The sequence below is a fragment of the Streptomyces kanasensis genome (genome assembly GCF_043077165.1).
Taxonomy (GTDB): Bacteria; Actinomycetota; Actinomycetes; order Streptomycetales; family Streptomycetaceae; genus Streptomyces; species Streptomyces changanensis.
This window is the reverse complement of record NZ_JBIBSF010000007.1, coordinates 217529-332871: the sequence shown is the minus strand read 5'-3', so window position 1 is coordinate 332871 and position 115343 is coordinate 217529. Positions and strand designations below refer to the sequence as shown.

94 protein-coding genes and 1 pseudogene (1 of these 95 cut by a window edge) are annotated in these 115343 nt (G+C 75.1%); 29 read left to right on the top strand and 66 right to left on the bottom strand.

Translation table 11 applies throughout. From position 1 onward, the window contains the following. Together ACF053_RS19710 and ACF053_RS19705 are read left to right on the top strand one after the other, a co-directional pair. Positions 1–55 carry the final stretch of a carboxymuconolactone decarboxylase family protein gene (locus ACF053_RS19710; protein WP_391955058.1) on the top strand. It extends 512 nt beyond the left edge of the window, so the window shows 55 of its 567 coding nt (coding positions 513–567); its start codon lies off the left edge, out of view; its stop codon occupies positions 53–55. Further along, a complete protein-coding gene (locus ACF053_RS19705) occupies positions 52–891 on the top strand; it encodes an isocitrate lyase/PEP mutase family protein (RefSeq protein WP_391955057.1) in 840 nt (279 codons plus the stop codon). Before ACF053_RS19710 ends, ACF053_RS19705 begins: the two co-directional genes overlap by 4 nt. A 222-nt stretch (positions 892–1113) precedes the next feature. On the opposite strand, the gene ACF053_RS19700 is transcribed toward ACF053_RS19705, so the two are convergent. The 7 genes from ACF053_RS19700 to ACF053_RS19670 form a co-directional block, all read right to left on the bottom strand. After that, the gene (locus ACF053_RS19700; protein ID WP_391955056.1) at positions 1114–2172 is read right to left on the bottom strand and encodes an ABC transporter substrate-binding protein; all 1059 of its coding nucleotides are present in this window, start codon (positions 2170–2172) and stop codon (positions 1114–1116) included. 27 nt (positions 2173–2199) lie between these two features. Next, complete coding sequence (locus ACF053_RS19695; protein WP_391955055.1) at positions 2200–4413, bottom strand: ABC transporter permease; 2214 nt, start codon at positions 4411–4413, stop codon at positions 2200–2202. Continuing rightward, a complete protein-coding gene (locus ACF053_RS19690; protein ID WP_391955054.1) occupies positions 4410–5585 on the bottom strand; it encodes a quaternary amine ABC transporter ATP-binding protein in 1176 nt (391 codons plus the stop codon). The genes ACF053_RS19695 and ACF053_RS19690 overlap by 4 nt, the downstream gene beginning before the upstream one ends. Further along, a complete protein-coding gene (locus ACF053_RS19685; RefSeq protein ID WP_391955053.1) occupies positions 5582–7138 on the bottom strand; it encodes a GMC family oxidoreductase in 1557 nt (518 codons plus the stop codon). The genes ACF053_RS19690 and ACF053_RS19685 overlap by 4 nt, the downstream gene beginning before the upstream one ends. A gap of 42 nt (positions 7139–7180) precedes the next feature. Then, positions 7181–8689: an aldehyde dehydrogenase family protein gene (locus tag ACF053_RS19680; protein ID WP_391955052.1), complete on the bottom strand. Its 1509-nt coding sequence runs from the start codon at positions 8687–8689 to the stop codon at positions 7181–7183. A gap of 336 nt (positions 8690–9025) precedes the next feature. After that, positions 9026–9547 carry a hypothetical protein gene (locus ACF053_RS19675; RefSeq protein ID WP_391955051.1) on the bottom strand — a complete coding sequence of 174 codons (522 nt, stop codon included), beginning with the start codon at positions 9545–9547 and terminating at the stop codon, positions 9026–9028. Continuing rightward, positions 9544–9810 (bottom strand): helix-turn-helix transcriptional regulator, encoded by a 267-nt coding sequence (locus ACF053_RS19670; protein WP_058942763.1) that lies wholly within the window; start codon positions 9808–9810, stop codon positions 9544–9546. The genes ACF053_RS19675 and ACF053_RS19670 overlap by 4 nt, the downstream gene beginning before the upstream one ends. Positions 9811–9924: 114 nt before the next feature. Here ACF053_RS19670 and ACF053_RS19665 point away from each other — a divergent pair, with 114 nt between their 5' ends. Then, entirely contained in the window at positions 9925–11235 is a 1311-nt protein-coding gene (locus tag ACF053_RS19665) for an acyltransferase family protein (RefSeq protein WP_391955050.1), read from the top strand. A gap of 4 nt (positions 11236–11239) precedes the next feature. Here ACF053_RS19665 and ACF053_RS19660 read toward each other — a convergent pair whose 3' ends face one another. From ACF053_RS19660 to ACF053_RS19645, 4 genes are all read right to left on the bottom strand, one after another. Next, on the bottom strand, positions 11240–12229 hold the full coding sequence (locus tag ACF053_RS19660) for a malate dehydrogenase (RefSeq protein ID WP_391955049.1): 990 nt from the start codon (positions 12227–12229) through the stop codon (positions 11240–11242). A gap of 195 nt (positions 12230–12424) precedes the next feature. Beyond that, on the bottom strand, positions 12425–13687 hold the full coding sequence (locus ACF053_RS19655; protein WP_391955048.1) for a DUF2690 domain-containing protein: 1263 nt from the start codon (positions 13685–13687) through the stop codon (positions 12425–12427). A gap of 492 nt (positions 13688–14179) precedes the next feature. Then, the gene (locus tag ACF053_RS19650) at positions 14180–15025 is read right to left on the bottom strand and encodes a DUF3017 domain-containing protein (RefSeq protein ID WP_391955047.1); all 846 of its coding nucleotides are present in this window, start codon (positions 15023–15025) and stop codon (positions 14180–14182) included. A gap of 17 nt (positions 15026–15042) precedes the next feature. Then, positions 15043–15909, bottom strand: a complete 867-nt coding sequence (locus tag ACF053_RS19645) for a bifunctional methylenetetrahydrofolate dehydrogenase/methenyltetrahydrofolate cyclohydrolase (RefSeq protein ID WP_391955046.1) — start codon at positions 15907–15909, stop codon at positions 15043–15045. A 243-nt stretch (positions 15910–16152) separates the two neighbouring features. Here ACF053_RS19645 and ACF053_RS19640 point away from each other — a divergent pair, with 243 nt between their 5' ends. After that, positions 16153–16698, top strand: coding sequence for a hypothetical protein (locus ACF053_RS19640; RefSeq protein WP_391955045.1), 546 nt, complete (start codon positions 16153–16155; stop codon positions 16696–16698). A gap of 73 nt (positions 16699–16771) precedes the next feature. Here ACF053_RS19640 and ACF053_RS19635 read toward each other — a convergent pair whose 3' ends face one another. Then, positions 16772–16987, bottom strand: coding sequence for a hypothetical protein (locus tag ACF053_RS19635; protein WP_391955044.1), 216 nt, complete (start codon positions 16985–16987; stop codon positions 16772–16774). A 19-nt stretch (positions 16988–17006) separates the two neighbouring features. Then, a complete protein-coding gene (locus ACF053_RS19630) occupies positions 17007–17249 on the bottom strand; it encodes a hypothetical protein (protein WP_391955043.1) in 243 nt (80 codons plus the stop codon). A 115-nt stretch (positions 17250–17364) separates the two neighbouring features. Between ACF053_RS19630 and ACF053_RS19625 the strand changes: the two genes are divergently transcribed. Continuing rightward, positions 17365–18279 carry a helix-turn-helix domain-containing protein gene (locus ACF053_RS19625; RefSeq protein WP_391955042.1) on the top strand — a complete coding sequence of 305 codons (915 nt, stop codon included), beginning with the start codon at positions 17365–17367 and terminating at the stop codon, positions 18277–18279. Beyond that, positions 18185–18535, top strand: a complete 351-nt coding sequence (locus ACF053_RS19620; protein WP_391955041.1) for a DUF397 domain-containing protein — start codon at positions 18185–18187, stop codon at positions 18533–18535. Before ACF053_RS19625 ends, ACF053_RS19620 begins: the two co-directional genes overlap by 95 nt. Positions 18536–18818: 283 nt before the next feature. Here the strand turns inward: ACF053_RS19620 and purH are convergent, their stop codons facing one another. Next, positions 18819–20372, bottom strand: coding sequence for a bifunctional phosphoribosylaminoimidazolecarboxamide formyltransferase/IMP cyclohydrolase (gene purH, locus ACF053_RS19615; protein ID WP_058942754.1), 1554 nt, complete (start codon positions 20370–20372; stop codon positions 18819–18821). Beyond that, positions 20359–20991: a phosphoribosylglycinamide formyltransferase gene (purN, locus tag ACF053_RS19610; protein ID WP_391955040.1), complete on the bottom strand. Its 633-nt coding sequence runs from the start codon at positions 20989–20991 to the stop codon at positions 20359–20361. Before purN ends, purH begins: the two co-directional genes overlap by 14 nt. A gap of 275 nt (positions 20992–21266) precedes the next feature. On the opposite strand from purN, the gene ACF053_RS19605 reads away from it, so the two are divergent. After that, complete coding sequence (locus ACF053_RS19605; protein WP_391955039.1) at positions 21267–22037, top strand: hypothetical protein; 771 nt, start codon at positions 21267–21269, stop codon at positions 22035–22037. Positions 22038–22201: 164 nt separating this feature from the next. Continuing rightward, complete coding sequence (locus tag ACF053_RS19600) at positions 22202–22741, top strand: hypothetical protein (protein ID WP_391955038.1); 540 nt, start codon at positions 22202–22204, stop codon at positions 22739–22741. On the opposite strand, the gene ACF053_RS19595 is transcribed toward ACF053_RS19600, so the two are convergent. Continuing rightward, positions 22732–24984 (bottom strand): cell division protein PerM, encoded by a 2253-nt coding sequence (locus ACF053_RS19595; RefSeq protein ID WP_391955037.1) that lies wholly within the window; start codon positions 24982–24984, stop codon positions 22732–22734. The genes ACF053_RS19600 and ACF053_RS19595 overlap by 10 nt on opposite strands. A 116-nt stretch (positions 24985–25100) precedes the next feature. Here ACF053_RS19595 and ACF053_RS19590 point away from each other — a divergent pair, with 116 nt between their 5' ends. Next, positions 25101–26024, top strand: a complete 924-nt coding sequence (locus ACF053_RS19590) for an RNA polymerase sigma factor (RefSeq protein WP_391955036.1) — start codon at positions 25101–25103, stop codon at positions 26022–26024. 78 nt (positions 26025–26102) lie between these two features. Here ACF053_RS19590 and ACF053_RS19585 read toward each other — a convergent pair whose 3' ends face one another. Beyond that, a complete protein-coding gene (locus ACF053_RS19585) occupies positions 26103–27212 on the bottom strand; it encodes a serine hydrolase domain-containing protein (RefSeq protein WP_391955035.1) in 1110 nt (369 codons plus the stop codon). Positions 27213–27363: 151 nt separating this feature from the next. Next, positions 27364–28035 carry a DUF4097 family beta strand repeat-containing protein gene (locus tag ACF053_RS19580; protein WP_391955034.1) on the bottom strand — a complete coding sequence of 224 codons (672 nt, stop codon included), beginning with the start codon at positions 28033–28035 and terminating at the stop codon, positions 27364–27366. Positions 28036–28262: 227 nt separating this feature from the next. Between ACF053_RS19580 and ACF053_RS19575 the strand changes: the two genes are divergently transcribed. Beyond that, positions 28263–29024, top strand: a complete 762-nt coding sequence (locus tag ACF053_RS19575; RefSeq protein ID WP_391955033.1) for a GbsR/MarR family transcriptional regulator — start codon at positions 28263–28265, stop codon at positions 29022–29024. Between the two features lie 121 nt (positions 29025–29145). Here the strand turns inward: ACF053_RS19575 and sucD are convergent, their stop codons facing one another. From sucD to ACF053_RS19545, 6 genes are all read right to left on the bottom strand, one after another. After that, complete coding sequence (sucD, locus tag ACF053_RS19570) at positions 29146–30039, bottom strand: succinate--CoA ligase subunit alpha (protein ID WP_391955032.1); 894 nt, start codon at positions 30037–30039, stop codon at positions 29146–29148. 20 nt (positions 30040–30059) lie between these two features. Beyond that, positions 30060–31238 (bottom strand): ADP-forming succinate--CoA ligase subunit beta, encoded by a 1179-nt coding sequence (gene sucC / locus ACF053_RS19565; protein WP_058942748.1) that lies wholly within the window; start codon positions 31236–31238, stop codon positions 30060–30062. 1009 nt (positions 31239–32247) lie between these two features. After that, positions 32248–33405 carry a VWA domain-containing protein gene (locus tag ACF053_RS19560; RefSeq protein ID WP_391955031.1) on the bottom strand — a complete coding sequence of 386 codons (1158 nt, stop codon included), beginning with the start codon at positions 33403–33405 and terminating at the stop codon, positions 32248–32250. Continuing rightward, the gene (locus tag ACF053_RS19555) at positions 33402–35936 is read right to left on the bottom strand and encodes a DUF5682 family protein (protein ID WP_391955030.1); all 2535 of its coding nucleotides are present in this window, start codon (positions 35934–35936) and stop codon (positions 33402–33404) included. The genes ACF053_RS19560 and ACF053_RS19555 overlap by 4 nt, the downstream gene beginning before the upstream one ends. Then, positions 35933–37057: an ATP-binding protein gene (locus ACF053_RS19550; protein WP_391955029.1), complete on the bottom strand. Its 1125-nt coding sequence runs from the start codon at positions 37055–37057 to the stop codon at positions 35933–35935. The genes ACF053_RS19555 and ACF053_RS19550 overlap by 4 nt, the downstream gene beginning before the upstream one ends. 152 nt (positions 37058–37209) lie before the next feature. Beyond that, positions 37210–37632 carry an MmpS family transport accessory protein gene (locus ACF053_RS19545; RefSeq protein ID WP_391955028.1) on the bottom strand — a complete coding sequence of 141 codons (423 nt, stop codon included), beginning with the start codon at positions 37630–37632 and terminating at the stop codon, positions 37210–37212. A gap of 125 nt (positions 37633–37757) precedes the next feature. Here ACF053_RS19545 and ACF053_RS19540 point away from each other — a divergent pair, with 125 nt between their 5' ends. After that, positions 37758–39098, top strand: coding sequence for an SWIM zinc finger family protein (locus ACF053_RS19540; RefSeq protein ID WP_391955027.1), 1341 nt, complete (start codon positions 37758–37760; stop codon positions 39096–39098). Between the two features lie 458 nt (positions 39099–39556). Further along, entirely contained in the window at positions 39557–41182 is a 1626-nt protein-coding gene (locus tag ACF053_RS19535) for a DUF5691 domain-containing protein (RefSeq protein WP_391955026.1), read from the top strand. 444 nt (positions 41183–41626) lie between these two features. Here the strand turns inward: ACF053_RS19535 and ACF053_RS19530 are convergent, their stop codons facing one another. Next, positions 41627–42040 carry a cobalamin B12-binding domain-containing protein gene (locus ACF053_RS19530; protein ID WP_058942742.1) on the bottom strand — a complete coding sequence of 138 codons (414 nt, stop codon included), beginning with the start codon at positions 42038–42040 and terminating at the stop codon, positions 41627–41629. Positions 42041–42826: 786 nt separating this feature from the next. On the opposite strand from ACF053_RS19530, the gene ACF053_RS19525 reads away from it, so the two are divergent. Further along, the gene (locus ACF053_RS19525; RefSeq protein ID WP_391955025.1) at positions 42827–43561 is read left to right on the top strand and encodes an esterase/lipase family protein; all 735 of its coding nucleotides are present in this window, start codon (positions 42827–42829) and stop codon (positions 43559–43561) included. A 224-nt stretch (positions 43562–43785) separates the two neighbouring features. Further along, entirely contained in the window at positions 43786–45357 is a 1572-nt protein-coding gene (locus ACF053_RS19520; RefSeq protein WP_391955024.1) for a M23 family metallopeptidase, read from the top strand. A gap of 316 nt (positions 45358–45673) precedes the next feature. On the opposite strand, the gene pcrA is transcribed toward ACF053_RS19520, so the two are convergent. Beyond that, complete coding sequence (gene pcrA / locus ACF053_RS19515) at positions 45674–48148, bottom strand: DNA helicase PcrA (protein ID WP_391955023.1); 2475 nt, start codon at positions 48146–48148, stop codon at positions 45674–45676. A 412-nt stretch (positions 48149–48560) separates the two neighbouring features. Between pcrA and ACF053_RS19510 the strand changes: the two genes are divergently transcribed. Then, positions 48561–49832: a C40 family peptidase gene (locus ACF053_RS19510; protein ID WP_391955022.1), complete on the top strand. Its 1272-nt coding sequence runs from the start codon at positions 48561–48563 to the stop codon at positions 49830–49832. Between the two features lie 299 nt (positions 49833–50131). Here the strand turns inward: ACF053_RS19510 and ACF053_RS19505 are convergent, their stop codons facing one another. Further along, positions 50132–50485 carry a hypothetical protein gene (locus ACF053_RS19505; RefSeq protein ID WP_391955021.1) on the bottom strand — a complete coding sequence of 118 codons (354 nt, stop codon included), beginning with the start codon at positions 50483–50485 and terminating at the stop codon, positions 50132–50134. A 351-nt stretch (positions 50486–50836) separates the two neighbouring features. On the opposite strand from ACF053_RS19505, the gene ACF053_RS19500 reads away from it, so the two are divergent. After that, a complete protein-coding gene (locus ACF053_RS19500; protein WP_391955020.1) occupies positions 50837–51928 on the top strand; it encodes a C40 family peptidase in 1092 nt (363 codons plus the stop codon). Between the two features lie 22 nt (positions 51929–51950). Here ACF053_RS19500 and ACF053_RS19495 read toward each other — a convergent pair whose 3' ends face one another. From ACF053_RS19495 to ACF053_RS19480, 4 genes are all read right to left on the bottom strand, one after another. Next, the gene (locus tag ACF053_RS19495) at positions 51951–53078 is read right to left on the bottom strand and encodes an alpha/beta hydrolase (protein WP_391955019.1); all 1128 of its coding nucleotides are present in this window, start codon (positions 53076–53078) and stop codon (positions 51951–51953) included. A gap of 425 nt (positions 53079–53503) precedes the next feature. Next, the gene (locus tag ACF053_RS19490) at positions 53504–54241 is read right to left on the bottom strand and encodes a LuxR C-terminal-related transcriptional regulator (protein ID WP_391955018.1); all 738 of its coding nucleotides are present in this window, start codon (positions 54239–54241) and stop codon (positions 53504–53506) included. Then, positions 54238–55524, bottom strand: coding sequence for a PspC domain-containing protein (locus ACF053_RS19485; protein WP_391955017.1), 1287 nt, complete (start codon positions 55522–55524; stop codon positions 54238–54240). Before ACF053_RS19485 ends, ACF053_RS19490 begins: the two co-directional genes overlap by 4 nt. Before the next feature lie 518 nt (positions 55525–56042). After that, positions 56043–56447 (bottom strand): type II toxin-antitoxin system PemK/MazF family toxin, encoded by a 405-nt coding sequence (locus ACF053_RS19480; RefSeq protein WP_391955016.1) that lies wholly within the window; start codon positions 56445–56447, stop codon positions 56043–56045. 410 nt (positions 56448–56857) lie between these two features. On the opposite strand from ACF053_RS19480, the gene ACF053_RS19475 reads away from it, so the two are divergent. Continuing rightward, positions 56858–58210, top strand: a complete 1353-nt coding sequence (locus tag ACF053_RS19475; protein ID WP_391955015.1) for a PspC domain-containing protein — start codon at positions 56858–56860, stop codon at positions 58208–58210. Positions 58211–58366: 156 nt separating this feature from the next. Here ACF053_RS19475 and ACF053_RS19470 read toward each other — a convergent pair whose 3' ends face one another. Together ACF053_RS19470 and guaA are read right to left on the bottom strand one after the other, a co-directional pair. After that, positions 58367–58888, bottom strand: coding sequence for a DoxX family protein (locus ACF053_RS19470; protein ID WP_391955014.1), 522 nt, complete (start codon positions 58886–58888; stop codon positions 58367–58369). Positions 58889–59372: 484 nt separating this feature from the next. Further along, positions 59373–60965 (bottom strand): glutamine-hydrolyzing GMP synthase, encoded by a 1593-nt coding sequence (gene guaA / locus ACF053_RS19465; RefSeq protein WP_391955013.1) that lies wholly within the window; start codon positions 60963–60965, stop codon positions 59373–59375. Between the two features lie 324 nt (positions 60966–61289). Here guaA and ACF053_RS19460 point away from each other — a divergent pair, with 324 nt between their 5' ends. Together ACF053_RS19460 and ACF053_RS19455 are read left to right on the top strand one after the other, a co-directional pair. Next, the gene (locus ACF053_RS19460) at positions 61290–61691 is read left to right on the top strand and encodes a chorismate mutase (RefSeq protein ID WP_391955012.1); all 402 of its coding nucleotides are present in this window, start codon (positions 61290–61292) and stop codon (positions 61689–61691) included. A 723-nt stretch (positions 61692–62414) separates the two neighbouring features. Continuing rightward, entirely contained in the window at positions 62415–63428 is a 1014-nt protein-coding gene (locus ACF053_RS19455; RefSeq protein ID WP_391955011.1) for an LPXTG cell wall anchor domain-containing protein, read from the top strand. A 111-nt stretch (positions 63429–63539) separates the two neighbouring features. On the opposite strand, the gene ACF053_RS19450 is transcribed toward ACF053_RS19455, so the two are convergent. The 6 genes from ACF053_RS19450 to ACF053_RS19425 all read right to left on the bottom strand — a co-directional run bounded on the left by ACF053_RS19450 (position 63540) and on the right by ACF053_RS19425 (position 76582). Then, entirely contained in the window at positions 63540–65405 is a 1866-nt protein-coding gene (locus tag ACF053_RS19450; protein ID WP_391955010.1) for a GMC family oxidoreductase N-terminal domain-containing protein, read from the bottom strand. Between the two features lie 97 nt (positions 65406–65502). Then, a complete protein-coding gene (locus ACF053_RS19445) occupies positions 65503–67170 on the bottom strand; it encodes a succinic semialdehyde dehydrogenase (protein ID WP_391955009.1) in 1668 nt (555 codons plus the stop codon). 314 nt (positions 67171–67484) lie between these two features. Beyond that, positions 67485–69338: a protein kinase domain-containing protein gene (locus ACF053_RS19440; RefSeq protein ID WP_391955008.1), complete on the bottom strand. Its 1854-nt coding sequence runs from the start codon at positions 69336–69338 to the stop codon at positions 67485–67487. Between the two features lie 116 nt (positions 69339–69454). Next, positions 69455–71242 carry a serine/threonine-protein kinase gene (locus ACF053_RS19435; RefSeq protein ID WP_391955007.1) on the bottom strand — a complete coding sequence of 596 codons (1788 nt, stop codon included), beginning with the start codon at positions 71240–71242 and terminating at the stop codon, positions 69455–69457. A gap of 163 nt (positions 71243–71405) precedes the next feature. Continuing rightward, a complete protein-coding gene (locus ACF053_RS19430) occupies positions 71406–74150 on the bottom strand; it encodes a protein kinase (RefSeq protein ID WP_391955006.1) in 2745 nt (914 codons plus the stop codon). 146 nt (positions 74151–74296) lie between these two features. Then, positions 74297–76582: a serine/threonine-protein kinase gene (locus ACF053_RS19425; RefSeq protein WP_391955005.1), complete on the bottom strand. Its 2286-nt coding sequence runs from the start codon at positions 76580–76582 to the stop codon at positions 74297–74299. 158 nt (positions 76583–76740) lie between these two features. Between ACF053_RS19425 and ACF053_RS19420 the strand changes: the two genes are divergently transcribed. Next, a complete protein-coding gene (locus ACF053_RS19420; RefSeq protein ID WP_391955004.1) occupies positions 76741–77811 on the top strand; it encodes a serine hydrolase domain-containing protein in 1071 nt (356 codons plus the stop codon). Between the two features lie 379 nt (positions 77812–78190). Here ACF053_RS19420 and ACF053_RS19415 read toward each other — a convergent pair whose 3' ends face one another. Next, the gene (locus tag ACF053_RS19415; RefSeq protein ID WP_391955003.1) at positions 78191–79897 is read right to left on the bottom strand and encodes a glycerol-3-phosphate dehydrogenase/oxidase; all 1707 of its coding nucleotides are present in this window, start codon (positions 79895–79897) and stop codon (positions 78191–78193) included. Between the two features lie 241 nt (positions 79898–80138). Between ACF053_RS19415 and ACF053_RS19410 the strand changes: the two genes are divergently transcribed. Together ACF053_RS19410 and ACF053_RS19405 are read left to right on the top strand one after the other, a co-directional pair. Continuing rightward, entirely contained in the window at positions 80139–81380 is a 1242-nt protein-coding gene (locus ACF053_RS19410; RefSeq protein ID WP_058943121.1) for a nucleotide sugar dehydrogenase, read from the top strand. 237 nt (positions 81381–81617) lie between these two features. Continuing rightward, complete coding sequence (locus ACF053_RS19405) at positions 81618–82127, top strand: hypothetical protein (protein ID WP_391955002.1); 510 nt, start codon at positions 81618–81620, stop codon at positions 82125–82127. 179 nt (positions 82128–82306) lie between these two features. Here ACF053_RS19405 and ACF053_RS19400 read toward each other — a convergent pair whose 3' ends face one another. The 4 genes from ACF053_RS19400 to ACF053_RS19385 all read right to left on the bottom strand — a co-directional run bounded on the left by ACF053_RS19400 (position 82307) and on the right by ACF053_RS19385 (position 86761). Next, the gene (locus ACF053_RS19400; RefSeq protein ID WP_058943123.1) at positions 82307–83431 is read right to left on the bottom strand and encodes a GuaB3 family IMP dehydrogenase-related protein; all 1125 of its coding nucleotides are present in this window, start codon (positions 83429–83431) and stop codon (positions 82307–82309) included. A 116-nt stretch (positions 83432–83547) separates the two neighbouring features. Further along, entirely contained in the window at positions 83548–85050 is a 1503-nt protein-coding gene (guaB, locus tag ACF053_RS19395; protein WP_391955001.1) for an IMP dehydrogenase, read from the bottom strand. A 254-nt stretch (positions 85051–85304) separates the two neighbouring features. Then, complete coding sequence (locus ACF053_RS19390; protein ID WP_058943125.1) at positions 85305–85910, bottom strand: sigma-70 family RNA polymerase sigma factor; 606 nt, start codon at positions 85908–85910, stop codon at positions 85305–85307. Positions 85911–86149: 239 nt separating this feature from the next. Next, on the bottom strand, positions 86150–86761 hold the full coding sequence (locus ACF053_RS19385; protein WP_003948568.1) for a response regulator transcription factor: 612 nt from the start codon (positions 86759–86761) through the stop codon (positions 86150–86152). A 366-nt stretch (positions 86762–87127) separates the two neighbouring features. Here ACF053_RS19385 and ACF053_RS19380 point away from each other — a divergent pair, with 366 nt between their 5' ends. Beyond that, positions 87128–87445 (top strand): WhiB family transcriptional regulator, encoded by a 318-nt coding sequence (locus tag ACF053_RS19380; protein ID WP_391955000.1) that lies wholly within the window; start codon positions 87128–87130, stop codon positions 87443–87445. 502 nt (positions 87446–87947) lie between these two features. Here the strand turns inward: ACF053_RS19380 and ACF053_RS19375 are convergent. Next, a complete protein-coding gene (locus tag ACF053_RS19375) occupies positions 87948–88841 on the bottom strand; it encodes a LysR family transcriptional regulator (RefSeq protein ID WP_391954999.1) in 894 nt (297 codons plus the stop codon). A gap of 79 nt (positions 88842–88920) precedes the next feature. Between ACF053_RS19375 and ACF053_RS19370 the strand changes: the two genes are divergently transcribed. Together ACF053_RS19370 and ACF053_RS19365 are read left to right on the top strand one after the other, a co-directional pair. Next, positions 88921–89643: an MOSC domain-containing protein gene (locus ACF053_RS19370; RefSeq protein WP_391954998.1), complete on the top strand. Its 723-nt coding sequence runs from the start codon at positions 88921–88923 to the stop codon at positions 89641–89643. Positions 89644–89689: 46 nt separating this feature from the next. Next, a complete protein-coding gene (locus tag ACF053_RS19365; protein ID WP_391954997.1) occupies positions 89690–90463 on the top strand; it encodes an SDR family NAD(P)-dependent oxidoreductase in 774 nt (257 codons plus the stop codon). A gap of 236 nt (positions 90464–90699) precedes the next feature. Here ACF053_RS19365 and groL read toward each other — a convergent pair whose 3' ends face one another. The 3 genes from groL to ACF053_RS19350 all read right to left on the bottom strand — a co-directional run bounded on the left by groL (position 90700) and on the right by ACF053_RS19350 (position 93978). Then, positions 90700–92328 (bottom strand): chaperonin GroEL, encoded by a 1629-nt coding sequence (gene groL, locus ACF053_RS19360; RefSeq protein WP_391954996.1) that lies wholly within the window; start codon positions 92326–92328, stop codon positions 90700–90702. Between the two features lie 156 nt (positions 92329–92484). Further along, positions 92485–92793 (bottom strand): co-chaperone GroES, encoded by a 309-nt coding sequence (groES, locus tag ACF053_RS19355; protein WP_010471835.1) that lies wholly within the window; start codon positions 92791–92793, stop codon positions 92485–92487. Between the two features lie 228 nt (positions 92794–93021). Next, on the bottom strand, positions 93022–93978 hold the full coding sequence (locus ACF053_RS19350) for a polysaccharide deacetylase family protein (RefSeq protein WP_391954995.1): 957 nt from the start codon (positions 93976–93978) through the stop codon (positions 93022–93024). A 92-nt stretch (positions 93979–94070) separates the two neighbouring features. Here ACF053_RS19350 and ACF053_RS19345 point away from each other — a divergent pair, with 92 nt between their 5' ends. Further along, the gene (locus ACF053_RS19345) at positions 94071–95291 is read left to right on the top strand and encodes a class I SAM-dependent methyltransferase (RefSeq protein ID WP_391954994.1); all 1221 of its coding nucleotides are present in this window, start codon (positions 94071–94073) and stop codon (positions 95289–95291) included. Here ACF053_RS19345 and ACF053_RS19340 read toward each other — a convergent pair. From ACF053_RS19340 to tsaB, 6 genes and pseudogenes are all read right to left on the bottom strand, one after another. Next, on the bottom strand, positions 95224–95901 hold the full coding sequence (locus ACF053_RS19340) for a hypothetical protein (RefSeq protein ID WP_391954993.1): 678 nt from the start codon (positions 95899–95901) through the stop codon (positions 95224–95226). The two genes, ACF053_RS19345 and ACF053_RS19340, sit on opposite strands and share 68 nt — an antisense overlap. Before the next feature lie 656 nt (positions 95902–96557). Further along, positions 96558–97469 carry a polysaccharide deacetylase family protein gene (locus ACF053_RS19335; RefSeq protein WP_391954992.1) on the bottom strand — a complete coding sequence of 304 codons (912 nt, stop codon included), beginning with the start codon at positions 97467–97469 and terminating at the stop codon, positions 96558–96560. Between the two features lie 90 nt (positions 97470–97559). Continuing rightward, positions 97560–97820: a hypothetical protein gene (locus ACF053_RS19330; protein WP_391954991.1), complete on the bottom strand. Its 261-nt coding sequence runs from the start codon at positions 97818–97820 to the stop codon at positions 97560–97562. Beyond that, positions 97817–98920: a tRNA (adenosine(37)-N6)-threonylcarbamoyltransferase complex transferase subunit TsaD gene (gene tsaD / locus ACF053_RS19325; protein WP_391954990.1), complete on the bottom strand. Its 1104-nt coding sequence runs from the start codon at positions 98918–98920 to the stop codon at positions 97817–97819. The genes ACF053_RS19330 and tsaD overlap by 4 nt, the downstream gene beginning before the upstream one ends. A gap of 244 nt (positions 98921–99164) precedes the next feature. Beyond that, positions 99165–99620: pseudogene (rimI, locus tag ACF053_RS19320) on the bottom strand (ribosomal protein S18-alanine N-acetyltransferase); the annotation flags it as partial. Between the two features lie 20 nt (positions 99621–99640). Next, on the bottom strand, positions 99641–100294 hold the full coding sequence (gene tsaB, locus ACF053_RS19315; RefSeq protein WP_391954989.1) for a tRNA (adenosine(37)-N6)-threonylcarbamoyltransferase complex dimerization subunit type 1 TsaB: 654 nt from the start codon (positions 100292–100294) through the stop codon (positions 99641–99643). A gap of 126 nt (positions 100295–100420) precedes the next feature. Here tsaB and ACF053_RS19310 point away from each other — a divergent pair, with 126 nt between their 5' ends. Further along, entirely contained in the window at positions 100421–100975 is a 555-nt protein-coding gene (locus tag ACF053_RS19310; RefSeq protein ID WP_391955142.1) for a hypothetical protein, read from the top strand. Positions 100976–101047: 72 nt separating this feature from the next. On the opposite strand, the gene ACF053_RS19305 is transcribed toward ACF053_RS19310, so the two are convergent. From ACF053_RS19305 to ACF053_RS19265, 9 genes are all read right to left on the bottom strand, one after another. Beyond that, positions 101048–101287 (bottom strand): hypothetical protein, encoded by a 240-nt coding sequence (locus ACF053_RS19305; protein ID WP_391954988.1) that lies wholly within the window; start codon positions 101285–101287, stop codon positions 101048–101050. A 157-nt stretch (positions 101288–101444) separates the two neighbouring features. Further along, entirely contained in the window at positions 101445–102023 is a 579-nt protein-coding gene (tsaE, locus tag ACF053_RS19300) for a tRNA (adenosine(37)-N6)-threonylcarbamoyltransferase complex ATPase subunit type 1 TsaE (protein WP_391954987.1), read from the bottom strand. A 9-nt stretch (positions 102024–102032) separates the two neighbouring features. Continuing rightward, the gene (locus tag ACF053_RS19295; RefSeq protein ID WP_391955141.1) at positions 102033–103331 is read right to left on the bottom strand and encodes an alpha/beta fold hydrolase; all 1299 of its coding nucleotides are present in this window, start codon (positions 103329–103331) and stop codon (positions 102033–102035) included. A gap of 83 nt (positions 103332–103414) precedes the next feature. After that, positions 103415–104602: an alanine racemase gene (gene alr / locus ACF053_RS19290; RefSeq protein WP_391954986.1), complete on the bottom strand. Its 1188-nt coding sequence runs from the start codon at positions 104600–104602 to the stop codon at positions 103415–103417. 192 nt (positions 104603–104794) lie between these two features. After that, a complete protein-coding gene (locus tag ACF053_RS19285) occupies positions 104795–105436 on the bottom strand; it encodes an SMI1/KNR4 family protein (RefSeq protein WP_391954985.1) in 642 nt (213 codons plus the stop codon). A gap of 100 nt (positions 105437–105536) precedes the next feature. Beyond that, on the bottom strand, positions 105537–106964 hold the full coding sequence (locus ACF053_RS19280; protein WP_391954984.1) for an NAD(P)H-hydrate dehydratase: 1428 nt from the start codon (positions 106962–106964) through the stop codon (positions 105537–105539). A gap of 4 nt (positions 106965–106968) precedes the next feature. Next, positions 106969–107337 (bottom strand): holo-ACP synthase, encoded by a 369-nt coding sequence (locus ACF053_RS19275; protein WP_058943141.1) that lies wholly within the window; start codon positions 107335–107337, stop codon positions 106969–106971. After that, the gene (gene glmS, locus ACF053_RS19270; protein ID WP_391954983.1) at positions 107334–109181 is read right to left on the bottom strand and encodes a glutamine--fructose-6-phosphate transaminase (isomerizing); all 1848 of its coding nucleotides are present in this window, start codon (positions 109179–109181) and stop codon (positions 107334–107336) included. The genes ACF053_RS19275 and glmS overlap by 4 nt, the downstream gene beginning before the upstream one ends. 357 nt (positions 109182–109538) lie before the next feature. After that, positions 109539–110354 carry a hypothetical protein gene (locus ACF053_RS19265; RefSeq protein WP_391954982.1) on the bottom strand — a complete coding sequence of 272 codons (816 nt, stop codon included), beginning with the start codon at positions 110352–110354 and terminating at the stop codon, positions 109539–109541. A 231-nt stretch (positions 110355–110585) separates the two neighbouring features. Between ACF053_RS19265 and coaA the strand changes: the two genes are divergently transcribed. Together coaA and ACF053_RS19255 are read left to right on the top strand one after the other, a co-directional pair. Beyond that, on the top strand, positions 110586–111593 hold the full coding sequence (coaA, locus tag ACF053_RS19260; RefSeq protein WP_391954981.1) for a type I pantothenate kinase: 1008 nt from the start codon (positions 110586–110588) through the stop codon (positions 111591–111593). 32 nt (positions 111594–111625) lie between these two features. Further along, positions 111626–112564 (top strand): DUF389 domain-containing protein, encoded by a 939-nt coding sequence (locus ACF053_RS19255; protein WP_391954980.1) that lies wholly within the window; start codon positions 111626–111628, stop codon positions 112562–112564. Positions 112565–112758: 194 nt separating this feature from the next. Here ACF053_RS19255 and glmM read toward each other — a convergent pair whose 3' ends face one another. From glmM to rplM, 3 genes are all read right to left on the bottom strand, one after another. Next, a complete protein-coding gene (gene glmM / locus ACF053_RS19250) occupies positions 112759–114117 on the bottom strand; it encodes a phosphoglucosamine mutase (protein ID WP_391954979.1) in 1359 nt (452 codons plus the stop codon). 109 nt (positions 114118–114226) lie between these two features. Further along, entirely contained in the window at positions 114227–114745 is a 519-nt protein-coding gene (rpsI, locus tag ACF053_RS19245; RefSeq protein WP_058943147.1) for a 30S ribosomal protein S9, read from the bottom strand. Between the two features lie 41 nt (positions 114746–114786). Beyond that, positions 114787–115230, bottom strand: coding sequence for a 50S ribosomal protein L13 (gene rplM / locus ACF053_RS19240; protein WP_023587008.1), 444 nt, complete (start codon positions 115228–115230; stop codon positions 114787–114789). Between the last annotated feature and the right edge of the window lie 113 nt (positions 115231–115343).

Sequence of the window (115343 nt, the reverse complement as noted above, 5' to 3'; positions counted from 1 at the left end):
CGCCGTGACGTGCCGCTCGGTGCCGGGGCACTACACGCCCGGCCAGTACAAGTGACGGGGCGGGCGGCCCGCGAACGGGCGGCCCGGCTCGCGGCGGACTTCCGCGCCCTGCACCGCGGCCGGGCGCGGCGGGACCCGCTGGTCCTGCCGGGCCCGTGGGACGCGGGGAGCGCCCGGGTCCTCGCCGGGGCCGGCTTCCCGGCCCTGGCGACGCCGTCCGCGGGGGTGGCGGCGTCGCTCGGGTACGAGGACGGGCGGACGCCCGCCGACGAGATGTTCACGGCGGTGGCCCGCATCGTCCGCGCCGTGGACGTGCCGGTCTCGGCGGACCTGGAGGCGGGGTACGGGCTGCCGCCGCGCGAGCTGGCCGCCCGGGTCCGTGACGCCGGGCTGGCGGGGGTGAACCTGGAGGACAGTGGGGACTTCGGGGACTTCGGGGACGCCGGGGGCGGCCGGGCCGGTGCGGCGAGTACGGCGAGTGGGCCCGGCGGGGCCGGAGCGCCGTCCGGTGGTGGGCTGCGGGACGCCGGGGCGCACGCCGCGTGGCTCGCGGAGTTCCGCGAGGCGGCGGGCGGCGAGCTGTTCCTGAACGCCCGGGTGGACACGTACCGCCACGGGGTGACGGACCCGGAGGAGACCGTTCGCCGCTGCCTGCTGTACGTCGAGGCGGGCGCGGACGGCGTGTACCCGATCCTCGCCCCGCCGGAGCACCTGCCGCTGCTCGCCGCGGACGTCCCCGTGCCGGTCAACGCGCTCGCCCTGCCCGGCGGGCCCGGCGTCGCGGAGCTGGGGCGGCTGGGCGCGGGCCGGGTCACGTTCGGCGCGGGGATGCACGGCCGCACGATGGCGGCCCTGCGGGCGGTGGCGGACGAGGTGCGTCCGGCCGTGTGACGGCGTGCCGTCACACGGCCGGACGGGTGCCGCGCGGTGGGTGCCCGGACGGCCCGGCGGGGGCGCGGCAAGGCGGGGGCGCGGACCGGCGCCCGGCCCGGCGGGGCCCGAACCGGCGGGGGCCCGGGCGCCGGGTCGGCGCGGGCGACCCGTCAGGCCGGGCAACCGCGTCAGCGCGGGAGCCCCGTCGGGCCGGGCGACCCCGTCAGGGCCGGAGCCCCGTCAGCGCGGGAGCCAGGTCTTCCAGGTGGCCTCGTTCCCCTTGACCCACTTCTCCGCCGCCTCCTGCGGGGAGAGCTTCTCGTGGGCGATCATCCGGGCGACGTCGTTCTGCTGCTCGGTCGTCCACCGGAAGTTCTTCAGGAAGGTCGCCGCCTCCCCGCCCTTCTCCGCGAAGTCGGCGTTGAGGAACTTCTGCAGGGGCGTGTCCGGGTAGGCGCACGCGATCTTCTCCGGGTCGGCGTCGCACCCCTCCTCGTACGGGGGCAGCTTCACCTCCACCATCTCGACCTGCGAGTTCAGCCACTGCGGCGTCCACCAGTAGGTGAGGAACGGCTTGCGGTCCTCGGCCTTCTTCCTGATCGCGGTGATCTGCGCGGCCTCGGAGCCGGCGTAGTTCGTCTTCAGGTCGAGGTCGAGGTTCCGGATGAGGGCCTCGTCGTGCGTGACGTAGTCGGGCGAGCCCTCCAGGAGTTCGCCCTTGCCGCCGGACTCGGGGGTCGCGAGCTGGTCCGCGTACTTGTGGAGGTTCTTCCACTCCGTGACGTCGGGGTGCGCGTCGGCGAAGTACTTCGGCACGAACCAGCCGATGTGGCCGGTCACACCGAGGTCGCCGCCGCTGACGACGGTCTTCTTCTCCCCGACGTACCGCTTCTCCTGCTCGGGGTGGCCCCAGTCCTCCAGGACCGCGTGGACGTCGCCCCGGGAGAGGGCGTCCCAGGCGAGGACCTCGCCCATCTGCTGGGTCTTGACCGTGTAGCCGAGTTCCCTCTCCAGCAGGTACTCGGCGACGGCCGCGTTGGCCTGGGCGCCGACCCAGGACGGGACGGAGAGCCGGACGGTCTTCGCGTCGTCGCCCGCGTACTGGGACCTGCCGGTCTCGGCCGCCCCGCAGCCGCCGAGCGCCAGCACGCCGAGGGCGGCGGCGACGGCCGTGGCCGCGCGGGCGGTACGGGCGGTACGGGCGCTGCGGGTGCCACCGGCGGTACGGGCGGTACGGGCGCCGCGGCCCGTACCGGCAGTACTCGTCGTGCGGGTGGTGCTGCTGTCTGTGGTGCGCATGGGGGTGCTCCTGTGGGGCGCGTGCGGTCAGTGCTTCGGCGTGCGCGCCGTCGGTTGCGTGAGCCGGTCCAGGACCAGGCCCAGGCAGACGATCGCGAGGCCGGCCGTCACACCGACGCCCATCTCGCCCCGGGACAGCCCCTTCACGACGTCGTAGCCGAGCGCGCCGCCGCCGACGAGGCCGCCCACGACGACCACGGCGAGGACCAGGACGACGCCCTGGTTGACGGCGAGCTGGAGCGCCGGGCGGGCGAGGGGCAACTGCACCTGGAAGAGCTGCTGCCGCGGCGACGCGCCCATCGAACGGGCCGCCTCCATGGCCGCCGGGTCCACCTCGCGGATGCCCTGCGTGGTGATGCGGATGACGGCGGGCAGCGCGTACACGACCGCCGCGATGATCGCCGCGGCGCGGCTGACGCCGAACAGGGCCACCACGGGGATGAGGTAGACGAACTGCGGCAGCGTCTGCAGCGTGTCCAGCACCGGCCGCAGCCAGCGCTCCACCCACCCGAGCCGGGCGCACGCCACGCCCACGAGGACGCCGAGGACCAGGGTGACGGCGAGGGCGGCGACGACCTGCGAGAGCGTGTCCAGCGACTGCGTCCACACGCCGAGCACACCGGTCGCGGCGAGCGCGACCGTCGCGGTCAGCGCGGTGCGCCAGGTGCCGACCAGCCGGGCCAGCACGGCGACCACCAGCAGCAGCGCCCACCAGGGCAGCCCCTGCAGGGCGTCGCGCAGCGGGTTGAGGAGCCACACGGTGAACGCCTCCGACCAGACCTCCGTACCGCCGACGACGGGCACGCCGGAGGAGAAGTGGTCGACGACCCAGTCCTGGGCCCGGTTGACGGGCGCGGAGATGTCGTACGTCCAGCCCTTCGGCCAGCGCGTGCCGAGCGCGAGCCCGACGAGCGTCGCGGCGAGGGTGCCGGCCGCGGCCAGCGCCCACGCGGAGCGGCCGTGCAGCAGACCGGCGCGCCCGCCGGGAGCCGAGTCCGCGGCGCCCAGGCGGTCGCCCGCCGCCGCGGTCGTACGGTCCAGCCAGATCGCGATCAGCACGATCGGGATGCCCGCGGCGAGCGCCTTGCCCACGTCGACGGTGGACAGGGCCGAGTACACCTCCTCGCCGAGGCCGCCGGCGCCGACGAGGGCGGCGATGACCACCATGGACAGCGCCATCATGATCGTCTGGTTGAGCCCGAGCAGCATCTGGCGGCGGGCCAGCGGCAGGCGCGCGGTCCACAGGCGCTGACGGCGGCCCGCGCCCAGTGACACGGACGCCTCCAGCACGCCGGGGTCGGCGGAGCGCAGGCCCAGCGCGGTGAGGCGGGCCATCGGCGGGGCGGCGTAGATGACCGTGCAGAACAGCGCGGCGGGCGTGCCGGTGCCGAAGACCAGCACGAACGGCAGGAGGTACGCGAAGGCCGGCAGCACCTGCATGGTGTCGAGCACCGGGCGCAGCAGGCGGTCGACGCGGTCGGACAGCCCGGCGGCGAGCCCGATCACCACGCCGAGCAGCGCGGCCAGGGCCACGGCGACGACCATCAGCGCGATCGTGAGCAGCGTGGCGTCCCACATGCCGAGCAGCCCGCACACGGCGAACGCGCCGAGGGCCGTGGCGGCGACGCGGGCGCCCCGGCGGTCGAAGCCGGCGGCGCGCCAGGCGAACAGCACCGCGGCGGCCAGGACGCCGGGCCAGCCCATGGCGGCGAGGAGCTGGTACACCGCGTCGACGGCGTCGGTGGCGGTGTTGGAGAGGTGCAGCAGGAAGTACAGGAAGACCGGGTGGGTGTCGCGGTTGTCGAGCACCCAGGTGTTGGCGGCGTCGAGCGGTGTCGACAGGTCGACGGTCAACCCGGCGGGCCAGGCCCCGCCGCCGAGGAACCACGCACCGAGCACGCCGAGGACGACGACGACTCCGCCGAGGACCCCCCACCGCCGCACGGCCCCGGACGCACCGGCGTCCCGACCGTCGGCGGCCTTCGCGTCCGAGGAGCGGGCCCCGGCGATGGCGGGCCCGCCCGTACCGGACGGGCTCCCACCCCGCACGCGGGAGCCGGCCCCGACCACCCCGGACGCCTGGGCGTCCCGGCCGTTGACGGCCTTCGCGCCCGAGGAGCGGGTCACCGCGCCGGGGGACGCCGCGGGTGCGGTTCCGTCCGGCGTGTCCGCGGGGGACGGGCCGTGCGGGAGCGGGGGCTTGTTCGGGGGGTTGTGGTTCGGGGCCGTCGTCGGGGTCATGCCGCCGCCTTCCCGGTCGGGGGTGTGACCCCCGCGACGACGCCCAGGAGGGCCTCGTGGTCCACGACGCCCAGGCAGCGCCCGTCCTGGACGACGCGGACCGGGGCGCCGCCGCCGAGGGCGGCGGCGGTGATGGCCTCGGAGACCGTCGCGCCGGGCGGCAGCGCCGGCCCGTTCGGGGCGTCGTCCGCGCAGACCGGGCGCATGGCGGTGCGGACCGTGACGACCTGCTCGCGCGGCACGTCCCGGACGAAGTCGCGCACGTAGTCGTCCGCGGGCGCGCCGACGATCTCCTCCGGCGTGCCGAGCTGCACGATGCGGCCGTCGCGCATGAGCGCGATGCGGTCGCCGATGCGCAGCGCCTCGCTGAGGTCGTGGGTGATGAAGACCATCGTGCGGCCCTCCTCGCGGTGGAGCCGGACGACCTCCTCCTGCATGTCGCGGCGGATCAGCGGGTCGAGCGCGCTGAACGGCTCGTCGAACAGCAGGACGGCGGGGTCGACGGCGAGCGCGCGGGCCAGGCCGACGCGCTGCTGCTGGCCTCCGGAGAGCTGGCCGGGTCGGCGGTGCTCCAGTCCGGCGAGGCCGACCTTGGCGACGAACTCGGCGGCCTTGGCGCGCCGTTCGGCGCGGCCGACGCCCTGGATCTCCAGGCCGTAGGCGACGTTGTCGAGGACGGTGCGGTGCGGCAGCAGGCCGAAGTGCTGGAAGACCATCGCGGCGCGGTGGCGGCGCAGTTCGCGCAGCCGGGAGCGGTCCATGGCGCGGACGTCGCCGCCGTCGAACTCCAGGGTGCCGGCAGTCGGTTCGACGAGCCGGGTCAGGCAGCGCACGAGGGTGGACTTGCCGGAGCCGGAGAGGCCCATGACGACGAAGACCTCGCCCTTGCGGACGTCGAAGGAGACGTCCCGGACGGCGGCGGTGCAGCCGGTGCGGGCGCGCAGTTCGGCCGGGGGGAGGTCGGCGAGGGCGGGGTCGGCGGGGACGCGGTCGGCCTTGGGGCCGAAGACCTTCCACAGGTTGCGGACGCCGAAGACGGGCACGTCGGGCGACGCGTCCGTGCCAGGAGTACCAGGAGTACTGGAAGTACCAGGAGTACCGGCAGCAGCAGGGGCTCCGGGAGTACCGGCGGTGCCGGGCGTGCCGGCGGCGGTCGCGGGGGTCGTGTTCATCGGGCGTCACCACCCAGCAGGTCGGCGGCCTTCTCGCCGACCATCAGCACCGCCACCATCGGGTTGACGGCCGTCATGGTCGGGAAGACCGACGCGTCGGCGACGCGCAGGCCCCGCAGTCCCCTGACCCTCAGGTCGGGGTCGACGACCGCCGCGGGGTCGTCGGCGGCGCCCATCTTGCAGGTGCCGGCGGGGTGGTAGACGGTGTGGGCGGCCTTGCGGGCGTACTCGCCGAGCTCCTCGTCACCGGTCACGTCCGGGCCCGGGCAGACCTCGCGCTTGAGCCAGGACGCGAGCGGTTCGGTGGCGGCGACCTCGCGGGCGAGGCGGATGCCGTCGACGAGGGTGCGGGCGTCGTAGTCGTCCTCGTCGGTGAAGTAGCGGAAGTCGAGGGCGGGCTTCACCTCGGGGTCCGCGCTGGTCAGGTAGAGGCGGCCGCGGCTGCGCGGCTTGGGGATGTTGGGCGTCATCGACACGCCGTGCGCGGGCTTCTCGTAGCCGAGGCGCTCGGGGTTGTCGGTGAAGGGGATCTGGTAGAAGTGGAACATCAGGTCCGGCCCGGGTTCGGCGGGGTCGCGGCGGACGAAGAGTCCGGCGTCGCTGTCCATCGCGGAGTTCTCGGGGATCGGGCCGTGGGTCTCCCAGACGATGACCGACTCGGGGTGGTCGAGCAGGTTCTCGCCGACGCCCGGCAGGTCGTGGGCGACGGGTATGCCGAGCGCCTCCAGGTCCCGCCCGGGACCGATCCCGGAGTGCAGCAGCAGCCGGGGCGTGTCGACGGCGCCGGCGCACAGGACGACCTCGCGGCGGGCGGTGACGAGCGTCTCGGTGCCGTCGGCGCGGCGGACGTGGACGCCGCGGGCGCGGTCGCCGTCGAGTTCGAGCCGGTACGCCCAGGTCTCCAGCCAGATGCGGAGGTTGGGGCGCTCGTCCATGACGGGGTGCAGGTACGCGACGGACGCGGAGGAGCGCTTGTTGTCCTCGGGGTGGTAGGCGAGGTCGAAGAAGCCGGCGCCCTCGTGGAACGGCTTCCTGTTGAACCCGTCGACGTGCGGGACGCCGAGCGCGGTGCGCGCCGCGTCGACGAAGTCGCGGGCGATGGCGTTCCGGTCCTTCTCGTCGACGGTGACGATGTTGTTGAGGAGCCGGTCGTAGTACGGGTCCATGGCGGCGGCGTGCCAACCGGTGGCGCCCGCCTCGGACCACTCCTCCCAGTCGGACGGGAGGGGCTTGAAGGAGATCAGCGTGTTGTGGGAGGAGCAGCCGCCGAGGACGCGGGCGCGGCTGTGCCGGATGTGGCTGTTGCCGCGGGGCTGTTCGACGGTCGGGTAGTCGTAGTCGAGGTCCCCGCCGAGGAGGCCGAGCCAGCGGCGCAGCGTGAGGACGTCGGGCCGGTCGCGGTCGTCGGGGCCGCCCTCGATGACGGCGACGGTGACGTCGGGGTCGGCGGTGAGGCGGCGCGCGATGACGGAGCCGGCGGTGCCGCCTCCGACGATCACGTAGTCGTACTCCGTCTCGGGGGTCTGCTCGGTACGGGGGGTGTCCGTGGTCATGTGTGTCCTACGTCCTGTCCTGCGTCCCTGTTCGCTCGCTGCTCAGCCCTTGAACCAGCGCACCGGGCGCGGGGCCAGGTTCTGGTAGACGTGCTTGCTCTCGCGGTACTCGGCGAGGCCGGCGGGGCCGAGTTCGCGGCCGATGCCGCTCTTGCCGAAGCCGCCCCACTCCGCCTGGGGGAGGTAGGGGTGGAAGTCGTTGATCCAGACGGTGCCGTGGCGCATCCGGCGGGCGACGCGGCGGGCGCGGCCGGCGTCGGCGGACCAGACGCCGCCGGCGAGGCCGTACTCGGTGTCGTTGGCGAGGGCGACCGCCTCGTCCTCGGTGCGGAAGGTCTCGACGGTGAGGACGGGCCCGAAGACCTCCTCGCGGACGACCCGCATGGTGCGGTCGCAGTGGTCGAGGACGGTGGGCCGGTAGAACCAGCCGTCGTCGAGGCCGGGTCCGGTGGGGCGCTGCCCGCCGGCGCGCAGGACGGCGCCCTCGGCGAGGGCGGAGGCGACGTACTCCTCGGTGCGGGCGAGCTGCTGCGCGGAGACGAGGGGGCCGCACTCGACGCCGGGCTCGGTGCCGCGGCCGAGGCGGATCAGGTCGGCGCGGCGGGCCAGTTCGGCGACGAACCGCTCGCGCAGGGACTCCTCGACGATCAGCCGTGAGCCGGCCGAGCAGACCTGGCCGCTGTGGATGAAGGCGGCGTTGAGGGCCTGGTCGACGGCGGTGTCGAAGGCTTCGGGGGTGGCGCAGGCGTCGGCGAAGACGACGTTGGGGTTCTTCCCGCCGAGTTCGAGGGCGACCTTCTTCACGCCGTCGGCGGCGGCGCGCATCACCTTGGTGCCGCTGACGAGGCCGCCGGTGAAGGAGACCAGGTCCACGTCGGGGTGTTCGGCCATGCGGGCGCCGACGGTGGCACCGGGGCCGGTGACGAGGTTGGCGACGCCGGCCGGCAGCCCGGCCTCGGTGAGGAGCCGCATCAGGGCGATCGTCGTCAGCGGCGTGATCTCGCTCGGCTTGACGACGAAGGTGTTGCCCGCGGCGAGGGCCGGGGCGATCTTCCAACTGGCCTGGAGGAGCGGGTAGTTCCAGGGGGTGATCAGCGCGCACACGCCGACCGGCTCGTGCACGACGACGCTGTGGACGTCGGGGTCCCCCGCGTCGACGACCCGGCCGCCGCTCTCGTGGACGACGAGGTCGGCGAAGTAGCGGAAGGCGTCGCTGACGCAGTCGACGTCGACGCGGCCCTCCTCGACGGTCTTGCCGGCGTCGCGGCTCTCCAGGAGCCCGAGCGACTCGCGGTCGCGCTGGAGCAGGTCGGCGACCCGTCGCAGCAGCGCCGCCCGTTCGGCGACCGGTGTGGTGGGCCACTCCCCCTGGCCGTGGTCGAATGCCTCACGTGCGGCGGCGATCGCGGCGTCGGCGTCCTCGGCCCCGCCCTCCGCCACGACCGCGAGGGTCGTGGCGTCGGCGGGGTCGAGGATGTCGCGGGTGGCGCCGGAAGCGGCGGTGCGCCACTCCCCGGCCACGTGGATGCTGTCTGTGTGGTGTTCCGACACTGCGCGTACTGCCTTCCGTACCTGGTGCGGTCAGAACCCTCCTGACCGGCGAGCCCGGCACCTGCCCCGGGCGGGCGGAAGCATGCGCGAAAGTGGCGGGGGTCACCCACGGCGGGTCGGCGACGGCCCCTGCGGCAGATCCCCGACGGGCCGTGCCGGCCGCGGCCCCGGCAGGCCCTGCGGCAGCCCCCCGAAGGGCGTGCCGACCGGCGCGGGGGAGCCCCTGCGGCAGACCCCGGAGGGCCGTGCCGACCGGCCCCGTGAGGGCCTGCGGCAGACCTCGGCCGACCGTGCCGACCGGCCCCGCAAGGGCCGGCCGACCGCCTGCCGTAGGCCCTACGGCAGGTCGTCGCCGTCCGTCTGGACGTCGTCCTCGGCGCGCAGTCCGGCCACCCACAGCGGCATCAGCCAGTGCACGACGAGGGCCGTGAACAGCGCCGCGAAGACGACCTCGCCGCCGGCCCGGACGTCCGTCGTCCACAGCAGCAGCCCGAACGCGGCGGTGCCGAGGAGGAGCAGACCGGTGGTGACCCGGTGGGCGATGGCCCGGACCCGGTCGCGTTCGGCGGTCTGGCGCTCGTCGAGCATCCGGCCGCGCAGTTCGAGCAGGCCGCGGGTGGCGGCGTTGATGCCGCCGGTGGCGACCACCCAGGGCAGCAGCAGGCCGAGCATCGCGAACGCCGCCCAGGTGGCGTCGGCGACGACCATGGCGAGCCACGTGGTGGCGGCCGCGGCGGTGAGCAGCACGTGCGCGGCGACCAGCGCCCGCCGGCGGACTGCCGTCCGGTAGAGCGGCGCGGCCTCGCGCCGGTTCATGAGTGCGTACATCCGCTGGTCGTATCGCGTGGCGGTCCTCATGAGGTGGTCCTCCCGTTGTCCCCGTCAACCCCGTAGATCTCCGTCGTGAGCGGCTGGAACGGCTCCAGGGAGAACAACGCCTCCACCGGGAGCCGGAAGTAGGCCGCCAGCTTCAGGGCCAGGTCGAGGCTGGGGTTGTACTGTCCGCGCTCGATGTAGCCGATGGTCTGGTAGTGGACGCCGACCTCCTGCGCCAGCGCCTGCCGCGACACCTTGCGTTCGGCCCGGACGACGGCCAGCCTGTTGTGCACCTGCTCGCTCATGTATAAGAAATACTACATTCGATCGTACTAACGCAATGATCCGTATGGATGATGTGCTGCCCGCGCTCGCCCGGTCGCCCCGGCGCGCGGTCCCGCCCGCTCTACGGTTCGATCATGCGCAGCAGCGACAGCGACCGCGTCTACCTCGCCCCCGTCGACCACCTGCGCGCCGCGGCCGCCGTCCTCGTGGTGCTGTACCACGGGTGCCAGCTGTTCACCGCCCGGCTGGAGGGCGGCGGGGCGTTCACCGCGGAGACGGGCTGGCTGTACTCGGCGAACCCGGCCGCGACGCTCGTCTTCGAGGGGCACACCGCCGTCGCCCTGTTCATGGTGCTGTCCGGTTTCATCTTCACCGTCGGCGCGCACGGCCGCCCCATCCGCTACGGACGGTTCGTCACCAACCGGCTCCTGCGGGTCTATCCGCTGTACCTGGTCGTCGCGGTGCTCGGGCTGGCGACGCAGGTGGCGCTCGTGTCGTACGAGGACGTGCTGCGCCTGCTGACGTTCGCGACGCCCGGCCAGCCCTACGGGGGCGTGTTCTGGACCCTCAGCGTGGAGGTGCAGTTCTACCTGCTCTTCCCGCTGCTGAACCGGTTGCTGACGGAGCGCGGGCCGGGCGCCCTGCTGCGGCTGCTGGGGGCCGTCGCGCTGCTGCGGGTGCTGGTGTGGCTGAGCAGTCCGGTGCCGGAGCCTCCGACGACCGCCCTGTACCTGGGGCTGGCGGGGCGGATCGACCAGTTCCTGCTGGGCATGCTGGCCGCCTGGTGGTACCTGGGCCGTGGGGAGCGGGCGGGCGGGCGGTGGCCGGCGTGGGCGGCGCTGGGGCCGGCGGTGGTCGCCCTGTGGTCGTACAACCAGCTGCACGGCTTCGTCTCGGACAGCCCGCTGAAGCTGGTGTGGGGCACGGTGGAGGGCGCCGTGTGGGCGCTGTTCGTCGCGGTCTACGTCACGGGCGCGGGCCCGGCCGCTTCGGCGGCCGTCCCGGGCCAAGCGGGGCGCGCGGGGCGAGAGGGACCGCGGTGGCGGGCGTGGCGGGGGCGGCTGTCACGGGGGGCGGCGCGGCTCGGCGAGGTCAGCTACTCGATCTACCTGACGCACTTCATGGTGCTGACCGTGCTCGGCGAGTACGCCGGGCGGGCCCTCGCCGCGGTCCCCCTGCCGCCGGTGTGGGCGGCGTTCGCCCTGACGGCCGCGGTGGCGCTGCCGCTGACGGTGGCGCTGTCCTTCCTGACGTACCACGCCGTGGAGCTGCCGTTCCTGAAGCTGCGCCGCCCCTACCTGGGGGCGGCACGGGCGGAGGCGCCGGGGACGCGGGAGGCGACGGGGGTGGGGGCGGCGGCGCCGGACGGCGGCGGGGGTGCGCCGCGCCCCCGGCGGCGGGAGGCCGACCGGGGGCGGTGGGGTGTGCCGGGACGGCACGGGTGACGACTCAGATGAGGCCGAGGCCGCGCACGGCGTCGCGCTCCTCCGCGAGCTCCTGCACCGACGCGTCGATGCGGGCGCGGGAGAACTCGTTGATGTCCAGGCCCTGGACGATCTCGTACTTGCCGTCCTTGCAGGTGACGGGGAAGGAGGAGATCAGGCCCTCCGGGACGCCGTAGGAGCCGTCGGACGGGATGCCCATGGAGGTCCAGTCGCCCGCGGCGGTGCCGTTGACCCAGGTGTGGACGTGGTCGATGGCGGCGTTCGCGGCGGAGGCGGCCGAGGACGCGCCACGGGCCTCGATGATCGCGGCGCCGCGCTTGGCGACGGTCGGGATGAAGGTGTCGGCCAGCCACTGCTCGTCGTCGACGACCTCGGCGGCGTTCTTGCCGGCGATCTCCGCGTGGAAGATGTCCGGGTACTGCGTGGCGGAGTGGTTGCCCCAGATCGTCAGCCGCTTGATGTCGGAGACGGCCGCGCCGGTCTTGGCGGCGAGCTGCGAGATCGCGCGGTTGTGGTCGAGGCGGGTCATCGCGGTGAAGCGCTCGGCCGGCACGTCCGGGGCGGCGGCCTGGGCGATGAGGGCGTTGGTGTTGGCCGGGTTGCCGACGACGAGGACCTTGATGTCGTCCGCGGCGTTGTCGTTGATGGCCTTGCCCTGCGGCTTGAAGATGCCGCCGTTGGCCTCCAGCAGGTCACCGCGCTCCATGCCCTTGGTGCGGGGGCGGGCGCCGACGAGGAGGGCGACGTTCGCGCCGTCGAAGGCCACGTTCGGGTCGTCGGTGATCTCGATGCCGCGCAGCAGCGGGAAGGCGCAGTCGTCGAGCTCCATGGCCGTGCCCTCGGCGGCCTTGAGGCCCTGCGGGATCTCCAGGAGGCGCAGCTTGACCGGCACGTCCGCGCCGAGCAGGTGGCCGGAGGCGATGCGGAAGAGCAGCGCGTAACCGATCTGGCCGGCCGCGCCGGTGACGGTGACATTCACGGGAGTGCGGGTCATGTGCGATCTCCGTAAGACAGCTGGCGGTGGGGGTCCCTTCCCCGGATGCGGGACGTCTCCCGTGCCGAGGACGCCCGGTGTCGCCGCGCGATGTCTCGACGTGGAGATATCCAGCGGTCAGGCTATCCGACCCGACCCCCCTTCAACCCCCGCCCCCTTGTGTTGCAGCTCACCCGAACGGGCGACGCGCCGCGGTCACGGTGTGGCCGTGCAGCCCTTCACCCCGGCGGTGCGCAGGGCCGCGCAGGCCCCGGCGTCGGTCCCGTCGGCGACGGCGACCATCGGCGTGTACGCGTCGTCGTCGGCGCCGCCGACCGTGGCGTCGTGGGTGGCGCCGGGCGCGGTGACGCTGACGACGTCGCCGGGGGCGGCCTGGCTGACGCGGGCCCAGGCGGCCCCGCACACCTGGCTGTAGCGGACCTCGACCATGGTGGTGGCGACGACCGTGGAGGCGACCGTCGTGGCGTGCCGGCCGCCGCACCCCATGACCTGCGGGTCCTGCCCGCCACAGGCGGCGCCCGAGCAGCGGACGCCCTCGGGGAGCGGGAGCGGGGCGCTGGTGGCGGGGGCGGCGGGCGGCGCGGCGGGGCGGCGGACCCCGGCCCCGGCGGCGTCGGCCGCGCGGTCGCCGCGCGGGCCGCCGAGGTCGGTGAGGAGGACGGCCGCGACGACGACGAGGAGCGCGCCGAGGGCGCCCGCGAGGAACGACACCACCGTCCGCCCCGCCCGCCCCCGCGCCCCGCCCGGCCCGCGGCCCGGCGGGGTGTGGCCTGCGGGGGCGTGACCCTCGGGGGCCTGGCCCACCGGGGCGTACGCGGTGGGGCCCCGCCCCGACGGCAGCCGGCCGGCGGGCACGTGGTCGTCCACCGGCAGGCGACCCGGCGGCAGATACCCGGGCGGCAGGTGGTCGGTCGGGGCGTACGCGTCGGGTGCGTGGTCGGTCGGGGCGTACCCCTCCGGTACGCGGTCGGTCGGGGCGGCGTCCGGCAGTGCGTACCCCGGCGGCACCCGGTCCGCCGGGGCCGTCGGCCGCGTGGGGCCCGCGTCCACCGGCAGGGCGGCCGTCGGCGGGAGGGGGGCGGGGACCGTGCCGGCGGGCGGCGCGGCGTCCGCGGCGCCGGGGTCGTCGAGGGCCGCGCGGGCCTGCGCGATGCGGATCGACTCCATCGTCAGGTCGTGCCGCATCTCGGCCCGGCTCCACGCCCGTTCGGCCAGTTCCCACAGGGTGGTGAGGTGGTCCGGGTTCGTACCGGTGACCTCCGCCAGCGCCAGGACGGCGCCGCGCGGTGCCAGTAGACGCCCGTTCAGGTACCGCTCCCACGACGTCCTGCTGTAACCCGTGCGGTCCGCGATGGCCGCGATGCCGAGTCCGCTGCGGTCGACGAGCCGGCGCAACCGGCCGGCGAACTCCCGCACCTGCGGGTCGAGCTCCTCCGACAGCGCCTTCCAACGAGGCATTGCTTCCCCCTTGTCCCCCGGACCGGCCCGACACGCCCGATGCGTCCGGCGCGGTCCGTGCCGCGCGGAGCAAGGATGGCAGCTCCGGGGCTCGGTTTCCCAGTCGTGGCCGGGTGCTCACAGAGTTCCGGAATGGTCACTTCCGTGCCACAGGAACGGGGCGTCCCTTGATCAGCTTTGGCGCGTCCATGACCCTTGTTCAGGCGGGGACGGCGCCCGTCCTGTCTCGGGGGAGGGGATGGGCGCCGTCACCGACGGGGGTCACGACGAAGGCGGGCCGCCCTCCTCCTGACGAGGGGGCGGCCCGCCTTCCGTGTCACGCGACCCCACCGGGCCGGAGGCAGCGCCGGAGCCGCGACCGGGCCGGGGTCCGGGACCCGGCAGGGACCGGGACCGGGCAGGGGACGGGGCCGGGGGCCGCCCGGACCGGGCCTGGGCCGGAGTTCGGGATCAGGCCGACGTCTGGGGGCTGGGGTCCGGCCGTGCCGGCGGTCACCGCACCGTGAAGCGCACGGCTTCCTTGAGGAACGGGATCTCCAGCCACGGGTCGGGCTGCGTCATGAGGGCGAACAGCACGATCGCCCCACCGAGCACCCCGTACGTGATCATGTCGGTGAACCGGGACCGCACGGCGAGCATGCCCACCGACGGCAGGGCCCGCCGCAGTCCCGCACCGGTCAGCAGGGCGATGCCGATCAGGAGCGCGCCGATACGGGGCGCGTGGCGGAACGCGTCGAAGCCGATGACGACCAGTCCGAGCGCGGTGATCCCGAGCACGGTGAGCAACGGCCACTGCCGGGCGGGCGCGGGGGCGTCCCCGGGGGCCGCGCGACCGCCGCCCTCGGGACGGACGGTGCCCTCGGTGACGGCCGGGGGCCGCCGGGTCCCGCCCGCCGACTCCTCCTCTGCGCCGTCCGGCGCCGACTCCCCCGCCGGGTCCGGGGTGCGGGGCGTGCTCGCGGCACGCGCCCGGTCCGGTGCCGGCGACTGCGGGGACGGGGAGGGCTGCGGGGACTGCGGCCGTCGCGCCGGGCGGCCGGACACCACGACGGCTCCGGCCACCACGTCACCCGCCGCACCGACCGCCGGGGACGGAGCCGAGCCGGGGGCCCGGGGTGACGCCGTGTCCGCGTCACCGCCGGCCACCGCGGCGCCCGCGCCGTCCGCCGTGCCCACGCCGTCCGCCGTACCGTCACCGGCCGGGGCCGTGCCGACCGTGTCCGCCGCGTCGTCCGGTGCCGGCGCGTCGTCCGGTGCCGGCGCGCCCGCACCGGCGGTGGCCGCCGTGTCGGGTGCGGAGCCCGCCGCGCGGGATCCGTCGTTCGCCCGTACGCCCATGGGGTGGCCCTTCCGGCTCACTTCGCGGCGTCGGCCGCGGCGCGCTCGGCCGCCTCGACGACGTTGACCAGCAGCTGCGCCCGCGTCATCGGGCCCACGCCACCGGGGTTGGGGGCGACCCAGCCGGCCACCTCGCGCACGCCCGGGTGCACGTCGCCCATGATCTTGCCGCTCTCGTCGCGGCTGACGCCCACGTCCAGGATGGCCGCGCCCGGCTTGACGTCCTCCGGCTTGACCAGGTGCGGCACGCCCGCCGCGGCGACGATGATGTCGGCCCGCCGCAGGTGCGCCGAGAGGTCACGGGTACCGGTGTGGACCTGCGTCACCGTCGCGTTCTCCGAGCGGCGCGTCAGCAGCAGCGGCATCGGCCGCCCGATGGTGACGCCCCGGCCGACGACCACCACGTGCGCTCCGGCGATCTCCACGCCGTGCCGGCGCAGCAGCGTGACGATGCCGGCGGGCGTGCACGGCAGCGGCGCGGGCTCGCCGAGGACGAGCCGGCCCAGGTTGGTCGGGTGCAGGCCGTCCGCGTCCTTGGCCGGGTCCATCAGCTCCAGGATCCGGTTGGTGTCCACGCCCTTGGGCAGCGGCAGCTGCACGATGTACCCGGTGCAGGCCGGGTCCTCGTTCAACTCGCGGACGACCGCCTCGATGTCCTCCTGCGTCGCCGTCGCGGGCAGCTCCCGCTGGATGGACGCGATGCCCACCTGGGCGCAGTCGCGGTGCTTGCCTGCCACGTACTTCTGGCTGCCGACGTCCTCGCCGACCAGCAGCGTGCCGAGTCCCGGGGTGACGCCCCCGGCCTTCAGCTCCGCCACGCGGGCGGTCAGGTCGGACTTGATCGCTGCGGCGGTGGCCTTGCCGTCGAGAATCTGGGCGCTCATGGGCCCATCCTCGCGGAGACCCCCGCCCTCTTCCAATTCCGGTGTGCCGGGCCCCGGCGTAAGAGGTTGCATCTGCACAACAGTCGCCCAAACCGACTGGACAAAAAGATGATGTTAATACCACGATGACCGCGCAATGCCGCGGGCAGTGCCGGGGGGACGAGCGGCGCGTACATGGGTGCAGCAGACAGTTCCTCCGCGCGGAACCGCGCGTCCCCGCACGACCCACGGAGGAATCCCGCCATGAGTTTCGGCGACCCGAACAACCCCTACGGCCAGCAGCAGCCCGCCCAGCCCGGTTACGGCTACCCCCAGGCCCCGCCGGTCCAGCCGTACGGCCCGGGCGCCGGTTACCCGGGTGCCCCGATGGAGATGCCGGGCGGCGTCAAGGCGGCCCGCGTGATGCTGTTCGTCATCGCCGGCCTGCAGTTCATCGGCGCCATCGGTGCCGTCCTGACCGCGCTCGCCATCAGCGCGGCCCAGGAGGACCCGACGCTGAAGAACGACATCCAGTTCCAGCAGCTCGCCGACATGTCGACGGGCGCGATCTGGGGCGTCACCGTCCTGATCCTCGCCTGGGGCGTGCTCGCCATCGTCCTCGGCGCCAAGTTCGGCAACGGCGGCAACGGCATCCGCATCACCGCGATGGTCTTCGGCATCATCACGGCGATCCTCGGCATCTACCCGTTCGTCGTCATCGGCCTCGTCCACACGGTGCTGGCCATCCTGGTGGCCGTCTTCGTCGGCAAGTCCGACGGCGCCGCCTGGTTCTCGCGCCCGCGCCACTGAGCCGAGCCCGCGCCACGAAGGCCGCGGCCCCGGACGCACCCGCGTCCGGGCCGCGGCCTTCGCCGTACCCGCCTCAGCCCGAACGCTCCACGGACGTGCGCACCACCCGGATCGTGCGGGCCCGCCCCAGGACGTACGCGTTCCCGTCCTCGAACTCCAGCCGCCTGCGGTCCGGCAGCACCTGACGCACGTCCCCCACCGTGTGCGGCACCCCGCCCACCGCGATCACGTCACCGACCCGGACCCCGTCGCCCGTGACCTCCAGGGTCCGGACCGTCAGCCTCGACATCCCCGACCACCCGCCGCCGTCAGGACCGGTCGCCCGGAGCGGCGCCCGCCGACAACGCCGCCGCGAGCTGCCGGGCCGTACGCGGCGCGCACCGGCCCAACTCCACGAGCGGGTACGGCGGGTCCGCCGCCAGCGACACGCAGTCGAGCCCCAGCGACGGCAGGGTCACCCCCACCTCGGTGAGCGCGGCCCGCAGGACGTCCCGCGCCTCCTCCGCCTCCCTGATCCGCTCCGCCGCCGCCATCCGTTCAGCGATCCCCATGCACGTTGCCCCTTTCCGGGCCCGGTTCGACGTTCCACCCCAAGCATCGGCGTGTAGCGGTACGTTCACCAGGGGTTACGACTTACGAGGCGACCAGCGGAAACCGGGGAGACGCATGCCCGCACCCAAGGAACTCGATCCCACCCAGTCCCTCTCGGCGCTCTTCGGCGCGAAGCTGCGCAAGCTCCGCGTGCACGCCGAGCTGACCCAGCGGCAGCTGGGCGAGAAGATCCCGATCGCCCACAGCATGATCGCCCGGTTCGAACTGGGCACGGAGACACCGACGCAGCAGGTCGCCGAGGCGCTCGACCGCATCCTCGGCGCGGACGGCGACCTGGTCGACCTGTGGCTGCACGTCGTGCGGACGCCGATTCCGGACTGGGCGCGGAAGTACATGCTCCTTGAGCAGGGGGCGTACAGGATCAGGAAGTACGCGGCAGACACCGTCCCAGGGTTGCTGCAAACGCGCGCCTACGCCCGCGCTCTGCTCAGCGTCGCGATTCCCAGCGTGCGCAAGCAGTCAGAGGAGAAGCTCGAAGCGAGAATGGCCCGTCAGGAGATTCTCGGCCGCGAGGACCCGCCCTCGCTGTCCGTGGTCCTCGACGAAGCCGTCCTCCGGCGCCCGATCGGTGGGACCGCTGTCATGCGGAGGCAGCTTGGCCATCTACTGGCTCTCTCCAGCGAGTCGGAGAACGTTACGGTGCAGGTACTTCCCTTCGCTCGCGGAGCCCATGCTGTGATGGGCGGATCCACCACCGTCTTGTCGTTCCTCGACCGGCCGGCCGTGACGTACATGGAGTGGTCCTACTCCGGCGAGCTGATCGAGAGTGCCGCGACGGTCGCCGAGTACGCCCTTGCCTTCGACCAGTTGCAGGCTCAGGCTCTGTCACCGCAGGCTTCTGCCCGCCTGCTCCGTTCCGTGATGGAGGACTACCGTGACCCACGTCTCCCGAGCCGATCTCAGCGCCGCCGTCTGGCGCAAGTCCAGTTACAGCAACACGCAGGGCGGCGACTGCGTCGAGGTCGCTGACGGTTTCACCGGTGTCGTACCGGTCCGCGACAGCAAGAACCCGCACCGCACCGCGCTGCTCGTCACCGACGGCGCGTGGGGCGCCTTCGTCGAGTGGCGCAAGTCCAGTTACAGCAATCAGGCGGGCGGTGACTGCGTCGAGGTCGGCAGGGGGTTGGCCGGGCTCGTTCCCGTACGCGACAGCAAAGACCCCGCCCGTCCCGGACTGGTCGTCAGCGACCGTGCGTGGGGCGCCTTTCTCGGCTCGCTGACGTAGCACCCGTGCGGCGTCCGTAGCCTTCGCCCCCGGGTGGTGGGTGCGGCGGGGCCGGGCGGGCTCACCTCCTCGGGGTCGGCGGGCTCGGGTCCCGGTCAGGGCACCCGCGCTTCTCCGCCGACCCCTGCGGGGGCGAACCCGCCCGGCCCCGCCTCCCGTCCCGGGACGCGTGCGGGTCGCGCGGTGGCGGGCCTGTCGTGGGCGCGGGACCCGGACGCGGCGGAGGGGGCCGCCGGCGTGGGCCGGCAACCCCCTCGGGGCCTGTCAGGCGGCGCCGGCCGCCTCAGTGGAAGAAGTGGCGCGTGCCGGTGAAGTACATCGTCACGCCCGCCTTCGCCGCCGCCTCGACGACGAGCTCGTCGCGGACCGAACCGCCCGGCTGGACCACGGCCCGCACCCCGGCCGCGGTGAGGATCTCCAGACCGTCGGGGAACGGGAAGAACGCGTCGGACGCGGCGTACGCGCCGCGCGCCCGCTCCTCGCCGGCCCGCTCGACGGCGAGCTTCGCCGAGTCGACGCGGTTGACCTGGCCCATGCCGACGCCGACGCTGGCGCCGTCCTTCGCCAGGAGGATCGCGTTCGACTTCACCGCGCGGCAGGCCCGCCAGGCGAACGCCAGCTCCGCCAGCTCCGCCTCCGACAGCGCCTCACCGGTGGCGAGGGTCCACGTCGCCGGGTCGTCGCCCTCGGCCTGGATCCGGTCGGTGACCTGGAGCAGCGCGCCACCGTCGATCGGCTTGACCTCGACGGCCGCCGACGGGGCCTCCGGGCAGCGCAGGACGCGGATGTTCTTCTTCCGGGCCAGGACCTCGACCGCGCCGTCCTCGTAGCCGGGGGCGACGATGACCTCGGTGAAGATCTCCGCGACCTGCTCGGCCATCGCGACGGAGACGGGGCGGTTGACGGCGATGACGCCGCCGAACGCCGACAGCGGGTCGCAGGCGTGGGCCTTGCGGTGCGCCTCGGCGACGTCCGCGCCGACGGCGATGCCGCACGGGTTGGCGTGCTTGATGATCGCGACGCACGGCTCGGCGTGGTCGTACGCGGCGCGGCGCGCGGCCTCGGTGTCCGTGTAGTTGTTGAAGGACATCTCCTTGCCGTGCAGCTGCTCCGCCTCGGCCAGGCCGCCCGTGCCGTCGACGTACAGCGCGGCGCCCTGGTGCGGGTTCTCGCCGTAGCGCAGGACGTTCCCGCGGGTGTACGTGCCGCCCATGAAGTCCGGGAACGGCGACTCGTCCGCCGGGGCGTAGGAGGAGGCGAACCACGAGGCGACGGCGACGTCGTACGCGGCCGTGTGCCGGAACGCCTCGGCGGCCAGCCGCTTGCGGGCCGCCAGGTCGAAGCCGCCCGCCGCGACGGCGGCGAGGACGTCGCCGTACCGGGCCGGGGAGGTGACGACCGCGACGGACGGGTGGTTCTTGGCGGCGGCGCGGACCATCGACGGGCCGCCGATGTCGATCTGTTCGACGCACTCGTCGGGGGAGGCGCCGGACGCGACCGTCGCCTCGAACGGGTACAGGTTCACGACGACCAGGTCGAACGGCTCCACGCCCAGCTCGGCGAGCTGCTCGCGGTGGGCGTCCAGGCGCAGGTCGGCGAGGATCCCGGCGTGCACGCGCGGGTGCAGCGTCTTGACCCGGCCGTCCAGGCACTCGGGGAAGCCGGTCAGCTCCTCGACCTTGGTGACCGGGACACCGGCGGCAGCGATCTTCGAGGCCGTGGAGCCCGTGGAGACCAGCTCGACGCCCGCCTCGTGCAGTCCGCGGGCCAGCTCCTCCAGCCCCGTCTTGTCGTAGACACTGATCAACGCGCGACGGATGGGCTTATTCACCGACATGAACCTTTCGTCCCTCAATGCGGTAGCCGTGCCGGGCGAGACGCCCCACGACCTCGACGAGCAGCGTGCGCTCGACTTCCTTGATGCGCTCGTGGAGAGCGGCTTCGTCGTCCGAGTCCCGCACCTCGACCACGCCCTGGGCGATGATCGGGCCGGTGTCGACGCCGTCGTCGACGAAGTGGACGGTGCACCCGGTGACCTTCGCGCCGTACGCGAGCGCGTCCCGCACTCCGTGCGCACCGGGGAAACTGGGCAGCAGCGCGGGGTGCGTGTTGATCGTCCGCCCGCCGAAGCGCGCCAGGAACTCCTTCCCGACGATCTTCATGAAGCCGGCCGAGACGACCAGGTCCGGCGCGTACGCGGCGGTCGCCTCCGCCAGCGCGCGGTCCCACTCGTCGCGCGTCGCGTACTCCTTCACACTGCGCACGAACGTCGGCACCCCGGCGTGCTCGGCCCGTTCCAGGCCCGCGATGCCGGCGCGGTCCGCGCCGACGGCGACGATCCGGACCGCGGCGCCGTACCCGTCGGGGTCGGCGGCGATCGCGTCGAGGAGCGCCTGGAGGTTGGTCCCGGAGCCGGAGACCAGGACGACGAGGCGGGCGGGGGCGGCGGCAGCCACGGGGGACTCTTTTCGCGCGTGGGTGTGCGGGTGGTGCGGTATGTGCGGTATGCGGGATCCGTACGGGGCGGCGTCGGCTTCGTAGGTTGGTACGAACGCGTCGTGTCCTCCCATACGGGGAACCCTACGAACGGGCCGACCGTCAGCAACGATACCGGCACACCGCACCGCCCCCACGGGACGGGGGCCGGGCCGGGCGGTAGCGTCTGGGGCAGAGCCGTCCCCGACGAGACGGAAGACGGACGGACACGACACCAGGGGAAGACGTTCACCACATGCCGGACCGAGGGCGCCGCACGGCCATCCACCTCCTGCCGCGGGACCGCCAGTCCACCGACGACGACAACCCGTTCGCGCCGCCGCCGGAGGGCCGGCCCGAGCAGCCCTGGCAGCCGCGCCGACCGGACGGCGCCGACGGCGAGGGCGGCGAAGGACGCGAGGGCGGTGACGGCCGCGAGGGCCGGCCGGCGCGGGGCCGCTGGAGCCCCCGCCAGCCCGGACGCTCCTCCGACGGCTTCGGCAGCGGGGGCGGCGGCCCGCAGGGCGACCCGTCCCGGCAGGGACGGTCGGAGGGCCCGCAGCTGCGCTGGGACCCGACGGACCCCTCGCAGCGGCGCGCCCGGTACGCGCTGCTCTCCGGCATGTGGGGCTTCTTCTTCGCGGTCTTCGACTTCCCCGAGCTGGCCCTGCTGCTCGGCGCGCTCGCCCTGTACTGGGGCATCAGCTCCCTGCGCGAGCGCGGCCGGGCCGGTCGGCGCACGGGCGCGGACGTGGCCGCGGTGACGTCCGGCGCCCCGACCGCCTCCGGTCCGTCGTCGCCCGCGGCGAACGCCGCCGGCGCGGCCCGGTCGCAGACGACGGCCGCCGTCAGCGGCATCATCACGGGCGCGCTCGCCCTGGTGATCGTGGCGACCATGTTCACGGTCCAGCTCGTGTACCGGGACTACTACACGTGCGTCGACGACGCGCTGACGAAGGACGGCCAGCTCTCCTGCAACGAGCTCCTGCCGGAGCCGCTGCGCGACGTGATCGGCGTCAAGCAGTAGGGACCCGCTGTCGGGGTGCGGCCCGTGGGGCCGCACCCCGGAGCGTGGCGTGAACGGGACACTTCAGGCGTTACCGAAGACCGAGGCGGTCTCGTCGGTCGACAATCCAGCGTGGATGCTCAATCCAGCCCGGATCCGTCGACCACTCGGAGAGGCTCCCCCACATGAACCGACCCACCGTCTTTTCGGTAGCTCTGGGCCTGACGGCCACCGCCGCCGTCGCCCTGCCGGGCGGCAGCGCCGCCGCCGCGGACGGCCGCGCCACGCCCCCGCCCGCGGACCGGTACTGCGTGATCGTCGTCGACAAGGCCCCCGACGGGGCGATGTCCCCCGTCAGGTCGACGACGTGCAGCGACGACCCCGAGTCGAAGACGCTCACGCGGGCCGCGGCGAACACCGTGCTCCTGATGGAGTGGTTCGAGCACGCCAACAACAAGCCCAGCTCCCTGACGCGCGTGCACGGCGAAGCGGGCGACTGCGACGCCGACGGCTACCGCCTCCGGGCGACGGGCTTCTGGGCCAACCGGATCTCCGGGTTCAACGCCTACAGCAAGTGCAACGTCGCCACCGGCTACGACCTGGTGAACCTCTCGGGCGACCGCGAGACGTGGCGCATGGACAAGCCGTGCAAGTGCCTGCTGCAGGGGTGGGTCGGCGCGTACATGAACGACCGCATCGAGTCGTTCTGGATCCGTCAGGGCTGAGCCGGTCGCCCGTCGTCGGGTCCGGGGTCGGACCCGACGACGGGCCACGGGCCGGGGCCTGGGTCTGGGGCGGGGGCTGGGGCTGGGGCTGGGTAGGTGTCTCGGCCGGGGTACGGGGCCGGGTCCGGGCCCGGGTCGGTGACTCGGCCGGCGTACCCGCCCGGGTCGGGGCGGCGGGCCGTTCCGTCGGTGGCTCCGGCTGCGTCCGGCTCACGGTCCGCGGCCGGTGTCTCGACCGGGTCGTGGAGCGGAGGCGGGGTCTCCGCCTCGTAGTGCGGGGTGTCGGGGCAGTCCCAGTCAGCCGTGTCGTCCCCGTCGGCGGTCGCTGCCGGGTCCGGGTGCGGGACCGCCGCGGCCGGGCCCTGCGACACCGCCCGGAACGCCGCCCACCGGGCCGCGCGGGCGTCCGGATCGTCCCACTCCGCCACGACGGGCACGTCCGGGTGGCCGGGTGCGTCGGCGTGGGCGTCCACGTCACCGTGGACGCCCACGCCGTCGGCCGCCGCCCCTCCGTGGACTCCCGCGCCATGGGCGTCCGCCGGGTCAGGGGTGGCCGTGTCGGGGGCGGGCGCCTCACCGAGGGTGCCGTCGCCCGGCGGGCGCGTCCCCTCGTGGGCGTCCAGCCAGTACTGGCCCGCGGCCCAACCGGGCCCGGTCGGGCCGCGGGCCGCCGCCGGTTCGGGACCGTCCGTGTACTCGCCGGGGGTGTCGGCCTCCGCGTCGAACAGCACGTCCGCCTCCGGGCCCGCCGCCCGTACGACGGGCGCGGAGCCGCCGGCGGCCGGGGTGGCGGGCTCCGGCGCGCCGGGCGGTGGCGTGGACGCCCGGTGGCGGCCACGGGGGCGTACGACGCGGAGGCGGGACGGCCACGACCACCGCGACCGCCCGCCCGCCGCCCCGTCCTGCGCCCCCTCCGCCGGGCGCTCCGGAGTCTGAGGGGCCTGCGGGTGGTCGGGGGCGGTGGACCGGTCGCGCACCCGCCAGGCGCGCAGGGCCAGGGCCACCGGTACGGCCAGGAGCGCCGTCCACGCCAGCGCCGCCGCCCCTGCCGCCCACCACACCGGGCCGAACTGCGCGAGCCGCCCGGCACCGAGGGGGCCGCCGGCGTACGCGGCCAGCACCGCCGTCGCCGCGCCGCACACCAGCGCCGCCAGGGAGGCCGTCCCCGCCGTGCGACCCACGCTCCACGCCTCGTCGCGCAGGGCCAGCGGCGGCGCCGCCTCCCCCGCCGTACGCCACCCCGCGACGAGCCCCGCCGCCACCGGCACCGCCGCCGCCACGGCCACCACCGGCCACCCGCCGCCCCGGGGGTCGAGCGGCACGGCGGCCAGCAGCGGGAAGTCCGGCACCGCCGGGGCCCCGGCCGCGCCGAGCGGCGTCACGACGGCGCCCGTACCGAGGGTGAAGCCCGGCCCCAGCCCGTACGCCGCCGCCCACACCGCCGCGTTCGGGATCAGCGCCAGGGCCAGGAGGAGCACGGCCACCCGGCCCGCCCAGTCACCCGACAGGCCCATCAGGGAGTCGCGGGCCGCCCCGCCGTGCCACAGCAGGGAACCCGCCACCAGGAGCACGCCCCCGACGAGCAGCACGAGCAGCGCAGCGGCCGCCGCGCGCACCGCGACGACCGTCCGCGAACGCGCCACGGTCCGCCGCAGCCAGGCGGGCAGCCACCCGGGCAGCGGACCGAGGGGGTGCCCGCACGCGCTCCACACCCCGGCGGCCGCGGCCAGCAGGACGACCGGCGGCACGTGCAGGACCACGTCCAGCGGGTCGACCCGCAGCGGCCCGTCCGCCGCGTAGAGCGCGGCGCACGCGACGACCGCGAGGTAGCCGGTCGTCACGGCGCCCACCGCGCCACCCGCCGGGGGCCTGCGCCGGGTACCGCCCGGCTCCAGGGCGTCCCGCGCCGTCCGGTACGCCAGCCACAGCGGCAGGGCGGCGAGCAGCAGCGGCACCACTCCGACGGGCGCGGGCCCGCCGCCGCCGAAGGTGCCGGGGCGCACCGGTTCCACGCCGTGGGCCAGCAGCCACAGCCCGGCCGCCACGTGCAGGGCGCCCCCGGGTCCGCTGTCGGGGTACGGGGAGCTGATCCACAGGACGGTCACCAGCACGGCGAGCGCGCCGAGCCCCAGCCCCGCCGCGACGACCCCACGGGCGAAGGCCGCGGCGGCGACGGCCGCGGCGCTGCCGCCGTACACGACGGTGTGCTCGGTTCCGGGCGTCTCGGACAGGGAGGCGGTCACGGAAACATGCTGCCAACGACACGCGCTGTAGTTGCGTAACAGGCGGATGCCCGCTGTGTCGCTCAATATACGTTTATGTACTTTTCCGCTACGCCGTGTGTTCGCGGAGGCTTGGCATGACGCAGGGCACGATGAGCGAGGCACAGGCCACGGAGCCGTCGGAGCCGGCGCCGACACCGGATTCCGCGACGGATCCGGAGACCGCTCCGGAGGCCGCCGCCGCGCAGGCCGCCGCCGTCCCCGCGACGCCGGTCGAGGCGTTCGACGCGCTGTACGCGTACGCCGCACCCCGGCTGGCGGAACAGGCGTACCTCCTGTGCGGGCGGCGGCGGCTGGCGCGGGAGGCCGTCGAGGTCGCCTTCCACCGGGCCTGGGACCGCTGGCCGGAGGTCGCGGTGGACCGGGACCCGGTCGGGTGGGTGCGCGCCGAGGCGCACCAGTACGCGCTGTCGCCCTGGCACCGCTTCCGCCCCGCCCACCGGCACCCGGACCCCGCCACCGGGAACGGCCGGACCCGGGAACTGCGGACGGCCCTGCTGGAACTGCCGCCTCCGTACCGGCGGACGCTCCTGCTCTTCGACGGGCTCGGCATGGGCCTGCCCGAGGTGGCCGCGGAGACGGAGGCCAGCACCCCGGCGGCGGGGCACCGGCTGCTGCACGCGCGCGCCGCGGTCGCCGCGCGGATCCCGAAGTTCGCCGACGCGGAGGAGCTGCGCACCCGGATGGCGGAACTGGCCACCGGTCGCTCGGCGACGGTGCTGCCCACACCGCACGCGGTGCGGGCGGGCGGGGAGCGGCGGGTCCGGCTGTGGACGCGCGGGACGGTCGCGCTGACGGCGCTGATCGTCACCGCGACGGCCTTCACCCTGGCGACGGCCCCGACCCGTTACGAGCCGCCGCTCGCGCCGGGCGAGGCGGTGGGCGGCGTACCGGTCCTGAGCGGTCCGCAGCAACTGACCCCGAAGGACGAACAGCTCCGCGCCCGGCTCCAGGCCGAACCGATGACGGGCCCGCCCCGCCTGGTCCCGTCTCCCCACTGACCGCTCCCGCCCCCGGCTCCTGCCCGCACCCCGGGGGCGGGCCGTGCGGCCGGCCCCCCGGCCGCACGGTCCGCCCCGTCAACCCGACACCCCGGCCCGCCCCGCGCAGAACACCTCGGCCACGAGCTTCCGCGTCGCCTCCTGGAAGGCTCCGGCCAGGGAGAGCGCGGCGTCGTCCACGTAGTTCAGCGCGGCGGTCAGGGTCGTGCCCCCGTCGGGCGTGGCGTACATCAGCGCCGCGTGGCCGGCCAGGCCGCCGTTGTGGGTGATGACGGTGCCGCCGCACTCGGTGTCCTGCGCGAACACCCCCAGGCCGTAGCCCGCCTTCGGGTGCGGCGTGCACATCTCGGCCAGCAGCGGGGCCGGCAGGAGCTCGCCGCCCACCAGCGCGGAGACGAACGTGTGGAGGTCCCGGGTGGTGGAGATCATGTCGCCGCCGGCGGAAATCCAGGAGGGGTCGTGGCGGGTGACGTCGACCGTCTCCTGCCCGTCGGCGTCCTCGTACCGGTAGTAGGCGCGGGCGTGCGGTTCGGGGATCTCCGGCGAGGCGTCAGGCACCACGGTGCCGGTCAGACCGAGCGGTTCCAGGATCCGCTCCCGCGTCTCCTCGGCGCACGAGCGACCGGTGACCTCCTCGACCAGCAGCCGGGCCAGCACGTAGTTGGTGTTGGAGTAGCTCCAGTCCGTCCCCGGCTCGAAGCGCGCCGGCTTGGACAGCGCCAGCCGTGCCAGCTCCTCCGGCCGGTAGGTCGTGAACCGCTTGTCCACCCACGCCTTGCCGGAGATCGTGGCGGGGATGCCCGGCACGACCGTCCCGTCCGCGACGTACTCACCGGTGAAGTTGAACAGCCCGCTGGTGTGCTGCAGGAGCATCCGCACCGTGATCCGCCGGTCCAACCCGAACCCGGGCAGGTGGTCGGCCACCGGGGCGTCCAGTCCGATCCTCCCTTCGGCCACCAGTTGGAGCACCAGGGTCGCGGTGAAGGTCTTGGTGTTGCTGCCGATCCGGACGTGTCCGTCCAGTGGCGGCCCGTCGGTCCCGCCCAGCTCGCGCGCCCCGGCTCTGCCGACCCACTCGCCGTGCCGGTCGTGCACGCGCAGCTGCACCCCGACGAACCCGGAGTCGACGATCTCCTGCAGGATCCCCTGCAACTCCGGGCGGTCCTGCCGGGCAGCGGTGAGGGACATGTCCGTGCGCTCCTTCTGGTACGTGGGGGGGGGTGGGTGCGTGAGGCCGTGGTGTGTCAGGCCGTGGGTGCCTGGGCAGGTCACCGGGTGCGCGTGCGGGGGCGGTGGCGATGGGGCGTCACCGCCCGGCCCCCGCCGGCGGGGTGACGGGTCAGAGGCTGCGGGCGGTGATGTCGCCGTGGGCGGTGGTGGCGCGGATGGTCAGGCCGGCGGCGGCGCCCTCGGTGTTGAGCAGGGCGTTGTGGATCCGGCCGTGGCCGGTCCCGGCGTCGAGGGTCGCCGAGACCCCGTGGGCGGCGCCGACCGCGATGTCCCCGGCCTCGGTACGCACCTCGACCGCGCCCCGCACCGCCTCGGCGATCCGGATGTCGCCCTGCCGCGTGCCGATCTCCGCCGCACCACCCAGGCGGCCGACCGCGATGTCACCGGCGGCGAGGACGATCCGGGCACTGTCGGCCTCGTCGAGCTTGACCACGCCCCGCGCCGCCTCCAAGACGACCTCCCCCAGCCGCCCGACCCCCCGGACATCAGCGTCCGCCACCCTCGCCTCGACCCGCGAACCGGCCGGCAGCCGCACCGTCACCTCGACCGACCCCGACGCGCCGCGCAACCGGCCCTCCCCCGCCGGCACCCCGATCCGCAGGACACCGTCCCCGTAAGCGACCGTGACCCGCCGCGCGGCCTTCACGTCCCGCTCCTTCGCGGCGTCCGCGGGCAGGACCTCCACCGTGGTGTCGGCCCGGTCGGCCCCGACGAACCGCACCCGCCCCGCGGGTACGTCCAGGACAGCGGAGATCGGAGCGGGCGTGACGAACTTCTGCATGAGAGTCTCCCGTGACGGTCACTTCGTTTCGAACAAGGGAAACGCTACGTTGCGTTCGCATAGTCGGCAACAGACTCGTTGCTTAGAAGGGATATTTGGGCAGGTCAAACGCCTGAAATCGTTGCAACGATATACCACTAACGCAACGGTGTGATATCCAGTTGGTTGCAATGAAAGAGGCGTGAACGCTATGCTGCCGGCAGCACGCACCACCGAAGGAGACTCCGATGCCGGGAGGCAGGCTCACCCAGCAGGAGCGTCAGCAGATCGCGCTGGGGCTGGCCGACGGCCTCGCCTACGCGGAGATCGCCCGACGCCTCGACCGTCCGACCTCGACGGTCACGCGCGAGGTGATGCGCAACGGCGGCCCCACCGCCTACCGCGCCGACCTCGCCCACCGCGCCACCGAGCACCGCGCCCACCGCCGCAGGAAGACGGCGCCCCGGGGTACGGAGGCGCCTGCGCAGGCCCACGGACGTGACGCCGACGCCGTGCGCGAGTACGAAGAGCTGTTCACGACCGTCCTCATGGCGTCGGGCATCCCCAAGATGACGGCGCGGGTGCTGACCTGCCTCACCCTCACCGACTCCGGCAGCCTCACCGCGGCCGAACTCGTCCGGCGCCTCCAGGTCAGCCCGGCCTCCGTCTCCAAGGCGATCGCGTTCCTGGAGAGCCAGGGCCTCGTCCGCCGGGAGCGCGACGAACGCCGCCGCGAGCGCTACGTGGTCGACGACGACGTCTGGTACCAGTCGATGATGGCCAGCGCCCGCGCCACCGCCCAGCTCGTCGACATCGCCCGGCAGGGCGTCGGCGTCCTGGGGACCGGCACCCCGGCCGCCGCCCGCCTGGAGAACATCGCCCGCTTCGTCGACTTCGTCTCCGAGAGCATCGCCCGCGCCGCCGAGCAGGCCCGCGAGATCCTCCACACGAGCCCCGGACCGGCCCCGGCCCCGGGCGGCACCGCCGCACCACACGCGGATCAGGGGTAGGCGGCCCGCCCCCCGTACGCACGAAGGCCCGTGGGCCCGCCCCCACAACGGGGGGCGGGCCCACGGGCCGTGTGCGCCGTGCGCCGCGGCCGAACGCGGCGCGGCGGTACGCGGTGGTGCGTCAGGCGGAGGTGCCCTCGAGGATCTCGCGGGCCAGCTTCGCCGTCTCGGTCGGCGTCTTGCCGACCTTGACGCCCGCCGCCTCCAGGGCCTCCTTCTTCGCCTGCGCCGTGCCGGACGAACCGGAGACGATCGCGCCGGCGTGGCCCATGGTCTTGCCCTCGGGCGCCGTGAAGCCCGCCACGTAGCCGACGACCGGCTTGGTGACGTTCGCCTTGACGAAGTCGGCCGCCCGCTCCTCCGCGTCGCCGCCGATCTCACCGATCATGACGATCAGCTCGGTCTCGGGGTCGGCCTCGAAGGCCGCGAGCGCGTCGATGTGGGTGGTGCCGATGACCGGGTCGCCACCGATGCCGACGCACGACGAGAAGCCGATGTCGCGCAGCTCGTACATCATCTGGTAGGTCAGCGTGCCGGACTTCGACACGAGACCGATGCGACCGGGCTTGGTGATGTCGCCCGGGATGATGCCGGCGTTGGACTGGCCCGGCGTGATCAGGCCGGGGCAGTTCGGGCCGATGATCCGGGTCTTGTCGCCCTTGGACTTCGCGTACGCGTAGAACGCGGCGGAGTCGTGGACCGCGATGCCCTCGGTGATGACGACGGCGAGCGGGATCTCGGCGTCGATCGCCTCGACGACGGCGGCCTTCGCGAACGCCGGCGGCACGAAGAGGACGGAGACGTCGGCCCCGGTCTTCTCCATCGCCTCGGCGACCGAACCGAAGACGGGGACCTCGGTGCCGTCGAAGTCGACGGTCGTGCCGGCCTTGCGCGGGTTCACGCCGCCGACGATGTTGGTGCCGTCAGCGAGCATGAGCTTGGTGTGCTTCATGCCGGTGGCGCCGGTCATCCCCTGGACGATGACCTTGCTGTCCTTGGTGAGGAAGATAGCCATGGTGTTTCCGACCTCGTCCCTTACTTCGCAGCCGCGAGCTCGGCGGCCTTGTCGGCCGCGCCGTCCATGGTGTCCACGCGCTGCACCAGCGGGTGGTTGGCGTCCGACAGGATCTTGCGACCCAGCTCCGCGTTGTTGCCGTCGAGGCGCACGACCAGCGGCTTGGTGACGTCCTCGCCGCGCGAGGAGAGCAGCTCCAGGGCCTGCACGATGCCGTTCGCGACCTCGTCGCAGGCGGTGATGCCGCCGAAGACGTTGACGAACACGGACTTGACGTCCGGGTCGCCGAGGATGATCTCCAGGCCGTTCGCCATGACCTCGGCGGACGCGCCGCCACCGATGTCGAGGAAGTTGGCCGGCTTCACGCCGCCGTGCGCCTCACCGGCGTACGCGACGACGTCCAGGGTCGACATGACCAGGCCGGCGCCGTTGCCGATGATGCCGACCTCGCCGTCGAGCTTGACGTAGTTGAGGCCCTTGGCCTTGGCCGCGGCCTCGAGCGGGTTGGCCGCCGCCTTGTCCTCGAGCGCCTCGTGCTCCGGCTGGCGGAAGTCGGCGTTGGCGTCCAGGGAGACCTTGCCGTCGAGGGCGATGATGTCACCGGAGGCGACCTTCGCGAGCGGGTTGACCTCGACGAGGAGGGCGTCCTCCGCGACGAAGGTCTTCCACAGGGTCACGAGGACCTCGGCGACCTTCTCCGCGACCTCCGCGGGGAACTGCGCCTGGGCGACGATCTCGCGGGCCTTCTCGATGTCGACGCCGTCGTTGGCGTCGACCGGGACCTTCGCGAGCTTCTCGGGGGTCGTCGCGGCGACCTCCTCGATGTCCATGCCGCCCGCGACCGAGGCCATCGCCAGGAAGGTGCGGTTGGTGCGGTCGAGGAGGTACGAGACGTAGTACTCCTCCAGGATCTCCGGAGCGGTCTCCGCGATCATCACCTTGTGGACCGTGTGGCCCTTGATGTCCATGCCCAGGATGTCCGTCGCGCGGGCGACGGCCTCGTCCGGGGTGGCCGCCAGCTTGACGCCGCCGGCCTTGCCACGGCCGCCGACCTTCACCTGCGCCTTGACGACCGACTTGCCGCCAAGACGCTCAGTGGCCTCGCGCGCCGCCTCAGGCGTGTCGATGACTTCACCGGCCAGCACCGGTACACCGTGCTTGGCGAAGAGGTCCCTCGCCTGGTACTCGAACAGGTCCACGCGCGTCCGTCCCTTTTTCTGGTGATCGCGGTTCGTTTTCATGCGTGGGCGTGCCGCGCGCCCGACTGGCGGGCGGAGGGCAACGTGACTGCTCTGTCACTCGGGAGGCGTACACGGTGTCCGTGGACGCGGCATGTCCGCCTGGCAGGTTATCCCCGGAGGCGGTGCCGCCCTAAATCACAGCTCACACCGGAGCGGTGATACCTGTCACAGGCAGGTACCCCGAACGGGCGGTGACCCCGTTGTGAGAACGCCCGCGGCTACGGATTTCGTGGCAGACCAGGCGCGGCGGGCCGCCACCCGACCGACCGAACCCGCCGCACCCGGCGGACGGGGCGGCCGGCCCCTGCCGGACGGGGGGCGTGAGCGGGCGGGGTGGGCGGGATGGGCGGGCGGCCCCTGCGGCGCCGGGCGGGGCGAGCGGGCGGGGTGGGCGGTCGGCCCCTGCCATGCCGGCGGACGGGCGGGGTGAGGGGGCGGGGTGGGCGGGCGGCCCGTGCCGTGCCAGGCGGACGGACGGGGCGGACCTGCCGCGCCAGGCGGGGCGGGTGGGGCCGGCGGGGCGGGGTGGGCGGGCGGCCCGTGCCGTGCCAGGCGGACGGGCGGGGGACCTGCCGCGCCAGGCGGGGCGGGTGGGGCCGGCGGGGCGGCTGGGTCGGTTGGTGCGGGAGGTGCGGCCTTCCGTGCCGGGCGGTCGGGGCGGGTGGCCCTATTGGGGCAGCCGGGGGGGCGTGGGGCTCGCGGCGCCGGACGGGCCTGCCGGGCGGGGCGGCCGGGCGGACAGCGCGAGTGGGGTTGGTGGGGCTGATGGGGCGACTGGGAGGTCGGTGCGGACGGAGCGGGTCTTCGGCGCCGGGCGGTCGGGGCGGGCCGGTGATCGAGGCCCGGGGACCACCGGGGCGTGGGGCGGTCGGGGCACCGGGCGGGCCCGCGCGCCGGCGGAGCGGTCGGGGCGGGCCCACGGTGCCGCATGGGCCCGCGCGCCGGGGAGCACCGGAGCGCCGGCGGGTCACGCCGCGTCGGGGACCGGTATCGGCCGCTTCTCCAGCGCCGCCGCCATCACCTCGGGGAAGAGGTCCGGTGTGCAGGCGAAGGCGGGCGCGCCGAGGGCCGCCAGCGCGGCGGCGTGCTCACGGTCGTAGGCGGGGGCGCCCTCGTCGGACAGGGCGAGCAGGGCCACGAACTGCACCCCGGCGGCCTTCATCGCCGCGACCCGCTTCAGCATCTCGTCGCGGATGCCGCCCTCGTAGAGGTCGCTGATCAGCACCACCACCGTGTCGGCGGGGCGGGTGATCTGCGACTGGCAGTAGGCCAGGGCGCGGTTGATGTCGGTGCCGCCGCCCAGCTGCGTGCCGAAGAGCACGTCGACCGGGTCGTCTAGCTGGTCCGTCAGGTCGACGACGGCCGTGTCGAAGACGACCAGGCGCGTCGCGATCGACCGCATCGACGCCAGCACCGCCCCGAACACCGACGCGTACACGACGGAGGCCGCCATGGAGCCTGACTGGTCGATGCAGAGCACGACCTCCTTCCTGACCGCCTGCGAGGCGCGGCCGTACCCGACGAGGCGCTCCGGCAGGACCGTGCCGTACTCGGGCAGGTAGTTCTTCAGGTTCGCGCGGATGGTGCGGTCCCAGTCGATGTCGCGGTGGCGGGGGCGGCTGATGCGGGCGCTGCGGTCGAGGGCGCCCGTGAGGGTGGCGCGCGTGCGCGTGGCGAGCCGCTTCTCCAGGTCCTCGACGACCTTGCGGACGACGGCCCGCGCGGTCTCCTTCGTCGTCTCCGGCATCGCCTTGTTCAGCGACAGGAGGGTGCCGACGAGGTGCACGTCCGCCTCGACGGCCTCCAGCATCTCCGGCTCCAGCAGGAGGGTCGACAGGCCGAGCCGGTCGATCGCGTCGCGCTGCATGACCCGTACGACGGAGCTGGGGAAGTAGGTGCGGATGTCGCCGAGCCAGCGGGCGACGGACGGCGCCGATCCGCCGAGCCCGGCCGACCGGTCCCGACGCCCGCGGGCGTCGCCGTCGCCGCCCGGCCCGTCGTACAGGGCGGCCAGGGCGCCGTCCATGGCGGCGTCCCCGCCCGTGAGGGCGCACCCCGTGCCGTCGGCGCCGCCGCCGCCCAGCACCATGCGCCAGCGCCGCAGCCGCTCGTCCTCGCCGGTCATCGGCCCACCCCCACCAGGTCGTCGTCGGTCGGCTGCCGCCGGCCCAGCAGCAGCTCCAGTACGGGCAGCACGCCGTCGGCGCGCGCCGCGTCGTGGCCGGCGCCGAACCCGGGCGTGCCCGCCGCGGTCAGCGCCGCGCCCCCGCCGGCGGCCGGGCCGCGGCGGACGAGCTCGCCGAGGGTGCGCCGCACCCCCGGTTCGTACGCGGAGAACGTGCGGCGCAGCAGCGGCAGCACGTCGGTGAACGCCTCGGCGGGCACGGCGGCCAGCCAGGCGTCGACGAGGGCGAGGAGCCGCTCGTCGTGGACGAGGAGCATGCCTCCGGAGCGGTCGCGGCCCCGGCCGGCGGGTCCGGTCGCGCCAGCGAGGAACCCCTCCAGCCAGGCGGCGGCGTCGACGGGCGGCGTACCGGGCGAGAGGGCGAGGCCCATCAGCCGGCCCGCCTCGTCCTCCGCGAGCCGCCCGTCGTCCAGGAGCAGCCGCGCGGCCCTGCCGCGGATCGTCCCCGCGACGGTGTCCCGGCCGGCGAGCCTGCGCAGGACGGCGGCCCACCCGGCGGCGGTGTCGTCGCCGGCGGCACCGCCGGGGGCGGCCCTGCCGACGGCCTTACCGCCGCTGCCGGGTGCTGCGCCGCTGCCGCCGGGGGCACTGCCGGAGGCGGCACCGGGGGCGGCCGTGCCCCCCGTGCCGGCGGGGGTGCGGTCGGTGACGCCGTCGGTGGTGGAGTCGTCCGCGGTGGTGCCGCCGGTGTGCGGCAGGAGGCGCACCGCCGTGTGCACGGCGTCCACGTGGCCGCGCATCTCGTCGGCGGCGTCGGCGTCGAGGCCCGTGCAGGCCGGGGGCAGGCCGACGAAGATCCGCCGGGCCAGGCCGGTGGCGACCTCGGCGAGGGCGGCGGTGTCCGTGGCCCGCACGTCGCCGTAGCGCAGCGAACGGGCCAGGGCGGGCAGTGCCTGGGCGAGCCGGCCGACGTCCGTGTCGAGCGCGGCCCGGTCGGCGAGGGCCCTCATCACCACGGGCAGCGCCTCGGGCAGCCGGGCCAGCAGGCAGCGCTCGGCGAGCGCCGTGACCCCGGCGAGCGCGGTGGCGGCGGCCGCCTCGGCCCGTGCCTTGGCCGTGGCGGCGGACAGGACCGTGGTGCCCCACACGCCGGCCTCGGCGACCCGCACGTGCAGCTCGGGCTCCCAGGACAGCCGCCAGCTCTCCCGGAAGGTGCCCGTGCTGCCGGTGCGGGACGCCGCGGGGACGCCCCAGTCGACGCCGAGGAGGCGCAGCCGGTGCAACAGGCGGCTGCGGGCCGCGTCGGTGTCCTTGCGCAGGTCGAGGTCGAGGTCCCGCTCGGCCGCCTCGGGCTTCAGGCGCAGGGAGCGCTGGAGGCGGGTCAGGTCCCGCTGGAGGGGGACGGCGGGCGCGTCGTCGGGCACCTCGCCCAGGACGTCGCCGACGACGAGCCGGTCGTGGACGAGGGCGAGCGGCACGTCCGAGCCGTCGCCCATCACGGCCCGCACCGCGTCGGTGGTCTCGGTGAGCCCGGCGAGGGGGCGGCCCCGCATCGCGGCGAGGGACCCGGCGAGCCGGACGGCCTCGATGACGTGCGCGGAGGAGACCGGGTGGTCCTCGTCCCGCAGGAGCCCGGCGACCTTCGTCAGCCAGCGCTCGACGGGCCGGTCGGGCGCCGCGAAGAGGTGCGCGTACCAACCGGGTGCGGCGACGCCCGCGCCGTACCCGGAGCGGCGGGCGAGCCTGCGGTGCGTCCACGGCACCCACGTCGTCTCGGTCCTGACCTTCGGCAGGCCCTTGAGGAGGGCCCGGTCGGCGGCGACGGTGGTCTTCGCGGCCAGTGCGGGGACGTGCCAGGCGCCGCAGACGAAGGCGACGGCGTCGTCGCCGTGCTCCTTGCGCGCGGCGCGCAGCCGGAGGCGCATGTACGCCTCGCGGACGGGGTCGCGGGCGTGCCCGCCGTGGCCGTACGTCTCGCGCAGCGCCGCCATGGCCTCCGCGACGGCCGCGAACGGGGCGAACGGGTCCCCCGCGTGGGACGGGCGGTGCTCGACGACGTCCTCCCACCAGCGCTCGGCGTCGTCGTACCCGGCGGCGTCGGCGAGCGCGGCGAGCGGGTCGACGCGCAGTCCGCGCCGCAGGTCGGCGGCGGGCTCGCCGTCGTCCCCGGTGTCCTCGTCGTCCTCGTCGCTCCACGTGGGGTCGCCCATCATGGCGAGGGAGTGCGCGGCGGGCAGGTCGGCGAAGCGGACGGCGGCGCCGTGGTCCAGGGCCCAGCGCAGCGCGACCCACTCGGGCGAGAAGGCGGCGAAGGGCCAGAACGCGGCCCGGCCGGGCTCGTCCCCGGCGTGGGCCAGCAGCGCGACCGGCGGGCGCGTCGCGGGGTCGGCGGCGAGCGGCAGCAGGGCGTCGGCCTCCGGCGGCCCCTCGATCAGCACCGCCGTGGGGCGCGCCGCGTCGAGGGCGGCGCGCACGGCGCGGGCCGAGCCGGGCCCATGGTGGCGGACGCCGAGCAGCAGCGGCCCCGTCACGCCGACACCTCGCGGCAGGCGCGGTAGAAGTCCTTCCAGCCGTCCCGCTCGCGGACGACGGTCTCCAGGTACTCCTGCCAGATGAGGCGGTCGGCGGCCGGGTCGCGGACGACGGCGCCGAGGATGCCCGCGGCGACGTCGGCGGGGCGCAGCACGCCGTCGCCGAAGTGGGCGGCGAGGGCGAGCCCGCTGGTGACGACGGAGATCGCCTCGGCCGTGGAGAGCGTGCCCGAGGGGGTCTTGAGCTTGGTGCGGCCGTCGGTGGTGACGCCGTCGCGCAGCTCGCGGAAGACGGTGACGACGCGGCGGATCTCGTCGATGCCCTCGGGAACGGCCGGCAGGTCGAGGGAGCGGCCGATCTGGTCGACGCGCCGGGAGACGATGTCGACCTCGGCGTCGGGCGTCTCGGGCAGGGGCAGTACGACGGTGTTGAAGCGGCGGCGCAGGGCGCTCGACAGGTCGTTGACGCCGCGGTCGCGGTCGTTGGCGGTGGCGATGAGGTTGAAGCCGCGGACGGCCTGCACCTCCTGGCCGAGCTCCGGGATGGGGAGCGTCTTCTCGGACAGGATCGTGATGAGCGTGTCCTGCACGTCGGCGGGGATGCGGGTGAGCTCCTCGACCCGGGCGGTCATGCCCTCGGCCATGGCGCGCATCACCGGGCTGGGCACCAGGGCGTCCCGGCTGGGGCCGTGCGCGAGCAGGCGGGCGTAGTTCCACCCGTAGCGGATGGCCTCCTCGGGCGTGCCGGCCGTGCCCTGCACGAGGAGCGTGGAGTCACCGCTGACGGCCGCCGCGAGGTGTTCCGACACCCAGGTCTTCGCGGTGCCCGGCACGCCGAGGAGGAGCAGGGCGCGGTCGGTGGCGAGGGTGGTGACGGCCACCTCGACGATGCGGCGCGGCCCCACGTACTTCGGTGTGATCACCGTGCCGTCCGGGAGGGTGCCGCCCAGGAGGTAGGTGGCGACGGCCCAGGGCGACATCCGCCACCGCTCGGGGCGCGGCCGGTCGTCGGCCGCCGCGAGCGCCGCCAGCTCGTGGGCGAAGGCGTCCTCGGCGTGCGGGCGCAGGGCTTGCGTCTCGCCGTGGACGCGCTCGTCTTCGGTGGTTCCGGGCACGGTCATGGGGTCCCCCTCCAGATCGTTCGAATCGTCGACCGGGTGTGGTTGCCACCGTGCACCACGCCACTGACAGCCGACCGTCACCGCAGGTCAGGAGCGGTGACGGTCGATGTCGAGGGGTACTGCGAGAAGTTGCCGGTGCGTCAGGTACCCGGTCAGCCGGCGACCGGGGAGACGGCGACGCAGCTGAGCGTCGCCGCGGCGCCCTTGCCGGACGCCTCCTTGATCACCTTGCCGTCGTGGGTGATCTTGCAGGTGGCCTGGGCGCCGTCGTAGCTGACGGAGACCGGCGTGACGAGCGGGGCCTCGATGCCGCGCAGCGTGACCGTCTTGCGCCACGGCAGCTTCGGCTTCTCGACGGTCTCCAGCTTGGGGTTCATCGCGTCGCCACCACCGCCGTTGTAGCTGATCGACTCGATGTTGGCGCCGGTCACCTCGTAGGTGACCTGGTACTCCTCGCTGAGCGCGCTGTCGACGCGCTCGGTCGCCTTGTCGGCCGCCTGCGAGCAGGCGCCGAGGCCGAACGCGAGACCGGCCGCGGCGAGGACCGCGACGACGGAACGGGTGGTGGGCTTCATCTGGTTCCCCCGGGAGATCGAGTGGCGTCGGCACCACAGTACGAGCGCGTCCCGGCCGCTCCCCCGGCGGGCCCCGCCGCGGGCGGCCGGGCCGGTTGTCAGTGGCGCGCCCTACGGTCGGTGGCATGACTGAGCAGGGGGTGCGCTGGACGGCGGATCAGGTGCTGGCTCTGGCTCCTGACGCCGCCTCACGCAAGGCGGGAAGCAAGCTGGGCACGGCCGGGCCGTGGTCCGGTGCGGGCCGTGGCGCCACGGGGGCCGTGTGGGGTCTGTGCCGGGGCAGCGGCAGCAGGCCGTACCGGACGGTCGTCGACATCACGGGCCCGGCGTACTCGTGCAGTTGCCCGAGCCGGAAGTTCCCGTGCAAGCACGCCCTGGGCCTGCTGCTGCTGTGGGCGGCGGACGCCGACGCCGTCCCGGCCGGGGTGCCGGCGCCGGACTGGGTGGAGGCGTGGCTGGAGGGCCGGAAGGCGCGCACCGGACCGCGCGGGGGGAAGGGGGACGCAGCCAAGCCCGTCGACGCCGAGGCCGCGCGGCGGCGCGCAGCGGCCCGCGCGGCGCGCGTCACGGCCGGCGCCGAGGAGCTGGAGCGGCGCCTGGCCGACCTGCTGCGCGGCGGTCTGGCCGCCGCCGAGCAGACCGGGTACGGCCTGTGGGAGGAGACCGCGCGCCGCATGGTGGACGCGCAGGCGCCGGGTCTGGCGGGCCGGGTCAGGGAGCTCGGCGCGATACCGGGCTCCGGCCCCGGCTGGCCGGTGCGGCTGCTGGAGGAGAGCGCCTTGACGCACCTGCTGGACCGGGCGTGGCTGGGCGTGGACCGGCTGCCCGGACCCCTGGCGACGACGGTGCGCACCCGGGTCGGCATACCCACGCCGGCCGAGGGCCCCCCGGTCCGGGACCACTGGCTGGTCCTGGCCCAGTACGACACCTCGGACGGCAAGCTGACGACGCGCCGCGCGTGGCTGCACGGGCGGGAGACGGGGCGTACGGCGCTGCTGCTGTCCTTCGGGGCCGCGGGCCGCGCGCCGGACCTGGCCCTCGCGGCGGGCACGGCCTTCGACGCGGAGCTCGTACCGCACCCGGGGGCCGGGCAGCTGCGCGCGGACCTGGGCGAGCGGTTCACCGCGCCCGTCCCGGGCGGCGGGCCACCGCCGGGCGGCACGACCGGCGACGCGCTGGCGGCGTACGGGCGGGCCCTGCGGGACGACCCGTGGCTCGACTCGTGGCCGGTGACGCTGGCGGACGTCGTGCCCGTTCCGGGCGCCGACGGATGGCAGCTCGCCGACGCGGACGGCGGCGCGGCCCTGCCCGTCACCGCGTCCGCCCTGGGCCGGGCGGGGCTGTGGCGGCTGGCCGCGGTGTCCGGCGGCGGACCGGTCACGGTGTTCGGCGAGTGCGGGCACCGGGGCTTCACCCCGCTGGCCACGTGGTCACCGGACGCCCCCGGCACGGTCCCGCTCACCTGAAGGCCAGGGCGGGGCACCGTACGCGGCTGCCCGGGTCGTGGGGGCTGTTTCCTGGCCGGGGGGTGGGGCGTGGGTGTCCGGGCCGCGGGGCGGGTGCCCGGGCGCAGGGGCCCGGGTGAGGCCTCGGGTCGCCGGCGACGGCGACAGCGACAGCGACAGCGACAGCGACAGCGACAGGCTGACCGCCGTGGGCCACCGGACCTCGACCCGCCCGGGACCCCTGTCCACCTGTCGCCCTGTCCACCTGTCCACCTGTCCACCTGTCCACCTGTCCACCTGCGGGGGCTCGTCCCTGCCGGGGCCGGCCGACCACCCGCCCGGCGACCACTCACCTGTTCGACCGCCCGACTGCCCGACCACCCAGCTCCCGCAACCCCCGGTCGGTCCGGCCGCCCGGCTTCCGGACCGGTCGACCACCCCAGCCGCCTCACCGCCTGATCGTTGTTGGAAGAGGAGACATGACCACCACCTCGTGGGAAGAGCTCGTCACCTCGGCGCTGCTCGGCACCGACCGCCGACCGCCGGCCCTCCCGACGGGCGACGGCGCGGCGGGACCGGACGCGGGCGGACCGGCCGCCGCGCCCGTCGATCCGCCGCTGGCGCTGCTCGACGCGGCGGCGCGGCATGCCGTGCGGCGGCGGGCGGGCCTCCTGCCGGCGGCCGCCGCGCCGCTTCCTCCGCCGGCCCCGCACGACGGCCGCACCCCGCTGCCCGGGGCGGCCGCGCGGCGGCTGGCGCAGTTGCTCGCCGACCGCCCCTCGGCGGGCGGCGGCCGCCGTGGTTCCGCACCCGACCTCACCGAGCTGCTCCCGCAGTGGCTGGCCGCGGCCAACGCCCACGGCTACCGGGCGCCCGCGCCCGCCTTGCCCGCCCTGCTCGACGCGGCCCGCGCCCGCACCGACCTGCGGCCCCAGGCGCTGGCCTTCGCGGGGCCGCGCGCGCTGTGGCTGGCCGGGCTGAACCCGGAGTGGAGGTTCGCGTTGCGCGGCGCGCCGGGCGGCGCGGCGCTCCCCGCGCCGGACGACGTACCGGGGGTGCGGGCCCTGTGGGAGGAGGGGCTGTTCGCGGAGCGGGTCGCCCTCCTCGGCGCCGTCCGCGCACACGACCCCGCCGCCGCGCTGGACCTGCTGGCGTCGACCTGGGCGGACGAGCGGGCCGAGGACCGGCTGATGTTCCTGGACTCGCTGCGGGCAGGGCTCTCGGGCGCGGACGAGGCGTTCCTGGAGCGCGCCCTGACCGACCGCAGCCGGAACGTCCGCTCCACCGCGGCCGAACTGCTGTCCGCGCTGCCGGGGTCGGCGTTCGCGGGCCGGATGGCGGGGCGGGCCGCGTCATGCGTGGGCCTGGACCACACCGGTGACGGCGCGACGCTCACCGTGGAGGCCCCGCACGAGTGCGACGCAGCCATGCAGCGCGACGGCGTCGTACCGCAGCCGCCGTCGGGCCGGGGAGAGCGTTCGTGGTGGCTGGGGCAGCTGGTGGAGGCGGCCCCGCTCACGCTCTGGCCGGACCGGCTCGGCGGCCGTACGCCCGAGGAGATCGTCGCCCTGCCGGTGGGCGACGACTGGCGCGACGAGCTGCACGCCGCGTGGTGCCGGGCAGCCGTGCGGCAGCGGGACGCGGCGTGGGCACGGGCCCTGCTCGGCGCCCCGTTCGCCCCGCCGGCGACGGGCCCGGGGGCCGCGTCGTCGGCCGCGCTGCTGGCGACGCTGCCGGACGGGGAGCGGGCGGCGTGGGTGGCGGCGTTCGTCGCGGCGCACGGGCTGTCGGAGGCGTTCCAGCTGCTCGGCGTCTGCACGGTGCCGTGGTCCGGGGAGCTCGGGCGGGCGGTCGTCGACGCGCTGGACATCGCGCGCGAGGCGGGGAGCTACCCGTGGAGCTTCAGCGGGGTGATGGGCCTGGCGGAGCGGTGCCTCGACCCGGCCGAGGCCGACCGCCTGGAGGTGCTGACGGCCGCGTCGGACGAGCCGGAGGACGCCGCGCCCGGCGCGGGCGGCTACTGGTCGGAGGCGTTCCAGCGCCTGGTCGCCACGCTGCGCCTGCGGGCGGCGATGCACGCGGAGCTGGCCCCACCACCCGCCTGACGGCTCGGGGCCGGGCCTGGGCGCTCCTCCCCGACACGCCCTCCGCACCGGATGCGGGGCCCCGGGCCGGCCGGTGCGGCGCGAACCGGCGGACGGCCACGGGCCGGCCGGATGCCACGGGCCCGTGCGGACCCACCGGGCCGCCGGACCGGCGCGAACCGGTGCACGCCGGACTGGTGCGGTCCGAACCGGTGCGCCGCGGACTGGTGCGTGGCGGGCCGACGGGGCCGACGCGTGCCCACCCCGGGCCGGTGCGGGTCCCCGTACCAGTGGCGCGAGTGCCCAGGTCGGAGCGGGTCACCGCCGGTCAGAGCCGGGCACCCCGGGGTCAGTGCGGGTCAGCGGCCCGCACGTGCCCGGCACCCGCCCAGCGGGAACGGGCGGCCCGCCCGTACGGACGGCCGCCTCGGAAGGGCCCGACCCGGGCCCGCGCGGATGGCCGGGTCAGGCGTCGGCGGCCTGGCGGACGTTGGCGTTGACCCAGTCCACGATCGACGCCGTCGTCGCGCCGGGCGTGAAGATCGCGGCGACGCCCTTCTCCTTCAGCGGCGGGATGTCGCCCTCGGGGATGATGCCGCCGCCGAAGACCTTGATGTCCTCGGCGTCGCGCTCCTTCAGCAGCTCCAGGACCCGCGCGAAGAGCGTGTTGTGCGCACCGGACAGGATCGACAGGCCGATCGCGTCGGCGTCCTCCTGGATCGCGGTGTCCACGATCTGCTCCGGCGTCTGGTGCAGCCCGGTGTAGATGACCTCCATACCGGCGTCGCGCAGCGCCCGCGCGATCACCTTCGCACCGCGATCGTGGCCGTCGAGACCCGGCTTGGCCACCACCACGCGGATAGGACCGGTCACACCCATCACTGCCTCCACATGCGACCCCCGTACCTGTATGCCGGGGAGGTGAACGAACGTTATCGCCAGCATCCCGCAAGGGGCCGTTTCGCGGTCAAGAGCGAGGGGGAAATCACACGTGGGACATGTTCGCCACGGCCCCACCCGTACCGGGAGGGTCGTGGGTCACGACCGGGACGAATGCGACCGGAGCCGCGACGAGGTCGTCGTACCCCCGTGCCACCAGCCGCGCGGCACGGGGTATGACGCATCCCCACCCCTCGGATGCGGTGCCGCCCGAGGGCATACGGGGGGACGGAGCCCCCCTCCGTATGCCACTCGTCCAGGAGGTCCGCCATGCAGACACCGCCACCCGCCGGCACACCGCCTCCCGAGCGCCCGCCCGTCACCCCGAGCCCCGACGGCGCCGCAGCTCACTCCACGCCCGACGCCCTGGGCAGCCCCAGCGCCCCCGACGGCCCCGGCCCTCCCGAGGACCGCGAGACTCCCGAGGAACCCGACCGTCACGGCGCCCCCGGCACTCCCGCCGCCCCCCACGACCCGGGTTCCCCGGCCACCCCCGGCGCCTCCCAGGTCCCAGCCACTCCCGGCGCCTCAGGCACCCCTGCCGTCCCCCACGGCCCGGCCACCTCCCGGATTTCGGCCGCCCCCGGCACTCCCGCCACATCCGGCGGCCGCGCCGCCCCCCACCGCACCGCCACCCATCCCGCCCCCGGCCCCGCTCCCGCCCCTGGTCCCGCTCCCGTCCCCGGCGATGACTCCCGGCCCGACGACGCCCGGCACGGTGACGCGTTGCGCGCGGCCGTTCTGGAGGCGGTCGTCCTCGCCGGGCACCTCCTGCTCTACCCGAGCGGCCTCGTCACCGACCGGTGCGCCGACACGCCGTGCGGTCCGCGACCGCCCGTGCTCCTGCTCCACGGCCTGTCCGACAACCGCTCCGCCTTCGTCCTGCTCCGCCGCGCACTCGTCCGGGACGGCACGCGGCGCGTCGTGGCCGTCAACCACTCGCCGCTCACCCGCGACCTGCGCGCCGCCGCCCGCCGGCTGGCCCGCCATGTCGAGGAGGTGTGCGAGCGCACCGGCCGCGACGAGGTCGACCTCGTCGGGCACAGCCTCGGCGGCCTGGTCGCCCGGTACTACGTCCAGCGGCTGGGCGGCGACCGGCGCGCCCGGACGGTGGTCACCCTCGGTACGCCGCACTCCGGCACGGCGGCCGCGCCGCTCGCCGGGGTGCACCCCCTGGTGCGCCAGATGCGCCCCGGCTCGGCCGTCCTTCGGGAGCTGGCCGCACCGGTCCCCGGGTGCCGTACGCGGTTCGTCAGCTTCTGGAGCGACCTGGACCTGTGGATGTCCCCCGCCGAGACGGCGCGCCTGGACCACCCCGACCTCGACACCACGAACGTGCGGGTCACCGGGGTGGGACACCTCGCGCTGCCGGTCCACCCCGCCGTGGCGGCGCGGGTGGTCGCGGAGCTCGACGCCGGTCAGGCGCGATACGGAACCACGGGGTCCGTGTCGGCGGCGTGAAGCCGCCCCCACGGGGTCGAACGCATTTCGAACGTACCGCCAAGGCTCGGTGTGCGCTCCGCCGAAAGGCGGTCGAATGCCCGGTTCCCCGGGATGTAAAACCCTCGGAAGATTGTCGGTTGCGCATACCGCCGGGTACAGTCGCGCCCACTGCTTCCCCTCTGGGCCCCTACCATCGGGCCGGGCCCAGAACTGGTCCTGCTGCCGAGGCGAGAGAGAAGTTGGTGAACGACCAGCACCCCCACGCCGGCTACGTCGGAGACGACGCGTACGCCACCGGCAGCTTCACGACCGGCCAGTTCGGTCTGCAGGACGGCAGTTACGGAACCGGCGTCCACGACACCGGCCACCCCCTGGACACCGGCGCGTACGACACCGGCGCCTACCAGACCGCCGACCCCCTCTACGGCACCGTCCCGGGCGGCTACGACGCCGGGCACAGCGGCCAGTACGACACCTCGCAGTGGACGGACACCGCCGGATACGCCGCGTACACCGACCAGTCGGGCCAGTGGGACACCTCCACGTGGACGCAGCCGCAGGACGGCGGGCAGTACGCCGCGACGACGGCCACCTACGACACGACCGGCCAGTGGTACACGTCGGGCGTCGAGTCCTTCGAGACGGGCGCCTACGACGCGACCGCCTGGAACGTCCCGTCCGACACCGGCGCCCCCGCATCCGAAGAGGTCGCCCCCGCCGAGGCGTTCGTCCCCGAGCAGTACGACTACTCGGGCGCCGACGACTACGCCCCGGCCGGCGACTACGCGACGACGGACGACTACTCCACCACCGGCGACTACCCGGCCACCGGCGACTACCCGAGCAGCGACGACTACGCCGCGACAGGCGACCACGCCCCGGCTGACGGCGGGTTCGGTGACGCCGGCGAGGAGTTCGCCGCCGCCGACGGGGAGTTCGACGACGCGCCCGAGACGGGCGACGCATGGGAGCCTGAGCAGGACGGCGGCCCGTCGACGGAGACCTTCGACGAGCCCGTGACCGCGACGACCCCCGTCACGCCCCGCCCGGTCCGCCGTGCGGGCGGCACCCGCGGGCGGCGGCGCACCCCGGCGCGGCGGTCCGCGCTGCTGACGGTCGCCGTGCCGTCGGCGTGCGTGATGGGCGTCGCGGGGATCGCGGCCGCGTCCGTCAGCGGGCTGACGGAGGCGGAGGCGAAGGACGACGGCAAGGCCGTGTCCGCCGCCGACCAGGTCGCGGTGAAGCCGGTCGTCGCCAACAGCGCCCTCGACACGCAGCTCGCCGCGCTCGACGCCGAGGCCCTCGACTTCAGCGACCGCGCCAGCCGCACGCAGGAGCGCATCGACCTCAAGGCCCGCCAGGAGGCGGAGCGCAAGAAGCGCGAGGAGGAGGCGAAGCGCCGCGAGGCCATGCGCCCCAAGTTCGCGCTCCCGGTGGCGCTCCGCCAGCTCAGCGCCGGTTACGGCCAGGCCGGCGTCAACTGGATGTCGCTGCACACCGGGATCGACTTCCCCGTCCAGTACGGCACGCCCGTGATGGCGGCGACCGACGGGACCGTCCGCACGCAGTGGAACGGCGCGTACGGCAACATGGTCATCGTCACCGCGAAGGACGGCACCGAGACCTGGTACTGCCACCTGAGCAGCGCCAAGATCCGCTCGGGCCCGGTCAAGGCGGGCGACGTCATCGCCTACTCGGGCAACTCCGGCAACTCCACCGGCCCGCACCTGCACTTCGAGGTCCGGCCGGGCGGCGGCGCCGCGATCGACCCGGAGTCGTGGCTCCGCAGCCACGGTCTCAACCCCCGGGGCTGACCCCCGCCTTCACACCGGCGCGCCCCACCCCCCGGCCCCGACCCCCGGCTTCACGACGGCGTACGGCCTCGTCCGGCACGGCCCCGCCCGGCACGGTTCCGGCCGTACGCCCACGACCGACCGGACCCGCCGGCACCCGCCCCGCTCGCACGCCCCGGCCCGGCACTGCCGGACACGGCCCTCGGACGTACGCCGACCCGGACCTGACGCCCTCGCGGACGCCGGCCCGGACCTACGCCCGCGCCCGGCCGACCTACGCCCGCCCGCCCGGACGCCGGGCCGGACCTACGCCCGCGCCCGGCCGGGACGGTGCCCCTTACAGCTTCTCGACCGGCGCGTACCGCAGCAGCAGTCGCTTCGGCTTGCCGTCGCCGAAGTCGACGGTCGCCTGGGTGTCCCCGCCCGTGCCCGTCAGCGCCGTCACCGTGCCGAGACCGAACTGGTCGTGCGTCACCCGGTCGCCCACCGTCAGCGCGACCACCGGCTTGTCCGCCGTGCGGCGCGTCGCGAAACCGGACGGGCCGCCGCGGGAGCGGGACGCCGACAGGGAGGCGGCGACACCGGACGCGGGACCGACCGCGCCCGCGGGCGCGGCGGACGTCCGGCCCGTGCGCTTCCACTGCACGTGCTGCTCCGGGATCTCCTCCAGGAACCGCGACGGCGGGTTGTACGAGGGCTGGCCCCACGCGCTGCGCATCGAGGAGCGCGTCAGGTACAGCCGCTCCCGGGCGCGCGTGATGCCCACGTAGGCGAGGCGCCGCTCCTCCTCCAGCTCCTTGGTCTGGCCGAGGGCGCGCATGTGCGGGAAGACGCCGTCCTCCATGCCCGTCAGGAAGACGACGGGAAACTCCAGGCCCTTCGCCGTGTGCAGCGTCATGAGGGTGATGACGCCGGAGCCCTCCTCGTCGTCGTCCGGGATCTGGTCGGAGTCGGCGACGAGGGCGACCCGCTCCAGGAACTCGGCGAGCGTGCCCGCGGCGGGCGCGTCCTCACCCTCGGTCTCGCCGCGCTCCTGCTCGAACTCCAGGGCGACGGCCGCCAGCTCCTGGAGGTTCTCGATGCGCGTCTCGTCCTGCGGGTCGGTCGACGCCTGGAGCTCCGCGAGGTAGCCGCTCCGCTCCAGGACGGCCTCCAGGACGACCGCCGGGCCCGCGCCGGACTCGACGATCGTGCGCAGGTCGTCCATGAGCTGGTTGAAGCGCTTCACCGCGTTCGCCGAGCGGGCCGCCATGCCGTACGCCTCGTCGACCCGCTTCAGGGCCTGCGGGAAGGTGATCCGCTCGCGCAGGGCCAGCGCCTCGACCATGGCCTCGGCGCGCTCGCCGATGCCGCGCTTGGGGACGTTGAGGATGCGGCGCAGCGGGACGGCGTCCTCCGGGTTGGCCAGGACGCGCAGGTAGGCGAGGACGTCCCGGACCTCCTTGCGCTCGTAGAAGCGGACGCCGCCGACGACCTTGTAGGGCAGGCCGACGCGAATGAAGACCTCTTCGAAGACGCGGGACTGGGCGTTGGTCCGGTAGAAGACCGCGACGTCGCCCGCCTTCGCCTCGCCGCTGTCGGTGAGGCGGTCGATCTCGTCGGCGACGAACTGGGCCTCGTCGTGCTCGGTGTCCGCGACGTACCCGGTGATGCCGGCGCCGGTGCCGGCGTTCGTCCACAGGTTCTTGGGACGGCGGCTCTCGTTGCGCTCGATGACGGCGTTGGCGGCGGACAGGATCGTCTGCGTGGAGCGGTAGTTCTGCTCCAGCAGGATCGTCGTCGCCTCCGGGTAGTCCTCCTCGAACTGGAGGATGTTGCGGATGGTCGCGCCGCGGAAGGCGTAGATCGACTGGTCGGCGTCGCCCACCACGCACAGCTCGGCCGGGCCCAGGTCCTCGGACCCCTCCCCCACCAGCTCCCGCACGAGGGTGTACTGCGCGTGGTTGGTGTCCTGGTACTCGTCGACGAGGACGTGCCGGAAGCGGCGGCGGTAGTGCTCCGCGACGTCCGGGAACGCCTGGAGCAGGTGGACCGTCGTCATGATGATGTCGTCGAAGTCCAGGGCGTTGGCCTCGCGCAGCCGCGCCTGGTACATCCGGTACGCCTCGGCGAGGGTCTTCTCGAAACCGTCGGCGGCCTGGTCGGCGAAGGTCTCCTCGTCGATCAGCTCGTTCTTCAGGTTGGAGACCTTGGCGCTGAACGACTTCGGCGGGTACCGCTTGGGGTCGAGGTCGAGGTCCCGGCACACCAGGGCCATGAGCCGCTTGGAGTCGGCCGCGTCGTAGATCGAGAACGACGACGTGAAGCCGAGCCGCTTGGACTCGCGGCGCAGGATGCGGACGCACGCGCTGTGGAAGGTCATCACCCACATGGCGTTGGCGCGCGGGCCGACGATCTGCTCGACCCGCTCCTTCATCTCGCCGGCGGCCTTGTTGGTGAAGGTGATGGCGAGTATCTGCCCCGGGTGGACGTTCCGCGTGGCGAGGAGGTGCGCGATGCGGTGCGTGAGGACGCGCGTCTTGCCCGAGCCGGCGCCGGCGACGATGAGCAGCGGCGAACCGGTGTGGACGACGGCGGCGCGCTGCTGCTCGTTCAACCCGTCGAGCAGGGCCTCCGGGTCGACGACCGGGCGCGGCGAGCCGTCCCGGTAGAACGGGTCCCGGGCCGGTGGCACGTCGAACTTCCCCCCGAAGAGGTCGTGCGGGACCTCCTCCGCGGCCGGGGTGGCCTCGGAGTCCTCGGGCGGCGGCGGCTCGTCCGCGGGGTGGTTGCGGAGGTCCGCCAGGAAGCTGTCGTCAAAGAGGCTGCTCATCGCCTACCGAGTCTAGGCGGACCCACCGACAAGCCGGGGCGGAACCGGGCGCCTCACCGAGGGCCACTCCCGGTCACCCAGCGCAAGGTCACGGAAACGTATCGGGCATATCGCTCGGTGACCTTCACAGCGCCGCCACAGGTTGGCTAGCGTGCTCGCCCAAGCGGCCCGTCCCCCTTTTCGGCGACCCGCGCCGATCGAGCCGCCGCCGCCGTTCCCGGCGCGCCCCCGCCTGCCCGCCCACGGCCGGCGCGCGGCCACCGGGAGCCGGGGAGACCACCCAGCAGGACGGGGTGGACCGGTGCACGCCGCCGCCCGCGGCGGGACCGTGGGGCACCTTCCGCATCCGCGCCCGCACCCAGCCACCCGACGGCTCTCCCGGCAGGCGGTCCACGGAAGGAGATGCCGACCCTTGGCGTCGCATCGCAAGCCGCGCAACCGCACCACCGCTCGTACGGTACGTGCCCACTCCCCCGCCGTCGGGTTCACGACGGCCGCCCTCGCCTCCGTGACTCTGCTGTCCAGCCAGCCCGCGGCGGCCGGTCCCGCCGTCGCCGCCCCGGGGCCCGGCGGCGGTCCCACCGTCGACGAGGTCCAGCGCAAGGTCGACGACCTGTACCGGCTGGCCGGGACGGCCGCCCAGCGGTACCCGTCACACCCGGCGTACCCCGGGGCCGGGCCGGCCGCCGAACGGTCACGGCCCGGCGACCGCGTCGGTGGTGGCGACGGCGGTGGCGGGGCGCGGGAGGGCGGTGCGGTGCGCGGCCGGCTCCTCGACCCGCCCGGGCCGGCGCCCGAGCGGGTTCCGGGTCCGGCTCCGGCTCCGGCTCCGGCTCCGGAAGGTGCCGGGGGCGTCGAGGCTCCGGTGCCCGAGCCCCCCGCGGCGTCGCGGGAGGCGGTGCGCACCGCCAAGCGGACCGTGCAGGCGAAGCTGGCCGGGGCGCGCGCCCTGGTGGCCCGGGCGGCGGACGCGGGGCACCGACTGTCCGGCGCGGCTCCGGCGGGACGGGTCTGGGAGGGGCCAGGAGGGCCCGCCTGGGAGGGCCGGCCGTGGCAGACGCCCGCCCCGTCGGCACCGGAGCTCCCTCCGGCCCCGGTGGACGGGGCCGCCGGGGCGGGGGGCACGGCCGGAGCGGGTTGCACGACCGGCACGGCGACGGCGACCGCGACGGACCTGGACGGAGGCACGCGTACGGGCACCGGTACCGGCGGCAGCCCCCGTGCCACAGCCCTGGCCGGGACCGTCGGCACGGCCGGGACCGTCGGCACGGTCCGGGGGGCCGACGTGGACGGCGGCGTCGGGGCCGCGCGCGTCGCGCACCGCCCCGGTCACGCGGCCGAGGCGGAGAAGGTCCTCGCCTTCGCCCGCGCGCAGCTCGGCAAGCCGTACGTGCGCGGCGCGAGCGGCCCGTCCTCGTACGACTGCTCCGGGCTGACCCGGGCCGCATGGAAGGCGGCGGGCGTGGAGCTGCCGCGCACCGCCGCGGAGCAGCTGGCGGCGGGGCGGCCGGTCGCGGCGGAGGAGCTGCTCCCGGGCGACCTGGTCCTCCTGGACCGGCAGCCCGGCCACGTCGGGATCTACGCCGGCGACGGCACGGTCATCCACGCACCGGGCCCCGGGGCGGGCGTCCGCGCGGAGCCGCTCTCCCCGACGGAGGTGGCCGGAGCCGCCCGCCCGGCGTGACCCCCGCCGCGGGCCCGGGTCCGCCCCGGATCCTCACCTGGCGTACGACCTCGCCCGGCGTGGTGGGCAGCATCCCGCCGGCGTCAAGGTGCACCCGCACGAGGTGGAAGCACCTCTGCCGCGTCACCGGCCACGACGGGCACCAGGACGCGCCGATCCCCTCCGACCCTGCGCCCGCAACGGGGCCGGCTCCCGCACGACGCGCGGCGCGGCCGGGCTCCCGGGACGGGCGGCGGGGCGGGGCGGGCTCCGGTGGGCGCGCGGCGCGGGGCGACTCCGCGGGACGGGCGGCGGGGCCGTCAGGTCCAGAGCGTGGCGATGAAGACGTTGGCAGCCGTGAGGGCGCCGACCGTGGCGAAGGCGCCCGTGCCGACCCGCTCGTCGTCCCGCTTGACGTAGACCAGGCCGAGGATCACGACCAGCAGCGCCAGCTTCACGCCGATCTTGACGTTGTCGACGGTCGCGCCCTCGGCCTGGTTCAGCCCGACCAGGGCCATACCGGTGACCAGCATGGTCAGCGCGCCGTGCAGCATGGCCGGAACCATGCGGGCCGTACCCGCCCGCATCGCCTTCACCTGGGTCAGGAACCCGCCGAGGAGCGCGGCGATGCCGAGGACGTGCAGGGCGACGAAGACGTTGATGAGCACGTTCATGGGGCGGAGCCTAACCACGGCCCTACCATCGCCCGTCGGCCAGGTCGGCCTGTTCCGGTACATCGGTCACGGCTGATGCGGAATGACAGGTTCCGTGCATGCCGGCGGCCACGCTCCGCACCGGAACCCACAGCCGCGGCCAATAGCGGTCACCCGCCCACTCCGCACCGCCGCCCGCGCCTAGCGTCCTCCCCCAGGCACCGACCCTCGTCCGGCCTCCGTCCGGCCCCGTCGGGCCCCCGCCAGGCCCGGACCGGGCACCCGCCGGAGGCGGAGCCTCCCCGTAGCCGGTGGCCGGCCGCGGCCGGCCGTAGGTGACGTGACATGACGTGAAGGGAAGTGAGCGCCCTCGTGGCAGCGCACCGCAAGCCCAGGCAGCGCCCGCTCGGCGGACGGGCCGGCCGCAGGGCCGCCACCCTCGCGCTGGCCGGGGCGGCCACGGCCACCGCGTTCGACGGGGCCGGGCACGCCGCCCCCCGGCCCGCCCCCGCGTCGCCGGCCGGGGCGGAGGTCGACCGCCTGTACCGCGAGGCGGAGGCCGCCACCGAGCGGTACAACGGCGCGAGGGAGCAGGCCGACGCCGCCCGGGACCGGCTCGACGCCCTGCAGGACGAGGCGGCCCGGCGCACCGAGCGGCTCACCGCCGCGCGTGACGCCCTCGGCGCGACCGCCGCCGCCCAGTACCGCGACGGCGGCCTCGGCCCCGCCCTGCGGCTGGCGTTCTCCTCCGACCCCGAGGCGTACCTGCGCGGCGCCGCCCTCACCGAGCGGATCGGCGACCGGCAGACCGCCGCCATCGCGGCGCTGCGCGGCCAGGTGGTCGAGATCAACCGGCTGCGCGGCGAGGCCGCCGACCACGCGCGGGAGCTGCGGACGCGGCAGGCGGAGGCGCACCGGCACAAGACCACCGTCCAGAACCGGCTCGCCGCCGCCCGGCTGCTGCTCTCCCGCCTCACCACCGAGCAGCGGGCCGCGTACGAGGCGTCCGAGACCGCCGGCGGCGGGCGCCGGGGCGCGGGGCGCGCGGCCCGCACCGCCCCGGCGGAGCGCCCCGCGGCGGAGCGTTCGGCGGCGGACTCCCTGCGGGCGCCGACGACCCGGGCCGCGCGGGCCGTGGCGTACGCGTACGGCGCCATCGGCCGGCCGTACCAGTGGGGCGCGACCGGCCCGTCGTCGTACGACTGCTCCGGCCTGACGCAGGCCGCCTGGCGGGCCGCCGGGGTGTCGCTGCCCCGCACCACGTACTCGCAGATCGGCACCGGCCGGCGCGTCCCGCGGGACCGGCTGGCCCCCGGTGACCTGGTCTTCTTCTACCCGGGCCTCAGCCACGTCGGCATCTACATCGGCGACGGGCGGATGATCCACGCCCCGCGCAGCGGTTCCACGGTGCGGATCGCGCCCGTCGACTCGATGCCCTGGGCGGCCGCCACCCGCGTCGGCTGACCCCCCGCGCCCCCGAGCCGGGTCACCGGCGGTGCGCCGCCGTGCCCGCGCCCTCCAGCCGGCGCGTCAGCCAGGTGAAGACCTCCGGCACCTCCTCCGCCCACGTGGACGTCCGGTGCCCGCCGACGACGCGGCGCACCTCGACGCGGGTCGGGGGCTGTGCGGCGGCCCGCAGGTCGAGGCCCTGCTGGTGACCGTCACCGCCGTCGCCGGTGTAGAGCAGGGTGAGGCGGGGCGGGGTGGGCGCGGCCCGCAGGAGGGTGAGCGGGTCGTTGGCCTTCCGCAGCCGCTCGTCCTTGCCGACGATGGAGGCGGGTTCGGCGGCCGGGTCGTTGTACCCGGACATGCTCACCGCGTACCGGTACCGGTCGGGGTGGGCCAGCGCGACCTTCGCCGCGCAGTGCCCGCCCGCCGAGAAGCCCGCCGCGGCCCAGCCGTCGGGCGTCCCCACGGCGCGGAAGTTGTCGATGACCATCTTCCGTACGTCGACGCTGACCCACGTCTCGGCGTTGACGACGCCGGGGACGTTGGCGCAGCCCGCGTCCGCGTCGCCGAGGAGCTTGGTGCGCGGCGAGACGAGGATGAACGGGGCGACCCGGCCGTCCCGCATGAGCGGCTCCAGCTGCTCGGTCACGCGCAGCCCGGCGAACCACGACGAGGGGGTGCCGGGGAAGCCGGAGAACAGCTCCACCACGGGGAACTTGACGTTCCGGTAGGCGGGGTCGTCGTACTGCGGCGGCAGCCAGACGTACACCTCGGCGCTCACCCCGGACACCTGCCCCTCCAGCAGCGTGGTCCTGAGCCGGCCGTCGGTGGACGCCGGGACGGGCCGGAACGTCTGCCGGGTCTTCGGCAGGTCGGCGACCCTGCGGCCGCCGAGCCCGTCCGGGCCGAGGTCGTCGGCCGACCGGACGTTGTCCTGCCGGCCGAGCAGGTCGTCCCAGTCGCTGAACAGGCCGTTGGCGTCGTTCACCGCGAGGAAGACCACGAGCATCGCGGTGACCTGCGCGAAGCCGACCATCGCGAGCCGTGCCAGACCCCGGACCAGGAGCGGCCCACGTACCCGGCCCCACCACACGAACGGCACCACGACAGCGACCACCGCGAGGGCGGCCGCGGTCACGAAGAAGGGCGTACCCGTCAGGCTCATCACGGTTCGTAGGAGGGCGCCGAGGCCCGGCGGGTTGCCGCGCATTCCCACCGATCGCGCCACAAACGGCCGCGGGACGGTGCGGTGGGGGGTCGGCGGGATGGGGGCCCGGTGGGGGTCGGGGGCCCGGCGGGGTCGGGGGCCCGGTGGGGGTCGGGGGCCCGGTGGGGGTCGGGGGGCGGTGGGGTACGGCGCCGGCCCTGCCTGCGCACGGCGCGGCGGTGGCGCGGCCGGGCACGGGGGCCCGGCGGGGCGGTGTACGGCCCGGCGGGGCCGGCGCGGTGCGGCGGGGCGGTGGCGCGGCTGGGTACGGCGCGGGCGCGGCTGGGCCGGTCCGGGCACGGCCCGGCAGGGCGCGGCGCGGCTCGGCGGGGCGGTGGTACGGGTCGGCGGCGCGCGACGGCGCCGGCGTGGCGCCGGCGCCGTCAGACGAGTCGGCGTGCCGTCGCCCACCGGGTGAGCTCGTGCCGGTTGGACAGCTGGAGCTTGCGCAGCACCGCCGAGACGTGCGACTCGACGGTCTTCACCGAGATGAACAGCTGCTTGGCGATCTCCTTGTACGCGTAGCCGCGCGCGATGAGCCGCAGCACCTCGCGCTCGCGCTGCGTGAGCCGGTCGAGGTCCTCGTCGACCGGCGGGGCGTCCGTCGACGCGAAGGCGTCCAGCACGAAGCCGGCCAGGCGCGGCGAGAACACCGCGTCGCCCTCCTGCACCCGGAAGACGGAGTCGACCAGGTCGGCGCCGGTGATGGTCTTGGTGACGTAACCGCGGGCACCGCCGCGGATCACCCCGATGACGTCCTCGGCGGCGTCCGACACGGACAGCGCCAGGAAGCGCACGGGGGACTCGGCGGCCGCCATCAGGGGCGCGCAGCGGCGCAGCACCTCGACCCCGCCGCCGCCCGGCAGGTGCACGTCGAGCAGGACCACCTCGGGGCGGGTCGCGGTGATGACGGTGACCGCCTGGTCGACGTCGGCGGCCTCGCCGACGACCTCCACGCCCGTCTCCTCCGTCCGCCCGATCTCGGCCTGGACGCCCGTGCGGAACATCCGGTGGTCGTCGACGAGCACCACCCGCACCCGGCGCTGCTCCGGAGCCCCGCCCGCCGGTCCGCCCACCGGTCCGCCCGCCTGTCCGTCCACCGGTCCACCCGTCTCCGTCATCCGTCCGCCTCCTGCGCCCTGTCCATCTCCAGCTCCACCTCGGTGCCGTCGCCCGGCGCCGACCGCACGCGCGCGGTGCCACCGTGGCGGCGCATTCGCCCGATGATCGACTCCCGTACGCCCATGCGGTCCTCGGGGACCGCGTCCAGGTCGAAGCCGGGCCCCCTGTCCCGTACGGAGACGAACACCGCACGGCCCTCGACCTCCGCGTACACCTGCACGGCACCGCCCACGCCACCGTACTTGGCGGCGTTGACCATCGCCTCGCGCGCGGCCTGCATCTGCGCGGCCAGGCCCTCGTCGAGCGGGCAGTCGCCGACGACGACCACCTCCAGCGGCACGCCGTGCTTGTCCTCGACCTCGGCGGCGGCCCTCTTGACCGCCTCGGCGAGCGTCTCCGGCTCCTCGGCCTCGTCCTTCCCGGTGCCCTCGGGCCGGTACAGCCAGTTCCGCAACTCCCTCTCCTGGGCGCGCGCCAGGCGCCGGACCTCGGCGGGGTCCTCGGCGTTGCGCTGGATCAGGGTGAGCGTGTGCAGCACCGAGTCGTGGACGTGGGCGGCCACCTCGGCCCGCTCCTGCGCGCGGATGCGCATCGTCCGCTCCTCGGACAGGTCCTGCGACATCCGCACCAGCCAGGGCCCGGCCAGCAGCGCCATCCCGGCCAGCACGGCTATCGCGGCCGTCAGCGCCGTACCGAGCTGGGCGGCCGAGCCGCGCACCACCAGGAACACCGTCAGCCCCATGCCGACCAGGGCCACCCCGGCGAGGCCGCGCGCCAGCTGGAACAGCCGCTTGCGGCTCCCGGAGTCGCTCCAGCGGGCCCGGCGGGCGTTGTCCGCCTGCCGCCACACCAGGACGACCCCGACGCCGACGAGCAGGGTCGGCCACACGTATCGGTTCGCCTCGCCGCCCAGGTCGACGGTGCCGACGAACACGGCCGCCCCGGCCAGCAGGGCGACCAGCGCCACCACCTGACCCCGGTCGGGCCTGCGGAGGCGGCGCCGCCCGTCAGGCGTGGTCGCGAACACCGTGCGCGGCTCGGTGGACCGCCCGCCGATCCCGAGGGGCACGGCGATCCAGAACGCGGCGTAGAGCAGGACGCACAGCGGCCCGTCGGCGAGGAACAGCCCGAGGAACGTCAGCCGCACCCACACCACCGGCAGCCCGAGGTGCCCGGCGAGCCCGCGCGCGACCCCGCCGAGCATCCGCCCGTCGGCGCTCCGGTAGAGCCGGCGCACGGGCGGGTCCTCGGTCGTCTGCGGCGGGCGGGCGGCGGCTGGCATGGTCCGATCGTCACACGCCCCCACCCGGCGGACATCAGGGCCGCCCCTGACCCCGACCCTGAGAACCCCACCCCCGCCACCCCGACCCCGGGCCCCGCGACCGTCCCCCCGCCCCCTCCACCGGCCCGTCAGCAGCACGGCGCACCGGGCACGCCGAGGCCGTCGGCACCCCCCGAAGCCGGTCCGAGGCCCCGGGCCCCGCACGGCGGGCGGGCCCCGCACGGTGGCCGGGCCCCGGGCGGGGGTGAAGTCTCGGTCGTGCAGGGCGCCAGGCGGAGGCGGGGAGCAGGAGCCGGGCGCCGGGCAGGGCCTGGGGCCCTGGGCGGCAACCGGAGGCAGGAGCCGAGCGCCCATGCAGGGGGAGCCGAGGCGGAGCGGGGGGCAGGGCAGGGCCGGGGGCCAGGCGGAACCGAGGGCCAGTACTCCAGCCGTAGGGCGTGATCTTGTTGCTGGAGTGCGGTGGAGAGGGGGCAGCGGTCAGTCGTCGACGAGATCGAGCTGGGCAGCACAGGCGTCCGCTACTCGAGTCCTCCGAGACGGCGGGCATCTTTGATCTCGCTGATCCTGGCAGCCGTCATCGGAGTCCACTCCCTCCTCTGTCCAGCGGCGCGGAGGGCCTCTCCGACCTCGCCGAGCTTCACGGAGGACAACACGCCCGCCCGCTCGATCAGGTCGTCTCGGGCCACGGTGGTCAGCCATGTGCACGGAGTAATGCCCGGAGGCGGGAACGCGAACCGCAGCACGCCGTCGAAGGGCAGTCCTTCCGGGGCTCCTACGGCCACTTCAACGCCCAGGCCACTGATGTCGACGCCCGCTGGCGCGACGACCTGCATCGCCTGGAAACTGGATGACTCCTCGTCTGAGAGCAGCACGACCGGGCGTCGCTCGTCGAAGTCGACCCACCAGACTTCACCGCGTTGCATGTGTCCTCCTGGCACGGGACGGCGGGCGAACGCTGCGTGCCCCGTGCGGGACACGGAAGGGATGCGGCCCCGTCTCCGCACGTCGTGACCGAGGGGCGGTGAAGACGGGCGCGGCCACCGTTGGTCATCGGTGCGTGAAGACTGAAGATCGTGCGGTGGCCGCGAGTCACAGCGTAGACCCAGCCCGCCGGCAGGAGCCGTTCGAGGTCCTGATGTCCCGGACAGCGGGCCGGTTCGCGCGGGCCGGGCAGGCCAGTCCGGCGAGGGGCGGGTAGGGGGTCGAGGGCGGGCCGGGGCCGGCGGGGTCGGCCGGAGGGACGGGACGGCCCAGGGCGGGCCCGGGGAATATCAGGGGTCGGCCAGGGTCGGTACGGGTGCCGTCGTGGGGGCTGGGCGGTCACCATGGTCGTATGACGAGCGCGACGCCCGCCCCTCCGGAGGCGCCCGGGGCCCCACCGCAGCACCCGCCGCTGCGCCGTACCCGGCGGCAGAAGGTGGTCGCCGGGGTGTGCGGGGGGCTCGGCCGGCACGTCGACGTCGACCCGGTGGTGTTCCGGGTGGTGACGGGCGTGCTCGCGGCGGCCGGTGGCATCGGACTGATCTTCTACGGCTTCGCCTGGCTGGCCGTGCCCGCCGACGGCGAGGACGAGAACGAGGCGCGGCGCCTGCTGACGGGCCGCGTGGACGGCGCCTCCCTCACCGCCGTGCTGATGGCGCTGGTCGGCTGCGGGCTGTTCCTGTCGATGCTGGGCGCCAACGGCGACGCGATCGGCTTCGCCATCCTGCTGGCCTGCGCGGCGGCCGGCGCGGCGGTCTGGTCCCAGCGGCGGCGCCACCCCGAAGGGCTGGAACCCGCCGCGGCGGCCGCGGCGCACGCGGCGGGCGCCGAGGCGCCGCCCGAGACGAAGGCCCCGCCGCCGCCGGACGCGCCCTCCTGGTGGCGCGACCCGATCGTGAAGGACGGTTCGACGGGTCCCGTGCCCGTCGGTTATCTGTGGGGCCCCGTGGACGGCCCTCCGGACGACTCCCCCTGGTACCGCCCGACGCGCGCGGCGCGGCGCGAGCGGCGTTCCCTCGGCGGCCCCGTGCTGTTCCTCGCGCTGTCGGCGGGCGCCGCCGGTACGGCGTCCACCTGGGTCGGCCACCCGCTCGCCACGGCCCTGCAGACCGGTCTGGCGTGCGCGCTGGCCGTCTTCGCGCTCGGCCTGGTGGTGAGCGCGTTCGTGGGCCGTACCGGGGCCGGCACGGTCTTCCTGACGGTGGTCACGGCGCTCCTCCTGGCGGGCGCCTCGGCGCTGCCGCGGCAGATCGGTACGGACTGGACGCGGGTGGAGTGGCGGCCGGCGTCGGTCGCGGACGTACGGCCCCGCTACGCCCTCGGCACCGGTGACGGCACACTCGACCTGTCCGCGCTGGACGTCCCCGCGGGCCGCACCGTCCGAGTGGCCGCCGAGGCCGGGGCGGGGCGTCTGGCCGTCACGGTGCCGGCGGACGCGACCGTGCGGGTGCACGGCCACGCGGACCTCGGCGACGTACGGCTCCCACCGGCCGAGCCGCCCGCCGCGCCCGACGGCACCGGGACCGGCCGCGCCCCGACCGGACAGGCCGGGACCGGTCGGGGCGCCGACGACATCGACGTCGGGCTGGACCGGGACGTCACACGGACCGTCGCGCCGCCCGCGGGCACCGTGCCCGGCGGCACCCTCGTCCTGGATCTGCGGATCGCCGTCGGACTGGTGGAGGTGGCCCGTGCCGCGCGGTGAGTTCCGGCCGGGCCGGCTGGTCGTGGGCCTCACGGGCCTGGTCGTGGCCGTCGTGTACGGCGGCGGGGCGGCCGGTTCCTGGGACCCCGCCTGGTACGCGGTGGTCCCGCTGCTCGGCGGTGGCCTGGGGCTCGCCGCGGCGGCCGCCTGGGCCGGCTACCGGGTGCGGCGCCGGCGCGCCGCGAGGGCCGCGTCCAGGGAGAGCACCGGCGCCCCGGCCGACACCAGGGGCAGCCAGGCCATCAGGTAGGCCAGGTCGTTGCCGTAGTAGTACGGATCGCTCTGCCAACTGACGGTCAGCCACAGGCTCAGCGAGATCAGCGCCCCTCCCGCCGCGGCCACCCGTGCCAGCAGCCCGGCCAGCGTGCCGAGCCCGACGGCGACCTCACCGGCGCCGATCGCGTACCCGAACAGCGCGGGGTCGCGCAGCGCCTGGTCCACCAGCCACGGCACGGCCGAGGCGTCCCGGACGGACCGCATCAGCTCGCCGACCGATCCGGCGCCGGACGCGGCGGTGAACTGCGCGTCGGTGAGCTTGTCGAGGCCCGCGTGGACGAAGGTCACACCGAGGAAGACCCGCAGCGGCAGGAGCGCGTACCGCGCGGCGGCCTCCCGCCGCGCGCCGCGGCCCCGTGCACCGCGGGCCCGCCCGCCGCGGCCGTCCACCGTGTGTGCCATGTGCCCGCCCTCGCTCATCCGCCCCGCGGCCGCCTCCGACCCGCCCCTGGAGTACGCGCGACGGGGACCACCGGTTCACCGGCGGGCCGGCCGGCGTGCGGAACACCGCGCCACCGCCGGGACGCCGCGCCACCGACCGCCGACACGTCGGCCACCAGGCCGCGGAACGCCAGGCCACCGGGGTGCCGCAGCGCCGGGGCGCGGACGCCAAGCCGCCGGGACACGCCGCAGCGCCACTCCGCCGACCGCCGACCGCCGGCGGGCCGGGGAAGCCCCCGGAACGCCAGGCCACCGGGACGCGCCGTCGGGCCATCGGCCGCCATACCGCCACGCGTCGCCGCAGCGAAAGCCGGACCACCGGGCCACCAGGCCGTCGAACCGCCGCGCGCCGCGACGGGCCGTCCGTCAGCCCGCCGGTGGGCCGGGAACGGCCGCGGCCGCCGCCCACGGGGTGGACGGCGGCCGCGTACGGGCGGGGGTGGGGTCACTCCCACTCGATGGTGCCCGGGGGCTTGCTGGTGACGTCGAGCACGACGCGGTTGACGTCCTTCACCTCGTTGGTGATGCGCGTCGAGATGCGGGCGAGGACGTCGTACGGCATGCGCGTCCAGTCCGCGGTCATGGCGTCCTCGGACGAGACGGGGCGCAGCACGATCGGGTGGCCGTAGGTGCGGCCGTCGCCCTGCACGCCCACCGAGCGGACGTCGGCGAGGAGGACGACCGGGCACTGCCAGATGTCGCGGTCCAGACCGGCCGCCGTCAGCTCCTCGCGGGCGATGGCGTCGGCCTCGCGGAGCAGGTCCAGGCGCTCCTTGGTGACCTCGCCGACGATGCGGATGCCGAGGCCGGGGCCGGGGAACGGCTGCCGCTGGACGATCTCCTCCGGCAGGCCGAGCTCCTGGCCCACCATGCGGACCTCGTCCTTGAACAGCTTGCGCAGCGGCTCGATGAGCTGGAACTCCAGGTCCTCGGGGAGGCCGCCGACGTTGTGGTGGGACTTGATGTTGGCCGTGCCGGTGCCGCCGCCGGACTCGACGACGTCCGGGTAGAGCGTGCCCTGCACGAGGAACTCCACCGCCGGGCCCTCGTCCGCGATGATCTCGGCCTGCGCCTGCTCGAAGACGCGGATGAACTCACGGCCGATGATCTTGCGCTTCTCCTCGGGGTCGGAGACCCCGGCGAGGGCGGCGAGGAAGCGCTCCTGCGCGTCGACGACCTTCAGCTGGACGCCGGTCGCGGCGACGAAGTCCTTCTCGACCTGCTCCGTCTCGCCCTTGCGCATCAGGCCGTGGTCGACGTACACGCAGGTGAGCTGGGAGCCGATGGCCCGCTGCACGAGCGCGGCGGCCACGGCGGAGTCGACGCCGCCGGACAGACCGCAGATGGCGCGCTTGTCGCCGACCTGCTCGCGGATCGCGGCGACCTGCTCCTCGATGACGTTGCCCGTCGTCCAGGACGGCTCGATGCCCGCGCCCCGGTAGAGGAAGTGCTCCAGGATCTGCTGGCCGTGCGTGGAGTGCATCACCTCGGGGTGGTACTGCACGCCGTACAGCTTCTTCTCGTCGTTCTCGAAGGCGGCGACCGGCACGACGTCGGTGGACGCGGTGACGGCGAAGCCCTCGGGCGCGGCCGAGCAGGCGTCGCCGTGGGACATCCACACGGACTGCTCGCCGGGGGTGCCCTCGAAGAGGGTCGACCCGGTCCTCGTCACCTGCAGCTGCGTGCGGCCGTACTCACGGGCGCCGGTGTTGTCGACGGTGCCGCCGAGGGTCTCGGCCATCAGCTGGAAGCCGTAGCACATGCCGAAGACGGGGACGCCGGCCTCGAAGAGCGCGCGGTCGAGGCGGGGCGCGCCCTCCTCGTACACGGAGGAGGGACCGCCGGAGAGGATGATCGCCCTGGGGTTCCTGGCCAGCATCTCGGACACCGGCATGGTGGACGGGACGATCTCGCTGTAGACCCGGGCCTCACGGACGCGGCGGGCGATGAGCTGGGCGTACTGCGCGCCGAAATCGACAACGAGGACTGCGTCCGGGTTGGTGTCGGTCGAGGCGGCAGCGGGGGTCGCTGATGACACTACGGCGGCCTTCCGGCGGTGGGAGGGGTCGGGTATCAGTCAATTCTACCGGCGCGGCCGACGGTCTCTTTCGTCTCACCATCCGAACCGCCCGGGGACGCGGCTGGCCCCGGCACGGCCCGCGGGTCCATACTTGCCGCCATGCACGCGCACACGACCTTCGTCTTTACCTATGGCACCGGCTGGTCCGGCTGCCGTGGTCGTGCTGCTTGAGCAACTGACGACTTCACCAGGCGCCCCGGGCCGACAAGGCCCGGGGCGTCTGTCGTCTCCACCGGGCCGTACGCCGCCCCGGGGCCCCGCCCGACACGAGGAGCCCCAGCGATGACCCCGACGACCACCCCCGACCGGACCGCCACGACCACGCCCCGGACCGCCACGGCGACGCCCACGGCACGGGCCGCCGCGGCCACCGCCACGGCCCGGGCCGCCAGGGCCGCCGACAGGACCACCGCCGAGATCACCGGCGCGCGGACGGACGACGCCGCCGCACTGATCGCCGGCGCCCGTGACCGCGTCGACGCGCTCGACGACCGGATCATCGGCCTCATCCAGGAGCGCATGGCCGTCTCCACCGTGATCCAGGAGGCGCGCATCGCGTCCGGCGGGCGGCGGGTGAACCTCGCCCGTGAGACCGAGGTCCTGGCCCGCTACCGGGACGCCCTCGGCCGGCCGGGCACGACCCTGGCGATGAGCGTCCTGGAGCTGTGCCGGGGACGCGTCTGACGTCCGGCCGGCCTCTCACCCCGGCCTCTCACCCGTACGGAGCGTGACCCGGGCCACACCGCCTCGTTGGTCCCGTTGTCCGTGCCAGCCAGGCGCGGGCCGCAGCACACCACGCGTGGCTCCGCTGGGGCGTGTGGCGCACCACTGGGTGCGCCGTGGGACCTCGCTCCAGCGTGCGTGACCGGACGGCAGGGGACAGCAGCCCGGTCACCCCAAGAGCGGTCGGCCCCGGGGACGCCCGGAGCCGGCCGCACCGGACCGTCCCGTCCTGTGCCCGTCCCCGCACTTCCCCCTTCCGGCAGCCCCGTCCCCACGGCTCTCCCCGGCACGCTCCCCCACCGGTTCCTTCCCCCGCAGTGCCGCGGCCGCTTCCTCCGCGGTACCGCGGGTCCTCTCCCGGCCCCACCTCCCCCGCGCGGCGCACCCTCCCCACCCCCGGTGCCGCGCTCGGCCCCGGCGCAGCCCTGACCGCCGGCCGCCGACCCGGGCCCCGCCCCGCCGCCGACCGGCCGGGCGGGGCCTCCGGGCGTCCGGGTCTCCGAACCCGGGCACCCGGGCACGTGATGCAGGACACATAAAGATCTTGTCAGGACCCGTGCAACCAATGCACGGGGTCGCGGGTCATGTATGCGAAACCAAGGCCATACCCGTCACGCACGGGCACAGGCCCCACACCGCATTCGTGTCGCATCCGGCGGCACCCCGGACCCTGAGGTCTCCCACGTGAAGCTTCGCCGTGCCATGGCTGTCGCCGCCGCGACCGCCGTCATCACCCCCGCCGCCTTCCTCGTCGCCCCGGCCGCCGCGTTCGCGACGGGCCCGACGCCGTCCGTGGAGGCCGACGCGTCCGCGTCCCCGTCCCCCTCCGAGGAGGAGACGGAGTCGGCGGAGCCCACCCCGGCCGGCGACGAGACCGCGACCACCCCGGCCGAGGACGAGAACAAGGACGAGGCGACCACCGCCCCGGCGCCGTCCGGCAGCAGCACCGCGTCGCCCTCGGCGAGCCCGAGCCCGTCGGTCACGCCGTCGACCGGCACGAGCGCCTCGCCGTCGCCCTCCGAGGACGAGGGCCCGGGCGCCTGCGAGGACGCGGACAGCGCCGACGTCCACACCGAGCTGCGCGGCATGCCCTCGAAGGTCGTCGCCGGTTCCGGCTGGAAGAACTTCACGTTCCGCGTGACCAACAAGTCCGACCGGGACTTCGAGCAGGTCGAGGCGTACGTCGCGGCCGAGGCGGTCGACGGGGAGTCCTTCGAGGACATCTCCGGCTTCGTCACCATCCAGGTCGACCTGGGCGACGGCTTCGAGACCATCGACGACGTCGAGGGCTACTTCGGCCAGACCGCCCTGAAGGCCGGCGAGTACGCCGACGCCCCGATGCGCCTCAAGGTCGACGCCAAGGCCCCGGCCGGCTTCGGCATGGCGTTCACCCTCGGCGTCAACGTCACCGAGGGCAACGTCTGCGAGTACGGCGAGGTCAACATCTACGACTTCGACATCCTCGCCGCCGGCACCAAGCCCGGTGACGTCGACGACGCCGAGCCCAAGCCCGGCAAGCCCGGCAACAAGCCGAACCCGCAGGGCGAGCTGTCCGAGCTGCCGGTGACCGGCAGCCTCGCCGAGACCGGTTCCAGCTCGATGCTGCCGACCATCGGCATCGCCGGTGGCGTCGCCATCGTCGCCGGTGCCGGTGTGGTCTTCGCGCTGAAGCGCCGCAACAACGGTGCCACCGCCTGACGGGACACCCGCTGAACCAGGGAGGCGCTGCACTCGGAGGGGGGTGCAGCGCCTCTCTCGTGTCTCCGCCCTCGTCCGCCGCCGTCGCCGGCCCCGCCCGTGCCGGGACGTTCAGTCCTCCGGGGAGGTTCCGTCCTTCGCGGGGTCCGGGTGCGGAGTGGCCTTCGGGGGGACCTCCGGGAGGCCGAGGAAGGGCAGCTTCAGGGCGGCGAAGGCGTGCGGCGGGACGGCCGGGGAGTTCGGTGCGACGGGCGTCAGCCGCCGGTAGCCCGCCCCCTGCGCCGGACGCGGGTCCGGTTCGCCCTTGTTGGGCCACAGCGACATCGCGCGTTCCGCCTGCGCCGTGATGGTGAGGGAGGGGTTCACCCCGAGGTTCGCGGAGACGGCCGCGCCGTCCACGACGGAGATGCCGGGGTGGCCGTACAGACGGTGGTACGGGTCGATGACGCCGTCCCGCGCGGTCGCGCCGATCGCGCAGCCGCCGAGGAAGTGGGCCGTGAGCGGGGTGCCCATCAGCTCGCCGACGTTGGAGCCGGCGAAGCCGTTGATCTCCTCGGCGAGCAGGGTCGCGGCCCGGGTCGCCGCCGGGATCTGCTTCGGGTTGGGCGAGCCGTGGCCCTGGCGGGCGGTGAGGAGGCCCTTGCCGATGCCGCCGGGCTTCCGGTACGTCGTCAGCGAGTTGTCGAGCGACTGCATGACGAGGCCGATGATGGTCCGCTCCGACCAGCGGTGGTTGGACAGGGACCGCAGCGTCCGGACGGGGTGGCGGGCGACGTTGCCGAGCCAGGCGGCGACGCGGTTCCTCGCCAGCGGCACCTGGAGGATCGACAGGGAGCCCATCGCGTTGGAGCCCTTGCCGTAGCGGACCGGCTCGATGTGGGTGTTCGCGTCCGGGTGGATGGACGAGGTGATGGCCACGCCCTGGCTGAAGTCGACCCTCGGCAGACCGTGGCGCCTGCGGTAGCGGCGGTCGGTGGTCTGTGAGCCGACCAGCGCCTCGGAGTTGGTGCGGGTCAGCTCGCCCAGGCGGTCGGAGAGGCGCGGCAGCAGCCCCCGGTCGCGCATCCGGTGCAGGAGCGTCTGCGTGCCGTACGTCCCCGCCGCGACGACGACGAACCGGGCGCGGTACGTGCGCGGCGCGGCCCTGCGGCGGTCCGTCGGCACGGTCGTGACGCGGTGGCCGCCGCGGCCGTCCTCGGCCACCTCCGTGACCGTCGTCATCGGGTGGATCACCGCGCCCGCCTTCTCGGCGAGGTAGAGGTAGTTCTCCGTCAGGGTGTTCTTCGAGCCCTGCCGGCAGCCCGTCATGCACGCGCCGCACTCGGTGCAGGCACGCCGGGAGGGGCCGGCGCCGCCGAAGTACGGGTCGGGGACCTCGTCGCCGGGGGCGGCCCGGGTGGCGCCGTCCGCGTCCCGCCCGTCGCCGAAGAAGACGCCGACGGGCGCCAGGTGGAAGGTGTCGCCGACGCCCATGGCCTCGGCGGTCGCCTTCAGGTGCACGTCGGAGGGGGTCATCGTCGGGTTGAGGCGGACCCCCAGCATCCGCTTGGCCTGGTCGTAGTACGGGGCGAGTTCGGCCCGCCAGTCGGTGATGGACGCCCACTGCTTGTCCTGGAAGAACGCCTCCGGCGGCACGTACAGGGTGTTGGCGTAGTTGAGGGAACCGCCGCCCACGCCCGCGCCGGCCAGGACCATGACGTTGCCGAGCAGGTGGACCCGCTGGAGGCCGTACAGGCCGAGGGCGGGCGCCCAGAGGTAGTTGCGCAGGTCCCAGGAGGTCTTCGGCAGGGTGGCGGGGGTGAAGCGGCGACCCGCCTCCAGGACGCCGACCCGGTACCCCTTCTCGGTGAGGCGCAGCGCCGAGACGGAGCCGCCGAAGCCGGAGCCGACGATGATGACGTCGTAGTCGTACGCGCCGTCCCCGGGGGCTTCCGGCGCGGCTGTCGGCTGGTTCTGGGCAGGGGGGACCTCGGACATGGCTCTCCTCGTACCGGAAGGGGGTGGGCGGGCGGCCCGCCCGCCCCGGGTCGGCGCCTGGGCAGGGCCTCGGTGGGGGTGGGCGGCCCGCCCGTCGTCAGCGCAGGCGCAGGGCCTTCATCAGCCGCAGGCTGCGGCTCATGAACGCCGCGTACTTCTCGTCGTCCATGCCGAAGGAGGGGGCGAGCGGCATGAGGCGCTGGTGGGCGACCGTCTGGGCCTCGGTGTACTTGAGGATGCCCTCCGAGCCGTGGCGCCGGCCGAGGCCCGAGTCCTTCATGCCGCCCATCGGCGCCTGCACGCTGCCGTACGCGGCGGCGTACCCCTCGTTGATGTTGACGGTGCCGGCGCGCAGCCGGGCCGCGACGGCGAGGCCGCGGCGGCCGTCCTTCGTCCAGACGCTGGCGTTGAGGCCGTACGGGGTGGCGTTGACGCGCTCCACGACCTCGTCCTCGTCGGTGAAGCGGTACACCGAGACGACGGGGCCGAAGGTCTCCTCGCCGCACACCGCCATCGGCTCCCGCACGCCGTCGAGGATGGTCGGCTCGTAGAAGAGCGGGCCGACGTCGGGGCGGGCGACACCGCCGGCGAGGACCTCCGCGCCCTGCGCGACGGCCTCCTCGACGTGCCGGACGACCGTCTCCAACTGCCGCTCCCCGACGAGGGACCCCATGTCCGCGCCGTACGCGAGTGCCGTGCCCAGCCGCATCGCCTTCGTCCGCGCGACGAACCGCTCCAGGAAGGCGTCGGCGACGGACTCGTGGACGTAGAGGCGCTCGATGGAGATGCACAGCTGGCCCGCCGAGGAGAAGCAGGCGCGGACGGCGCCCGCGGCGGCCTTCTCGACGTCGGCGTCGCGCAGCACGAGCATGGCGTTCTTGCCGCCCAGTTCGAGGGAGACGCCGACCAGCCGGGCCGCGGCGCCCTTGGCCACCTCGCGGCCGGTGCGCGTGGAGCCGGTGAACGACACGTAGTCGGCGTGCCGGACCACCTCGGGGCCGACGACCGGGCCGTCGCCGAGGACGACCTGGAACACCTCGGCGGGGAGCCCCGCCTCGACGAGCAGGTCGCGGGCCCACAGGGCGGTCAGCGCCGTCTCGGTGTCGGGCTTCATGACGACGGCGTTGCCCGCGACGAAGGCGGGCAGCGCGTCGCCGACGGACAGTTCCAGCGGGTAGTTCCAGGGCGAGATCTGCCCGACGACCCCGCGCGGCTGGCGCAGCTCCGTGACCTTGGTGAGGGCCGGTACCGCGCCGCCGCGCCGCTTCGGGCCCAGGTAGGCGGCGGCGCGCACACCGTAGTGGCGGGCGGCGAGGGTGACGGCCTGGACCTCCTCGTGGGCGTGCAGCCGTGCCTTGCCGGTCTCCAGCTGGACGAGGTCGAGGACCTCCGCCTGGCGCTCCAAGAGCAGGTCGTGGAAGCGGAGCAGGACGGCCGCGCGGCGGCGGACCGGGGTGGCGGCCCAGGCGGGCTGGGCGGCGCGGGCACGGGTGAACGCCTCGGCGACGTCCTCGGGGGTGGACTCGGGCAGCTCCGCCAGCCGCTCCCCGGTGAAGGGCGTGTGGTTGGCGGTCCGGCCGGAGCCGACGACGCCGCGGACGAGCTGGGCGACGACCTCGGGCGTGACCACGTCGGCGGCCGTCCGCGCGGCCGCGGGCGCGAAGGCCACGGGGTTGGTCGCCCCCGGCGGCACGGGCGCCGACGAGGAGGTGGCCGGCGTGGACGTGGATGCGGTGGCGTTGGCGCGGGCCTGCGTGTCCGTCATGGGGGCGAGGGTATGCGGGAGCGGCCGCTTTGGGTACCCGGCGGTAACGTCTTTTCGCCGGGCCTCCACATCACGCCAGTGTTCACTGGCAGATAACCCCTGATCAGCGCGTATCCGCACCCGTCGGCGGGATGTGACGGGGCTCGCCGGACGACGGCGGGGCGCGGACGGCGGAGCCGGACGACGGCGGGTGGGAGCGGACGGTCGCGGGCGGCGGGGCGCGGGGGGCGGCCGGGGACGTTGCGGGTGGACGACGGCGGGTGGGGGCGGGCGGTCGGGTGGCAGTGGGCGGGGCGCGGGCGATGGCGGGGGCGTCAGCGCGTGGTGAGGAACAGGACCACGCCGAGGGTGACGGCGACGGCGATGGCGGCGACGAGGGCGACGACGAGCGGGGCGGCCGCCGGGGCGGCCGGCCGGCGGACCGGGGCGGGGCGGCGGTCGCGCCCCGACCGCGCGAGGAGGCCGCGGCGGCCGGCCCGGCGCCCGCCGGAGGACGCGTCGGCCTGGCCGTAGGGCGGCGGGCCGTAGGGCGAGGACGCGTCGGCCGGCGGGCCGTACGGGCCGGCCACGTACGGCGGGGAACCGTCGACGGGCGGGCCCGGCACCGCGACCGGGGACGCGTACAGGGGCGGCCCGTACGGCCCCGGGGCGTCAGCGGACGGCCCGTACGGCGACGGCGCGGCGCCCTCGGGCGCACCGGGCGGCACGGAGAAGCCGGGCGTGAGCGGCGTGCCGGGCACCGGCTGGGCGTCGGCGTCGAAGGGTGGTACGGCGTCGGGCAGCACGGCGTCCGCCGGCTCGGCGCCCGGGGGCGGCGGCGTGGGCAGCGTGGGGGCGGCGGGGCCGCGGTCCTGCGGTTCGGGGGCGGACGGTAAGGGCGGCTCCTCCGGTGCGCCGCGCGGCGACGACCTGTTCGGCAGCGCCCGCACCATGTGCCGGACGCGGTCGCGCGCCCGGGCCGGCGGGACGGTGTGGGAGCGGGCGCCCTGCGGTGCGTCGCCCCGCTCCCCCGGCGCGCCGCCGCCCTGGGCCTGGCCGTCCTCGGGCCGGTCGTGGGCGGCGGGGGCGTGCGGGTCCGGCGGCGGTACGGCGTCCCGCGGGACCGCGTCGTCGGCTCCGGGAAGGCCGCCTCCCGACCGGCCGGCGACCGGAAGGCCACCGTCCGGAAAGCCGGACCCCACCGGACCGGATCCCGGCGGACCTGAAGACCCCACCGGACCGGATCCCGGCGGACCGGATCCCGGGGGGCCGAGCGGGCCGGGGCCCGGCGCGCCGGGAACGGGCAGGGCCGGGCCGGACGGCATCGCCGCGTACGCCCTGAGCAGCCGTTCCGCCTCCACGACGTCGATCCGGCGCGCCGGGTCGCGCTCCAGCAGCCCGCGCACCACGGGCAGCAGCGGCCCGGCGGCGGCCGGCGGGCGGATCTCCGCCTCGACCACCGCGTGCAGCACGCCGCCCAGCGAGTCGCGGTGGAAGGGGGAACGCCCCGTCATGACCGCGCAGAGCAGCACCCCGAGCGACCACAGGTCGGCGGCGGGTCCGGTCTGGTTGCCCTGCATCCGCTCGGGCGCGGTGTACTCCGGCGATCCGACGAACATGCCCGACTCGGTCAGCGTCGTGGCCCCGGCGAGCTGGGCGATCCCGAAGTCCGTGAGGACGACCCTCCCCGTGGCCTCCTCCACCAGCACGTTGGCCGGTTTCAGATCCCGGTGGAGCACCCCGATGGCGTGGGCGGCGCGCAGCGCGGACAGCAGCGCCAGCCCGATCCCGGCCGCCTCGCGCGCGTCGACCGGCCCCCGCACCGCGATCCGCTCGGCGAGCGACACCCCTTCGACGAGCTCCATGACGATGAAGGGGACGCCGTCCTCCTCCACCACGTCGTGCACGCAGACGATGTGCGGGTGGTGCACCCGGGCCACGGCGCGCGCCTCGCGCAGCGTCGTGTCGACGGCCGCGTCCGCGCCGCCCGTGGCCCCCGTGTCGACGTGGAGCTCCTTGACGGCCACCGGACGGCCCAACAGCTCGTCGTGGGCGCGCCACACGGTGCCCATGCCGCCCCGCCCCAGCCGTGCCTCCAGGCGGTAGCGGCCGACGATCCGCCGCTGCTCACGCGCCTCCTCCTGCGCCCGCCCCGGCTGCCCCGGGTGCTGCGGACGCAACGGGTCCACGGGGTGCTGCGGACGCCGGGGGCCCCCGGGGTGCTGCGGATGCTGCGGGTCCCCCTGCTCCTCCGGTCTCCACCCTCCGACCGACACGGCCATCTCCTCCGCTCGCGCCGAGGAGGTCACCCCCCGGCGGGTCGCCAGTGGCGCAGCACGATGTCGAACTGCTCCCGGGTGGTCGCCCAGTCCTCCTCGGGAGACGACATGTACAGCGCGTACTCGGTTCCGTCGTCCGTGTAGTACACCTGGTCGATCGCGTGGCGCAGTCCGGGGTGTGTCCTCTTCTCGCGCCAGGTGAACTCCCAGAGACAGGATTCCTGTCGATCTCGGAACGTATTCTGGGTCAGCTTTACCCGTTGGTACTCCGGCAACCGCTTCTTCAGGCTCTTCTCGACGTCGAGCATGTGCGTGTACGGGTTTTCGAAGTCCGGGGCGTCGTCGACGCTGATCCGTATGCGATGGCGGCCGTTGTCCGGCGTGTAGTCGATCTGGTCGCCGTCCATCTGCCGCTTCCAGCCCGGGGGCACGGCCAGGCTGAAGCCGAGCGGGTCCTCCACGCGCCGCCACCCCTCCGGCAGGCCGTCGGCCTGTACGGCCGACGTGCTCGGATCGGGCGTGGAACCGGTGGTGGAGCCGGTGGTGGTGGTGTGCGCGCCGCGGTTGCCGTCCGCGTACCGCATGCCGGCGAAGCCGGCGCCGGCGCCCACGGCGGCGGCGAGCATGAGCACGAGGGCGGCCCTGCGCCAGCGGGCGCGCCCGCCGGGGCCACCACCCACGGGGGGCGCGTGCGGCGAAACGTGCGCCGTCCCCGTGTTTCCATGCGCCGGGGGTGCCGAATGCTGCGCGGGTACGGCAGCGGGGTGCCGGGCGTCCGCTCCGGAGGCGGCACCGGCGCCGTAAGCGGTACCCCCGGTACCGGATCCGGTCCCCGACCCGGCGCCCGACCGGTCGGCCCGGGAGCCCTCACGGGGCACACGGGTCCCGTGCGCCTCCCGCAGCTCACGCAACTCCCGCAGCTCGTCCGCCGAGAGGGAGCGGGTGGCGACGTACGCCTGGGCGGCGGAGGGACTGCGGCCCTCCATCGCCTCGATCAGCATGCGCTCGGTCTCGGCCGCGTCGGGCCGGTCCGCGGGGTCCTTGCGGAGCAGCGCGGTGATCACCGGGGCGAGCGGGCCGGCGTGCCCGGCGGGCTCCGCCTCCTCCGTCACCACGGCCTGCATGGTGCTGATCGGTGAGGACCGGCGGAACGGGGACGCGCCCTGGACGGCGGTGTAGAGCGTGGCCCCCAGCGCCCACAGGTCCGAGGCCGGGCCGGGGTCCGCGCCGCGGACCCGCTCGGGCGCCAGGTAGTCGATGGAGCCGACGAGTTCGCCGGTGCGGGTGATGGTGGAGTCGCCCTCGATGGCGGCGATGCCGAAGTCCGTGAGGAGGACCCGGCCGTCCCGGGCCAGCAGGACGTTGCCCGGCTTGACGTCCCGGTGCAGCACGCCGGCCGCGTGCGCCGCGCGCAGCGCGCCCAGCACGTGCAGCCCGATCCGGGCGGCCTCACGCGCGTCGATGCGGCCGTCGGTCCCCGCCTTGACGGCGTCGGCGAGCGAGGGGCCGTCGACGTACTGCATCACGATCCACGGCCGGTCGTCGTGCTCCAGCACGTCGTGCACGGTGACGACCGCGGGGTGCGTGATCCGCGCGGCGGCCCGCGCCTCCTTCTGCGTCCGGGCGTGCAGCACGACCCGGTCGGCCTCGGAGACGTACTGTCCGGCCGTCAGCTCCTTGACCGCGACGGTACGGTGGAGCACCTCGTCATGGGCGCGCCACACCTTGCCCATGCCCCCGCGGCCGATGGTCTCCCCCAGCCGGTAACGGCCGGCGAGTACCAGCCCCGCGCCCATGCCCTGAGTGTGTTCCACGTGTCTCCGCTCGGCCCCGCCCCGCTGCTTCGCAGCAAGGTTACGGAGGGTGTGCAGGTGGCGGAACCTCGGGGCGGCCACGGAGACCGCACCGTGACGAGCCACCCGTCGTCTGGCGCGAATTCGCCACTGTGGGTGACGCGCCGGAGGCCCTGGCGGTTCGTCAACGCAGCGTGCGGTACACCCGTGTGGCCTGTTCGTACACCTCCGAGACGCGGTCCCGCTCGACCTCCGGGCCGATGACCTGGACGACGTGGTACCGGTCGCCGACCAGCAGCGCGAGGTTCCGCACGTACACCTGGCGGCCGTTGGCGTCCTGCCAGGTGAACTGGCCCTCCGCCATGGCCTGTCGGCCGACGTCCACCCGGCGCAGCCCGCTCGCCGTCGCCCAGGACGAGTCGCGCCACGGCTGGAGCTCCCGCTCCTTGGCACGCTGGTACTCCAGCGGGTCCGCGCCGGCCGTGCGGACGGTGTCGCGGCCGGGGACGACGATCAGCGTGAAGTCGCCGTCGGAGTACCGGACCTGCCCGATGTCGTTGATGGGGCTGCGCCGCCACGTGCGGTCCACGCCGATGCGGAACCCCTCCGGGTCGTCCCGCACGACATAACCCTCGGGCAGCGCGGGGGCGGTGGGCGTCACGGCGTTCGTGGAGGGCGCCTGACCGCCCGGCGACGGGCTCAGCGAGGGCTCCGGCGCCGGGGCGGGCACCTGCCCGTGCGGCGTGGTCGCCGTCGGCACGGCCGTGCCCGTCGGCTCCCGGGACTCGTCGCGCGTCCCCGCCTTCGGCATGAACACCGCCGCGTACGCCAGCGCGGCACCCAGCGCCAGCAGTATCAGCAGCAGGAGGGTGCGTCCCAGGGCGCGCGGACTGCCACCGCTCTGGCGGCGGTCCCTGGCCTTCTTGTGGCGGTGCCGGGCGGGCGACGGGGCGGCGGCCGCACGGCGCCTGCGGACGAGGTCGCCGCGGCGGCGGACGATGGGCAGCCGGGCCGCGTCGACGGACGGCATGGGCACCACGGACGCGCCCGCGTCGGGCTCAGGCGCCGAGCGGACGAGCGAGCGCAGCCAGCCGCGCAGCTCCTCCACGTCCGGGCGCTCCGTGGGGTCCTGACGCAGCAGCGACTCCACGACCGGCCGCAGCGCGCCGCAGTCCTCGGCGTACGCGGGCGGCTCGGAGCACACCATCTGCACCAGCTCGGCGGCGCTGTCCTCGGGGTAGGGCGCGTGGCCCTGGAGGACGCGGAACAGCAGCGCGCCGAGCGCCCACAGGTCGGTGGCCGGGCCGATGGGCGGGGCGAGCTGCCAGGTGCCGTGCACGGGGCCGGCCTGCTCGGGCGCCCAGCGCTCGGTGACGGCGCCGACGAGGGCGATCCTGGCCTGGCGGGCCCGCTCGGCCTCCAGCGGCGTGCCGGGGCCCCGGTACGCGCCGCCGTCGGCGCTCCCCGCCCCGGCCGCGACCGGCACGTGGGCGGGGGCCTCGCGGCGGGGCTGCGGGGGCTGCGTGCCGCGGCGCTGGGCGTCGGCGCTCAGGGCGGCACGGGCGCCGCCGTACGGGGCGACGTCGCCGTACGGGGACCTGCCGCCGCCCGCGGAGACCGGCCCGTCACGCCAGGTGCCGGCGAGCAGCGCACGCGGGGGGCCACCGCCGGGGCGGCGGCCCCGGGGGGCGTGGGGGCCGGGGACGTGGCCCTGGCGGGCCGGACCGTGCCCGGCCTGGCCGGGGGGCGCGCCGGGCTCGTCGTCGGCGTCGGCGTCGGCGTGGAGGTCGTGGCCGGCGTGGTGGGCGTCGTCGACGTCGACGTCGGTGTCGGTGTCGGTGTAGTGGGCGTCGTCGCCGTCGTCGGCGATGCGGTCGGCGGCCTGGGCGACGTACTGCGGCTCGTAACCGCTCGGCAGGGCCGGCGGGCCGGGCGGGAGCGGCGCCGGGGCCGTCCCGTGGGCGGGCACGTACCGGCCGCCGCGCCCGGCGCCACCGTAGGCGCCCCCGCCGTAGCCGTCGTCGTGGGAGCCGTCGCGGTGGGAGCCGTGCGCGGGCCGGTCGTACGGCCGGTCGGCGTACGCGTCCACGTCGTCGTACGCGCCGGAGCCGTCGTCGTACGCGCCGGAGCCGTCGTCGTAAGCGTCCCCGTACCCGTCCCGACCCGCCTCGCCCTCGAACGCGCCGACGGCCTCGTCGTCCTCGTCCCCGTCCTCGTCGTAGGCCCCGTCGAACCCGTACTCCCCGTCGTCCTCGTACGCCCCCTCGTCGCCGGCGTCGTCCTCCTCGTACGGGTGGACTTCCGCGTCCTCGGTGAGCGGCACCGGGGCGTAGCCGCAGAGGGCCTCCTCGGCGGCGCCCGCGGCGAGGCCGCTGAGGACGACGCGGCCGTCGTCGCAGACGAGGACGGTGCGGGCGGTGACGTTGCGGTGGGTCCAGCCGTGGACGTGCAGGGCGCGCAGCGCGGTCAGCACGTCGGAGGCGATCTCGGCGGCGCGGTAGGCGGTCAGCGGCTCGTCGCGGACCAGCGCGGCGAGCGGCCGGGCGTCGATCAGCTCACTGACGATCCACAGCGAGCCGCCCTCGGTGAAGACGTCGAAGACCTGGTCGAGGCGCGGGTGGTCGGGGATCCGGGCGACGGCCTGCACGGCCTCGACGGCCCGCCGGACGGCGGGGTCGACGGTCGCCCGGACGGCCGTGCGCTGCGCGGCCCGGCCCTGGGGGCGGCGGTACGGGTCGTCGGCGTCGACCACCTCGGCGTCGACGGTCTCCGGCAGGGGCAGCTGCCGGACCATGACCTCCTGGCCGCTGTAGGTGTCGAAGGCGCGCGTCTCGACGAGCCCGTACGCCCCGCTGCCGCCGTCCTCGTCGGCGGGCGCGAGCGGCAGGCGGTAGCGGTCGGCAAGCACCCTTCCCGCGTAGTCGTCCACGACGCCTCCCCAGCAGCGCGCTGTCCCGCCGGCTCCCCCGATCGCACCGACCGTCCGAAGCCGTCAATTCCTGATCGGTTCCTGTGCGGTTACCCGTTTGATTCAGCCTTGTACGGTCCGGGCGCTCTCACGATACGTGCCCGCGGTCAGTCCGTGGGCCGGAACGTCGCGAACGCCGTGTTCCGCAGCGTGGTGCACGCCGGCTCGTTCCACTCGGCGGACTTGCAGGAGATCATGATCGCGTAACCGTGCGTGGCGTCGACCTTGAAGCCCCTGTTCAGCACCCATACCCGCTCGCCGCCCTGAACGCGCTCGAACTGCCAGTCGGCGACGGTCGGGTAGCCGTTGTAGGAGACCTTCTTGATGCCGTGGTGGACGTAGCCCTTGCTGCTCGCGGCGACGGCGCCCATGGCGGCGGTCCACGCGGCGCGGGCGTCGGCACCCGGGCTGCCGGTGTAGTCGACCTGGACCCGCGGGAAGCCGCCGGAGGCGCTGTATATCCCGCCCGAGCCTCGGCCCGCCACGCCCGTCATGCGGAAGTTCTCCGGCATGGCCATGGAGAAGTGGAAGCGGCCGTTGCTCACCGTCTTGTACCCGGCGGGGAGGGCCGTTCCGGTGCCGGGGGCGCCGGACGGCTTGGCGCCGGTCCCGCTGGTGGTGCCGGTGCTCGATCCGGTGCCGGAGTCGGCGCCGGACGTGCCGGTCGTCGTGCCCGGCTGGTCTCCGCCCTGCTCGGTGCCCTGCCCGCCGTCGGGGCGGCCGTCGTTGCCCGCGTCACCCCCCGTGGCGGCGGCGTCGTCCGCCCCGCCCGCGGTGGCGCCGGCGGTGGCCGCCTTGTCGCCGCCCTTGCCCTGGGCGCCGGTGTCGTCGTTGCCGAGGGAGAGGGCGAGCACGGTGGCGACGACCGCCAGTACCGCGACGACCGCGATGGTGACCAGCGTGCGGCGCGGCACCACGTCGGTGAGCGGTGCCCGTACGGGAGCGGGCGGACCGGAGCGTTCCGGCTTGGCGGGCCGGTTCTGCTTCGCGGCGGTCGCCGTCGCCGCGGCGTTCCGCACCGACCGCAGGGCGCCGCGCAGCCGGTCGGCGGTCGCCTCACCGGCCGGGGCGGGGGCCACGGGGCCGGCCGGGGTGGTCGCGGCGTCGCCCGCGACCGGCGGCGGCACGGGTGGCAGCGGTACGACGCGGGTGGCCTCCGGCGAGGGCTCGGGGGCCGGCGCGGCCTGGGCGCCGGTCAGCCGGAGGACCTCGGTCAACAGGGCGCGCGCGCCCGCGTCGTCGAGGCGCTGGGCCGGGTCCTTGGCCAGCAGCCCGTAGATGACCTTGTCCAGCGGGCCGGCGTTCAGCGGCGGGTCGAGCTGCTCGGTCATCACGGCGGTGAGGGTCGCGATGGCGGAGCCCTTGTCGTACGGCGGGTGGCCCTCGACGCACGCGTAGAGGAGCCCGCCGAGGGACCACATGTCGGCGGCGGGACCGGGACGCTGGCCGCGGGCGCGCTCCGGCGAGATGTAGGAGGGCGCGCCGACGAGCATGCCCGTGGAGGTGATGGACGGGTCGCCCTCGACCTGGGCGATGCCGAAGTCGGTGAGGACGACGCGGCCGTCGTCGGAGATGAGGACGTTGGACGGCTTCACGTCGCGGTGCAGGATGCCCTGGCGGTGGGCGGAGCGCAGCACGTCGAGGATGGCGAGGCCGACCTCGGCGGCGCGCCGCGGGGTGAGCGTGCCGTCCTCGCGGATCACGTCGGCGAGGGAGCGGCCCTCGATGAGCTCCATGACGATCCAGGGGCGGTCGTCCTCGTCGACCACGTCGAAGACCGTGACGGCGCTGGTGTTGCGGATCCGGGCGATGGCCTTGGCCTCGCGGAGGGTCCGGGTGATGAGGCGTCGCTTCTCGTCCTCGTCGATGCTGCTCGGGAAGCGCAGTTCCTTCACGGCCACGGTCCGGCCCAGCGTCTCGTCGACGGCGCGCCACACGGTGCCCATGCCGCCGCGACCGAGGACGCCGCCGAGGCGGTAGCGGCCGGCCAGGAGCCGCCCGTCGCCGCCGGCCGCCGTGGCACGGGGCGCCGCCCCGGCCGCGGCGGCGCCACCGCCGGGCTTCTTGCCGACGTCCACCTTGGGGGCGGCGCCGGACCGGTCGTCCGCGGGCTCACCGGCAGCGGACGCGCCGCCACCGGGCCGCCCGCCACCGGACGTTCCGTCCTGGGGCGTGGCGCTCCCGGGCGTGTCCGCTGCCGGTGACGTGCCCTCCGGCCGGGCGCCCGGCGCGTCGCCCGTCGGGGCTCCGCCTGCCGCGCCGGCGTCCTTCGACGTCGTGGCCTGCTCGGCCTTGTCACCCTTCACCGTCGCACCCTTCGAGGTCGTGCCCTCGCCATCGGCGCTCCGCTGAGGATCCCGCGCCGCGTCCCGCGACTGCTCCGCTCCCGACATGCGTCCCCTCTGCGTTCCTGTTTCCCGCCCGCGCCTGCCGCGTCCCGCGCGGTGCGGTAACCCGCCCTGGCAGAGCCTCCATTGTCCCTCACTCCGGGACCGGTGGTTCTCCCGGGTCCAGCGTCCGCAAGGATGGCGGTGAGGGAGGGTTCCGCGCCATGGCGAAGTTGAGGACGAGTCTCGTGGTGCCCTTGGTTCTGGCCATCTGCGGACTGTCCGTCGGCGACCCGGTGGGCAAGCCGTCTCCGGCGCTGGTCATGCTGGTCACGGCGGGTGGGGCGCCCGCCGCCGGGCTCCTCGCGCAGACGGCCGGAACCACCCGGTTCGAGACGACCGGCCCCGCCGTCGGCGAGGCGGACCGCTTCCGCGTCGGCAGCGTCACCAAGACGTTCGTCGCGACCGTCGTCCTGCAACTGGCGGCGGAGGGACGACTGTCCCTGGACGACCCGCCGGCGGCGTACGCCCCCGGTCTCCTCCCGCCACCGCTGGACCGCCGCATCACCCTCCGGCACCTCCTCACGCACACCAGCGGCCTTCCCGACCTCGCCGCTCCGATGCGGCCCACCACCCCGTCCGGGGCCGTCCGTGCCGCACTCGCGCGACGCCCCCCGCGCGCACCGGGGACCTTCTCCTACGCCAACACCAACTACGTGGTCCTGGGCGAGGTCATCACCGGCGCCACCGGCCGGTCCTACGCCGTGGAGGCGCACCGCCGCATCATCTCCCCCCTGCATCTCACCGGTACGTCGTTCCCTGGGACGCGCACCTCACTCCCCGATCCCCACGGCCGCGGCTACGACTCCTCGGGCCGGGACGTCACCGCCCTCGACCCCAGGGCCGCGGGCGCGGCGGGCGAACTGGTCAGCACCCTCGCCGACCTGAACCGCTTCCAGGCCGCCCTCCTCGGCGGCCGGCTCCTCCCCCGGGCGTCCCTGCGCACCCTGCTCGACACGGCCCCGGCCGGCGGCCGCTACGGCGCGGGCGTGTCGCCGACACGGCTCCCCTGCGGTGTGACGGTGTGGGGCCACAACGGTCGGATACCGGGCAGTTACGTCCGTACCGCCGCCACGGCCGACGGGCGACACGTCGTCACCTTCCGCGTGAACACGGACACCCTGGCCCCTCACGCACCGTCACCGCGCGCCACCGGCAGCGTGCTGGAGCGCTCGCTGCTCACGGCGGAGTTCTGCGGCCCGGGCCCCACCACCCCGGCCCGCCCCACGACCTGACGCGACCCCCGCCCGCCGCACCGCAGCACCGCCACGTCACGCACCGGGCGGCGTCACCCGCCACCCGCACCGACCCAGCGCCCCGCCGCATCGACTGCCGGGCTCACCACGCGACACCGACCGCACCGCCGCACCCCACACGCGCCACCCGCCACCCGCACCGACCCGCCGTACGCCCGCGCACGCCACCAGGCCCCCGCACCGACCTGCCGCGCCACCGCGCCCGGCGGGCACGACGCCCGCGCCGCGCCTGCCGACCCGGCCGCGCCCGCCAACGCCCAACGCCCCAACGCCCCACCGTCCGGACGCCGACGCCGGACGCCGGATGTCGGACGCCCCCTGACCGGAGGGCCCGCGTCTGACGACGTGCGCCGCGTCCTCACAGCGGCACGATGTCCGGGGCGCCGAGCCTGGCCGCGTCGGCCGTCTGGTCGTCCGGCTGCCGCTGCGACTCCCGCTCCGCCTCGACGCGCTTGTGGTAGTGCTCCACCTCCTTGGCGATCCGCTCCTCGTCCCAGTCGAGGACGCGCCCCATCAGCTCGGCGCACTCGCGGGCGCAGCCGGTGCCCCGGTCGAAGGTCTCGATGGAGATGCGGGTGCGGCGGGTCAGGACGTCGTCCAGGTGACGGGCGCCCTCGTGGGAGGTGGCGTAGACGATCTCCGCGCGGAGGTAGTCGTCGGCTCCGGTCACGGGCCGGCCCAGGGCCGGGTCCTGCGCCACCAGGTCGAGGACCTCCTCGGCGAGGGAGCCGTAGCGGTTCAGCAGGTGCTCGACGCGCGCGACGTGGACGCCCGTGCGGGCGGCGGTGCGGGCCCGGGCGTTCCACAGGGCGCGGTACCCCTCGGCGCCGAGCAGCGGGACCTCCTCCGTGACGCACGGGGCGACGCGCGCGTCGAGGCCGTGGACCGCCTCGTCGACGGCGTCCTTGGCCATGACGCGGTACGTCGTGTACTTGCCGCCCGCGACCACGACGAGCCCGGGCACGGGGTGGGCGACCGTGTGCTCCCGGGAGAGCTTGCTGGTCGCGTCCGACTCGCCGGCCAGCAGCGGGCGCAGTCCGGCGTACACGCCTTCGACGTCGTCCCGGGTGAGGGGGGTGGCGAGGACGCCGTTGACGTGGTCGAGGAGGTAGTCGATGTCGGCGCTCGACGCGGCCGGGTGGGCCTTGTCCAGGTCCCAGTCGGTGTCGGTGGTGCCGATGATCCAGTGCCGGCCCCAGGGGATGACGAACAGGACGCTCTTCTCCGTGCGCAGGATCAGCCCCGTCGTGGAGTGGATGCGGTCCTTGGGGACGACGAGGTGGATGCCCTTGGAGGCGCGGACGTGGAACTGGCCGCGCTCCCCGATCAGCGCCTGGGTGTCGTCGGTCCAGACGCCGGTGGCGTTGACGATCTGGTGGGCGCGGACCTCGTACTCGCCGCCCGCCTCCACGTCCCGCACCCGGGCGCCCACCACCCGCTCGCCCTCGCGCAGGAACCCCACGACCCGGGCGCGACTGGCCACCTGCGCGCCGTACGCCGCGGCCGTGCGCACGAGGGTGGCGACGAAGCGGGCGTCGTCCATCTGGGCGTCGTAGTACTGCAGGGCGCCGACCAGGGCGTCCCTGCGCAGGGCGGGGGCCACCCGCAGGGCGCGCCGGCGCGAGAGGTGACGGTGCACCGGCAGGCCGCGGCCGTGGCCGGAGGAGAGGGACATCGCGTCGTACAGGGCGACGCCCGAGCCGGCGTACAGGCGCTCCCAGCCCTTGTGCCGCAGCGGGTAGAGGAACGGCACCGGTTTGACCAGGTGCGGCGCCAGGCGCTCCAGCAGCAGGCCGCGCTCCTTGAGGGCCTCGCGGACGAGCGCGAAGTCCAGCATCTCCAGGTAGCGCAGGCCGCCGTGGATGAGCTTGCTGGACCGGCTGGACGTGCCCGACGCCCAGTCGCGGGCCTCCACCAGCCCCGTGGACAGGCCGCGTGTCGCCGCGTCGAGGGCGGTGCCGGCGCCGACCACACCCGCGCCCACGACCAGTACGTCGAGTTGACGCTCGGCCATCGCCGCCAGCGCCGCCGTGCGCTCCGCGGGTCCCAGTCTCGCTGTCCTCACCGCTGCCTCCCGTCGCCGCCGATCCCCCGTGTGACCGGGCTCACGGGATCGATTCTGTCCCGGCTCCCCGACATCGGCCACCGGCCCCGCGCAACCTGTGGACAACACTCGGACGACAACGGCCACCCAATACCGCAAAACGGTCATATTTACGCCTAGTCTGACATAGCGCCCGCTCGTTCCGTCCACAGGACTTGCGTGTCTCGTCCCCTCCGGCTACTGGGAAGGACGGCCCATCCCCATGCCCGCAGACCTCGCCGTCATCGGCCTCGGCCACCTCGGACTGCCCCTGGCCCAGGCCGCCTCCGCAGCCGGTGTCGACACCATCGGCTACGACACCGACCCCCGCCCGGCGGCGGACCTCGCCGCGGGGCGGCCGCCGGTCGACGGCTCCCTGACCCCGTCGGAGATCCGGCGGATGCTCTCCGCCGGCTTCCGCCCGACGACCAACCCCGCCGAGCTGGGCCGCGTCCGCACGGCCGTCGTCTGCGCGCCCGCCCCGCCCGGCTCCTCCGGCACCCTCGACCTGACGGCCGTCACCGACGCCGTCCGCGCCCTCGCGGCCCGGCTGCGCCCGCACACCACCGTGCTGGTGGAGTCCCCCGTGCCGCCCGGCACGACCGAGGGCCCCCTGCGCGACCTCCTCGAAGAGGGCTCCGGGCTCCGCGCCGGGCGGGACTTCCACCTCGCCTACTCCCCCGCGCGCCCCGCCCCGGAGGACCGTGACCACGGCCACGGCCACACGCCGAAGGTCATCGGCGGCCTCACCCCGGCCTGCACCGAGTCCGCCGCCGCCTTCTACGGCCGGCTCACCGACAAGGTGGTCCGGGCGCGCGGCCCGCGCGAGGCCGAGACGGTGCAGCTCCTGGAGACCAACTTCCGGCACGTCAACATCGCCCTGGTCAACGAGATGGCCGTGCTCTGCCACGAGCTGGGCGTCGACCTGTGGGACGTGATCCGGTGCGCGGAGACCAAGCCGTTCGGCTTCCAGGCGTTCCGGCCGGGCCCCGGCGTGGGCGGCCACTGCGCGCCCGTCGACACCGTCGGCACCCACCGCCCGCTGCGCCTGGTCGAACTGGCGAGCCAGATCAACGAACGCATGCCGCAGTACGTCACCCGCCGCTGCGCCACCCTCCTGAACGAGCACGGCAAGTCCGTGCGCGGCGCCCGGGTCCTGCTGCTCGGCGTCACCCACAAGCCCGACCAGGCCGACCGCGCGGGATCACCCGCCCCCGAGATCGCGCGGCGGCTCCGGGAGATGGGCGCGGCGGTCAGCTACCACGACCCGTACGTACCGGTGTGGCGCGTCCACGACGTGCCGGTCCCGCGCGCGGACTCCCTCTACGAGGCGGCGGCCGGGGCCGACCTGACGATCCTGCTCCAGCACCACCGCACGTACGACCTCCAGGGCCTGGCCGTGAAGGCGCAGCTGCTGCTCGACACGCGCGGGGCCACCCCGGTGGGGGCGGCGCACCGCCTGTGACCCGGCCCGCCCCGCCGGCTGCCCCCGCCCTCCCGACCCGGTGGGGGCGGCGCACCGCCTGTGACCCGGCCCGCCCGTGACGCGCCCCGCCCCGGCCCCCGTCCGGGCGGGTCACGGTCCGCTCACGCCCCCGCCCGCCGCCAGTACGGCCTGCTAATGTCCGCCTCTGATTCGCGCGGCCGTGGACACGTCATCTCCGTCCCGGCCGCGCACGGCTACTCCAGGGGGGACCCCACCATGAGCCAGTCCGTTCCGCCGCCGCAGTCCGGCAACCCGTTCGCCGGCGGCCCGGCCGCCGCGCCGCAGCCGTACCCGCAGGCCCCGGTCCCGCCGCCGGCGCCCGCGCGGAACAACATCGCCCTCGGGCTGCTGGCCGCGCTGGGCGCCGCCCTGGTCGCCGCCGGCGCGTACGGCGGCCTGGGTGGCGCGCTGGAGCGCGAGATCGGGTACGCGGCGGTCGGTGTCGGCCTGCTCGTCGGCTTCGTCGCCGGCAAGGTCGGCGGGCGCAACCCCGTCCTCGCCGTCGGTGCCGCGGCCTTCGCGGCGGGCGCCGTCTACCTGGGCCAGCTGGTCGCCATCGCCGTCGTCTTCAGCAAGCTCGGCCAGGCGTCGTTCACGGAGATCTTCTTCGAGAACTTCACCGAGCTGGCGGACCTGTGGAAGACCGCCGCGGACGGGATGACGTACGTCTTCCTCGGCATCGGCGCGCTGACCGCCTTCGCCGGCGCCAAGAAGGGCGCCGCGTAAGCACGCCGACGCCCCGGCGCGCCACGCCGTCGGCCCCGCCCCGCGGCCCAGCGTCCACGCCGGTGCCGCGGCCGCGGCACTGGCACCGGCACCGGCACACGGAAGGGGCCCGCACCATCGGTGCGGGCCCCTTCCCTGCTCGGCGGCGCCCCCGCGCTCGGCGGGGGGGCGGCCGGGTGTCAGCGGCTGTGCTGGGAGTCCGCGACCGTCACCTCGACGCGCTGGAACTCCTTGAGCTCGCTGTAGCCGGTCGTCGCCATGGCCCGGCGCAGGGCGCCGAAGAAGTTCATCGACCCGTCCGGCGAGTGCGAGGGACCGGTGAGGATCTCCTCCGTCGAACCGGCCACGCCGAGGTCGACGAGCTTGCCGCGCGGCACGTCCTCGTGGACGGCCTCCATGCCCCAGTGGTGGCCCTTGCCCGGCGCGTCCGTGGCGCGGGCGAGCGGGGAGCCCATCATCACCGCGTCGGCACCGCACGCGATGGCCTTCGGCAGGTCGCCGGACCAGCCCACGCCGCCGTCGGCGATGACGTGCACGTACCGGCCGCCGGACTCGTCCATGTAGTCGCGGCGGGCGGCCGCCACGTCGGCGACGGCGGTGGCCATCGGAACCTGGATGCCGAGGACGTTGCGCGTGGTGTGCGCGGCGCCGCCGCCGAAGCCGACGAGCACGCCCGCCGCGCCCGTGCGCATCAGGTGCAGGGCGGCCGTGTAGGTGGCGCAGCCGCCGACGATGACCGGGACGTCCAGCTCGTAGATGAACTGCTTGAGGTTGAGCGGCTCGGCCGCGCCGGAGACGTGCTCGGCGGAGACGGTCGTGCCGCGGATGACGAAGATGTCCACACCCGCGTCGACGACGGCCTTGGAGAACTGGGCCGTGCGCTGCGGGGAGAGCGCGGCGGCGGTGACGACGCCGGAGTCGCGCACCTCCTTGAGGCGCCGGCCGATCAGCTCTTCCTTGATCGGGGCCGCGTAGATCTCCTGCAGACGGCGGGTCGCGGTCTCCTCGTCCAGCTCGGTGATCTCGTCGAGGAGCGGCTGCGGGTCCTCGTGGCGGGTCCAGAGGCCCTCCAGGTTGAGGACGCCGAGGCCGCCGAGCTCGCCGATGCGGATGGCGGTCGCCGGGGACACCACGGAGTCCATGGGTGCGGCCAGGAACGGCAGCTCGAAGCGGTAGGCGTCGATCTGCCACGCGATCGAGACCTCCTTCGGGTCCCGGGTGCGCCGGCTCGGTACGACGGCGATGTCGTCGAACGCGTACGCCCTGCGGCCGCGCTTGCCGCGCCCGATCTCGATCTCAGTCACGATGTGTGGCCTTTCCCTCTACGTCTGCGCCTACCAGTATCCCCGACACGCGCGTGAGGGGCGGTCCCGGCCGCATGCCGGGACCGCCCCTCACGCGGGGTCCGTGCCGCTTCCTGCTACTTCCTGCTGTAGTTCGGCGCCTCGACCGTCATCTGGATGTCGTGCGGGTGGCTCTCCTTCAGCCCCGCCGAGGTGATCCGGACGAACCGGCCGCGGTCCTGGAGCTCCGGGACGGTACGGCCGCCGACGTAGAACATCGACTGGCGCAGACCGCCGACCAGCTGGTGGACGACCGCGGAGAGCGGGCCTCGGTAGGGCACCTGGCCCTCGATGCCCTCGGGGACCAGCTTCTCGTCGGAGGCGACGCCCTCCTGGAAGTACCGGTCCTTCGAGAAGGAGCGCTGCTCGCCCCGGGACTGCATGGCGCCGAGCGAGCCCATGCCGCGGTACGACTTGAACTGCTTGCCGTTGATGAACAGCAGCTCGCCCGGGGACTCCTCGCAGCCGGCGAGCAGCGAGCCGAGCATGACCGTGTCCGCGCCGGCGACCAGGGCCTTGGCGATGTCGCCGGAGTACTGCAGTCCGCCGTCGCCGATGACCGGGACGCCGGCCGCGCGGGCGGCCAGTGCGGCCTCGTAGATCGCGGTGACCTGCGGGACGCCGATGCCGGCGACCACGCGGGTGGTGCAGATGGAGCCGGGGCCGACCCCGACCTTGATGGCGTCGGCGCCCGCGTCGACGAGCGCCTGGGCGCCGTCACGGGTGGCGACGTTGCCGCCGATGACGTCGACGTTCGCGTTCGACTTGATCTTGGCGATCATGTCGCCGACCAGCTTGGAGTGGCCGTGCGCGGTGTCGACGACGATGAAGTCGACGCCCGCCTCGATCAGCGCCTGGGCGCGCTCGTACGCGTCGCCCGCGACACCGACGGCGGCGCCGACGAGGAGGCGGCCCTCCTTGTCCTTCGCGGCGTTCGGGTACTTCTCCGCCTTGACGAAGTCCTTGACGGTGATGAGGCCCTTGAGGAGGCCGGCGTCGTCGACGAGCGGCAGCTTCTCGATCTTGTGCCGGCGCAGCAGCTCCATGGCGTCCACGCCGGAGATGCCGACCTTGCCCGTCACCAGCGGCATGGGCGTCATGACCTCGCGCACCTGCCGGGCGCGGTCGGTCTCGAAGGCCATGTCGCGGTTGGTGACGATGCCGAGCAGCTTGCCCGCCTGGTCGGTGACCGGGACGCCGCTGATGCGGAACTTCGCGCAGATGGCGTCGGCCTCGGCGAGCGTGGCGTCGGGGTGGACCGTGATCGGGTCCGTGACCATGCCCGACTCGGACCGCTTGACCAGGTCGACCTGGTTGGCCTGGTCGGCGATCGAGAGGTTGCGGTGGAGGACGCCGACACCGCCCTGGCGGGCCATGGCGATGGCCATGCGGGCTTCGGTGACCTTGTCCATCGCGGCCGAGAGCAGCGGGATGTTGACCCGGACGTTCCGCGAGAGCCGCGACGAGGTGTCGATCTGGTCGGGCGCCATGTCCGACGCGCCCGGCAGCAGCAGCACGTCGTCGTAGGTCAGCCCGAGTGTCGCGAATTTCTCGGGCACTCCGTCGACGTTGGCAGTCATGACACCTTCCCCAATGGCCTTGATCGGTGCGGATGTCCATGCTAACGGGCTGCGCGCGTGTCTCATTCCACGAGCAAGATCACCCGGAAGCTTCGTACGTTCACACGTATGACATCCGCCATACGGCGGTGCCGGCGACCCCGTACGGCGGGCCGCGTCCCTCCCGGTCGGCCGCCTCCTGCCGCCCGGGCGCGATTCCTGCTGCCGGGTCCCCGCCCGGCCGCCCGGTCCCCGTCCTGCCGAGCGACCGCGTCCTACTGCCCGGCCAGCGCCCGGAGGCGGCTGAGCGCCCGGTGCTGCGCCACCCGGACGGCCCCGGGGGACATGCCGAGCATCTGGCCGGTCTCCTCGGCCGTGAGTCCCACGGCGACCCGCAGGACCAGCAGCTCGCGCTGGTTGTCCGGGAGGTTGGCGAGAAGGCGGCGGGCCCATTCGGCGTCGTCACTCAGGAGGGCCCGCTCCTCGGGGCCGAGCGAGTCGTCCGGGCGCTCGGGCATCTCGTCGGAGGGCACGGCGGTGGAGCCGGGGTGGCGCATGGCGGCGCGCTGGAGGTCGGCGACCTTGTGCCCGGCGATGGCGAAGACGAACGCCTCGAAGGGGCGGCCCGTGTCCTTGTAGCGGGGCAGGGCCATGAGGACGGCGACGCAGACCTCCTGCGCGAGGTCCTCGACGAAGTGGCGCGCGTCGCCGGGCAAGCGGTTGAGCCGGGTGCGGCAGTAGCGCAGGGCCAGCGGGTGGACGTGGGCCAGCAGGTCGTGCGTGGCCTGCTCGTCCCCCTCCACCGCGCGGTGGACGAGTGCGCCGATCGACCCCCGCCCCGCGGGGGGCGTGGGGGTGGTCGGCGTCTGGTCGTCACGCATCGGTCCATGGTGCCTTGACCGCGACCGCTCCGTGGCACCGCGTCCAGCCTTGTGCACCGAAGCGTTATGAGCAGGTGCGCCGGAAGTCATCCTCCGCGCCCTCCCCTCCCGCTCGATCGACTCGTCCCCGAGGAACTCCACTCCTCAAGGATGCGGCATCGCGCAGGAAACAGACATCAGGCCTGCGCCACCCCGTCCGCCGCCTGGCGGACGGGGATGAGAACGGCCACCGCGGGGACCTAGCGCACCAGGCCCCAGCGGAAGCCGAGCGCGACGGCGTGGGCCCGGTCCGAGGCGCCGAGCTTCTTGAACAGCCGGCGGGCGTGGGTCTTGACCGTGTCCTCGGAGAGGAACAGCTCGCGCCCGATCTCGGCGTTCGACCGGCCGTGGCTCATGCCCTCCAGCACCTGGATCTCCCGGGCGGTGAGCGTCGGCGCGGCGCCCATCTCGGCGGAGCGCAGCCGGCGCGGGGCGAGCCGCCACGTGGGGTCGGCGAGCGCCTGCGTGACCGTGGCCCGCAGCTCGGCGCGCGAGGCGTCCTTGTGCAGGTAGCCGCGGGCACCGGCGGCGACGGCGAGGGCGACGCCGTCGAGGTCCTCCGCGACCGTGAGCATGATGATGCGGGCGCCGGGATCCGCGGAGAGGAGCCGGCGGACGGTCTCGACGCCGCCCAGACCGGGCATGCGCACGTCCATCAGGATCAGGTCCGAGCGGTCGGCGCCCCAGCGGCGGAGGACTTCCTCGCCGTTGGCCGCGGTCGTCACGCGCTCGACGCCGGGCACGGTGGCGACGGCGCGGCGGAGCGCTTCTCGGGCAAGCGGGGAGTCGTCGCAGACGAGGACGGATGTCATGGCCGTCCTCCGCAGCTGATGCGCGTCACCTTGGGCCTCCAGGCTGGTTACGAATCGTCACCTGAGCGGTCGACGCCCTCGGGCGTCGACCCGAGCGCTTGTGCTTCAACCGCTCCGCACTCTCAACGACGGTCACTCGAAAGAGTTACGGGTGCGGGCACCTCTTCCAACACTCTACGTGAGGGAGTGCATACGGAGGAGAGCGCCGCAGGTCACCGCCGCTTCACTCAGAGCTATGCCCCATTTAGCGGCTTTTCCTTCCCTTTGGTGGTGTCTATGGCTAGATTCGCAATGAGTCATATTTACATCTACTCCGACAAGTAGACCGCTCAGTAAGCTCAGTACGGCACCAAGGGGACATGCGCCATGGCAGATTTCTCCCGCCTTCCCGGACCCAACGCCGACCTGTGGGACTGGCAGCTGCTCGCGGCCTGTCGAGGGGTCGACAGCTCGCTCTTCTTCCACCCCGAGGGAGAGCGCGGCGCCGCACGGAGCGCGCGTGAGAACTCCGCGAAGGAGGTCTGCATGAGGTGCCCGGTCCGCGCCGAGTGCGCGGCCCACGCGCTGGCGGTGCGGGAGCCCTACGGCGTATGGGGCGGCCTGACCGAGGACGAGCGCGAGGAGCTCATGGGCCGGGCGCGCACCCGACTGATCACCACCTCGGGGGCGGCGGGCCACGGCTGACGGCGGATACGCGGGCCTCACCGGAAAAAACGTTTCAGCACAGCGGCGCGGGCGTACGCCGACTGTGCCGGGTACGCATGTCCGCGTGAGCGCGCCGCGCGGGACGGAGGCGTGAGCACGGGCGCACGACGGGGGTGCTTGAGCATGGGCGCACGGCAGCGGGATGCCTGAGCCTGGGCGCACGACGGGGCCTGGGCGTGGACGCACGGCGCGGGTGCGTGACGCGCGGGACGGAGGCGTGAGCACGGGCGCACGACGGGGCCTGGGCGTGGACGCACGGCGCGGGTGCGTGACGCGCGGGACGGAGGCGTGAGCACGGGGGTGTGGCCTGCACGCGGTGCGGGGGGGTGACGTACGTGCCAGCCGGGGCGTGCCCGGCGGCGCGTCCCGGGTGGGTGCGGTGCCCGGCCGGGGTCCGGGCGGGGCGTCGGGCAGGGGTCCGGCCGTGGCGCGGGCCGGGTGCGGGCGTGCACGGGTGGGTGCCGTCGCCCGTGCCCCGTGCCTAGCCGCGCGCCGCCGCCTCCGCGAGCCGGTCGAGGGTGGCCGCGACCGCCGGGACCTGGGCGAGGTCCGGCAGCGTGAGGGCGACGATCTCCCGTTCGACCGCGGGCTCCACCACGACCGTCCGGGCGCCGCGCGGGCGGACCGACTCGACGGCCAGCTCCGGCAGGACGGCCACCCCGAGGCCCGCGCCGACGAGGCCCACGACCGCCGGGTAGTCGTCCGTCGCGAAGTCGATGCGCGGGGTGAACCCGGCGCCCTCGCAGACGTCCACCAGCTGCCGGCGGCAGCGCGGGCAGCCGGCGATCCACGGCTCGTCGGCCAGTTCCCCGATCGCCACGGACCCCGCGCCGGCGAGGCGGTGGCCCTCGGGTACGAGCCCCACGAGCCGGTCGGTGAGCAGGGGGCGCACGACGAGGTCGTCCCACTCGGCCGCGCCGCCCGCGTACCGGAAGGCGAGCGCCACGTCGCAGTCGCCCTCGCGGAGCATCTCGACCGAGCGCGGCGGTTCCGCCTCGACGAGCGAGACGCGGGTGCCGGGGTGGGCGGCGCGCAGGGCGGCGAGGGCGGTGGGCACCAGCGTGGAGCTGCCGCTGGGGAACGAGACGAGGCGTACGCGGCCCGCCCGCAGGCCGGCGATGGCGGCGACCTCCTCCTCCGCGGCGGTCAGTCCGGCGAGGATGCCCGCGGCGTGCCGGACGAGGGCCTCGCCCGCCTGGGTGAGGCGCATCTCGCGGCCGGTGCGGATGAGCAGCGGCGTGCCCGTGGAGGACTCCAGGGCCTTCATCTGCTGGCTGACGGCCGGCTGGGTGCAGCCCAGTTCACGGGCCGCGGCGGAGAAGGAGCCGGTGGCGGCGACGGCGCGGAGCACTCGGAGGTGGCGGGCTTCGATCACTCCATGAATATAAGGGGTGCTTTGGACCGGCGCGAGATATCCCGTGGATCGTTTGAGGGGGCGGCGCTACTGTGCGCGCATGGACAAGCCGATGGTGGGGCGCGTGCTGACGGTGAACGTCGGGCGGGCGCGGAAGGTGGCGTACACGAGTGCGCCGAGCGGGGAGACCGGGATCGGGAAGGTGCCGGTGGAGGGGCCCGTCCGGGTGGCGGACCCGGGGCCGAAGGGCGAGGGCGGCGGGGGGCTGGCCGGGGACGCGGTCTGCGACCGGCGCCACCACGGCGGGTCCGACCAGGCGGTGTACGCCTTCGCGCGCGAGGAGCTGGACCACTGGGAGCGGGAGCTCGGCCGGACGCTGCCCAACGGCTGCTTCGGGGAGAACCTGACGACCCGTGGGGTGGACGTGGACGGCGCGCTGCTCGGTGAGCGGTGGCGGATCGGGCCGTCGCTGGTGCTGGAGGTGTCGGACGCGCGCGTCCCCTGTCGCACCTTCGCCGGCCGGCTGGGCGAGCCGGGGTGGGTCCGGCGGTTCACCGGGCGCGGGGCGCCGGGCGCGTACCTGCGGGTGGTCGTTCCTGGGGAGGTCCGGGCGGGCGACCGCGTGGAGGTGCTCCACCGGCCGGACCACGACGTGACGGTGGCGCTGGCGTTCCGCGCCGCGACGACCCGGCGCGAGCTGCTGCCGCGGATCCTCGCCGCGGGCGGGGCCGCGCACCCCGAACTGCGGGCTGCGGCACGGAAGTACGCGGCCGGGCTCGACCGGGTGCCCGCGCCGGCCCGGGGGGTGGGGCCGGACGCCTGACCGGGCGCCTCTCCGCCGCGGGACGCGGGGCACTAACGTGCCGCGTATGACGAGTGCACTGATTACTGGCGCGACCGCGGGCATCGGGGCCGCGTTCGCGCGGCGGCTGGCGGCCGACGGCCATGACGTGGTCCTGGTCGCCCGCGACGTGGACCGGTTGCGGGAGCAGGCGACCGAACTGCACGACCGGCACGGCGTGGAGGCGGAGGTGCTGCCCGCGGACCTCGCGGACGACGCCGGCATCGCGGCCGTGGAGGCCCGCCTCGCCGACACCAAGCGGCCGGTGGACCTGCTGGTCAACAACGCGGGCTTCGGCAACAAGGGCCGGTTCCTCGACGTGCCGATGGCCGACGAGTTGAGGATGCTGAAGGTGCACTGCGAGGCGGTGCTGCGGCTCACGGCGGCCGCGACGGCGACGATGCGCGAGCGGCGCCGGGGCGGCGTGGTGAACGTGGCGTCCGTCGCCGCGTTCGTGCCGCGCGGCACCTACGGGGCGTCGAAGTCGTGGGTCGTGCAGTTCACCCAGGGCGCGGCGCGGGACCTCGCGGGGAGCGGGGTGCGGCTGATGGCGCTGTGCCCCGGCTTCGTCCGGACGGAGTTCCACCAGCGGGCCGGCATGGGCACGGACAACATCCCCGGCTGGATGTGGCTGGACGCCGACAAGGTCGTGGCGGAGGCGCTGGCGGACCTGGCGCGCGGCCGGACGCTGTCGGTGCCCGACCCGCGGTACAAGGCGCTGATGGGCGTGGTGAAGCTGGCGCCGCGCGGTCTGCTGGGCGGGGTGAGCTCCCGGGCGGGGCGCAAGTTCGGCCCGATGTAGCCGCGGGCGCCGCAGGAACGGGCGGCGCACCGGTGCCGCGCGCCACCGGTACGGCCGCGCCGGTACAGGCGCCGGTACAGGCGCCGCCGGTACGGACGGCTCCCGTACGGACGGCTCCCGTACCGACGGCGGCGCAGCGGCACCCGTGGACGGGCGAGGCCCGGTACCCCCTGAGGGGGTACCGGGCCTCGTCGTGCTCGACGCGGGGTCGAGGCGCGCGGCGTCGCCGCGGCGCGTCAGTGCGAGTGGCCGTGACCGTGGCCGTGGCCCGCGTCCGCCGGCTCCTCTTCCTTCTTCTCCACCACGAGGGTCTCGGTGGTGAGGAGGAGGGAGGCGATGGAGGCGGCGTTCTCCAGGGCCGAGCGGGTGACCTTCACCGGGTCGATGACGCCGGCCTTGACCAGGTCGCCGTACTCGCCGGTGGCGGCGTTGAAGCCCTGGCCCTTGTCGAGGTCGGCGACCTTCGAGGTGATGACGTAGCCCTCGAGGCCGGCGTTCTCGGCGATCCAGCGCAGCGGCTCGACGGCGGCGCGGCGGACGACGGCGACACCGGTGGCCTCGTCGCCCTCCTTGCCGAGGTTGCCCTCCAGCACCTTGACGGCGTGGACCAGAGCGGAGCCACCACCGGAGACGATGCCCTCCTCGACCGCGGCGCGGGTCGCGGAGATGGCGTCCTCCAGACGGTGCTTCTTCTCCTTCAGCTCCACCTCGGTGGCGGCGCCGACCTTGATGACGCACACGCCGCCGGCCAGCTTCGCGAGGCGCTCCTGGAGCTTCTCGCGGTCCCAGTCGGAGTCGGTGGTCTCGATCTCGCCCTTGATCTGGGCGATGCGACCGGTGACGTCCTCGGAGTTGCCGCCACCGTCGACGATGGTGGTGTCGTCCTTGGTGACGGTCACGCGGCGGGCGGTGCCCAGCACGTCGAGGCCGACCTGGTCGAGCTTGAGGCCGACCTCCTCGGCCACGACCGTGGCGCCGGTGAGGGCGGCCATGTCGCCGAGCATCGCCTTGCGGCGGTCGCCGAAGCCGGGGGCCTTGACCGCGACGGCGTTGAACGTGCCGCGGATCTTGTTGACGACCAGGGTCGACAGGGCCTCGCCCTCGACGTCCTCGGCGACGATCAGCAGCGGCTTGGAGGCGCCGGACTGGATGATCTTCTCGAGCAGGGGCAGCAGGTCCGCGATCGAGGCGATCTTGCCCTGGTGGATCAGGATGTACGGGTCGTCGAGGACGGCCTCCATGCGCTCCTGGTCCGTGACCATGTACGGGGACAGGTAGCCCTTGTCGAAGGCCATGCCCTCGGTGAAGTCCAGCTCCAGACCGAAGGTGTTGGACTCCTCGACGGTGATGACGCCGTCCTTGCCGACCTTGTCCATCGCCTCGGCGATGAGCTCGCCGACCTGCTGGTCCTGGGCGGACAGCGCGGCGACGGCCGCGATGTCGGACTTCTCCTCGATCGGGCGGGCCGTGGCGAGCAGCTCGTCGGAGACGGCCTTGACCGCGGCGTCGATGCCCTTCTTCAGGGCGGCCGGGGAGGCGCCGGCGGCGACGTTGCGCAGGCCCTCGCGGACGAGCGCCTGGGCGAGCACGGTGGCGGTGGTGGTGCCGTCACCCGCGATGTCGTTGGTCTTGGTCGCCACCTCCTTCACCAGCTGGGCGCCGAGGTTCTCGTACGGGTCCTCGACCTCGATCTCGCGCGCGATCGTCACACCGTCGTTGGTGATGGTGGGGGCGCCGAACTTCTTGTCGATGACGACGTTGCGACCACGGGGGCCGATCGTCACCTTGACGGTGTCGGCAAGCTTGTTGACGCCGCGCTCAAGGGCGCGACGGGCGTCCTCGTCGAACTTCAGGATCTTCGCCATGGGAGCGGTTCAGCCCTCTCGGTACTGGGTGGAAACGAGCGGCGCCCCTCGCCGCCCGGCGCACGTGCGGCAGCACAGCAACGGGGGCCAGGGGCGCAGCTCAAGGCACGTGGAGCACGGAGTCACGCCGGGGGGCGAACCCCCCGGACCCCCGGACTACTTCTCGACGATCGCGAGGACGTCGCGGGCCGAGAGGACGAGGTACTCCTCGCCGCTGTACTTCACCTCGGTGCCGCCGTACTTGCTGTACAGCACGATGTCGCCGGTCTTGACGTCGAGCGGCAGGCGCTCGCCGTTCTCGAAACGGCCCGGGCCCACGGCCAGGACGACGCCCTCCTGGGGCTTCTCCTTCGCCGTGTCCGGGATGACCAGGCCAGAGGCGGTGGTCTGCTCTGCGTCGAGCGGCTGGACCACAATGCGGTCCTCGAGCGGCTTGATGGCAACCTTGGAGCTGGTGGTCGTCACGATCCGACCTCCCCCTTCGGAGATCTCACGGGGTCAACTGTCTGAGGTGGCGACCAGGTGGATCCGTCGTCGCGGGTGCCGGACCTGCCCGTCGCTGTGTTGGCACTCTCCGGTGGGGAGTGCCAGAGCCGAGACTATGACCGTGATTAGCACTCGGTCAAGCGGAGTGCCAACGAACCGCCGCGCGCCGCCCTGCGCTCGCACGTGCGTACGAGGCTGGAGGGGGGTTCAGACGTAGTCCTCCAGCCTGGCCACCGCGTACCCGCGCGCCGTGATGGTGTCCATGGCGCGGCGCACCATGTCGGCCATCGAGCCCTTCCAGTCGCCGCGCCCGCGGAAGTGCGAGAGGACGATGTCGCCGGGGTGCAGGTCGCGGTCCCACTCCCGCCACTCCATGCGGTCGGGGAACGCCTCGGCGGACCACAGCGGCACCGCCTTGATCCCGCAGGAGCGGGCGGCGCGCAGCGTGTCGGCGTCGTAGTTCCCGTACGGCGGGCGGAAGAGGGTGGGGCGCGTGCCGAAGCGCTTCTCGATGGTGTCCTGCTGGCCGCAGATCTCGCGCCGCTGCTCGTCGTAGTCGAGCGCGGGCATGTAGCGGTGGTTGAGGGTGTGGTTGTGCAGGGCCACGCCCCGGTCCCGCATGCGCGCGAAGTAGGCGTAGTCGTCCTTGACCACGTAGTCGCTGAGGAAGGCGCTGTACGGGATGTCCAGTTCGGTCATCATCCGCAGCAGCTCCGGGTCCTTCTCGGCCCCGTCGTCGATCGTCAGGAAGACGATCCGGTCCCGGGTCGGGACGGTCGTGAAGACCGGCGGGAGCGAGGGGTCGCCCACCTCGAAGCCCTTGCGGAAGGTGATCTTCGGCTTCACCGCCGGAGGCGCGGGCGGCAGGAGCGGGGTCCGTTTCAGCCCCCACCGGCGCGCGGCGACGGCCCGCGCCGCCTGCGTGCGCCGGAAGCGTTCGACGTAGGCGGCGAGGGCCCCGGACGCGGTGCGCGGCAGTGCCTGCCGGGCCTCGGCGCCGGGCTCGCCCTGCCGGCCGTGGGCCCCCGGGCCGCCCTGCGCCTGCGTCGCGGGCCGATCCTCGCCTCCGCAGGCCGTACCGAGCACCCCGAGGAGCAGGGCGGTGGCGACCCCCCGCCATACCCGATTTCCTGATGATCGACGCCTTTGTCGTACTAGCTGCATGGCGCCGCATCCTGTCAGCGCACCGGCCCCCGGCACGGGCGACACCGCCGCCACACCCGCACCATCCCCCGCCTGGACCACACTGGACGAGAATGGGGCGGGTGACCGATCTCGCCGCCTTCTCCGCGCTCCGCACCCCCGAGGGCCACGCGCTCCTCGCCGAACTGCGCCACTACGACCCCGCGGAGGAGCTGGCCGTCGCCTCGCGACTGCGCCGCGACCACCCGGCGGAGCTGGTCTCCGCGGCGCTCGGCCAGGCCCGGCTGCGGCAGCGGGCGGTGGCGAAGTTCGGCGCGGAGGACGCGTACCGCATGTTCTTCACCCCGAACGGCGTCGAGCAGTCCACCCGCAGGGCCGTCGCCGAGCACCGGGCGGCCGTCTTCGCCCGGCTCGGCGTACGGGCCGTCGCCGACCTGTGCTGCGGCATCGGCGGGGACGCGCTCGCGCTCGCCCGCGCCGGCATCCGGGTCCTCGCCGTCGACCGCGATCCGCTCACGGCGGCCGTCGCCCGCGCCAACGCCGAGGCGCTCGGTCTCGCGGAGCTGATCGAGGTGCGCCGCGCCGACGTCACCGAGGTCGACACCGCCCCGTACGACGCCGTCTTCGTCGACCCCGCCCGGCGCGGCGCGGCGACGGGCGGCGGCCGGGGCGCCGGGCGGATCTTCGACCCGGAGGCGTACTCCCCGCCGCTGTCCTGGGCGGTCGACACCGCGCGCCGCGCCCCGCACGCCGCGCTGAAGATCGCGCCGGGCATCCCGCACGAGGTGATCCCCCCGGAGGCCGAGGCCGAGTGGATCTCGGACGGCGGCGACGTGAAGGAGGCCGTCCTGTGGTTCGGCACGGCCCCCGGCGCCGTACGCGCGACCCTGCTGCCCTCCGGCGCCTCGCTCGCCGTGTCCGCCCCGCCGCCCGCCCCGCCGGTCCGACCGGTGGGCCGCTACCTGTACGAGCCGGACGGCGCCGTGATCCGGGCGCACCTGGTCGCGGAGGTCGCCCGCGAGGTGGACGGCGGGCTCGTCGACGAGACCATCGCCTACGTCACCGCCGACGAGCTGCGCCCGACGCCGTACGCGACCGCGTACGAGATCACCGACGAGCTGCCGTTCAACGTGAAGCGGCTGAAGGCGCTGCTGCGGGAGCGCGAGGTGGGGATCCTCACCGTGAAGAAGCGCGGTTCGGCGGTGGCGCCGGAGGAGCTGCGCCGCAAGGTGAAGCCGAAGGGCCCGAACTCCGCGACGGTCTTCCTCACGCGTGTGGCGGGCGCGCCGACGATGCTGGTCGGGCGGCCCGCGGCACCGGCCGGACGGGACTGAGCAGCCGCACGGCCGTCCGGAAGTGGGCCACGGCCCGCACCCCGCCGACCAGGCCGTGCACCCACAGCAGGAGCCCGGCGCCCACCCCGAAGCCGACCTCCGCGTACGTCGTCGTACCGGGCCGGGCCGCCGCGGGCACGCCGACGCACAGGGCCAGGCCCGCCGCGCCCAGCGCGAACGACACGAGCAGCCACGCCAGGCTCCGACCCGCGGCGCGGTGCCGGGCGTCGCGCTCCGGGGCGCGGTCCAGGGCGGCCCACCGGACGAGCAGCCGGTGCGCCGCGACGTCCCGGCGCACGCCGCCGACCTGGAAGAAGCCCGCCGGGACGAGCGTCGCGAGCCCCGCCCCCGCGAGGAGGAAGGCGGGCGCGGCCCCGAGCGGGTCCAGGGCCTCGTCGAACCCGATCCAGGCGGCACCCAGCAGGCTCCAGCCGACCTCCAGCACCAGCAGCCACACCAGGAACAGCGCGAGTCGGCCGCCACCCAGCGAGGCGCGGCCCAGCACGGTCAGGGCCCGGTCGCGGTCGGCGAGCAGCGCGGCACGGTCGGGCCAGCTCCGCAGGTGCGGGGGTGGTGGGGGCGGGGGCAGGGGAGCACGACGGGACGACACAGGGCGAGGCTAGGACGCGTAGCGCGGGCGCCCGTCATCGGGTCCCGTACCGGGACGGCGGGCACCGGCGGCCGACGGACACCGGGGGCGCCGGGGGCAGCGGGGGGCCAGGGGGGCGGGCAGCGGGGGCGCGAGGGGCCGGGGCCGGCAACGGGCCCCCGGGAGCCGGCCGCAGCCCGCCCGGAGCCGGCGTCGGGCGCGTCGGCGCCGGGGCCGAGCGGCCGCGGCGCCCGGGGCGACGGGCCGGGGGGACGCCGCGCACCAGGCCGCCGGGGCGGTCACCGAGGGCGCCCCAGCAGGCCGCAAGCCCCCCTCCCAGACCCGGCAACAGGCCCGGCGACGCCAGGACCGAGCGACTGCGGCGCCGCGGGACGGCGGGCACTGCAGCGCCGTACACCGGGCCGCCGGAGGGCGGGCCGGCCACCCGGGGCGCCGGACCAGGCCGTGGGCCCATCCAGGCCCCCGGCAGGTGGCGGGCCCGGCCGGTCCGCAGCGGGCCCGTGGGGGCCGGCGTCCGGCCGCGAGGCGGAGCCGCGGGCGGCGGGATCGGGACGGCGGGAGCCGGCGGGCGGCGGGAGCCTGCGGGCGGGCGGCGGCGGGCGGCGGGAGCCTGCGGGCGGGCGGCGGCGGGCGGCGGGAGCCTGCGGGCGGGCGGGTCAGACGTAGTCCTCCAGGCGCGCCACGGTGAAGCCCTGCTCCTGTACGCGCCGCAGGAGGTTCGCGGTCATCTCGGTCATGGACGTGCCCTTGAGGTCAGCCGGGCCGCGGAAGTGGGCGAGGACGATGTCGCCGGGGTGCAGCTTCCGGTCGCCGCGCTGGTACTGCATGTCGGTGATCTGCATGGACTCGCGCCACAGGACGATCGCGTCGACCCCGCACCGGCCGGCGGCGGCCCGGGTGTCCTCGTTCCAGTTGCCGTAGGGCGGGCGGAAGAGCCGCGGGGCCGTGCCGTACGTCTCCCGGAGCTGCCGCTGCTGACCGCAGATCTCGCGCTCCTGCTCCCCGGCCCCGAGGGCGCGCAGGTCTGGGTGGGTCAGCGTGTGGTTGGCGACGCCGTTCCCGAGGGCGGCGAGCGGCTTGAAGTAGCCGTAGTCGGCGCGTATCGCCGAGTCGGTGAGGAACATCGTGAAGGGGACGTCCAGGTCCCGCATCATCTCGGCGAACTTCGGGTCCTTCTCGGCGCCGTCGTCGATGGTGAGGAAGACGACCTTGTCCTTCGTCGGCACGTCGCTGATGACGGGCACCCGGTCGGCGCCGGTGCGGACGGTCTTGACCGGCTTCACCACGGGCGCGGCGGGCGGCGCGGGCAGCGGCTCCAGGCCCCACTTGCGGTACGCGGCGGCCCTCTGTGCCGCGTCCGGCGGACCGGCCTCGCCGCCCCGCGTGCCCTCCTCGGCCCCGGTCTCCCGCGCGGAGGGGCCGGGGGCGGGGACGGCCGTCCTGTCGTGGCCCGGCCGCGCGGCCGAACCTCCGCCATCGCCGCCGCCCGTCGTGCAGCCCCCCGCGAGCCCCGTCGCCACCAGGGCGGACAAGGCCGCCACCGCCACCTTCACCGTCGTCCTGTTCACAGGACAGTGGATGCGGAAACACACCCCCGCGGTTCACTCGTTCGGGGGAACGGAGCGAAGGGGCACAGGTCAGGGGGTGCCCCCAGGGGGCTAGTCGACGCCGTGCGAGGTGAAGCGCCAGCGGTGGACCGGGCGGGTCACGAGCTCCGCGGGCGGCTCCGGGAGCTCCTCCGGCCCGGGAAACCCGGGGGACGTTTCCCACCAGGTCAGGACCAGCACCCGGTCCTGCGGCGCCGTGAACGTCTCGCGGCGCAGCGGTCGGGCGGCCGGCCGCTGGGCGCGGGCCCACTCCAGGAGCTCGTCGCCCCGGCCGGGTACCGCGCGGGCCTCCCACATCAGCGTGACCGTCACGAGTAGAGGTTCTCCTTGCTGATCTCGTGCAGGTGGTCGTGGTCATGGTCGTGGTGGTGGCCCGGGACGTGCGGGTCCGTCACCGGCAGCGAGGAGTCCGCGGAGAGCTCCAGGTCGGAGGCGGGCCGGTTGCGGGCGACCATCTCGGCGCCGAGCGCCGCCACCATCGCGCCGTTGTCGGTGCACAGGCCGGGGCGCGGGACCCGCAGCCGGATGCCGGCGCGCTCGCAGCGCTCCTGCGCGAGCGCGCGCAGCCGGGAGTTGGCCGCCACGCCGCCACCGATCATCAGGTGGTCGACGCCCTCGTCCTTGCAGGCCCGTACGGCCTTGCGGGTCAGGACGTCCACGACGGCCTCCTGGAAGGAGGCGGCGACGTCCCGCACGGGCACCTCCTCGCCCGCCTTCCGCTTGGCCTCGACCCAGCGGGCCACGGCGGTCTTGAGACCGGAGAAGGAGAAGTCGTACGCGGGGTCCCGCGACCCGGTGAGCCCGCGCGGGAAGGCGATGGCCTGCGGGTCGCCCTCCCTGGCCAGCCGGTCGATGACCGGGCCGCCCGGGAAGCCCAGGTCCAGCAGGCGCGCGATCTTGTCGAACGCCTCGCCCGCCGCGTCGTCGATGGTCGCGCCCATGGGGCGGACGTCGGCGGTGATGTCGGGGGCGAGGAGGAGCGAGGAGTGGCCGCCGCTGACCAGCAGCGCCATCGTCGGCTCGGGCAGCGGCCCGTGCTCCAGCTGGTCGACGCAGATGTGCGACGCGAGGTGGTTGACCCCGTACAGCGGCTTGCCGAGCGCGTAGGCGTACGCCTTCGCCGCCGAGACGCCCACCAGCAGCGCGCCCGCGAGGCCGGGACCCGCGGTGACGGCGATGCCGTCGAGGTCGCGGGGGGAGACGCCGGCGTCCTTCAGGGCGCGCTCGATGGTGGGGACCATGGCCTCCAGGTGCGCGCGGGAGGCGATCTCGGGGACGACGCCGCCGAAGCGGGCGTGCGTGTCCACGCTCGACGCGATGGCGTTCGCGAGCAGGGTGGTACCGCGGACGATGCCGACGCCGGTCTCGTCGCAGGACGTCTCGATACCGAGGACGAGGGGTTCGTCAGCCATGGGTCTCAACGCTCTCAGGTGTCTCGGTGGTCTCGGTGGTCTCGGGTGTCTCGGTGGGGCCTGTCGGGCCGGTGGGGCCGGTGGAGCCGCGTGTGTCGATGGTCCCGGGCGCACCGGTGGCCCCGGCCGGCCCGGGAGTACCGGCCGGCCCGGGAGTACCGGCCGGCCCGGGCGTGCCGCACGCCTCGGGCGTCTCCGTCGTCTCCGGCGTACCGGGCGGCTCGGTGGCCGGGTGGGCTCCGCTGGCCGCGGCGGTGTCGTGCAGGGCCAGGCGCATCACCAGCGCGTCGACGTTGCCCGGCTGGTAGTAGCCGCGGCGGAAGCCGATCGGCTCGAAGCCGAAGCGCTCGTACAGCCGCTGGGCCCGCGTGTTGTCCACGCGTACCTCCAGCAGTACCTCCTCGCACTCGAAGGAGGTGGCGTGGTGCAGGAGCTCGGTCAGCAGCCGGGCGCCGAGGCCGGTGCCCCAGTGCGCGCGGGCGACCGCGATGGTCTGGACGTCGCCGAGCCCGCCCGCCGCCGCGAGCCCCGCGTACCCGGCGATCCGCCCGTCCGCCTCCTCGGCGACGACGTACCGGCGGGTGGCGCCCGGTCCGCGCGCGTGGGCCAGCTCGGACCAGAACATCCCCTCCGACCAGGCGTCGTCGGGGAACAGCTCCCGTTCCAGCTCCAGCACCGGCGCGATGTCCCACCAGCGCATCTCACGCAGCACGGGGCCGGTCACCGGGGCGTGACCACCTTGTAGTTCTTCGGCACCTGGGCGTCGGGCCGGCGCAGGTACAGGGGCAGGGGCTCCAGCAGCCGCTCCCCCGCCGCGAGCCGCTCGGCCGCCAGCGCGGCCAGCGCGGCCGCCGACTGGTGCTCGGGGTCGCGGGCCTCGGGGAAGACCTCGGTGTACAGCCGCGCTCCGGCGCCGACCGCGGGGAGTCCGGCCACCCGCTCGGCGATGTCGGCGGGCCGGTCGACGGACGGCTCGGTGGCACGGGTGCGGCAGTCGTCGTACCGGGCCCAGTAGACCTCCTTGCGGCGCGCGTCCGTGGCGACCACGAACGGCTCCTCGATGCCGGAGGCGTACGCGAGCCCGTCGAGCGTGCACAGCCCGTGGACGGGGACGTCGAGCGCGGAGGCGAAGGTGGCGGCCGTGACGAGGCCGACGCGCAGCCCGGTGTACGGGCCGGGGCCGACCCCCACCACGACGTCCGTGACGGCGTCGAGGCCGAGGCCCGCTTCGCCCAGCACGCGGTGGACGGCGGGGAGCAGCAGCTCCCCGTGACGGCGGGCGTCGACCTGGTGCGACCGGGCGAGGACGGACCGCCCGTCGTGCAGGGCGACGGTGACGGCGGGCGTGGCGGTATCCATGGCGAGCAACAGCACGCGAACAGCCTACGGCGCCCGTGGGCCGGGCACGGCGCCCCGGTACCGGCCCGGCGCTGCTGCTACCGTCACACCGATACGTCGTACGAGAGGTGGGGCAGCGTGGCAAGGAGCAGCTCGGGATTCGTGGCCGGGCTCACGGCGGCGGCGCTCGCGGCGGTCGGCTTCCTCGCCTACCAGGCGTCGGCCGGCGCCCCCGCCGACCTCCGGTCCCGCACGAAGCCCGTGAGCACCGCGTCGCCGTCCCCGGCGACCGCCCCGGCCGCTCCGGGGTCCGCCGGCAAGCCCGCCCCCGACTCCCTGGCGCTGCCCCCGCGGTCCGGCTCGGGCGAGCGGGTCGTGTACGCGCTGGGCGACCGGCGGGTCTGGCTGGTCGACGACGGCGGCAAGGTCCTGCGGACGTTCCCGGTCATGCCGAGCGCGGTCAGCCCGACTCCCGGCACCTACGCGGTGACCTCCCGGACCGGGAAGGTCCGCGGCTCCGACGGGGTGCAGATCGAGCACGTGGTGCGGTTCGCCGTGGTGGACGGCGTGACCGTGGGCTTCAGCGCGGCCGTGGACGGCTCGATGTCCAGCCCCGACCCGTCCCGCAAGACCGGCGGAGTGCGCATGGCGCGCGCCGACGGCGACGCGCTGTGGACGGTCGCGACGGTCAACTCCACGGTCGTCGTCGTTCCCTGACGCCCCCACCGGCGCCGCCCCGCCGGGCCCCCCTTTCCGGAGCGCTTTCCGGAGCGCGCCTCGGCGCCGCGGTCACGCGGCCCGGGGCGCCTGGTGCTTCCGGGGCCCGGCGGACCCGTCCGCCCCGTCGGCACCCTCGGCCGGGGCCGCGGCGACGCCGTCGGCCTCGCCCGCGGCCGCGTCGTCGGCGGTGTCCTCGACGGGGGCACGGCGCGGCGGCGTGGACACGGCGTCGGCGGCAGCGCAGGACGCCAGCAGATCACGCATGGACACGTCCGACGGCTGCGGCCGCTCCGACTGCTGCTGCGGCATGGTTGCCTCCTGGCTCCACGGGCGGGACGAGCGTAGTTAGGTAGACCTAACCAACGGCTGGTATCCATGTGACCACGCCTCGGAGGTACGGCGCAACAATGTGCCGACGACTTGTCGGAAAGTACGGCCCCGGGTCCGGGCGCACAGTGACGCGACGTCAGCGCAGCGCGAGGTCCGCCCCCTCCCAGCGCGCCCCCAGGCCCGTCAGCGTGACCTCGCGCCGGTCGTCGTCGGTCGCGCCGACGACCCGGTCGATCACCACGTGCAGCCGGTCGTCGGTCAGCTCCTCGACCTTGCCGTCGCCCCACTCCACGACGACCACCGAGTCCGGCAGCGAGACGTCGAGGTCCAGGTCCTCCATCTCGTCCAGTCCGCCGTTCAGCCGGTACGCGTCGACGTGCACGAGGGCGGGTCCGTCGACCAGGGACGGGTGGACGCGGGCGATGACGAACGTCGGGGAGGTGACCGCGCCGCGCACGCCGAGCCCCTCGCCGAGGCCCCGCGTCAGGGTCGTCTTGCCGGCGCCCAGCTCGCCGGTGAGCATCACGAGGTCACCGGGGCGCAGCAGCCCGGCCAGGGCGCGGCCGAGCTCCTGCATCTCGTCGGGCGAGTGGACGGTCAGCCGGGCGGTGGCGGCAACGGGGGCCCCCGCCGTCTCCGTGTGGGCCGCGTCCGTGTGGGCTGCTTCCGTGTGCGACGCCTCCGTGTGCGCCGCTTCGGTGTGTGCTGCTTCCATACCGCCAACCTAACCGCTGTCGGGGACCGCCCCCGCCGTCCCCGGGGCCAGCGCGCCGGCCCGTACGAGCAGCGCGGCGAGGTGCGCGGTGACCGTCTCCGGGTGCTCCAGCATCACGAGGTGCCCGCCGTCCGGCACGACGACCAGCTCGGCCTCCGGCAGCAGGGCGGCGATGGCCTCCGTGTGGGAGCCGGGCGTCACCATGTCCCGCCCGCCCGCCAGCGCCAGCACCGGGACGCCCGCGGCGGCGAGGACGGCGAGCGCGTCGGCCTTGTCGTGCTCGGCGAAGGCCGGGTAGAACTCGGCGACCACGTCTATCGGGGTGGCCTCGATCATCCGCTCCGCGAACCGCGCGACGGCCGGGTCCACCTCCCGCGTCCCGAAGCTGTAGCGGCGCACCACCCCGGCGAAGAGGTCGGCGGTGGCCCGCCGGCCCCGCTCCACCAGCTCCGGCCGGGTGCCCAGGGCGCGCAGCACGCCCGGGAGCACCCGGCGCGCGGCGTTCACCCCGGCCACCGGCAGGCCGAAGGTGACCTCGGCGAGCCGCCCCGACGACGTACCGACGAAGGCGACGCCGGCGACCCGGTCCCGCACGAGGTCGGGGTACTGGTCGGCCAGCGCCATGATCGTCATGCCGCCCATGGAGTGGCCCACGAGGACCAGCGGGCCCTCGGGCGCCGCCGCGTCGATGACGGCCCGCAGGTCGCGGCCGAGCTGGTCCACGGAGACCGGCGTCCCGTCGGCGCCGCCCTGCGCGACACCGCGCCCGGAGCGGCCGTGGCTGCGCTGGTCCCAGTGGACGGTGCGGACCAGGCCGCGCAGCGCGGCGCGCTGGAAGTGCCAGGAGTCCTGGTTGAGGCAGTAGCCGTGGCTGAAGACGACGGTGACGGGAGTGGGGATGGCGGTCCCCCGCGCCTCCGCGCCCCCGCGCACCCGCCCGACCACGCCGGTCCCACGGGACCCACCAGCCCCACCGGACCCACCGGCCCTGTCAGGGGCCTCCGCCATGCGGAGCTCGCCGACCCCGTCGACCCCACCCGCCTCGTCGATCTCGTACCGCAGCGCCGTGCCGTCGTCGGCGTACGCGGTGCCGGGCGTGCCGCGCAGCGCGCCGTACGGGCCGGCCGTGTCGAGGGCGAGCCGGGCGTTGCGGCGGACGCCGCGCCCGACCGTGAGCCGCTCCAGGGCGACCCCGGCGGCCGCCGTCGCGGCGACGACCCCGAGCGCGGCCCCGGCGAACCCGGCGCGCCGGCGCCAGGCGCCGCCCGCCGCGGCCCCGGCGACGGCCCCGACGGCGTCGCCGACCATCCCGCCGACCACGTCACCGACCGCGCCCGCCGCCGTCCCGCCGACCGCGGCCGCCCCCGCACCGGTCTCCGCCACGGCTCCCCCTACTCCCGCTCGTCGAGGTGGACGCGCGGGACGCGCGCGCCGACGCGGGTGACGATCTCGTACGCGATGGTGCCGGCCGCGCGCGCCCAGTCCTCGGCCGTCGGCTCGCCGTCGTCGCCGGGGCCGAAGAGCACCGCGCGTTCGCCCGGCTCGACGGTGTCCCCGCCCAGGTCGAGGACGAACTGGTCCATCGCGACCCGCCCCGCGACGGTCCGCACGGCCCCGCCGAGCAGGACCGGGCCGCGGCCCGAGGCGTGGCGGGGGACGCCGTCGGCGTACCCGAGCGGGACGAGGGCGAGGGTGGTCTCGGCGTCGGTCACGTGGTGGTGGCCGTAGCTGACGCCCAGGCCGGCGGGCGCCTGCTTCACGGACGCCACGGAGGCGCTCAGCCGCATCACGGGGCGGAGCCCGAAGTCGGCGGGCGTGCCGATCTCGGGGCTGGGCGAGACGCCGTACATGGCCACGCCGGTGCGGACCAGGTCGAAGTGCGACTCGGGGAGGGTGAGGGTCGCCGGGGAGTTGGCCATGTGCCGCACCTCCGGGGTGACGCCGGCCTTCTCCGCGTGCTCCAGCATGTCGTGGAACTGCGCGAGTTGGGCGCCGACCGAGGGGTGGCCCGGCTCGTCGGCGCAGGCGAAGTGGGACCACAGGCCGGTCACCCGGACGAGCCCGTCGGCCTGCGCCCGCAGGGCCTCCCCGACGAGGCGCGGCCAGTCGGCGGCCAGGCAGCCGTTGCGGCCCAGGCCGGTGTCCGCCTTGAGCTGTACCCGGGCGGTGCGCCCGGCGTCCCGTGCCGCCGCGGTGACCTCGTCGAGCGCCCACAGCCCGCTGACCGTGATGTCGACGTCCGCCTCGATCGCCGCGCGGAAGGGCCCGCCGGGCGTCCACAGCCAGCACAGGACCGGGGCGTCGATGCCCGCGGCGCGCAGCGCGAGCGCCTCGTACGGCGTGGCGGTGCCGAGCCAGGCGGCCCCCGCCTGGAGTGCGGCGCGGGCGCACGGGACGGCGCCGTGGCCGTACGCGTCGGCCTTCACGACACCCATGAGCCCGGCGCCACCGGGCGCGACGCGGGCGCGCAGCGCGCGGACGTTGGCGCGCAGCGCACCGAGGTCGATCTCGGCGCGGGCGCGGGTGTCGGGGCGCTCGGGCTCGCGGGTGGCGCTGGTGTGCTGCGGTGTCTCACTCATCGCGCCCAGTGTCTCAGGTGCGCCCCGGCACTCCGGAGCCCCGCGGTGTCGCCCCGGTCACTGTCGCCCCGGCCACTGCCGTCCCGGCCACTGCCAGCGGGCCGCCGGCACCCCGGTCACCGCCCGGCCGCCGCCCGCCGCCGTGGCCCGCTCGCCGCCGCCCTGCTCACCGTCCGGCCGCCGGCGCCCCGGTCACTCCGGTCCCGTGCCGTCCGCCGGGCGGTGCCGTGGCTGGGCGTACGGGTCGGGCTCGCCGGTGACCGGGTCGAGGCCGGCCACGTACCGCCGCTGCTCCTCGCGCCAGTGCACGAACCGGGCCGGCGTGCCGTCCCAGAAGACGAGGCTGACCGGCGGGTCGTCGAACTCGTCGGCGAGGAGGCGGTGCAGGAAGGCGGCCATCCCGTACGGGTGAACGCTGAACGTCGGGGAGGTGTGGCGCCCGCACACGACGACCGGCCAGCGGTCGGGGTCCGGGTCCGTGGTGAGCCAGCACAGGATGTCCGGACCGGCCGTGACGCCCCAGGCCAACAGGTGCTCCGGGTCCACGTCGAGGGCGTCGCGCCCACCCTCCGCCCGCCACGCGAGGCGGACGTTCGCCGTCTCCTCCGCGAGGTCGCCCGGCTGCCAGCGCACGCCCTGTCGCGGCAGCGGCAGCAGGACGACGGCCTCGCCGTTGACGGAACCGCCGCCGTAGCGCGCCATGAAGTCGCGGTAGTCGGCGGGGAACCGGACGCCCCACCGGGCCTCGGCCGCCGCCCAGTCGACCTGCTCGTCGGCCCCGTGGTCCGACGGCATGAGCCGCGCGAGCGCGGCGACGTGCGGGTTCTCCGCCACGATCTCTCCCACCCCTGGTGAACGAGGGAATCCTACGCAGCCGGGTCCCCGCTCCCCCGCCCCGGGGCGGGCGGCCCGGGGTGGCGGCCGGCCGGGTCCGTCAGGCGGCGACGTCCCGCCACGCGCCCGGCAGCGCGTCGGCCACGTCGTGCGCGGCGACCGGCGCCCCGGCGGCGGCCCGACGGGCGGCGAGCCCGTGCAGGTACGCGGCGGTCGAAGCGGCGTCGCGCGGGGCGAGCCCGGTGGCGAGCAGCGAACCGGCGAGGCCCGACAGGACGTCGCCGCTGCCGGCGGTGGCGAGCCACGGCGTACCGGTCGGGTTCACCCGTACCGGGACGCCCGGGTCCGGGTCGGCGACGAGCGTCGTGGACCCCTTGAGCAGGACCGTCGCCCCGTAGCGCGCCGCCAGTTCGCGCACGGCCTCCAGCCGCCGTGCCTCCACGTCGGCGCGGTCCGTGCCGAGCAGCGCGGCCGCCTCGCCCGCGTGCGGGGTGAGGAGCGTGGGCGCGGGGCGGGCCCGTACCGCCACCGGGTCCAGCGCGTGCAGGCCGTCGGCGTCGACGAGGACCGGCACGTCCGAGCCGAGGACGTCGTCCGCGCCCGGAGTGTCGCCCAGTCCCGGCCCGAGCACCCACGCCTGGACGCGCCCGGCGGCCGCCGGCGGCCCGGCGTGCACCAGCGTCTCCGGGTACCGCGCCAGCACGGCCGCGCCCGCGGGCCCCACGTACCGCACGGCCCCGGCCCCGCCGCGCAGCGCCCCCGCGACGGCCAGCACGGCCGCGCCCGGGTAGCGGGCCGACCCGGCGACGACCCCGACGACGCCGCGCCGGTACTTGTCGCTCTCGGCGGCCGGCACCGGCAGCAGCCCCGCCACGTCGGCGTGGTGGAGCGCCTCCAGCTCCGGCGGGGACGGCAGCAGATCGGCCAGGCCGATGTCGACGAGCCGCACCGCGCCCGCGTACTCCCGCGCCGGGTCGACGAGCAGCCCCGGCTTGTACGCCCCGAACGTCACCGTCGCGTCGGCCCGCACGGCCTCCCCGTCGACGGCGCCGGTGTCGGCGTCCACGCCGCTCGGCAGGTCCACGGCCACCACGACGGCGCCGGAGCCGCGCGCCGCCCGCACCACCGGTACGGCCTCCGGGCGGAGCCCGCCCCGGCCGCCGATGCCGGCGATGCCGTCCAGCACCAGGTCGGCGCGGGCCAGCACGGCGAACGGGTCGTCGGCCACCCGGCCGCCCGCCGCGAGCAGCGCGGCCAGCCCGTCCTCGTGGGCCCGCGCGCCGAGCAGGACGGCCGACACGCCGGCGCCGCGCCGGGCGAGACCCGCCCCGGCGTACAGGGCGTCACCCCCGTTGGCGCCGCTGCCGACCAGCAGCACGACCCGCGAGCCGTACACCCGCCCGAGGAGCCCCGCGCAGGCCCCGGCGAGCCCGGTGGCGGCCCGCCGCATCAACGTCCCCTCGGGGAGCCCCGCCATCAGCGCCGCCTCGGCGGCCCGCACACTCTCCACGCGATACGCAGTACGCATGACGTCAACCCTCCGCGATCACCACGGCCGACGCCACCCCCGCGTCGTGGCTGAGCGACACGTGCCAGTTCCGCACGCCCAGTTCGGCCGCGCGCGCGGCGACGGTCCCCCGCACCCGCAGCCGCGGCTGGCCGCTCTCCTCGACGTACACCTCGGCGTCCGTCCAGTGCAGTCCCCCCGGCGCGCCGAGCGCCTTGGCGATGGCCTCCTTGGCGGCGAACCGCGCGGCGAGCGAGGCGACTCCGCGCCGCTCGCCGCTCGGCAGCAGCAACTCGCGTTCCAGAAAGAGCCGTTCCGCCATCTGCGGCGTCCGCTCCAGCGCCTCCGCGAACCGGACGATCTCGGCGACGTCGATCCCCACCCCGATGATCATTCGACGGTGACCGACTTGGCGAGGTTGCGCGGCTGGTCCACCTCGTTGCCGCGGGCCGTCGCCAGCTCGCAGGCGAAGACCTGGAGCGGCACGGTGGAGACGAGCGGCTGCAGGAGCGTGGGCGTCACCGGGATGCGGATCAGGTGGTCCGCGTACGGCACGACGGCCTCGTCCCCCTCCTCGGCGATGACGATGGTCCGCGCGCCGCGCGCCCGGATCTCCTGGATGTTCGACACGACCTTGCCGTGGAGCACCGACCGGCCGCGCGGCGAGGGCACCACCACGACGACGGGCAGGTCCTCCTCGATGAGCGCGATGGGTCCGTGCTTCAGCTCGCCCGCGGCGAACCCCTCGGCGTGCATGTACGCCAGTTCCTTGAGCTTCAGCGCGCCCTCCAGCGCCACCGGGTAGCCGACGTGCCGGCCGAGGAAGAGCACCGTGTCGTGGTCGGCGAGGGACCGGGCGAGCGCGCGGACGGGCTCCATGGTCTCCAGGACCCGTTCCACGTCCTCGGCGATCCGGGCGAGGTCCCGGATGACGGCGCGGATCTCGTCGCCCCACTTGGTGCCGCGGACCTGGCCGAGGTAGAGCGCCACCAGGTAGCAGGCGACGAGCTGGGTGAGGAACGCCTTCGTCGACGCGACGGCGACCTCGGGCCCGGCGTGGGTGTAGAGGACGGCGTCCGACTCGCGCGGGATCGTCGACCCGTTGGTGTTGCAGATCGCGAGGACGCGGGCGCCCTGCTCGCGGGCGTGGCGCAGCGCCATCAGGGTGTCCATGGTCTCGCCGGACTGGGAGATGGCCACCACCAGCGTCCGGTGGTCGAGGATGGGGTCGCGGTAGCGGAACTCGCTGGCCAGCTCCACCTCGCAGGGGATGCGGGTCCAGTGCTCGATGGCGTACTTGGCGATGAGCCCGGCGTGGAAGGCCGTGCCGCAGGCGACGATGACGACCTTGGTGGCCTCGCGCAGCACGGCGGCGGGGATGCGCACCTCGTCCAGGGCGAGCGAACCCTCGGCGTCGATGCGGCCGAGCAGCGTGTCGGCGACGGCCTTCGGCTGCTCGGCGATCTCCTTGAGCATGAAGTAGTCGTAGCCGCCCTTCTCGGCGGCGGAGGCGTCCCAGTCGACGTGGTACGCCCGCACGTCGGCGGGGGCGCCGTCGAAGGTCGTGACGGTGACGCCGTCCCGGCGCAGCTCCACGACCTGGTCCTGGCCGAGCTCGACGGCCGAGCGGGTGTGGTCGATGAACGCGGCCACGTCGGAGGCGAGGAACGACTCGCCGTCGCCGATGCCGACGACGAGCGGGGAGTTGCGCCGGGCGCCGACGACCACGTCCGGCTCGTCGGCGTGGACGGCGACGAGCGTGAACGCCCCTTCGAGCCGGCGGCACACCTGCCGCATGGCCTCGGCGAGGTCGGCGGTGGACGAGTGGGCCTCGGCGAGGAGGTGGGCGACCACCTCCGTGTCGGTCTCGGAGGCGAGTTCGTGCCCCCGCTCGGCGAGCTCGGCCCGGAGCGACGCGAAGTTCTCGATGATGCCGTTGTGCACGACGGCGACGCGGCCCGCGTTGTCGAGGTGCGGGTGCGCGTTGGCGTCGGTCGGTCCGCCGTGCGTGGCCCACCGGGTGTGCCCGATCCCGGTGGACCCGCTCGGCAGGGGCCGGCCGGCCAACTCCTTGTCGAGGTTGACGAGCTTGCCGGCCTTCTTCGCCGCGGCCAGGCCGCCGTCGGCGAGGACGGCGACCCCGGCCGAGTCGTAGCCCCGGTACTCGAGCCGCTTCAGACCCGCGATGACGACATCAAGCGCCGACTGCCCGCCGACGTATCCCACGATTCCGCACATGGCGGCAGCCTACGGCTCCGGGGGCGCCCCGGGCTGCCCCGACGGGCGGACACCGCGTCAGGCCACTGGCGTGTGGACGCCGTGACGGTCCCCCGGCCGGGCGGCCGACGGGTCGGCCCGACGGGACGGACGGGAGGTCGGCCCGGCGGGACGGACCCGGCCACGTCCGCCGGGCGGACCGGGCCACCCCCGCCGGACGTCGGCCGGGCGGGACGGACGGGACCGACGGGGCGGACGGGAGGTCGGCCCCTGCCGGACGGACCCGGGTCGGCCCCGACGGGCGGACGGCGGGTCACCTCCGCCCGGCGGACCCGGTTCGGCCCCGCCGGACGTCGGCCCCGCGGGGCGGAGGGCGGGTCAGCCCTGCTTGGCGACCTTGGCGACCTGGGCGTCGATGACGGCGGTCGGCAGCGGGAAGTCCTTGCCGCCGACGGCCGCGCCGATGTTCACCGCCGTGAAGGTGGCGAGCGTGGAGCCCTGGCGGACGGCCGCGAGCTTGACCGCCATGGTGTCGCCGTCCTCCATGTCGGCGGCGAGCACCCAGGCACCGGCCTCGTCGCCGCCGGTCACCTTGGTCTCCGTCACCTTGAGGATCTTCGTCTTCTCGCCGTCCTGCGTCAGGGTGAAGCCCCCGGTGCAGGCGGTGGCGGCGGCGCGTAGCGAGGCGAGCGCGTCCGCCGCGCCCTTGGCCTCGTACGAGGCGAGCTTGTCGATGGTGACCGTGACGGCCATCGTCGAGGCGAGGGCCTCCTCGATCTGCTTCTCCGTCATGCCCTCGAAGGACGGCTTCTCCGCGCCGGCCTTCGGCTCCTCCATCACCTTGCGGGTGACGTCGGCGGCGGACTTGCCGAGCGCGATGCCGGAGCTGGCCTCGGCCAGCGGGAGGCACTCGGCCTTGTCGACGGTGACCGAGCCGGGCTTGCCGACCTCGTCCGCCCCGGCCGGCTCGACCTTGTGGCCCTTGACGTCACCCTGGGCCAGGATCGCCTTCTCCAGCTCCGCGGCGGTGAGGACCTTGGCGGCCGGCGCCGCCGGCGCCGCCGACGTCGCCTCCTTGGCGGCGCCCTTGTCACCGTCACCCGCCTTCTCACCACCGCCACAGGCGGTGAGGAGCAGGGCGAAGGAGACCGCGGAGGCGGCGACGGCGGAACGACGGATGACGGAGGCGCGCATGGACACAACTTTCTCTGTGAATGTTGTGCACACGATAAGTGCCGGGTCCCGACGGCCCGCCCGCTTCCCGATCCGCGGTCCATGCCGGTACCCGACCGTGATGCGGGCGTGATCAGCGGGTCTGCCGGGCGGCCCGCCCGGCGGGGGCCCGGCGGCGCGCCGGGGCGGCCTCGCCACCCACGTGACCGACCCCACCCCCCACGCCGGTCCCGTACGCCCGACAATGGCCCTGTGATCACTTCGCCGCCACGAAGCAGCACACCGCCGCCCGGCAGCGCCGCCGCCCCGGCCCGGCGTGCCGAGACGACGCCGTACGTCGACCTGACCCGGGACCAGTGGAGCGCGCTGCGGGACAAGACGCCACTGCCGCTCACCGCCGACGAGGTGGAGCGGCTGCGCGGCCTCGGCGACGTCATCGACCTCGACGAGGTCCGCGACATCTACCTGCCGCTCTCCCGGCTCCTCAACCTCTACGTGGGCGCCACCGCGAACCTCCGCGGGACGCTCAACACCTTCCTCGGCGAGAAGGGCGCCCAGCGGGGCACCCCGTTCGTCATAGGCGTCGCCGGCTCCGTCGCCGTCGGCAAGTCGACCGTGGCCCGCCTCCTGCAGGCGCTGCTGGCGCGCTGGCCGGAGCACCCGCGCGTCGAGCTGGTCACCACGGACGGCTTCCTGCTGCCCATGAAGGAGCTCAAGGCGCGGGGGCTGATGTCGCGCAAGGGGTTCCCCGAGTCGTACGACCGGCGGGCGCTCACGCGGTTCGTCGCCGACATCAAGGCCGGCAAGGACGAGGTGACCGCACCCGTCTACTCGCACCTGATCTACGACATCGTCCCCGGCCGGCTCCTGACCGTGCGGCGCCCCGACATCCTCATCGTCGAGGGGCTCAACGTCCTCCAGCCGGCCCTGCCCGGCAAGGACGGCCGCACCCGTGTGGGCCTCGCCGACTACTTCGACTTCTCCGTGTACGTCGACGCCCGGCCCGAGGACATCGAGCGCTGGTACCTGAACCGCTTCCGCAAGCTGCGCGCGACCGCCTTCCAGGACCCCTCCTCGTACTTCCGCAAGTACACGCAGGTCGGCGAGGAGGAGGCGCTCGACTACGCGCGCACGATGTGGCGCACGATCAACAAGGTGAACCTGCTGGAGAACGTCGCCCCGACCCGCGGCCGTGCCAACCTGGTCGTCCGCAAGGGCCCGGACCACAAGGTGCAGCGGCTCTCCCTGCGCAAGCTCTGACGCCCACCGGACCCCTGGAAGGGAGCGCGGTCGTGCTGCACCTGCGCCTGATCGTCCCCGCCGACCGCACCGACGAGGTGGTCGGCACGATCGAGAGGACGGTCGGCACGACGCACCTCGCCGTCCTCCCCGGCGCCGCCCGCGACCCCGCCGGCGACCTCGTCCTGTGCGACGTGGCCCGTGAGGCGGGCGACGGGCTGATCTCCGACCTGTGCGCCCTGGGCCTCGACAGGTCCGGCTCGATCGCCGTCGAGGACATCGGCCTGTCGCTCTCCGCCCACGCGGAGAAGGCCGAGGACGACGCGCCCGGCGAGGCCGCCGACGCCGTCCTGTGGGACCAGCTGCAGGACGCCACGCACGAGGAGTCGACCCTCAGCGTCACCTACGTGGCGTTCCTGACGCTCGCCACGATGATCGCGGCCTGCGGCGTGGTCCTGGACAACGCCGTCCTGATCGTGGGGGCGATGGCGGTCGGCCCGGAGTTCGGCCCGCTGGCCGGCGTCTGCACGGCGCTGGTGCAGCGTCGCCCGCGTCTGGCCGTACGCTCGCTGGTCGCGCTGCTCGTGGGCTTCGCGGCGGCCATGGCGCTCACGGTGGTGTTCGGCCTGGCGATGGACGCGGCGGGGCTGTTCACGGAGGAACGGCTGCACGGCGACCGCCCCAACACCGGGTTCGTCTACGCGCCGGACTGGTTCTCGTTCGTCGTCGGGCTGCTCGCGGGCGCCGCCGGCACCCTGTCGCTCACGTCCGCGAAGTCCGGGGCGCTGGTCGGCGTGGCCATCTCTGTCACCACCGTCCCGGCGGCGGCCAACGCCGCCGTGGCCCTGGGGTACGGCGACCTCGGCCAGACCAGGGGCTCGGTCGAACAGCTGCTGCTGAACCTGCTGGCGATCGTGCTCGCCGGCACCCTGACCCTGCTGACCCAGAAGGCCCTCTGGGCGCGCCGGCACCGCCGCACCCCCCGGACCTGACCCCGCACCCGCCCGGCCTGACCCCGGACGCGACCCGACCGACCCCGCAGACGCCCGGCCCGACCCCGCACCCGCCCCGCCTGAGCCCCGACGTCCGGCCTGACACCAGGGACCGTCCGCCCTGACCCCGCAGACGCGGAAGGGGCGCCCCACGGAGATGGGGCGCCCCTTCCCGGGTACGGGGAACGGTCTGCCTAGCCGAGCGTGGCCTTCACCGCGTCCGCCAGCTGGCCGGCGACCGAGCGGGCCTGCTCGATGTCCGCGGCCTCGACCATGACCCGCACCAGGGGCTCGGTACCGGACGGGCGCAGCAGGACGCGGCCGGTGGTGCCGAGCGTGCGCTCGGCGTCCGCCACGGCGGCGGCCAGCTCCGCGGAGGTGCCCACGCGGCTCCTGTCGACGTTCTTCACGTTGATCAGGACCTGCGGGAGGCGCTCCATGACGCCCGCCAGCTCCGCGAGGGACCGCCCGGTCGCCGCCACGCGCGCCGCGAGGAGCAGCCCGGTCAGCGTACCGTCGCCGGTGGTGGCGTGGTCCAGCACGATGACGTGCCCGGACTGCTCGCCGCCCAGGGCGTAGTCCTTGTCCTTCATCTCCTCCAGCACGTACCGGTCGCCGACCGCCGTCTGGACGAGCCGCAGGCCCTCGCGCTCCATGGCGAGCTTGAAGCCGAGGTTCGACATGACGGTCGCGACGACGGCGTCGCCGCGCAGCGTGCCCGCCTCGCGCATGGCGAGGGCGAGGACGGCGAGGATCTGGTCACCGTCGACCTCGGCGCCGGTGTGGTCCACGGCGAGGCAGCGGTCGGCGTCGCCGTCGTGGGCGATGCCGAGGTCCGCGCCGTGCTCGACGACGGCGGCCTTCAGCAGCTCCAGGTGGGTGGAGCCGCAGCCGTCGTTGATGTTGAGCCCGTCCGGGGTGGCGCCGATGGTGACGACCTCGGCACCGGCCTGCCGGAACGCGGCGGGCGACACGCCGGACGCGGCGCCGTGCGCCTCGTCGAGGACGACCTTCAGCCCGTCGAGCCGGTTGGGCAGCACGCCGAGCAGGTGGGCGACGTACTGGTCGAAGCCCTCGCGGTAGTCGGCGACGCGGCCGACGCCGGAGCCGGTGGGCCGGTTCCAGGGCGCCCCGGTGCGGTGCTGCTCGTACACGGCCTCGATGCGGTCCTCCAGCTCGTCGGCGAGCTTGTGGCCGCCGCGCGCGAAGAACTTGATGCCGTTGTCCGGCATGGCGTTGTGCGACGCCGACAGCATCACGCCGAGGTCGGCGCCGAGCGAGGCGGTCAGGTGGGCGACGGCCGGGGTGGGCAGCACGCCGACCCGCATGACGTCGACGCCCGCGCTGGCGAGGCCCGCGACGACGGCGGCCTCCAGGAACTCTCCCGACGCCCGCGGGTCCCGCCCGACCACGGCGGTCGGCCGGTGTCCTTCAAAGGTCCCCGCTTCGGCGAGCACGTGCGCCGCCGCGACCGACAGGCCGAGCGCGAGCTCCGCCGTCAGGTCCGCGTTGGCGACACCGCGCACACCGTCAGTGCCGAAGAGTCGTCCCACAGCTGTCCTCCGAGTTACTCCGAAAAAGCAAGGTGAAGCGTATAGACGTACGCCCCGGCAGCACGGAGGTGCCGCCGGGGCGTACGTCGAGCAGACCGAGCAGGCGTGATTAGCGCTTGCTGTACTGCGGGGCCTTACGGGCCTTCTTGAGACCGGCCTTCTTGCGCTCGACCGCGCGGTCGTCGCGGCTGAGGAAGCCGGCCTTCTTCAGGGCGCCGCGGTTGTTGTCCACGTCCGCCTCGTTCAGCGCGCGGGCCACGCCCAGGCGCAGGGCGCCGGCCTGGCCGGAGACGCCGCCACCCGAGATGCGGGCGATGACGTCGTAGCGGCCCTCGAGCTCGAGCACCTTGAAGGGCTCGTTGACTTCCTGCTGGTGCACCTTGTTCGGGAAGTAGTCCTCGAGGGTGCGACCGTTGATCTTCCACTTGCCGGTGCCCGGGACGATCCGGACGCGGGCGATGGCGTTCTTGCGGCGGCCCAGGCCGGCCGCGGGCTGCGGCTCGCCGAAGCGGGACGCGAGGGACTCCGAGGTGTACTCGCCCTCGACGGGGACCTCGGACTCGAAGGTGGTGACCTCGGCGTAGGTCTCCTCGCCCTCGATGGGGTTCTCAACAGTGGTCTCGGCCACGATGCTCCTCAGATTCTCTTCGTCTTAGGGGGTGGCCGGACTTACTGCGCGACCTGGGTGATCTCGAACGGAACCGGCTGCTGGGCAGCGTGCGGGTGGTTCTCGCCCGCGTAGACCTTCAGCTTCGAGAGCATCTGACGGCCGAGGGAGTTCTTGGGGAGCATGCCCTTGACGGCCTTCTCGACGGCCTTCTCGGGGTTGTTCGCGAGGAGGTCGTCGTAGCGCACGGAGCGCAGACCGCCCGGGTACCCGGAGTGGCGGTAGGCCATCTTCTGGGTCCGCTTGTTGCCGGACAGGTGCACCTTGTCGGCGTTGATGATGATGACGAAGTCACCAGCGTCGACGTGCGGCGCGTAGATCGGCTTGTGCTTGCCCCGGAGGAGCGTTGCGGCGGTGGTGGCCAGTCGACCCAGGACGACGTCCTGGGCGTCAATGACGTGCCACTGGCGAGTGACATCGCCGGGCTTGGGGCTGTACGTACGCACGGTCGTAGCCTTCGCTTCTTCAGTGAGTGGGTCCTGTCAAGGCCACCACGGACGATCACGACAGCCATGACCACACGTCGGTGACGCATACCGAGTGCAGGTCGCTGGTCATC

Coding starts and splice junctions, on each gene's coding strand:
- ACF053_RS19385 (WP_003948568.1), bottom strand. CDS start 86,761: ATGACATCCGTCCTCGTCTGCGACGACTCCCCGCTTGCCCGAGAAGCG.
- ACF053_RS19675 (WP_391955051.1), bottom strand. CDS start 9,547: ATGAGGACCGCCACGCGATACGACCAGCGGATGTACGCACTCATGAAC.
- ACF053_RS19650 (WP_391955047.1), bottom strand. CDS start 15,025: ATGGGCGTACGGGCGAACGACGGATCCCGCGCGGCGGGCTCCGCACCC.
- ACF053_RS19690 (WP_391955054.1), bottom strand. CDS start 5,585: ATGAACACGACCCCCGCGACCGCCGCCGGCACGCCCGGCACCGCCGGT.
- ACF053_RS19485 (WP_391955017.1), bottom strand. CDS start 55,524: ATGCCAGCCGCCGCCCGCCCGCCGCAGACGACCGAGGACCCGCCCGTG.
- ACF053_RS19480 (WP_391955016.1), bottom strand. CDS start 56,447: ATGCAACGCGGTGAAGTCTGGTGGGTCGACTTCGACGAGCGACGCCCG.
- groL (WP_391954996.1), bottom strand. CDS start 92,328: ATGGCGAAGATCCTGAAGTTCGACGAGGACGCCCGTCGCGCCCTTGAG.
- ACF053_RS19585 (WP_391955035.1), bottom strand. CDS start 27,212: ATGTCCCTCACCGCTGCCCGGCAGGACCGCCCGGAGTTGCAGGGGATC.
- ACF053_RS19380 (WP_391955000.1), top strand. CDS start 87,128: ATGGCAGATTTCTCCCGCCTTCCCGGACCCAACGCCGACCTGTGGGAC.
- ACF053_RS19640 (WP_391955045.1), top strand. CDS start 16,153: ATGAGTTTCGGCGACCCGAACAACCCCTACGGCCAGCAGCAGCCCGCC.
- ACF053_RS19390 (WP_058943125.1), bottom strand. CDS start 85,910: ATGCGTGACGACCAGACGCCGACCACCCCCACGCCCCCCGCGGGGCGG.
- ACF053_RS19575 (WP_391955033.1), top strand. CDS start 28,263: ATGCCGGGAGGCAGGCTCACCCAGCAGGAGCGTCAGCAGATCGCGCTG.
- ACF053_RS19280 (WP_391954984.1), bottom strand. CDS start 106,964: ATGCGTACTGCGTATCGCGTGGAGAGTGTGCGGGCCGCCGAGGCGGCG.
- ACF053_RS19550 (WP_391955029.1), bottom strand. CDS start 37,057: ATGACCGTGCCCGGAACCACCGAAGACGAGCGCGTCCACGGCGAGACG.
- ACF053_RS19630 (WP_391955043.1), bottom strand. CDS start 17,249: ATGGGGATCGCTGAACGGATGGCGGCGGCGGAGCGGATCAGGGAGGCG.
- alr (WP_391954986.1), bottom strand. CDS start 104,602: ATGAGTGAGACACCGCAGCACACCAGCGCCACCCGCGAGCCCGAGCGC.
- tsaE (WP_391954987.1), bottom strand. CDS start 102,023: ATGGAAGCAGCACACACCGAAGCGGCGCACACGGAGGCGTCGCACACG.
- ACF053_RS19475 (WP_391955015.1), top strand. CDS start 56,858: ATGACGAGCGCGACGCCCGCCCCTCCGGAGGCGCCCGGGGCCCCACCG.
- ACF053_RS19535 (WP_391955026.1), top strand. CDS start 39,557: ATGACCACCACCTCGTGGGAAGAGCTCGTCACCTCGGCGCTGCTCGGC.
- ACF053_RS19425 (WP_391955005.1), bottom strand. CDS start 76,582: ATGTCGGGAGCGGAGCAGTCGCGGGACGCGGCGCGGGATCCTCAGCGG.
- ACF053_RS19295 (WP_391955141.1), bottom strand. CDS start 103,331: ATGGTCGGCGACGCCGTCGGGGCCGTCGCCGGGGCCGCGGCGGGCGGC.
- ACF053_RS19265 (WP_391954982.1), bottom strand. CDS start 110,354: ATGCGCGCCTCCGTCATCCGTCGTTCCGCCGTCGCCGCCTCCGCGGTC.
- sucD (WP_391955032.1), bottom strand. CDS start 30,039: ATGGCTATCTTCCTCACCAAGGACAGCAAGGTCATCGTCCAGGGGATG.
- ACF053_RS19460 (WP_391955012.1), top strand. CDS start 61,290: ATGACCCCGACGACCACCCCCGACCGGACCGCCACGACCACGCCCCGG.
- ACF053_RS19505 (WP_391955021.1), bottom strand. CDS start 50,485: ATGAACGTGCTCATCAACGTCTTCGTCGCCCTGCACGTCCTCGGCATC.
- ACF053_RS19660 (WP_391955049.1), bottom strand. CDS start 12,229: ATGACCCGCACTCCCGTGAATGTCACCGTCACCGGCGCGGCCGGCCAG.
- ACF053_RS19275 (WP_058943141.1), bottom strand. CDS start 107,337: ATGATCATCGGGGTGGGGATCGACGTCGCCGAGATCGTCCGGTTCGCG.
- ACF053_RS19605 (WP_391955039.1), top strand. CDS start 21,267: ATGCCGGACCGAGGGCGCCGCACGGCCATCCACCTCCTGCCGCGGGAC.
- ACF053_RS19645 (WP_391955046.1), bottom strand. CDS start 15,909: ATGAGCGCCCAGATTCTCGACGGCAAGGCCACCGCCGCAGCGATCAAG.
- ACF053_RS19305 (WP_391954988.1), bottom strand. CDS start 101,287: ATGCCGCAGCAGCAGTCGGAGCGGCCGCAGCCGTCGGACGTGTCCATG.
- ACF053_RS19655 (WP_391955048.1), bottom strand. CDS start 13,687: ATGCCTCGTTGGAAGGCGCTGTCGGAGGAGCTCGACCCGCAGGTGCGG.
- purH (WP_058942754.1), bottom strand. CDS start 20,372: ATGTCGGTGAATAAGCCCATCCGTCGCGCGTTGATCAGTGTCTACGAC.
- glmS (WP_391954983.1), bottom strand. CDS start 109,181: ATGTGCGGAATCGTGGGATACGTCGGCGGGCAGTCGGCGCTTGATGTC.
- ACF053_RS19350 (WP_391954995.1), bottom strand. CDS start 93,978: ATGCAGCTAGTACGACAAAGGCGTCGATCATCAGGAAATCGGGTATGG.
- ACF053_RS19365 (WP_391954997.1), top strand. CDS start 89,690: ATGACGAGTGCACTGATTACTGGCGCGACCGCGGGCATCGGGGCCGCG.
- ACF053_RS19625 (WP_391955042.1), top strand. CDS start 17,365: ATGCCCGCACCCAAGGAACTCGATCCCACCCAGTCCCTCTCGGCGCTC.
- ACF053_RS19685 (WP_391955053.1), bottom strand. CDS start 7,138: ATGACCACGGACACCCCCCGTACCGAGCAGACCCCCGAGACGGAGTAC.
- ACF053_RS19560 (WP_391955031.1), bottom strand. CDS start 33,405: ATGACCGGCGAGGACGAGCGGCTGCGGCGCTGGCGCATGGTGCTGGGC.
- ACF053_RS19600 (WP_391955038.1), top strand. CDS start 22,202: ATGAACCGACCCACCGTCTTTTCGGTAGCTCTGGGCCTGACGGCCACC.
- ACF053_RS19490 (WP_391955018.1), bottom strand. CDS start 54,241: ATGACGGAGACGGGTGGACCGGTGGACGGACAGGCGGGCGGACCGGTG.
- ACF053_RS19530 (WP_058942742.1), bottom strand. CDS start 42,040: ATGGGTGTGACCGGTCCTATCCGCGTGGTGGTGGCCAAGCCGGGTCTC.
- ACF053_RS19445 (WP_391955009.1), bottom strand. CDS start 67,170: ATGACGGACACGCAGGCCCGCGCCAACGCCACCGCATCCACGTCCACG.
- ACF053_RS19370 (WP_391954998.1), top strand. CDS start 88,921: ATGGACAAGCCGATGGTGGGGCGCGTGCTGACGGTGAACGTCGGGCGG.
- ACF053_RS19545 (WP_391955028.1), bottom strand. CDS start 37,632: ATGAAGCCCACCACCCGTTCCGTCGTCGCGGTCCTCGCCGCGGCCGGT.
- ACF053_RS19410 (WP_058943121.1), top strand. CDS start 80,139: ATGCCCGCAGACCTCGCCGTCATCGGCCTCGGCCACCTCGGACTGCCC.
- ACF053_RS19635 (WP_391955044.1), bottom strand. CDS start 16,987: ATGTCGAGGCTGACGGTCCGGACCCTGGAGGTCACGGGCGACGGGGTC.
- ACF053_RS19580 (WP_391955034.1), bottom strand. CDS start 28,035: ATGCAGAAGTTCGTCACGCCCGCTCCGATCTCCGCTGTCCTGGACGTA.
- ACF053_RS19590 (WP_391955036.1), top strand. CDS start 25,101: ATGACGCAGGGCACGATGAGCGAGGCACAGGCCACGGAGCCGTCGGAG.
- ACF053_RS19700 (WP_391955056.1), bottom strand. CDS start 2,172: ATGCGCACCACAGACAGCAGCACCACCCGCACGACGAGTACTGCCGGT.
- ACF053_RS19670 (WP_058942763.1), bottom strand. CDS start 9,810: ATGAGCGAGCAGGTGCACAACAGGCTGGCCGTCGTCCGGGCCGAACGC.
- ACF053_RS19345 (WP_391954994.1), top strand. CDS start 94,071: ATGGGGCGGGTGACCGATCTCGCCGCCTTCTCCGCGCTCCGCACCCCC.
- guaB (WP_391955001.1), bottom strand. CDS start 85,050: ATGACTGCCAACGTCGACGGAGTGCCCGAGAAATTCGCGACACTCGGG.
- ACF053_RS19420 (WP_391955004.1), top strand. CDS start 76,741: ATGGCGAAGTTGAGGACGAGTCTCGTGGTGCCCTTGGTTCTGGCCATC.
- ACF053_RS19665 (WP_391955050.1), top strand. CDS start 9,925: ATGCGCAGCAGCGACAGCGACCGCGTCTACCTCGCCCCCGTCGACCAC.
- pcrA (WP_391955023.1), bottom strand. CDS start 48,148: ATGAGCAGCCTCTTTGACGACAGCTTCCTGGCGGACCTCCGCAACCAC.
- ACF053_RS19450 (WP_391955010.1), bottom strand. CDS start 65,405: ATGTCCGAGGTCCCCCCTGCCCAGAACCAGCCGACAGCCGCGCCGGAA.
- ACF053_RS19540 (WP_391955027.1), top strand. CDS start 37,758: ATGACTGAGCAGGGGGTGCGCTGGACGGCGGATCAGGTGCTGGCTCTG.
- ACF053_RS19405 (WP_391955002.1), top strand. CDS start 81,618: ATGAGCCAGTCCGTTCCGCCGCCGCAGTCCGGCAACCCGTTCGCCGGC.
- ACF053_RS19470 (WP_391955014.1), bottom strand. CDS start 58,888: ATGGCACACACGGTGGACGGCCGCGGCGGGCGGGCCCGCGGTGCACGG.
- ACF053_RS19695 (WP_391955055.1), bottom strand. CDS start 4,413: ATGACCCCGACGACGGCCCCGAACCACAACCCCCCGAACAAGCCCCCG.
- tsaD (WP_391954990.1), bottom strand. CDS start 98,920: ATGGCTGACGAACCCCTCGTCCTCGGTATCGAGACGTCCTGCGACGAG.
- ACF053_RS19495 (WP_391955019.1), bottom strand. CDS start 53,078: ATGAGCCTGACGGGTACGCCCTTCTTCGTGACCGCGGCCGCCCTCGCG.